Source organism: Cellulomonas cellasea, assembly GCF_006538745.1.
GTDB classification, from domain to species: Bacteria; Actinomycetota; Actinomycetes; order Actinomycetales; family Cellulomonadaceae; genus Cellulomonas_A; species Cellulomonas_A cellasea.
Map to the genome: position 1 here is coordinate 276,508 of NZ_BJLR01000016.1, position 100,739 is coordinate 377,246.

The 100,739-nt window shown below is 76.0% G+C and carries 95 protein-coding genes and 2 riboswitches (1 of these 97 running past the window's edge); of the genes, 58 read left to right on the forward strand and 37 right to left on the reverse strand.

Translation table 11 applies throughout. The features are described 5' to 3' along the window. Together CCE01nite_RS08365 and CCE01nite_RS08370 are read right to left on the reverse strand one after the other, a co-directional pair. Nucleotides 1-112, reverse strand: partial view of a DUF4190 domain-containing protein gene (locus CCE01nite_RS08365; protein WP_052104280.1) — the 5' end (the start) only. The gene continues 1,274 nt to the left of window position 1, outside the view; only the first 112 of its 1,386 coding nucleotides appear in the window; it begins with the start codon at nt 110-112; its stop codon lies beyond the left edge, outside the window. Between the two features lie 107 nt (nt 113-219). Continuing rightward, nucleotides 220-1,020 (reverse strand): exodeoxyribonuclease III, encoded by an 801-nt coding sequence (locus tag CCE01nite_RS08370; protein ID WP_034632196.1) that lies wholly within the window; start codon nt 1,018-1,020, stop codon nt 220-222. A gap of 123 nt (nt 1,021-1,143) precedes the next feature. Here CCE01nite_RS08370 and CCE01nite_RS08375 point away from each other — a divergent pair, with 123 nt between their 5' ends. The 4 genes from CCE01nite_RS08375 to pyrE all read left to right on the forward strand — a co-directional run bounded on the left by CCE01nite_RS08375 (nt 1,144) and on the right by pyrE (nt 4,027). Then, nucleotides 1,144-1,953 carry an SDR family NAD(P)-dependent oxidoreductase gene (locus CCE01nite_RS08375; protein ID WP_052104279.1) on the forward strand — a complete coding sequence of 270 codons (810 nt, stop codon included), beginning with the start codon at nt 1,144-1,146 and terminating at the stop codon, nt 1,951-1,953. A gap of 43 nt (nt 1,954-1,996) precedes the next feature. Continuing rightward, a complete protein-coding gene (locus tag CCE01nite_RS08380) occupies nt 1,997-2,629 on the forward strand; it encodes an SRPBCC family protein (protein WP_246056371.1) in 633 nt (210 codons plus the stop codon). 112 nt (nt 2,630-2,741) lie between these two features. Then, nucleotides 2,742-3,293 carry a DUF4166 domain-containing protein gene (locus CCE01nite_RS08385; protein WP_246056372.1) on the forward strand — a complete coding sequence of 184 codons (552 nt, stop codon included), beginning with the start codon at nt 2,742-2,744 and terminating at the stop codon, nt 3,291-3,293. A gap of 137 nt (nt 3,294-3,430) precedes the next feature. Beyond that, a complete protein-coding gene (pyrE, locus tag CCE01nite_RS08390) occupies nt 3,431-4,027 on the forward strand; it encodes an orotate phosphoribosyltransferase (protein ID WP_052104278.1) in 597 nt (198 codons plus the stop codon). 229 nt (nt 4,028-4,256) lie between these two features. Here the strand turns inward: pyrE and CCE01nite_RS08395 are convergent, their stop codons facing one another. The 3 genes from CCE01nite_RS08395 to CCE01nite_RS08405 form a co-directional block, all read right to left on the reverse strand. Next, nucleotides 4,257-4,739: an ATP-binding protein gene (locus CCE01nite_RS08395; RefSeq protein WP_141372171.1), complete on the reverse strand. Its 483-nt coding sequence runs from the start codon at nt 4,737-4,739 to the stop codon at nt 4,257-4,259. A 113-nt stretch (nt 4,740-4,852) separates the two neighbouring features. Beyond that, on the reverse strand, nt 4,853-5,626 hold the full coding sequence (locus CCE01nite_RS08400) for an HAD-IIA family hydrolase (protein WP_034632502.1): 774 nt from the start codon (nt 5,624-5,626) through the stop codon (nt 4,853-4,855). A 61-nt stretch (nt 5,627-5,687) separates the two neighbouring features. Beyond that, nucleotides 5,688-6,431, reverse strand: coding sequence for a VTT domain-containing protein (locus tag CCE01nite_RS08405; protein WP_052104297.1), 744 nt, complete (start codon nt 6,429-6,431; stop codon nt 5,688-5,690). A gap of 196 nt (nt 6,432-6,627) precedes the next feature. Between CCE01nite_RS08405 and CCE01nite_RS08410 the strand changes: the two genes are divergently transcribed. The 3 genes from CCE01nite_RS08410 to fbaA all read left to right on the forward strand — a co-directional run bounded on the left by CCE01nite_RS08410 (nt 6,628) and on the right by fbaA (nt 10,040). Beyond that, on the forward strand, nt 6,628-8,064 hold the full coding sequence (locus tag CCE01nite_RS08410) for a pectate lyase family protein (protein ID WP_052104296.1): 1,437 nt from the start codon (nt 6,628-6,630) through the stop codon (nt 8,062-8,064). A gap of 178 nt (nt 8,065-8,242) precedes the next feature. Continuing rightward, complete coding sequence (locus tag CCE01nite_RS08415) at nt 8,243-8,941, forward strand: TrmH family RNA methyltransferase (protein ID WP_034632517.1); 699 nt, start codon at nt 8,243-8,245, stop codon at nt 8,939-8,941. Between the two features lie 79 nt (nt 8,942-9,020). Then, complete coding sequence (gene fbaA, locus CCE01nite_RS08420; RefSeq protein ID WP_034632514.1) at nt 9,021-10,040, forward strand: class II fructose-bisphosphate aldolase; 1,020 nt, start codon at nt 9,021-9,023, stop codon at nt 10,038-10,040. 210 nt (nt 10,041-10,250) lie between these two features. Here the strand turns inward: fbaA and CCE01nite_RS08425 are convergent, their stop codons facing one another. Further along, on the reverse strand, nt 10,251-10,727 hold the full coding sequence (locus tag CCE01nite_RS08425; RefSeq protein ID WP_084142827.1) for an STAS domain-containing protein: 477 nt from the start codon (nt 10,725-10,727) through the stop codon (nt 10,251-10,253). A gap of 97 nt (nt 10,728-10,824) precedes the next feature. Between CCE01nite_RS08425 and CCE01nite_RS08430 the strand changes: the two genes are divergently transcribed. Next, on the forward strand, nt 10,825-12,963 hold the full coding sequence (locus tag CCE01nite_RS08430) for a SpoIIE family protein phosphatase (protein WP_034632500.1): 2,139 nt from the start codon (nt 10,825-10,827) through the stop codon (nt 12,961-12,963). Between the two features lie 162 nt (nt 12,964-13,125). Here the strand turns inward: CCE01nite_RS08430 and CCE01nite_RS08435 are convergent, their stop codons facing one another. Then, nucleotides 13,126-13,497: an STAS domain-containing protein gene (locus tag CCE01nite_RS08435; protein WP_034632509.1), complete on the reverse strand. Its 372-nt coding sequence runs from the start codon at nt 13,495-13,497 to the stop codon at nt 13,126-13,128. 126 nt (nt 13,498-13,623) lie between these two features. Here CCE01nite_RS08435 and CCE01nite_RS08440 point away from each other — a divergent pair, with 126 nt between their 5' ends. The 3 genes from CCE01nite_RS08440 to CCE01nite_RS08450 all read left to right on the forward strand — a co-directional run bounded on the left by CCE01nite_RS08440 (nt 13,624) and on the right by CCE01nite_RS08450 (nt 16,977). Then, complete coding sequence (locus tag CCE01nite_RS08440) at nt 13,624-14,049, forward strand: DUF3151 domain-containing protein (protein WP_034632498.1); 426 nt, start codon at nt 13,624-13,626, stop codon at nt 14,047-14,049. A gap of 235 nt (nt 14,050-14,284) precedes the next feature. After that, nucleotides 14,285-15,571 carry an adenylosuccinate synthase gene (locus CCE01nite_RS08445; protein WP_034632497.1) on the forward strand — a complete coding sequence of 429 codons (1,287 nt, stop codon included), beginning with the start codon at nt 14,285-14,287 and terminating at the stop codon, nt 15,569-15,571. Nucleotides 15,572-15,621: 50 nt separating this feature from the next. Further along, entirely contained in the window at nt 15,622-16,977 is a 1,356-nt protein-coding gene (locus CCE01nite_RS08450; RefSeq protein ID WP_052104295.1) for a hypothetical protein, read from the forward strand. Nucleotides 16,978-17,005: 28 nt separating this feature from the next. Here CCE01nite_RS08450 and CCE01nite_RS08455 read toward each other — a convergent pair whose 3' ends face one another. From CCE01nite_RS08455 to CCE01nite_RS08470, 4 genes are all read right to left on the reverse strand, one after another. Beyond that, nucleotides 17,006-17,956 carry a diacylglycerol/lipid kinase family protein gene (locus CCE01nite_RS08455; protein WP_211254584.1) on the reverse strand — a complete coding sequence of 317 codons (951 nt, stop codon included), beginning with the start codon at nt 17,954-17,956 and terminating at the stop codon, nt 17,006-17,008. Nucleotides 17,957-18,059: 103 nt separating this feature from the next. Next, nucleotides 18,060-19,040 carry an NAD-dependent epimerase/dehydratase family protein gene (locus CCE01nite_RS08460; RefSeq protein ID WP_034632495.1) on the reverse strand — a complete coding sequence of 327 codons (981 nt, stop codon included), beginning with the start codon at nt 19,038-19,040 and terminating at the stop codon, nt 18,060-18,062. Nucleotides 19,041-19,124: 84 nt separating this feature from the next. After that, on the reverse strand, nt 19,125-19,946 hold the full coding sequence (locus CCE01nite_RS08465; protein ID WP_034632492.1) for an ABC transporter permease: 822 nt from the start codon (nt 19,944-19,946) through the stop codon (nt 19,125-19,127). Further along, a complete protein-coding gene (locus tag CCE01nite_RS08470) occupies nt 19,943-20,908 on the reverse strand; it encodes a daunorubicin resistance protein DrrA family ABC transporter ATP-binding protein (RefSeq protein WP_034632489.1) in 966 nt (321 codons plus the stop codon). Before CCE01nite_RS08470 ends, CCE01nite_RS08465 begins: the two co-directional genes overlap by 4 nt. 198 nt (nt 20,909-21,106) lie before the next feature. Between CCE01nite_RS08470 and CCE01nite_RS08475 the strand changes: the two genes are divergently transcribed. Further along, nucleotides 21,107-21,808, forward strand: coding sequence for a hypothetical protein (locus CCE01nite_RS08475; protein ID WP_141372172.1), 702 nt, complete (start codon nt 21,107-21,109; stop codon nt 21,806-21,808). 233 nt (nt 21,809-22,041) lie between these two features. Next, a complete protein-coding gene (locus CCE01nite_RS08480; RefSeq protein ID WP_141372173.1) occupies nt 22,042-22,656 on the forward strand; it encodes a maleylpyruvate isomerase N-terminal domain-containing protein in 615 nt (204 codons plus the stop codon). A 103-nt stretch (nt 22,657-22,759) separates the two neighbouring features. Here CCE01nite_RS08480 and CCE01nite_RS08485 read toward each other — a convergent pair whose 3' ends face one another. Then, a complete protein-coding gene (locus CCE01nite_RS08485; RefSeq protein WP_170223953.1) occupies nt 22,760-23,866 on the reverse strand; it encodes a PP2C family protein-serine/threonine phosphatase in 1,107 nt (368 codons plus the stop codon). Nucleotides 23,867-24,023: 157 nt separating this feature from the next. On the opposite strand from CCE01nite_RS08485, the gene CCE01nite_RS08490 reads away from it, so the two are divergent. The 3 genes from CCE01nite_RS08490 to CCE01nite_RS08500 all read left to right on the forward strand — a co-directional run bounded on the left by CCE01nite_RS08490 (nt 24,024) and on the right by CCE01nite_RS08500 (nt 27,256). Then, nucleotides 24,024-25,445, forward strand: coding sequence for an ATP-binding protein (locus CCE01nite_RS08490; protein ID WP_170223954.1), 1,422 nt, complete (start codon nt 24,024-24,026; stop codon nt 25,443-25,445). A gap of 108 nt (nt 25,446-25,553) precedes the next feature. Next, nucleotides 25,554-25,997 (forward strand): YciI family protein, encoded by a 444-nt coding sequence (locus CCE01nite_RS08495; protein WP_141372176.1) that lies wholly within the window; start codon nt 25,554-25,556, stop codon nt 25,995-25,997. Nucleotides 25,998-26,023: 26 nt separating this feature from the next. After that, nucleotides 26,024-27,256: an RNA polymerase sigma factor gene (locus tag CCE01nite_RS08500; protein WP_307722731.1), complete on the forward strand. Its 1,233-nt coding sequence runs from the start codon at nt 26,024-26,026 to the stop codon at nt 27,254-27,256. A gap of 115 nt (nt 27,257-27,371) precedes the next feature. Here the strand turns inward: CCE01nite_RS08500 and CCE01nite_RS08505 are convergent, their stop codons facing one another. Then, nucleotides 27,372-28,901, reverse strand: coding sequence for a helix-turn-helix domain-containing protein (locus tag CCE01nite_RS08505; protein ID WP_084142592.1), 1,530 nt, complete (start codon nt 28,899-28,901; stop codon nt 27,372-27,374). A 154-nt stretch (nt 28,902-29,055) separates the two neighbouring features. Here CCE01nite_RS08505 and CCE01nite_RS08510 point away from each other — a divergent pair, with 154 nt between their 5' ends. The 6 genes from CCE01nite_RS08510 (at nt 29,056) to CCE01nite_RS21300 (ending at nt 35,090) form a co-directional block, all read left to right on the forward strand. Then, nucleotides 29,056-31,035: a phosphoenolpyruvate carboxykinase (GTP) gene (locus tag CCE01nite_RS08510; RefSeq protein WP_034628247.1), complete on the forward strand. Its 1,980-nt coding sequence runs from the start codon at nt 29,056-29,058 to the stop codon at nt 31,033-31,035. 67 nt (nt 31,036-31,102) lie between these two features. Then, nucleotides 31,103-31,813 (forward strand): type 1 glutamine amidotransferase domain-containing protein, encoded by a 711-nt coding sequence (locus CCE01nite_RS08515; protein WP_034628244.1) that lies wholly within the window; start codon nt 31,103-31,105, stop codon nt 31,811-31,813. 68 nt (nt 31,814-31,881) lie between these two features. Continuing rightward, a complete protein-coding gene (locus tag CCE01nite_RS08520; protein ID WP_052103940.1) occupies nt 31,882-32,805 on the forward strand; it encodes a MerR family transcriptional regulator in 924 nt (307 codons plus the stop codon). Further along, nucleotides 32,802-33,761: a transglutaminase-like domain-containing protein gene (locus CCE01nite_RS08525; RefSeq protein ID WP_052103937.1), complete on the forward strand. Its 960-nt coding sequence runs from the start codon at nt 32,802-32,804 to the stop codon at nt 33,759-33,761. The genes CCE01nite_RS08520 and CCE01nite_RS08525 overlap by 4 nt, the downstream gene beginning before the upstream one ends. A gap of 82 nt (nt 33,762-33,843) precedes the next feature. Further along, complete coding sequence (locus CCE01nite_RS08530; RefSeq protein ID WP_052103935.1) at nt 33,844-34,416, forward strand: SigE family RNA polymerase sigma factor; 573 nt, start codon at nt 33,844-33,846, stop codon at nt 34,414-34,416. Nucleotides 34,417-34,418: 2 nt separating this feature from the next. Continuing rightward, complete coding sequence (locus CCE01nite_RS21300; protein WP_034628240.1) at nt 34,419-35,090, forward strand: hypothetical protein; 672 nt, start codon at nt 34,419-34,421, stop codon at nt 35,088-35,090. A gap of 45 nt (nt 35,091-35,135) precedes the next feature. On the opposite strand, the gene CCE01nite_RS08540 is transcribed toward CCE01nite_RS21300, so the two are convergent. Together CCE01nite_RS08540 and CCE01nite_RS08545 are read right to left on the reverse strand one after the other, a co-directional pair. After that, nucleotides 35,136-35,735 carry a GrpB family protein gene (locus CCE01nite_RS08540; RefSeq protein ID WP_034628236.1) on the reverse strand — a complete coding sequence of 200 codons (600 nt, stop codon included), beginning with the start codon at nt 35,733-35,735 and terminating at the stop codon, nt 35,136-35,138. Between the two features lie 85 nt (nt 35,736-35,820). Next, nucleotides 35,821-37,212, reverse strand: a complete 1,392-nt coding sequence (locus CCE01nite_RS08545) for a glucose-6-phosphate dehydrogenase (RefSeq protein WP_034628232.1) — start codon at nt 37,210-37,212, stop codon at nt 35,821-35,823. A gap of 209 nt (nt 37,213-37,421) precedes the next feature. On the opposite strand from CCE01nite_RS08545, the gene CCE01nite_RS08550 reads away from it, so the two are divergent. The 4 genes from CCE01nite_RS08550 to CCE01nite_RS08565 all read left to right on the forward strand — a co-directional run bounded on the left by CCE01nite_RS08550 (nt 37,422) and on the right by CCE01nite_RS08565 (nt 42,860). Then, entirely contained in the window at nt 37,422-40,040 is a 2,619-nt protein-coding gene (locus CCE01nite_RS08550) for a SpoIIE family protein phosphatase (protein ID WP_034628265.1), read from the forward strand. Nucleotides 40,041-40,082: 42 nt separating this feature from the next. Beyond that, a complete protein-coding gene (locus CCE01nite_RS08555; RefSeq protein WP_034628230.1) occupies nt 40,083-40,529 on the forward strand; it encodes an ATP-binding protein in 447 nt (148 codons plus the stop codon). A 222-nt stretch (nt 40,530-40,751) separates the two neighbouring features. After that, on the forward strand, nt 40,752-41,477 hold the full coding sequence (locus CCE01nite_RS08560) for a type 1 glutamine amidotransferase domain-containing protein (protein WP_034628262.1): 726 nt from the start codon (nt 40,752-40,754) through the stop codon (nt 41,475-41,477). 201 nt (nt 41,478-41,678) lie between these two features. Beyond that, a complete protein-coding gene (locus CCE01nite_RS08565; protein WP_034628228.1) occupies nt 41,679-42,860 on the forward strand; it encodes a low temperature requirement protein A in 1,182 nt (393 codons plus the stop codon). Nucleotides 42,861-43,009: 149 nt separating this feature from the next. On the opposite strand, the gene CCE01nite_RS08570 is transcribed toward CCE01nite_RS08565, so the two are convergent. After that, a complete protein-coding gene (locus tag CCE01nite_RS08570) occupies nt 43,010-43,603 on the reverse strand; it encodes a hypothetical protein (protein WP_034628227.1) in 594 nt (197 codons plus the stop codon). Nucleotides 43,604-43,772: 169 nt separating this feature from the next. Here CCE01nite_RS08570 and purD point away from each other — a divergent pair, with 169 nt between their 5' ends. Together purD and CCE01nite_RS08580 are read left to right on the forward strand one after the other, a co-directional pair. After that, the gene (gene purD / locus CCE01nite_RS08575) at nt 43,773-45,077 is read left to right on the forward strand and encodes a phosphoribosylamine--glycine ligase (RefSeq protein WP_034628224.1); all 1,305 of its coding nucleotides are present in this window, start codon (nt 43,773-43,775) and stop codon (nt 45,075-45,077) included. A gap of 59 nt (nt 45,078-45,136) precedes the next feature. Then, on the forward strand, nt 45,137-46,582 hold the full coding sequence (locus tag CCE01nite_RS08580) for an outer membrane protein assembly factor BamB family protein (RefSeq protein ID WP_034628221.1): 1,446 nt from the start codon (nt 45,137-45,139) through the stop codon (nt 46,580-46,582). A gap of 49 nt (nt 46,583-46,631) precedes the next feature. On the opposite strand, the gene CCE01nite_RS08585 is transcribed toward CCE01nite_RS08580, so the two are convergent. Continuing rightward, a complete protein-coding gene (locus CCE01nite_RS08585) occupies nt 46,632-47,330 on the reverse strand; it encodes an ANTAR domain-containing protein (RefSeq protein WP_034628217.1) in 699 nt (232 codons plus the stop codon). Nucleotides 47,331-47,514: 184 nt separating this feature from the next. Here CCE01nite_RS08585 and CCE01nite_RS08590 point away from each other — a divergent pair, with 184 nt between their 5' ends. The 10 genes from CCE01nite_RS08590 (at nt 47,515) to CCE01nite_RS08635 (ending at nt 56,442) form a co-directional block, all read left to right on the forward strand. Further along, nucleotides 47,515-48,450 (forward strand): phosphoribosylaminoimidazolesuccinocarboxamide synthase, encoded by a 936-nt coding sequence (locus tag CCE01nite_RS08590; protein ID WP_246056374.1) that lies wholly within the window; start codon nt 47,515-47,517, stop codon nt 48,448-48,450. A 143-nt stretch (nt 48,451-48,593) separates the two neighbouring features. Further along, complete coding sequence (locus CCE01nite_RS08595; protein ID WP_034628210.1) at nt 48,594-49,268, forward strand: GAF and ANTAR domain-containing protein; 675 nt, start codon at nt 48,594-48,596, stop codon at nt 49,266-49,268. A 42-nt stretch (nt 49,269-49,310) separates the two neighbouring features. Then, complete coding sequence (locus CCE01nite_RS08600; RefSeq protein WP_169744002.1) at nt 49,311-49,994, forward strand: ANTAR domain-containing protein; 684 nt, start codon at nt 49,311-49,313, stop codon at nt 49,992-49,994. A 92-nt stretch (nt 49,995-50,086) separates the two neighbouring features. Further along, nucleotides 50,087-50,866, forward strand: coding sequence for an ANTAR domain-containing protein (locus tag CCE01nite_RS08605; RefSeq protein WP_141372179.1), 780 nt, complete (start codon nt 50,087-50,089; stop codon nt 50,864-50,866). Nucleotides 50,867-51,004: 138 nt separating this feature from the next. Then, nucleotides 51,005-51,742, forward strand: coding sequence for an ANTAR domain-containing protein (locus tag CCE01nite_RS08610; RefSeq protein ID WP_034628204.1), 738 nt, complete (start codon nt 51,005-51,007; stop codon nt 51,740-51,742). Between the two features lie 156 nt (nt 51,743-51,898). After that, the gene (locus tag CCE01nite_RS08615; RefSeq protein WP_034628200.1) at nt 51,899-52,942 is read left to right on the forward strand and encodes an iron-siderophore ABC transporter substrate-binding protein; all 1,044 of its coding nucleotides are present in this window, start codon (nt 51,899-51,901) and stop codon (nt 52,940-52,942) included. A 98-nt stretch (nt 52,943-53,040) separates the two neighbouring features. Further along, nucleotides 53,041-54,093 carry a FecCD family ABC transporter permease gene (locus tag CCE01nite_RS08620; protein WP_052103925.1) on the forward strand — a complete coding sequence of 351 codons (1,053 nt, stop codon included), beginning with the start codon at nt 53,041-53,043 and terminating at the stop codon, nt 54,091-54,093. Beyond that, the gene (locus CCE01nite_RS08625) at nt 54,090-55,136 is read left to right on the forward strand and encodes a FecCD family ABC transporter permease (protein WP_141372180.1); all 1,047 of its coding nucleotides are present in this window, start codon (nt 54,090-54,092) and stop codon (nt 55,134-55,136) included. The genes CCE01nite_RS08620 and CCE01nite_RS08625 overlap by 4 nt, the downstream gene beginning before the upstream one ends. Nucleotides 55,137-55,186: 50 nt before the next feature. Then, on the forward strand, nt 55,187-55,987 hold the full coding sequence (locus tag CCE01nite_RS08630) for an ABC transporter ATP-binding protein (RefSeq protein WP_034628190.1): 801 nt from the start codon (nt 55,187-55,189) through the stop codon (nt 55,985-55,987). Between the two features lie 56 nt (nt 55,988-56,043). Then, the gene (locus CCE01nite_RS08635; protein ID WP_034628185.1) at nt 56,044-56,442 is read left to right on the forward strand and encodes a hypothetical protein; all 399 of its coding nucleotides are present in this window, start codon (nt 56,044-56,046) and stop codon (nt 56,440-56,442) included. Between the two features lie 63 nt (nt 56,443-56,505). On the opposite strand, the gene CCE01nite_RS08640 is transcribed toward CCE01nite_RS08635, so the two are convergent. Both CCE01nite_RS08640 and CCE01nite_RS08645 read right to left on the reverse strand, forming a co-directional pair. Continuing rightward, nucleotides 56,506-57,174 (reverse strand): response regulator, encoded by a 669-nt coding sequence (locus tag CCE01nite_RS08640; RefSeq protein ID WP_281282373.1) that lies wholly within the window; start codon nt 57,172-57,174, stop codon nt 56,506-56,508. Further along, nucleotides 57,171-58,430 carry a sensor histidine kinase gene (locus tag CCE01nite_RS08645; protein ID WP_052103919.1) on the reverse strand — a complete coding sequence of 420 codons (1,260 nt, stop codon included), beginning with the start codon at nt 58,428-58,430 and terminating at the stop codon, nt 57,171-57,173. The genes CCE01nite_RS08640 and CCE01nite_RS08645 overlap by 4 nt, the downstream gene beginning before the upstream one ends. Nucleotides 58,431-58,547: 117 nt before the next feature. Between CCE01nite_RS08645 and CCE01nite_RS08650 the strand changes: the two genes are divergently transcribed. After that, the gene (locus CCE01nite_RS08650) at nt 58,548-59,429 is read left to right on the forward strand and encodes a GAP family protein (protein ID WP_170223955.1); all 882 of its coding nucleotides are present in this window, start codon (nt 58,548-58,550) and stop codon (nt 59,427-59,429) included. Between the two features lie 167 nt (nt 59,430-59,596). Next, the gene (locus CCE01nite_RS08655; protein ID WP_141372182.1) at nt 59,597-60,379 is read left to right on the forward strand and encodes a DUF899 family protein; all 783 of its coding nucleotides are present in this window, start codon (nt 59,597-59,599) and stop codon (nt 60,377-60,379) included. A 125-nt stretch (nt 60,380-60,504) separates the two neighbouring features. On the opposite strand, the gene CCE01nite_RS08660 is transcribed toward CCE01nite_RS08655, so the two are convergent. From CCE01nite_RS08660 to CCE01nite_RS08670, 3 genes are all read right to left on the reverse strand, one after another. Continuing rightward, nucleotides 60,505-61,584 carry a GGDEF domain-containing protein gene (locus CCE01nite_RS08660; RefSeq protein WP_141372183.1) on the reverse strand — a complete coding sequence of 360 codons (1,080 nt, stop codon included), beginning with the start codon at nt 61,582-61,584 and terminating at the stop codon, nt 60,505-60,507. Between the two features lie 166 nt (nt 61,585-61,750). Continuing rightward, the gene (locus tag CCE01nite_RS08665; protein WP_034634749.1) at nt 61,751-63,649 is read right to left on the reverse strand and encodes an FtsX-like permease family protein; all 1,899 of its coding nucleotides are present in this window, start codon (nt 63,647-63,649) and stop codon (nt 61,751-61,753) included. Continuing rightward, the gene (locus CCE01nite_RS08670; protein WP_034634751.1) at nt 63,646-64,395 is read right to left on the reverse strand and encodes an ABC transporter ATP-binding protein; all 750 of its coding nucleotides are present in this window, start codon (nt 64,393-64,395) and stop codon (nt 63,646-63,648) included. The genes CCE01nite_RS08665 and CCE01nite_RS08670 overlap by 4 nt, the downstream gene beginning before the upstream one ends. A 213-nt stretch (nt 64,396-64,608) precedes the next feature. Here CCE01nite_RS08670 and CCE01nite_RS08675 point away from each other — a divergent pair, with 213 nt between their 5' ends. Next, nucleotides 64,609-66,096, forward strand: a complete 1,488-nt coding sequence (locus CCE01nite_RS08675) for an amidohydrolase (RefSeq protein ID WP_052104471.1) — start codon at nt 64,609-64,611, stop codon at nt 66,094-66,096. Nucleotides 66,097-66,214: 118 nt separating this feature from the next. On the opposite strand, the gene CCE01nite_RS08680 is transcribed toward CCE01nite_RS08675, so the two are convergent. The 8 genes from CCE01nite_RS08680 to CCE01nite_RS08715 all read right to left on the reverse strand — a co-directional run bounded on the left by CCE01nite_RS08680 (nt 66,215) and on the right by CCE01nite_RS08715 (nt 75,615). Further along, nucleotides 66,215-66,526 (reverse strand): hypothetical protein, encoded by a 312-nt coding sequence (locus tag CCE01nite_RS08680; RefSeq protein WP_034634754.1) that lies wholly within the window; start codon nt 66,524-66,526, stop codon nt 66,215-66,217. After that, nucleotides 66,526-69,024: a pre-toxin TG domain-containing protein gene (locus CCE01nite_RS21775; protein WP_141372184.1), complete on the reverse strand. Its 2,499-nt coding sequence runs from the start codon at nt 69,022-69,024 to the stop codon at nt 66,526-66,528. The genes CCE01nite_RS08680 and CCE01nite_RS21775 overlap by 1 nt, the downstream gene beginning before the upstream one ends. Next, the gene (locus CCE01nite_RS08690) at nt 69,021-69,743 is read right to left on the reverse strand and encodes a hypothetical protein (RefSeq protein WP_034634758.1); all 723 of its coding nucleotides are present in this window, start codon (nt 69,741-69,743) and stop codon (nt 69,021-69,023) included. The genes CCE01nite_RS21775 and CCE01nite_RS08690 overlap by 4 nt, the downstream gene beginning before the upstream one ends. 118 nt (nt 69,744-69,861) lie before the next feature. Further along, nucleotides 69,862-70,227 (reverse strand): cupin domain-containing protein, encoded by a 366-nt coding sequence (locus tag CCE01nite_RS08695; RefSeq protein WP_034634760.1) that lies wholly within the window; start codon nt 70,225-70,227, stop codon nt 69,862-69,864. Between the two features lie 94 nt (nt 70,228-70,321). Next, the gene (locus CCE01nite_RS08700) at nt 70,322-70,711 is read right to left on the reverse strand and encodes a DUF2249 domain-containing protein (RefSeq protein ID WP_084142962.1); all 390 of its coding nucleotides are present in this window, start codon (nt 70,709-70,711) and stop codon (nt 70,322-70,324) included. A 149-nt stretch (nt 70,712-70,860) separates the two neighbouring features. Then, on the reverse strand, nt 70,861-73,575 hold the full coding sequence (locus CCE01nite_RS08705) for a multicopper oxidase domain-containing protein (RefSeq protein WP_141372185.1): 2,715 nt from the start codon (nt 73,573-73,575) through the stop codon (nt 70,861-70,863). Beyond that, nucleotides 73,572-74,825: a DUF8744 domain-containing protein gene (locus tag CCE01nite_RS08710; RefSeq protein WP_174774684.1), complete on the reverse strand. Its 1,254-nt coding sequence runs from the start codon at nt 74,823-74,825 to the stop codon at nt 73,572-73,574. Before CCE01nite_RS08710 ends, CCE01nite_RS08705 begins: the two co-directional genes overlap by 4 nt. A 133-nt stretch (nt 74,826-74,958) precedes the next feature. Then, the gene (locus tag CCE01nite_RS08715; protein ID WP_246056375.1) at nt 74,959-75,615 is read right to left on the reverse strand and encodes a DUF6518 family protein; all 657 of its coding nucleotides are present in this window, start codon (nt 75,613-75,615) and stop codon (nt 74,959-74,961) included. A gap of 168 nt (nt 75,616-75,783) precedes the next feature. On the opposite strand from CCE01nite_RS08715, the gene CCE01nite_RS21780 reads away from it, so the two are divergent. After that, nucleotides 75,784-78,318, forward strand: coding sequence for a glycoside hydrolase family 43 protein (locus CCE01nite_RS21780; protein WP_141372186.1), 2,535 nt, complete (start codon nt 75,784-75,786; stop codon nt 78,316-78,318). A 17-nt stretch (nt 78,319-78,335) separates the two neighbouring features. Here CCE01nite_RS21780 and CCE01nite_RS08725 read toward each other — a convergent pair whose 3' ends face one another. Beyond that, entirely contained in the window at nt 78,336-79,334 is a 999-nt protein-coding gene (locus CCE01nite_RS08725; protein WP_141372187.1) for a ketopantoate reductase family protein, read from the reverse strand. A 125-nt stretch (nt 79,335-79,459) separates the two neighbouring features. Here CCE01nite_RS08725 and CCE01nite_RS08730 point away from each other — a divergent pair, with 125 nt between their 5' ends. Next, nucleotides 79,460-80,686, forward strand: coding sequence for a M20 metallopeptidase family protein (locus tag CCE01nite_RS08730; RefSeq protein ID WP_141372188.1), 1,227 nt, complete (start codon nt 79,460-79,462; stop codon nt 80,684-80,686). Between the two features lie 210 nt (nt 80,687-80,896). Here the strand turns inward: CCE01nite_RS08730 and CCE01nite_RS08735 are convergent, their stop codons facing one another. After that, a complete protein-coding gene (locus CCE01nite_RS08735) occupies nt 80,897-82,438 on the reverse strand; it encodes a hypothetical protein (protein ID WP_141372189.1) in 1,542 nt (513 codons plus the stop codon). Between the two features lie 332 nt (nt 82,439-82,770). Between CCE01nite_RS08735 and CCE01nite_RS08740 the strand changes: the two genes are divergently transcribed. The 12 genes from CCE01nite_RS08740 to CCE01nite_RS22375 all read left to right on the forward strand — a co-directional run bounded on the left by CCE01nite_RS08740 (nt 82,771) and on the right by CCE01nite_RS22375 (nt 91,798). Further along, a complete protein-coding gene (locus tag CCE01nite_RS08740; protein ID WP_141372190.1) occupies nt 82,771-83,817 on the forward strand; it encodes a zinc-dependent alcohol dehydrogenase family protein in 1,047 nt (348 codons plus the stop codon). A 133-nt stretch (nt 83,818-83,950) separates the two neighbouring features. Then, entirely contained in the window at nt 83,951-84,265 is a 315-nt protein-coding gene (locus tag CCE01nite_RS08745) for a hypothetical protein (protein WP_141372191.1), read from the forward strand. A 28-nt stretch (nt 84,266-84,293) separates the two neighbouring features. Next, nucleotides 84,294-84,425: a hypothetical protein gene (locus CCE01nite_RS22370; RefSeq protein ID WP_281282374.1), complete on the forward strand. Its 132-nt coding sequence runs from the start codon at nt 84,294-84,296 to the stop codon at nt 84,423-84,425. 131 nt (nt 84,426-84,556) lie between these two features. Beyond that, entirely contained in the window at nt 84,557-84,898 is a 342-nt protein-coding gene (locus CCE01nite_RS08750; RefSeq protein ID WP_218026458.1) for a PadR family transcriptional regulator, read from the forward strand. Then, a complete protein-coding gene (locus CCE01nite_RS08755; protein WP_141372192.1) occupies nt 84,895-85,437 on the forward strand; it encodes a hypothetical protein in 543 nt (180 codons plus the stop codon). Before CCE01nite_RS08750 ends, CCE01nite_RS08755 begins: the two co-directional genes overlap by 4 nt. Further along, the gene (locus CCE01nite_RS08760; RefSeq protein ID WP_141372193.1) at nt 85,434-86,027 is read left to right on the forward strand and encodes a hypothetical protein; all 594 of its coding nucleotides are present in this window, start codon (nt 85,434-85,436) and stop codon (nt 86,025-86,027) included. The genes CCE01nite_RS08755 and CCE01nite_RS08760 overlap by 4 nt, the downstream gene beginning before the upstream one ends. A 134-nt stretch (nt 86,028-86,161) precedes the next feature. Then, entirely contained in the window at nt 86,162-86,428 is a 267-nt protein-coding gene (purS, locus tag CCE01nite_RS08765; protein ID WP_141372194.1) for a phosphoribosylformylglycinamidine synthase subunit PurS, read from the forward strand. Continuing rightward, nucleotides 86,425-87,120 carry a phosphoribosylformylglycinamidine synthase subunit PurQ gene (purQ, locus tag CCE01nite_RS08770; protein WP_141372195.1) on the forward strand — a complete coding sequence of 232 codons (696 nt, stop codon included), beginning with the start codon at nt 86,425-86,427 and terminating at the stop codon, nt 87,118-87,120. Before purS ends, purQ begins: the two co-directional genes overlap by 4 nt. Further along, nucleotides 87,117-88,160: a GNAT family N-acetyltransferase gene (locus CCE01nite_RS08775; RefSeq protein WP_141372196.1), complete on the forward strand. Its 1,044-nt coding sequence runs from the start codon at nt 87,117-87,119 to the stop codon at nt 88,158-88,160. Before purQ ends, CCE01nite_RS08775 begins: the two co-directional genes overlap by 4 nt. An 82-nt stretch (nt 88,161-88,242) precedes the next feature. Next, nucleotides 88,243-89,559, forward strand: coding sequence for a DUF418 domain-containing protein (locus CCE01nite_RS08780; RefSeq protein ID WP_141372197.1), 1,317 nt, complete (start codon nt 88,243-88,245; stop codon nt 89,557-89,559). A gap of 84 nt (nt 89,560-89,643) precedes the next feature. Continuing rightward, entirely contained in the window at nt 89,644-90,963 is a 1,320-nt protein-coding gene (locus tag CCE01nite_RS08785) for a DUF418 domain-containing protein (protein ID WP_141372198.1), read from the forward strand. A 166-nt stretch (nt 90,964-91,129) separates the two neighbouring features. Further along, nucleotides 91,130-91,798, forward strand: a complete 669-nt coding sequence (locus tag CCE01nite_RS22375) for a hypothetical protein (RefSeq protein ID WP_034633225.1) — start codon at nt 91,130-91,132, stop codon at nt 91,796-91,798. A gap of 221 nt (nt 91,799-92,019) precedes the next feature. On the opposite strand, the gene CCE01nite_RS08795 is transcribed toward CCE01nite_RS22375, so the two are convergent. From CCE01nite_RS08795 to CCE01nite_RS08805, 3 genes are read right to left on the reverse strand one after another with little or no spacing between them, the layout of a single operon-like run. Then, complete coding sequence (locus CCE01nite_RS08795) at nt 92,020-93,279, reverse strand: O-succinylhomoserine sulfhydrylase (RefSeq protein ID WP_052104344.1); 1,260 nt, start codon at nt 93,277-93,279, stop codon at nt 92,020-92,022. Continuing rightward, nucleotides 93,276-93,701, reverse strand: coding sequence for a rhodanese-like domain-containing protein (locus CCE01nite_RS08800; protein WP_034633220.1), 426 nt, complete (start codon nt 93,699-93,701; stop codon nt 93,276-93,278). Before CCE01nite_RS08800 ends, CCE01nite_RS08795 begins: the two co-directional genes overlap by 4 nt. Further along, nucleotides 93,698-94,000, reverse strand: a complete 303-nt coding sequence (locus tag CCE01nite_RS08805) for a DUF1737 domain-containing protein (protein ID WP_034633217.1) — start codon at nt 93,998-94,000, stop codon at nt 93,698-93,700. The genes CCE01nite_RS08800 and CCE01nite_RS08805 overlap by 4 nt, the downstream gene beginning before the upstream one ends. 4 nt (nt 94,001-94,004) lie before the next feature. Next, nucleotides 94,005-94,105, reverse strand: a riboswitch (SAM riboswitch). Between the two features lie 117 nt (nt 94,106-94,222). After that, a riboswitch (SAM riboswitch) is annotated at nt 94,223-94,338 on the forward strand. A 38-nt stretch (nt 94,339-94,376) separates the two neighbouring features. On the opposite strand from CCE01nite_RS08805, the gene CCE01nite_RS08810 reads away from it, so the two are divergent. Next, complete coding sequence (locus CCE01nite_RS08810; RefSeq protein ID WP_034633214.1) at nt 94,377-95,774, forward strand: aminotransferase class V-fold PLP-dependent enzyme; 1,398 nt, start codon at nt 94,377-94,379, stop codon at nt 95,772-95,774. 18 nt (nt 95,775-95,792) lie between these two features. On the opposite strand, the gene CCE01nite_RS08815 is transcribed toward CCE01nite_RS08810, so the two are convergent. Continuing rightward, a complete protein-coding gene (locus tag CCE01nite_RS08815; protein WP_052104343.1) occupies nt 95,793-98,252 on the reverse strand; it encodes a putative bifunctional diguanylate cyclase/phosphodiesterase in 2,460 nt (819 codons plus the stop codon). 256 nt (nt 98,253-98,508) lie between these two features. Between CCE01nite_RS08815 and CCE01nite_RS08820 the strand changes: the two genes are divergently transcribed. Both CCE01nite_RS08820 and CCE01nite_RS08825 read left to right on the forward strand, forming a co-directional pair. Continuing rightward, nucleotides 98,509-99,738 carry an APC family permease gene (locus tag CCE01nite_RS08820; RefSeq protein WP_084142865.1) on the forward strand — a complete coding sequence of 410 codons (1,230 nt, stop codon included), beginning with the start codon at nt 98,509-98,511 and terminating at the stop codon, nt 99,736-99,738. A 47-nt stretch (nt 99,739-99,785) separates the two neighbouring features. Beyond that, nucleotides 99,786-100,367, forward strand: coding sequence for a GNAT family N-acetyltransferase (locus CCE01nite_RS08825; protein ID WP_034633210.1), 582 nt, complete (start codon nt 99,786-99,788; stop codon nt 100,365-100,367). Here CCE01nite_RS08825 and CCE01nite_RS08830 read toward each other — a convergent pair. Beyond that, nucleotides 100,339-100,739: hypothetical protein (locus CCE01nite_RS08830; RefSeq protein ID WP_218026459.1), on the reverse strand; the 401-nt coding region annotated here is incomplete at its 5' end. The two genes, CCE01nite_RS08825 and CCE01nite_RS08830, sit on opposite strands and share 29 nt — an antisense overlap.

A 100,739-nucleotide genomic window follows, 5' to 3' on the forward strand; every position in this document is an offset into this window, starting at 1 on the left:
AGCCGGAGGCGGGCGCGGAGCCGGTCGCGGGCGTGCTCCGGTCCGGACCGGGGGCGGCGAACGGGTTGTGCGGTTCGGGGTCCGACGAGGGCCACCCGGGCGTCGTGCTCATGCGACGAACCTAGTGCGTGCGGAGCGGCTGCCGAGCCCGTCCGCCGGGTGATGCTCGACGCAGGGCGGGTGCATCGACGGGCGGCCGGCGGAGCCGCCCCGGGCCGGTCAGTCGGCCAGGTCGAGGATCACCGGCACGTGGTCCGAGGCGCCCTTGCCCTTGCGCTCCTCGCGGTCGATCGTCACCCCGGCCACGCGCGCCGCGAGCGCGGGGGAGGCGTACGTCAGGTCGATCCGCATGCCCTCGTTGCGCGGGAACCGCAGCTGCTTGTAGTCCCAGTACGTGTAGGCGCGCTCGGGCGTGCGCGGGCGGGAGACCTCGGTGTAGCCGGCGGAGGCGAGGGCCGCGAACGCCTCGCGCTCGGCCGGGGTCACGTGCGTCGACCCGGCGAACGCCGCGACGTCCCACACGTCGGTGTCGAGCGGGGCGATGTTCCAGTCCCCGACGAGCGCGACCTGCGCCGCGGGGTCGCCGCCGGCCGCGGGGTCGAGCCACGCACCGGCGGCCTGGCGCAGGCGCTCGAGCCACTCGAGCTTGTACGTGTAGTGCGGGTCGCCGACCGCCCGGCCGTTCGGCACGTACAGGCTCCACACGCGCACGCCGCCGCACGTGGCGCCGAGCGCCCTCGCCTCGGTGACCGGCTCCGCGCCGAACCCGGGCTGCCCCGCGAACGCGCGCTCGACGTCGGCCGTGCCCACGCGGGAGAGGATCGCGACCCCGTTCCACTGGCTGTACCCGCTCGTCGTCACCTCGTAGCCCGACGCCTCGAACATCGCGTACGGGAACTGCTCGTCCTTGCACTTGGTCTCCTGGAGCGCCAGGACGTCCGTGCCGCTCCGCTCCAGGAACGCGAGCACGCGCTCGGCGCGGGCCCTGATCGAGTTGACGTTCCACGTGGCGAGGCGCATGCGGGCCAGGCTAACGACCGGCACGCGGCCGGCACGCGACCGGCCCGCGACCGGCCCAGCCGGCTCCCGACGGGTCCGCGCAACGTCTGACAAGCGCGTCCGCCGGTCCGTAAGGTGTCGGCCATGGGTACCGCGATGATCACGGGCGCGAGCGCCGGCCTCGGGCTGGAGTTCGCCTGGCAGCTGGCGACCGCGAAGCACGACGTCGTCCTGGTGGCGCGCGGGACGGAGCGCCTCGAGCGGCTCGCCGCGCAGCTGCACGCCGCCGCCGGGGTGCACGCCGAGGTCCTCACCGCCGACCTCGCGGACCGCGCGGACGTCGAGCGGGTCGCCGAGCGGCTGCGCTCCGACGAGCACCCGGTCGGGCTCCTCGTGAACAACGCCGGGCTCGGGCTGCGCAAGCGGTTCCTCGAGGGCGAGCTCGAGGACGAGGAGCGCTCGCTCGAGCTCATGGTCCGCACCGTCATGGTCCTCTCGCACGCCGCCGCCGAGTCCATGACCCGGCGCGGGCGCGGGGCGATCCTCAACGTCTCGTCGGTCGCGGCACTGCTCGCGTCCGGCACGTACTCCGCGCACAAGGCGTGGGTCCGCACGTTCACCGAGAGCCTCGCCGTCGAGCTGCGCGACACCGGCGTCACCGCGACGGTGCTGCAGCCCGGGTTCGTGCACACCGAGTTCCACGACCGCGCGGGCATCGACATGACGGCGCTCCCCGAGATCGCGTGGCTCAACGCCGACGCGGTCGTGGCCGCCGCGCTCGCGGACGTGCGCCGCGGGGTCGTCATCTCGACCCCGAGCCTGCGCTACCAGGCCGCCGCCGGCGTCGCCCGGCTCCTCCCGCGCTCCGCGGTGCGCGCGCTCGGCAGCTACCGCGCCCGGCTCGCGGCGGCGTCGGCCGACGGCAGCGAGTCGGACCACGGGTTCACCGACTGAGCACCCCCTCCCGCTCGGGGCGCCGCACCGCCATGCTCGGGGCGTGACCGAGCCCATCTACGTCGAGACGCACGTCCGCGCGCCGCTCGACCGGGTCTGGGAGCTCACGCAGGACACCGAGCTGCACCCGCGCTGGGACGCGCGGTTCAGCCGCATCACGCCCGTCGAGGAGCTCGCGGGCGGCGGCTACCGGTTCCGCTACGAGCTGCGGCTGCCGCTGCACACCCTGGCCGGCACCGGGACGAGCCTCGGCGAGCGGCACCGCCCCGACGGCACCCGCACGTCGGCGCTGCGGTTCACGACGCCCGACCGCCTCTCGCCGCTCGGCCCGGGACGCGGCTACTGGCGCTACGTCCCCACGGCCGACGGCGTCACGTTCGTCACCGGGTACGACTACGCGCCCGGCTGGGGGAGCGTGCTGGACCGGCTCGTGCTGCGGCACGTCGTCGGCTGGCTCACCGCCTGGAGCTTCGACCGCCTGCGCATCTGGGCCGAGACCGGCACGGAGCCCGAGCGCTGGCCGCTCGCCTCGGTGCTCGCGGTGTGGCGGCCGGACCGCCCGCGCGCGAGCCGCTGCCGGCGCGCACCGGGGGCGCGCCGGCGTCCCCGCACCGACCCGGCGCCGTCCGTCATGGACGACGCCCCCGCCACGCTCGACCAGCTGGAGGCGCCGTGACGTCCGTGTTCGCCCAGGCCCTCGGTGCGGACTTCGCGCGCCTGCACCCGATGCTCCAGCGCCGGTTCGGGGTCGGCCTCGACGCGGGTACGCGTGCGTCGGCACGGGGGTCATGCACGAGATCCGGCGGGGCCCGTGGTGGACGCTGCCGTTCCTGTACCTCGGCGCGGTCCGCAACATCCTGCTGCCCGACGTGGGCCGGGACGTGCCGTTCACCATCTCGAACTACCCGTACCGCGACCCGCACGGCCGCGAGACGGTGACGTTCGTGCGCGAGTACCTGCTGCGCGGCCGCACGCGGCGGTTCGACGCGACGATGGTGCTGCACGACGGCCGGGTCGTCGACTACCTCGGCACGCACCAGCACCTCGCCGTCGACCTCGACCTGCAGGTGCAGGACGACGGCTCGCTCCGCCTGACGACGCACGGCCAGCGGTTCTACGAGGGCCCGGTCGGCTTCCGGTTCCCGCTGCTGCTCAGCGGCGAGGCCCGGCTGCACGAGTGGTTCGACGACGACGCGCAGGAGTTCCGCGTCGACCTCCAGGTCCGCAACCGGCTGCTCGGGTTCCTGTTCGGCTACCGCGGGACGTTCACGTGCGAGTTCCCCGACGCCGACGACGCCCCCGAGCGCCTGCGCCCCGTCCGGCACGAGCTGCGCACCTGACCCCGGCGGGCCGGCGCGGGCAGGGGCGGGCCGTCGGCGGTGCGGGCACGGCGGCGGCGGCGCGGGCAGGGGCGAGGCGGCGGTGCGGGCACGGGCACGTCGGCGGCGGTGCGGGCGCGGTCGGTAGCCTGGCGGCCGTGACCTCCTCGACCGGCCCCGACGGCCGTACCCTGTCCCCGACGCCGCGCGAGCAGCTGCGCGAGCTCATCGCCGAGATCGCGGTCGTGCGCGGCCGCGTGACCCTCTCGTCGGGCCGCGAGGCCGACTACTACGTGGACCTGCGCCGGATCACGCTGCACCACCGCGCGTCCCCGCTCGTCGGACACCTGCTGCTGGACCGCCTCGAGGAGGTCGGCCTCGGGACCGCCGAGGTGGACGCCGTCGGCGGGCTCACGCTCGGCGCGGACCCCGTCGCGACGGCCCTGCTGCACGCGGCGGCGTCGCGCGGGCTCGACCTCGACGCGTTCGTCGTCCGCAAGGAGGGCAAGGCGCACGGCCTGCAGCGGCGCATCGAGGGACCCGACATCGCAGGGCGGCGCGTCGTCGTCGTCGAGGACACCTCGACCACGGGCGGCTCGGCGATCACGGCCGTCGAGGCGGCGCGCGAGGCGGGCGCCGAGGTCCTGGGGGTCGCCGTCATCGTCGACCGCGGGACGGGCGCGCGGGAGGCGATCGAGGCGCTCGGCGTCCCGTACCACTTCCTCTTCGACCTGACGGACCTCGGCCTGGCCTGAGCCGGCCGGTCCGGCGGGTCCGACCGGCCGACCGAGCGGCCCGCAGCCGACGGCGCGAGCCGGTGCGGCGCGAGCCCGGGCCTGCGACGCCCCGGCCCGCGACGACCGCGCGCGCGACGACCGCCCAACGCGACGACCGCCCACGCGGCGCGCGCCACGGGACGCCCGCGCACGCCACCGGCGCCGCACCCCGAGGTCCGCAGGGGGCCGGCGCCGGTCGCGTGCGTGCTCAGCCCTGGCCGGGGAAGACCGCCCAGACGTGCTTCGTCGCGTGCGCGGTGTACCAGCCGACGTCGACGGACAGGCGGCGGGCGATCTGCAGCCCGAAGCCCCCGTTGCCCGGGATGCGGGCGCCCGCGACGTACGGCGTCGTGTTGAGGTCGTGGTCGGCGACGTCGAGCAGGTAGCTCGTGCCGTCGCGCATGAGCCGGACGATCGTGGGCGGCTTGCCGTGCTCGAGCGCGTTGGTCGCGAGCTCGGAGGCGACGAGGACCATGTGGTGCGCGACCGGCCCGAGCTCCGCCTGCGGGTCGGCGCCGTCCGCGGTGACCTCGCGCAGGATCTCCGCGCGCAGCTCCGTGAGCTGGCGCGCGGAGTCGAGGGTCCACGTCCGCACGAGCGTGTAGCTCGCGGGCGGGTCGGAGCTCTGCAGACCGTCGTCGGACTCGGTGTCCTGCTCCGGTCCGGGGTCGGTCGTCCTGGGGTCGGCCACGGTGCTCCTCGTCTCGGTGCGCGCAGCGTGCCCTACGCACCCCGCGACCGTAGGCCCCCGGCGGGGCCGTGGCGAGCGGACGTCGCCGCTCCGGACGGACTTCGCCCGGCGGGTCACACGCGCGCGACGAGGTCCGCGATCGAGTCGAGCACGTGGCTGGGCCGGAAGGGGAACTTCGCGATGTCCTCGCGCCGGGTCGAGCCGGTCAGCACGAGGAAGGTCTGGAGCCCGGCCTCGATGCCCGCGACGACGTCGGTGTCCATCCGGTCGCCGATCATGGCGGTGGTCTCCGAGTGCGCGTCGATGCGGTTGAGCGCCGAGCGGAACATCATCGGGTTCGGCTTGCCGACGAAGTACGGCTTGCGCCCGGTCGCGGCGGTGATCATCGCGGCGACCGCGCCCGTCGCGGGGAGGTCGCCCTCGGCGCTGGGCCCGGTCACGTCGGGGTTCGTCGCGATGAAGCGGGCGCCGCCCTTGATGAGCCGGATCGCGCGCGTGATGGCGTCGAACGAGTACGTGCGGGTCTCGCCGAGCACGACGTAGTCGGGGTCCGTGTCGGTGAGCGTGTACCCGACGTCGCGCAGCGCGCCCGTCATGCCGTCCTCGCCGATGACGTACGCGCTGCCCTCGGGGAGCTGGTCGAGCAGGAACTGCGCGGTCGCGAGCGCGGACGTCCAGATCGCCTCGGTCGGGACGTCGATGCCGGCCGCCGCGAGCCGGGCCTGCAGGTCGCCCGGCGTAAACATCGAGTTGTTCGTGAGGATGAGGAACGGCCGGCCGGCGTCGCGCAGGGCGCGCACGAAGTCGGCGGCGCCGGGCAGCGCGTCGCCCTCGTGGACGAGGACGCCGTCCATGTCCGTGAGCCAGCTCTGGATCGTGCGGGTCATCGCGGTCCCCCTCGGGTCGTGCGGGTCGACGCGCGGGCCGGTGCACGGCCCGTGCCGCGGGTCACTCCCCGGCGATGTCCTCGCGGGCCACGCGGGCGCGCTCCTCGGGCTCGTCGTAGCGCTCGTCGCGCTTCTTGCTGCGGGCGCGGAGCAGCTCGACGACGATCGGGACCACGGAGATGCCGACGATCGCGACGAGGATGAGCTCGATGTTGTCCTTGACGAACGTGACGTTGCCGAGGAAGTAGCCGAGCACCGTGACCCCGACGCCCCACAGCAGCGCGCCGACGACGTTGTACGAGACGAAGGTGCGGTACTTCATGTTGCCGACGCCGGCCGCGACGGGCGCGTAGGTCCGCACGAACGGCACGAAGCGCGCGACGATGATCGTGCGGCCGCCGTACTTGTCGAAGTAGGCGTAGGTCTGGTCGATGTACGACTGCTTGAAGAACCGCGAGTCGGGCTTGCTGAAGATCTTGGGGCCGGCCTTGCGGCCGATGAAGAACGCGACCTGGTCGCCGACGAACGCCGCCAGGAACAGCGCGAGGCACAGGGCCCACAGCGGCACGGAGATCTCGTCCTGCGCGACGAGCATGCCCGCAGTGAACAGCAGCGAGTCCCCGGGCAGGAACGGGAACAGCAGCCCCGTCTCGATGAAGACGACCACGACCACGCCGATGAGCGCGTAGGCGCCGAACGAGCGGATCAGGTGGTCGGCGTCGAGGAAGTCCGGGCCGATGGCCGGCACGGCTCCGCCGGCCAGCACAGCAGCGGACACGGTCGCGTCGAGGGCAGCGGTGAGCACGTGCTCCAGGGTACGGGGCGCACGTGGAGCGGCGTGGCGGGCCCGGTGACGGGGTCGTGCACGGACCCGCGCCGACGAAGGGATTGCGCTTTCCCACAGCGCGTGGAACGGTGAGCGGCAGCGCCGACGGCGACGTGCGGACCCCGCCGCACGGGTCCTCCCGCGCGCTTCCGGACCGAGACAAGGGAGTCTCCGCATGCAGCTCGACGCACCGTCCCGACCTTCCCCCGCGCGTGCGCCCCGCACCCGCGGAGCCCGCCTCGCGGCCGTCGTCGCGGTGGGCACCGTCGCCCTGACGACCCTCACCGTCGCCCCGGCACAGGCGGCCGACGCCGGCACCGACCACCGCCCGCCCCACCGTCAGGGCCGCGACCTCGGCCGCGAGGTGCTCGCCGACCGCGACGGCTGGGCCGCGGCGAACGGCGGCACGACCGGCGGCTCGACCGCCGACGCGGCGCACGTGTTCACCGTCCGCACCTGGGCCGAGCTGCGGGCCGCGCTCGGCGGCACCGCCGCCCGGACCGACACCACGCCGCGGATCATCTACGTCGAGGGCACGATCGACGCCTTCGAGCGGGACGGCGGCGTGCGCCTGACGTGCGAGGACATCGCCGCGCGCGTGCCCGTGGGCGGCGACCCGGCCACCACGTTCTCGATGGACGACTACATCGCCGCCTACGACCCCGCCGTGTGGGGCCGCGTCGACCCCGCCGGTCCGCTCGAGGAGGCCCGTGCCGCCGCCGCCGCGCTCCAGGCCAAGGAGACGCAGCAGCACGTCGGCTCCAACGTCACGATCGTCGGGCTCGGGGAGGAGGCGCGGATCGTCGGCGCGAACATCCGCGTGCGCGACTCCCGCAACGTCATCCTGCGCAACCTCACGTTCTCCGACGCGTACGACTGCTTCCCGCAGTGGGACCCGACCGACGGCGCGACCGGCAACTGGAACTCCGAGTACGACAACGTCACGGTCATGAACGCCACCAACGTGTGGGTCGCGAACAGCACGTTCGACGACGGCGACCACCCCAACGGCTCGCTCCCCGAGATCTTCGGCCGCACGTTCGAGATCCACGACGGCATGCTCGACGTCACCAACAGCGCGAACTACGTGACGATCTCCTACAACCGGTTCCTCAACCACGACAAGACGATCCTCATCGGCTCGTCGAACAACCGCCCCGCGGACGTCGGGACCCTCAAGGTCACGGTGCACCACAACCTGTTCGAGGGCATCGGGCAGCGCGCCCCGCGCGTGCGCTACGGCCAGGTGCACGTCTACAACAACCTGTACGTCCAGGCCGAGGACGACGACGACCTGTTCGAGTACTACTGGGGCCCGGGCGTCGAGTCCTCGCTGTACGTCGAGAACAACGCGATCAAGCTCCAGGAGGGCACGACCGCCGCGCAGGTCCTGACGAACTGGGGCGCGACGCGGTTCACCGAGAAGGGCACGTGGGTCGACGGCCGGCCCGTGAGCGTGCTCGACGCGTTCGTCGCGGCGGGCGGCACCCCGTTCGCGTCCGACGCCGGCTGGACGCCCGAGTACGTCCGGCACGTCGACCCGACGAACCGGGTCGCGAGCATCGTGCGCAAGGAGGCCGGCGCCGGCCGGTACTTCGAGAAGCGGTCCTGACCGGCAGCGCACCGGCCCTGCGCCCGGCGTCCCCCCTGCGGGGGGCGGCGCCGGGCGCTCGTGCGTCCGCCCGTCCTGCTGTGCTCCGACCGCCGGGGCCGTCGCCGAGGATGGTGCCGTGACGACCGGCTCGCAGGACCCGACCCCCGCACCCGCGCGCGACCAGGCGCCCGACGCGGTGCCCGACGACGCCCGGGACCCCGAACCGCAGGACGGCGTCGGCGTCGGACCGTGGCCCGGCGGCCCCGACGCGTGGCCCGACCTCGCCGGGCCCGACGGCCGCCCGCGCTACGACCCCGAGCTGCTCGCGCACGGCGACCGGCGCAACGTCGTCGACCGCTACCGGTACTGGGCCCTCGACGCGATCGTCGCGGACCTCGACACCCGGCGGCACCCGTTCCACGTGGCCGTCGAGAACTGGGCCCACGACCTCAACATCGGGTCGGTCGTGCGCACCGCGAACGCGTTCGCCGCCGCCGAGGTGCACATCGTCGGCCGCCGCCGCTGGAACCGCCGCGGCGCGATGGTCACCGACCGGTACCAGCACGTGCGCCACCACCCCACCGTCGAGGACCTGCTGGCCTGGGCGTCGACCGCGGGGCCGGACGGCGGCGCGCTGCCCGTGCTCGGCGTCGACAACCTGCCGGGCTCGGTCGCGCTCGAGGGGTACCCGCTGCCGCGCGCGTGCGTGCTCGTCTTCGGGCAGGAGTCCGTCGGGCTGTCGGACGCCGCGCGGGCGGGCGTCCAGGACGTGCTGCACATCGCCCAGTTCGGCTCGACGCGGTCCATCAACGCGGGCGCCGCGGCCGCGATCGCCATGCACGCGTGGGTCGTGCAGCACGCCGGTCCGCCTCCGGACGCCGCGTCCGCTGGGTAGGACGTCCCGGCGCTGCCGGTAGGAGGACGTGCCAGACTCGGGGGGAAGCACACCCCTCTACACGCAGGAGATGCCCGCGATGCCCATCGCTACCCCCGAGGTGTACAACGAGCTGATCGACCGGGCGAAGGCCGGCAAGTTCGCGTACCCGGCCGTCAACGTCACGTCGTCCTCGACGCTCACCGCGGCCCTCCAGGGCTTCGCGGACGCCGAGAGCGACGGGATCATCCAGGTCTCCGTCGGTGGCGCCGAGTACGCCTCCGGCGCGACGATCAAGGACCGCATCGCCGGGTCGCTGGCCCTCGCCGCGTACGCGCACGAGGTCGCCAAGAACTACCCGATCACGGTCGCGCTGCACACCGACCACTGCGCCAAGCAGAACCTCGACTCGTGGGTCCGCCCGCTCCTGGCCCTTGAGGCCGAGCAGGTCAAGGCCGGCAAGCTCCCCACGTTCCAGTCGCACATGTGGGACGGCTCGTCCGTGCCGCTCGACGAGAACCTGGTCATCGCCGAGGAGCTCCTCGAGCTCTCGCAGGCGGCCCGCACGATCCTCGAGATCGAGGTCGGCGTCGTCGGTGGCGAGGAGGACGGCCACACGGCCGAGATCAACGACAAGCTGTACACGACCGTCGAGGACGGCCTGGCCACGGTCAAGGCGCTCGGCTCGGGCGAGAAGGGCCGCTACCTGACGGCCCTCACGTTCGGCAACGTGCACGGCGTCTACAAGCCGGGTGCCGTCAAGCTGCGCCCGTCGATCCTCGCGGAGATCCAGAAGGCCGTCGGCGACGCCATCGGCAAGGAGAACCCGTTCGACCTCGTCTTCCACGGCGGCTCGGGCTCGACCGAGGCCGAGATCGCGGAGGCCGTCGACAACGGCGTCATCAAGATGAACATCGACACCGACACGCAGTACGCGTACACGCGTCCCGTCGCCGGCCACATGTTCGCGAACTACGACGGCGTCCTGAAGATCGACGGCGAGGTCGGCAACAAGAAGATGTACGACCCGCGCGTGTGGGGCAAGGCCGCCGAGGCCGGCCTCGCGGCGCGTCTCGTCGAGGCGGCGCAGCAGCTCCGCTCGGCGGGTCACAAGCTCTGAGCCTTGCGCCCAGCAGCCTGAGTACCACCTGACGGACCGAGGGCCCGGGACCGACGCGATCGCGTCGGCCCCGGGCCCTCGTCGTGCGTGCGTGCGGCACGTCCCCGACGACCCCGACGACCCCCGGCGACCCGGGCGTCCCGACCGACGACGCGCGAGAGCCCGGTCGCGCGCGGGCGACCGGGCCTCCGGTGTGCGGGGTGCGGCGGGTCAGGCCGTCGTGTCGGGGGACGTCCCGCCCGTGTCGGGCACCGCCTCGAACGCCGTCGCCGAGTCGTCCTCGACGACCTCGAGCAGCTCGCCGATGCGCGTGACCTCGAGCAGGAACCGCACCGTCGGCGGCACCCGGAGGAGCTGCACGGGGTGCTGGCTGCGGATCGCGAGGCGCGCGAGGAACGCGACGCCCGACGAGTCCATGAACGTGACGTGGTGCGTGTCGACCTCGATCGGCAGGCCGACCTCCTCGGCCTCCGTGGTGGCCTCCTGGAGGTCCGGGCCGAGGTCCGCGTCGACCTCGCCGGACAGCACGATGCGCGTGCGGTCCGCTCCGAGGATCACGTGCACCGCGCCCGGCTCGCCGTTGACCGACGCGCTGCCCTGCAGGGGCGCGGTGGCTCCGTCCGAACCACCCGCGGGGTGGTGGTTCTCGACGGGCTCGTCCGGCCCCGGGCTGTTACCGTCGCGCACGATGCTCCTTCCCGGGTGAGGTCAGCCCTCGGGCCCCGAAATCACGCAGAGCCCGCGGCAAGTCGCGGGATACGTTCGGCACGCTAGACGATCGGAGGTGGTCGTGGTCAACTCCGGGACCACACAATCTCCACACACGCCCCTGGACGGGCTGCCCGCGGCGGCTCTCGCGGCGGTCGACGTGCCGGTGTTCATCACCGCCGACGAGGGTGGCGCGTGGCCGATCGTCTGGGTCAACGAGTCGTTCGTCCGCACGACCGGGTTCACCGCGTCGCAGGTCATGGGCCGTGAACCGGGGATGCTGCGCTCGGCGACCACCGACGAGCAGGTCGTCGAGCAGCTGCGGGCGTCGATGCGCGCGGGGGTCGGGCGCACCGAGGTGCTGCGCGCCGAGGCCGCCGACGGTTCACCCTTCTGGGCACGCGTGTCCGTCTCGCCGATGCGCGACGCGGACACCGTGACGCACTGGGTCGTCGTGCTCGTGGACGTGACCGAGCTCATGGACCGCGACGTCGAGCACGCGGCCCTCGTCGCGTCGGAGCGTCGCGAGCGCACGTCGCTCGGGCTCGTCGCGCAGGTCTCGGACCTGCTCATGGACATCGACGACCCGCACACGCTGCGGGAGATCGCCCGGCTCCTCGAGCGCGGCCTCGTGCGCTGGGCGTCCTTCTACCTCAACGACGGCGGCCTGCGGGCGGTCGACGGCGTCGACGCGGGCTCCGCGCCGACCGGGCGCGGCACCCGCCACGGCAACGTCCCGCCGGACCAGGTGGAAATCGACCGGGCGCCCGACGCGGACCCCGTGCAGCAGATGCTCGACGGGGAGCGCGAGGGGCCGTACGAGCTCGCGCTGCGCAGCGACCGGCCGGCGACGAGCGCGTCCGGCTGGCTCGCGCGCCGCCTCGGCACGTCTGCGACCGGCGCGACGACGGACCGGGACCGGTTGCCCGACGACGTGGCGAGCGTCGTGCTGCTGCCCGTGCCGGGCCGCCGCCGGGTCCTCGGACTGCTCGCGGTCGTGCCGCGCACGGGCGCGGGCGTCGACGTGCTCGACGAGGCGACGCTCACGGTGCTCACCCTGACCGTGCGCCGGGTCGGCCTCGCGGTCGACAACGTGCGCCTCTACGCCCGGGAGCACCGCCTCGCGGAGACGCTGCAGCGCGCGATGCTCCCCGAGCAGGCCGAGGTCGACGGGCTCGACGTGTGGACGTACTACGCGCCGAACTCCGAGCACGCCCAGGTGGGCGGCGACTGGTACGACGTGCTGCAGGTCGCCCCGGACGTCGTCGGCGTCGTCATCGGGGACGTCGTCGGGCACGACGTCGAGGCGGCGGCCGCGATGGGCCAGCTCCGCTCGGTCGTGCGCTCCTCCGTGTACGAGGAGGCCGAGCCGGGCGCGGTGCTCTCGCGCGTCGACAAGCTCGTCGCCGGGATGCGCGTGCCGCGGCCCGCGGGTCTGGTGCTGACGACGATGCGCCGGCACGGCGACGGCTGGCGCGTCGCGTACTCCCGCGCCGGGCACCTGCCGGCACTGCACGTCCGGGGCGGTGAGGTCACGAGGCTGTCCGGCGCGGGCGGGCCGCTCATCGGGTTCGGGCGCGCGCCGCGCGAGAGCGCGTGGACCGACGTGCTTCCCGGCGACTTCCTCGTCTTCTACACCGACGGGCTCATCGAGCGGCGCGACCGCTCGCTGCGGCAGGGCGTGGAGTCCCTCACCGAGGTCGCCGGGAGCATCACCGCGCTCGACGCGGCCGGCATCGGCGAGGAGGTGCTCTCGCGCCTCGCCGACAGCCCCGAGGACGACGTCGCGGTCGTCGTCGTGCGCGTGCCCGGGCCCGACGACGAGACGCGGCGCTCGGGCAGCCCGCGCGTGCGGCGCTGGGTCCTGCCCGGGGAGCCCGCGTCGATCGGGCGGGCTCGGCACGCGGTGCTGCGGACCGCGCGCGCGTGGGACCTCGCGGGGGTCGGGCACGCCGAGCTCGTCGTCTCCGAGCTCGTGGCGAACGCCGTCCTGCACGGCTGGGGGCAGGTGCAGCTGCGCCTCTACGACACCGGCGACGGGCTGCGGATCGAGGTCGAGGACTCCAACCCGACGCCGCCCGTGACGACCGACGGCCACCCGGGGCGCATCGGGGGCTTCGGGATGCAGATCGTCGAGCGGCTCGCCGACTGGGGCTGGCGTCCGGCGCGCGGCGGCAAGCTCGTGTGGGCGAAGGTCCGCGACTCGCGGCGCTGACGGGGCTGCTGTCCCGGCGCCGCTGCGTCGGGCGGGCGAATGCCGGCAGACCTGCCGCGTCGGGCGGGCGGACGACGACGACCCGGCCGCGTCCGGCGCGTGAACGGCGACGGACCCGCCGCAGAGCTGCGACGGGTCCGGGCGAGCGGGGTGGTGCGGGGGTCAGGCCGAGGGCGTCGAGCCCGTGCCGGCGGGGCGCTGGAAGCCCGACTCCTGCTTGGTGTGGCTGCACGTGTCCTCGACGCGGAACAGGTCGAGCGCGCCGCAGACCTCGAGCACGAACAGGTCGCGCGCGTCGGCCCCGCGCAGGACGGTCGCACCGCCCCGGCTGCGGGACGAGTCGGCGAGTGTGATGAGGAACGCGGCGCCGGTCGAGTCCATGAACGTCACGCCGCACATGTCGATGACGAGGAGCTGGCGGCGCAGGCCCACGACGCGCGCGGCGATCTCGGGGAACCGGTCGCGTTCGGCGAGATCGAGGTCCCCGTCGATCACGAGCGTGGTCGAGGTGGGGGAGCTCGAGATCTCGATCATGGCCATCCCGGGAGAAGGGTCGGTGGGCATGCTGACTGTAACCACCGTCCAGGTGGCCCGCATTCCCAGGCTCGCGGCGCCGGCCGCGCCCACGCCGCGAGGTCGGCGGCCTGCGAGACTGGCCCGATGAGCCACCAGAACCTCCTCGGGCCCGAGCCGACCCTCCTGCCGGCCGACGGCGCCGACGCCGACGCCCGCGCCGCGCTGCAGTCCGGCGCCGACCTGCGCGAGGCCGCACGGCGGAGCCCCGCGTCGTCGTACGCGTGGGCCCTGCTCGCCGAGCAGGCGCTGTCCGAGACCGGCGACCCCGTCGCGGCGTACGCCTTCGCGCGGACCGGCTACCACCGCGGGCTCGACGCGCTGCGCCGGGCGGGCTGGCGCGGCCAGGGCCCGGTGCCCGCCGACCACGAGCCCAACCAGGGCTTCCTGCGGGCGCTGCTCGCGCTGCACGAGGCGGCGGAGGCGATCGGCGAGGACGACGAGGCCGAGCGCTGCGCGCAGTTCCTGCGCGACTCCGGGACGTCGGCCGACGAGGTGTCGGGGCTGCGCTGACGCGGCACCGGACCCCGGCGCCGGTGTCCGCGCTGCCGCGACACGGTGTCGGGAGACGGTCCCGGTCCGCGTCGTCGTGCCCGGCGAGCGTCCATGACCGGTCCTTTACCGGTCCGCTAAACTCCCGGAGGTACTGGGTCACTGCCGCCCGTGCCCCGGGTCCCCGGCCAGCGAGCCGCCTCGCACCGAACCATCGCGGACCGGACCGCTGGCAGCCGTGGAGAGTGGTGATCTGATGCCCGCCGTCGTGGTGCTCGGGGCCCAGTGGGGCGACGAGGGGAAGGGCAAGGCGACCGACCAGCTCGCCTCCCGCATCGACTACGTCGTGAAGTTCAACGGCGGGAACAACGCCGGGCACACGGTCGTGATCGAGGGCGAGAAGTACGCGCTCCACCTGCTCCCCTCGGGCATCCTCTCGCCGGGCGTCGTCCCGGTGATCGGCAACGGCGTCGTGATCGACCTCGAGGTCCTGTTCGAGGAGATCGACGCGCTCGAGGCCCGCGGCGTCGACACCGGCAAGCTGCTCGTGTCGTCGGCCGCGCACCTGATCGCGCCGTACAACCGCACGATCGACAAGGTCACGGAGCGGTTCCTCGGCAAGCGCAAGATCGGCACCACGGGCCGCGGCATCGGCCCCACCTACGCGGACAAGATCAACCGCGTCGGCATCCGCGTCCAGGACCTGTTCGACGAGAACATCCTGCGCCAGAAGGTCGAGGGCGCCCTCGACCAGAAGAACCACCTGCTCGTGAAGGTCTACAACCGCCGGGCGATCACGGTCGACGAGGTGCTCGACGAGCTGCTCGCCAACGCGGACCGCCTGCGCCCGCTCGTCGCGGACACCCCGCTCGTGCTCAACAACGCGCTCGACGCGGGCAAGACGGTCGTGTTCGAGGCCGGCCAGGCGACGATGCTCGACGTCGACCACGGCACCTACCCGTTCGTCACGTCCTCCTCGGCGACGGCCGGCGGCGCGTGCACGGGCTCGGGCGTCGGCCCGACGCGCATCGACCGCGTCGTCGGCGTCATCAAGGCGTACACGACGCGCGTCGGCGAGGGCCCGTTCCCGACCGAGCTGCTCGACGACACCGGCGAGTGGCTGCGCAAGACCGGCGGGGAGTACGGCACGACGACCGGCCGCCCGCGCCGCACCGGCTGGTACGACGCCGTCGTCGCGCGCTACTCCGCCCGCATCAACGGGCTCACCGATCTCGTCGTCACGAAGCTCGACACCCTGACCGGCCTCGAGAAGGTCCCGGTCGCGGTCGCCTACGACGTCGACGGGACCCGTCACGACGAGATGCCGCTCGACCAGAGCGACTTCCACCACGCGAAGCCCGTGTACGAGGAGTTCCCCGGCTGGTGGGAGGACATCTCGCAGTGCCGCTCGTTCGACGACCTCCCCGTGAACGCGCAGCGCTACGTGCTCGCGCTCGAGGAGATGTCCGGCGCGCGGATCTCGGCCATCGGCGTCGGGCCCGGGCGCGAGGCGACGATCGTCCGGCACGACCTGCTGGGCTGAGCGGGCGAACGTCCGCCCCGAACGGCCCGCGCGCCTGAGATGATCCGCGCGTGGATCTCGACTCCGTCGCCGGCACCGTGCTCATCGGCGCCCTCGCGCTCGCCCTCATCGGCTCCCTGACCTACGCGGTCGCGGGCAGCCGGGCCGCCTTCCTGCTGGGCGTCCGCGAGGAGGCCCCGTGGTGGTTCCGGCGTGCCGGGGCCCGCACGCAGGGCCTCGTCGTCGCCTACGTCGGGGCGGCCGTCGCCGTCGGCGCCCTCGCGTCGCTCGGCGTGAGCGCGGTGCTCGACGACGCCCGGACGCTGTCGTGGACGGCCGGCTGGGTCAGCGCCGTCCTCGTGGTCGCGGCCACGATGAACCGCTTCGGCCCGCTCGTGGTCAAGGTCGCCTCGGACGGCCGGGGGACCTGGGACGAGCCGGAGGAGGCCGACTTCGTCGAGCCCGACGACGCGCTCGACGACGTGGACGTCCGGGCGGCCCGCGAGGCGGCGCTCGCCGGCGACTGGCGTCCCGCGGCTCACCTGCTCGCGGCGACGACCGACCACGACGCGCGGTACCGCCGGGTCAGCGTGCTCGCGAACGCGGCGCTGTGGCGCAGCGCGTGGCTCGACGCGTGGCTGCGTGACAACCCGCGCGACCAGCACGCCCTCGCGGTCCGGGCTCAGCTCGCGGTCGGGCGCGCCTGGGAGATCCGCGGCGGGGAGTGGACCCCGAAGAGCCCCGAACGCTTCCTCGACGCGCTCGCCGACGCCGAGGAGTGCGCGCGCGAGGCGATCGCCGTGACGCCGTCCGACCCGAGCCCGCACGTGTCCCTCCTCACCGCCGCGCGCGGCCAGCAGGTCGACCGGGACGAGTTCGACCGCCGGCTCGCCGGGCTGCTCGCCGTGGCGCCGGACCACCTCGAGGGGCACGAGGCCGCGCTGCAGTACAAGGCCGCCAAGTGGTTCGGGTCCGCGGACGAGATGTTCGCCTTCGCCCGCGAGGCGTCCGCGCGGGCGACGCCGGGCACGGCGCTCGCGCTGCTCGTGGTCGTCGCGCACGTCGAGCACGTGCTCATGCTGACGAGCCGCTCCCCGAAGCTCGCGAACAAGCACGCGGAGAACCCGGCGACACGCGCCGAGATCGCGGCGGCCGAGGCGCGCTGGCGCGGGCCGGACGGCCCCTCGCCGGTGGGCCGGTCGCGTGCCCACAACCTGCTCGCGTTCGCGTGGTGGCTCGCGGAGGACGCCGACGCCGCACGCGAGCACCTCGCGCACACGCGCGAGCACCTGTCCTCCTGGCCGTGGGAGTACGCCGACGAGCCGACGACCGTGCACGCGCAGGTGCAGGCGTGGGCCCGCGCGCGCACCGGGTCGACCGCCGACGGCGGGGCGCGCTCCGTGGGCAAGGGGTCCGGCGCGCGCTGACGTCCGTGCGTGGATCCGGCGAGCCGGGTCAGCGGCGCGGGACCATGACGCGCAGCGCCGCCGCGGTGACCTCGACGTGGATCGGGGTCCCGCCCGACACCTCGCCGTCCACGTCGACCGTCATCGGGCGGTCGGTCGTCACGTGGAACTCGGTCGCGCTCAGGTGGCCCTTGCGCGCGACGGGCTCCCACGGCGTCAGCGCCTGGCGCGCCGCGGCGCCGGCCGTCGAGAGGCGCGAGCGGCCGCCGAGCGCGTAGGCCGTGAGCAGGCGGTCCTCGAGGCTCGCGTCGCGGGCGATCGCGGTGCCCGCGTGCATGCGGCCGTTCGCGATGTTGAGCTGGTGCGTCACGACCTCCCAGACGACGTCGCCGCTGCGGACCTCCGCGGTGAACGGGCGGTGCCGCACGAGCGACGCCGCCGCCGTCGCGGTGTAGGCGGTGCGGCCGAGGTGACGCTTGAGCAGGTGCGGGGTCCGACCCGCGACGTCCGCCGAGATGCCGATGCTCACGAGGTTCGCGAAGTAGTCGCCGTCGACGCGGCCCAGGTCGACCTGCGCGACCCGGCCGCGCGTCACGACGTCGACCGCGGCGCGCAGGCCGCGCGGCAGGCCGAGGCTCCGGCTGAAGTTGTTCGTCGTGCCGAGCGGCACGTAGCCCAGGACCGTGTCGCTGTGCGCCAGGTGGTCGACGACGCTCGCGATCGTCCCGTCACCGCTCCCGACGACGAGCATCGACGGGCGGCCCGCGAGGAGCTCCGGGAGCAGCGTCGGCAGCTCCGCGCCGGGGTCGGTGACGAGGTGCGCCGCGGTGAGCTCGACGCCCTGCGCGGTGAGCAGGTCACGGACCCGGGGGAACGCCTCGGCGCCGCGCCGGGACCGGCCGTTGACGAGCAGCACCGCGTCGCGGGCCGGGAGCTCGGGGCGGGCGTGCGCGATCGCGTGCGACGGGGTCGGGACCGACCGGTCGGTGGTGGGGGTCACGGGGCATGTCTACCCAAACCGGGCAGGCGTGCGCCAGGAGCAGGCCGGACGTGCGCCGGGAGGAGTGACGGCCGCCGGCGCAGCGCGGTGGCGTCCGTGCGTGTCAGGGCGTCCCGAGCAGAGCGGCCTCGATCTCCTCGGGGAGCCCGAGCCGTGGCGGGCCGGGCCGCTGCGCCGGGGCGCCGTCCGCCGTCAGCCAGCGCCAGGTGTCGATGACGGTCTCCTCGACCGGGCGGCACACGAGCCCGGTCGCCGCCGCGCACGACGTGTCGCCCTCGAAGAACCCGGCGAAGTCGCCCGCCTCCGGCACCCAGCAGGGCAGCTGCGTCCACGGCTGCGCGCCCGCTGCGGCGAGCGTCGCCTCGTCGACCCACACGAGCTCGGCGTCCGAGCCGGTCGCGGCGACGCACGCCTCGAGCAGCGACCGGGTCGTCGCGTGCCCCGACCTGCTCGCGACGTCGACCGCGCCGCCGAGCCCGCCCTCGAGCCCGGACAGCAGCCAGCCGGCCGCGTCGCGCGCGTCGACGTACTGCAGCGGGCGGTCGGGTCGGCCCGGCGCGACGACGCGCCCGCCCCGGGCGGTGCGGGTGAGCCACCACGGCAGCCGCCCGATGTCCTCGTGCGGGCCCAGCAGCAGCCCCGCGCGCGCCAGCAGGGCGTCCGGGTGCGCGGCGAGGACCCCGAGCTCGGCGCCGCGCTTGAGCGCCGGGTACTCGCCGTCCTCGGCGCGGGGGTCGCCGTCGACGACCGGCGAGGTCTCGTCGACGTGCGAGCCCCACGCGTACACCGAGATGCTCGACACGTAGCCGTACGCCCCGGCCCGGCCGGCCAGCAGCGCCGCCGCGTCCGAGGCGATGCGCGGGGACCCGGACCACGTGTCGACGACGAGGTCCCACGAGCCGCCGTCGAGCGCGCGCTCCACGTCCGCGGTCGAGGTGCGGTCCGCGACGAGGGTGCGGACGCCGGCCGGCGGGGTGCCGGTGACGCCGCGGTGCAGCGTCGTGACGTCCCAGCCGCGGTCGAGGGCGTCGGCGACGACCGCGCGGCCCAGGAACTGGGTGCCGCCGAGCACGAGGAGTCTCATGCGGGCGAGCCTGCCAGCGGGCGGCCCGGTGGAGAACGGTCGTACGCGGGCAGCAGAACGCGCACGGGACAGGAGCGCCCGCCGTCAGCGCGCGGCGGCCCTCTGGTACTGGCGGACCGTGAGCGGGACGAAGACGACCAGCAGCACGAGACCCCACGCGAGCGTGTAGAGCACCGGGTTCTGCAGGGGCCACGCCGTCGGCTCCGGGGTGCCCGGCGGGATGTTGCCGAACAGCTCGCGGGCCGCCTGCGTCACGCTCGACACCGGGTTCCACTCGGCGAACGTCCGCAGCACGCGCGGCAGGTTGTCCGACGGCACGAACGTGTTCGCGATGAACGTCAGCGGGAAGATGACGATGAACGTCGCGTTGTTGAACACCTCGGGGGTGCGCACGAGCAGCCCGACGTACGCCATGAGCCAGCTGATGCAGTACGCGAAGAACAGCAGCAGCACGTAGCCGAGCGCCGCCTCGCCGACCGACGTCGTGATCCGCCAGCCGACGACCAGCCCGGTGAGCGTCATGATGAGCACGGTCAGGACGTTGTTGACGACGTCTGCGGTGGTCCGCCCGACGAGCACCGCCGACGGGGCCATGGGCAGCGAGCGGAAGCGGTCGATGATGCCGGTCTTGAGGTCCTGCGCCATCCCGGAACCGGTGATCGTGGCGCCGAAGATCATGGTCTGGGCGAAGATCCCCGCGATGAGGAACTGCCGGTAGAGGTCCGGGTCGACCTCCGGGGCGCCCGGCAGCGAGATGGACCCGCCGAACACGTACGCGAACAGCAGCACGAACATGATCGGCGAGATGATCGACCCGACGAGCAGGTCGGGGACGCGCTTGATCTTGATGAGGTTGCGGCGCGTGACGGTCCAGCCGTCGCCGAGCGCCTGCGTCAGGGCGGTCATGCGCCGTCTCCCTCGGTCGGTCCGTCCTCGGCCTGGTGACCCGTGAGCCGCAGGAACACGTCGTCGAGCGTCGGGCGGCGGATCCCGGCGTCGAGCACGTCGACCCCCGCGTCGTCGAGCGCCCGCAGGGCCCCGACCAGCGCGCTCGACCCGCCGTCGACCGGCGCGGTGACGGTGCGGCTGTGCTCCTCGGTCACCGGCTCGCCGACCGCGATCACGCCGAGCGCCTCGCGAGCCCGGTCGAGGTCCTCCGAGCGCGTGACGGTGACGTGCACGCGCTCGCCGCCGACCTGCGCCTTGAGCTCGTCGGACGTGCCCTCGGCGATCACGCGGCCGTGGTCGATGACCGCGATGCGGTCCGCGAGCCGGTCGGCCTCCTCGAGGTACTGCGTCGTGAGGAGCAGCGTCGTGCCGCGCGCCACGAGCTCGGAGATGACGTCCCACATCGCGAGGCGGCTGCGGGGGTCCAGCCCGGTCGTCGGCTCGTCGAGGAAGAGCACCTCGGGCTCCGCGACGAGCGCGCCCGCGAGGTCGAGCCGCCGCCGCATGCCGCCCGAGTAGGTCCGCACGGGCCGCCGCGCGGCGTCGACGAGGTCGAAGCGCTCGAGCAGCTCGTCGGCCCGCTCGCGGGAGCGCCTCGAGCCCAGGTGGTAGAGCCGCCCGACCATGTCGAGGTTCTCGAAGCCCGTGAGGTTCTCGTCGACCGCGGCGTACTGGCCCGAGACGCCGATGCGCGAGCGGAGCGCCTTCGCGTCCCGCACGACGTCGAGCCCGACGACGGTCGCGGTGCCGGCGGTGGGACGCAGCAGCGTCGTCAGGACGCGGACCGCGGTCGTCTTCCCGGCGCCGTTCGGGCCGAGGAGCCCGAGCACGGTGCCCTCCTCGACGGTCAGGTCGAGCCCGTCGAGCGCCCGGACGGAGCCGTACGTCTGCACGAGGCCTTGCGCGGTGATGGTCGGCACCCGAGCCAGTGTGCTCGGCACCACCCACACGGACCAGGACGATCCGGGCATCGCGCCGGAACGGGCAGCGGGCCGCCGGCCGTCCGCCGCGCTCTCCCCGGGGATCGACACCCTGCGCACAGCCTCGGCACAGACCCGGGGCCGAGGGTCGGACGCACACCCCGGGACCGGCCCGGGACGCACCGAGGAGCACCTCCTATGAAGCTCAACCACACGCTCGCCGCCGCCGGCGTCGCCGGGGCCCTCGCGGTGGCCGGCCTGTCCGCGGTCGCCGTCGCCCCGCTGGCGTCCGCCGCGACCGACACCGCGACGGGGTCCGCGACCGCCCCGACCACGACGGCCCCCACCGCGACGGCCGACGACGCGGCGGCCCGCGCGGCCGACCGGGTGCAGGCCCTCACCCAGGCGCTCGCGGGCCTCGTCGGCGACGGGACCCTGACCCAGGCGCAGGCCGACGCGGTGGCGACGACGCTCGGCGCGTCGGACGTCCTGCGCGGCGGCGGCGGGCTCGACCTCGGCGCGGCGGCCGAGGCGCTCGGGCTGACGTCCGACGAGCTGCGCACCGCGCTCGCGGTCGACGGCACGACGCTCGCGGACGTCGCCGAGGCGCAGGGCGTCGAGCTCTCGGCGCTGACCGACGCGCTCGTCGCGGCGGCCACCGAGCGCATCGAGGCGGCCCTCGCGGACGGCCGGATCACGCAGGAGGAGGCGGACGCCGCGGTGGCGGCGCTGCCGGCGGAGGTCGCGGAGCGCGTCGCGCAGGAGCTGCCCGCCGGTGGTGGGCGCGGCGGTCGCGGCGGGCCGGGAAGCGGCGCGGACGACGCGACCGTGCCGGGCGGGACGGCGACGCCGAGCAGCACGAGCGGGTCCGTGACGCCGAGCGGCACCGGCACCGTCTGACGCCCGAGGCGGTCCCGCCCTGCCCCCGACGTGCGTGCGCCGGGGGCGGGGCGGTCGTGTGCCCAGCGCGCGGTGCCCGGTCCTCGCGCCCGCACCTCGGACGGGCGTGCGCCCGCACCTCGGACGGTCGTACGCCCGCACCCGGCGTGCTCGCGCGCCCGCCCCCCGGACGAGCTCGCGCCCGCACCCGCCGAGCCCGTGACCCCGCCCCGCGTGCGGTCTAGCCTCGGCGCATGGGTGTGCGCTGGGAGGAGTCCCGCCAGGCGTTCACGGACGCGGCCGACTGGTTCGTCCGGACCGTCGGCCGGGTCGGGGAACGCTGGGGCGAGCCGGGGCTGGGGGAGTGGGACGTGCGTGCGCTCGTCGGGCACACGAGCCGGTCGTTCCTCACGGTCGAGGCGTACCTCGAGCGGCCGGCGGAGGTCGTCGAGATCGCGTCGGCCGTGGCCTACTACCGGGCGACGCGCGCGATCGCCGCCGGGCCGGGCGTCGCCGAGCGGGGGCGCGAGGCGGGCACGGCGCTCGGCGACGACCCGGCGTCGGCCGTCGCCGAGATCGCCGCCCGGGTCTGCGCGCTCGTCCGCGGGCGCGACGGCACCGAGATGCTGACGTCGGTCGCGGGCGGGATGCGGCTCGCCGACTACCTGCCGACGCGGACGTTCGAGCTCACGGTGCACACGACCGACCTCGCCGTGGCGCTCGGTGAGCCCGCGGACGTCCCGGCGTCCGCCGCGCGGCAGGCGCTCGGGCTCGTGACGGCGCTCGCGGTCGAGGACGGGGCCGCCGCGCCGCTGCTCCTCGCGGCGACCGGCCGGGGCGGGCTCCCGCCGGGGTTCTCGGTGCTCTGACCCCGCGACACGCGTCCCATGGTCGACCCACCCCGTCCGGTGACCCGACAGGACGTCGGCGCGGGGATGCTGACCCGCCCGCACCACGAGACCCCGCGAACGCTCACCCGTGGGGGGACGGCCTGTGCGCCACGGGCTCCGCCGGCGACTGCGGTGCCTCGCCCGTGAGCGGCCCCGCGGGCACCCCGAGCCACAGCAGCGTGACGTCGTCCCGCAGCTCGCCGTCGGTGTGGGCGGTGACGGTGCGCTGGAGGGCGTCGACGAGGTCCGCGCCCGACACGCCCGCGTGCCGACGGAGGACCTCGTCGACGTCGAGGAACCGGCCCCCGCGGTCCCGCGCCTCGGTGAGCCCGTCGCTGAACAGCAGCACCCCCGCGGGTCCGTCGGCGAGGCGTCCTGCACCGACGGCCCCGGCACCGAGCCCGAGCGGCAGGTCCGGGACCACGTCGGCGGGGCGCGGTCCGTCCGCGGTCAGCAGCACGGGCACCGGGTGGCCGCAGCAGATCGCCGTCACGACGCCGTCGTGCGCGACCTCGACCACGACCGCCGTCACGAAGTCCTCGTCGCCGCCCTCCGCCCGCACGAGCGCCTCCATCGCGCGCACGACGTCGACGAGCGACTCCTCCCGGCGTGCTGCCTCGCGGAAGGCGCCGAGCACGTAGTTGGCGAGGCGGACGGCGGACAGGCCCTTGCCCCGGACGTCACCGAGCACGGCACGGACGCCGTACGCCGTGGAGAGGACCTCGTAGACGTCTCCGCCGACGTGGGCCTGCGCCTCGACGCCGGTGTACCGGGCGGCGATCGCCACGCCACGGAGGTTGTCCGGCAGGGGGCGGATGACGGCCTCCGACACCGCCAGCGTGACGAGGGTCAGGCGGTCCAGCGTCGTCTCCCGGCGCACGCGCTCGGCGGCGGCGACAGCGGCGAGCAGCGTCATGACCGCGATGACGGCCAGGCGGACCTGCTGGGCCGCGACCTGCCCGTCGTGCGCGTGCAGCCCGAAGAGCCAGCCCGACGTGAGCGCCACCAGCCCGACGGCGACCACGGCGGTGGGACCGCCGAAGACGGCGGCCAGCATGGGGGTGACCGCCAGGACTCCGACGAACGCCGTCTTGGGCCCCTCGAGCGTGTCGGCGCCGAGGATCGTCGCGACCAGGAGGCAGGGCAGGCCGAAGGCACGCAGGATGCGCCCGCCCCTCGATCCCGACACGTTCCCCCCACCTCGGGCGTCCCGCCCCGGGCTGCAGCCGGCTCCCGGGAGAGCCGGCGCCTCCACCTTAGGCGGAGCCTGCGGCGGCCGCGTCCCGCCCCGGGCCCCTCGGGCCGACGGGCGCCTGCGGTTACGCTTCGACGATGACGGGTTCGCTGTGACGGAGGGCGCGCCAGCCGGCCTGCGCCCCGCCGAGCTCCGGCTCGGGTCGGACCTGCGGGCCCCGGCGGCGGCCCGGCGGCTCGTGCGCGAGCTCCTGGCCGAGGGCGGGCGCGACGCGTGGACCGACGCCGCCGAGCTGGCCGTGAGCGAGCTCGTGACGAACGCGGCGCTCCATGCGCAGACGGCGATCGGGGTCTCGGCGACCCTGAGCGCGCACGAGCTGCGCGTCGAGGTCCGGGACCACAGCCCGGCCGGTCCCCGGCAGCGGAGCTACGGCAGCCAGGCGACGACGGGGCGCGGCATGGGGATGGTCGCCGCGGTGACGGACCGCTGCGGCGTCGTCCAGCGCCCGGACGGCAAGACCGCCTGGTTCGTCCTCGAGGACGGCGCCCCGGAGCCCTCCCTCGAGGAGCTTCTCGCCGCGTTCGACGAGGAGCAGTGGGAGGTCACGCACGCCGCGCCCGCCGACCCGACGGCCGAGGGCAGCGGACCCGTCGCCCGGCAGGTCGTCCTCCTGGGGGTCCCGCCGACGCTCTGGGTCGCCGCGCAGGAGCACCACGACGCGATCCTGCGCGAGCTGCACCTCTACAGCGAGGTCCACGCGGAGGTGGACCTCGACCTCCGGAGGGCGGAGGCCGCGCGCACGGCGCTGCTCGACCTCGTGGACGTCCGCGCCCAGGGTGCCGACGACGCCGCAGCGCTGCGGGTCGCGCTCCCCGACGGGCACCCGAGCCCGTGGCGGGAGATCCGGGAACCCGTCGATCTCACGCTCGAGCTGCTCCCCGACGACGCTGCTGCCTCGACCGCCCTCCAGGACGTCCTCGACGCCGGCGAGCAGCTCGCGAGCGAGGGCGCGCTCCTCGCCTTCCCCGGCCAGCCGGAGATCGTCGCCGTCCGGGACTGGCTGTGCGAGCAGGTCCAGAGCCAGATGCGGGGCGTCCCGCCGCGGCGGTGGTCGGGCAGCGCGGACGAGCGCTTCGAGGTCGACGCCGGAGCGGCGCGGGCCGACACCGAGACCGCGGCCGTCGTCGAGCGCGTGCGGACCAGCCGGCGCGGTGCGGTGTGCTCCGACGCGCGGAACCGGATCCTCGCCGTGAGCGCTCCGCTCGCCGCCCACCTCGGGTGGGAGGTCGACGACCTCGTCGGACGGCGCATCGTCGCGCTGATCCCCCCGTCGTTGCGCGAGGCGCACATCGCCGGCTTCAGCAGGCACCTGAGCACGGGGCAGGCGCACGTGCTCGGCGTCCCGCTCGTGCTCCCCGTCCGGCACGCGTCGGGCCGCGAGCTGCTGTGCGACTTCCTGATCGAGCAGGTCGGTGCGGGGGTCGGCCGCTCGCTGTACCTGGCGTGGATCGAGCCCGTCGACGCCGGGGAGCCGCGTGGGTCGGCTGCGGGAGCCGCCGACACGCCACGGTGAGGCGGAGCGGTCCCGCTGCCGAGGCGGTCGGGGATGTCGAGAACCCGGGACCGGCTCCGTCCAGGGGGTGACGGTGCCACGCTGGGCACCCCGAGGAGAGGTGACGACATGACCCGGTACCTGCTGGCGGTCGACTTCCAGGCCGGCGTCGACGAGACGCCGATGTCGCAGTGGTCGCCCGAGGAGATCGCGGCCCACCTGGACCACTACCGCGTGCTCAACGAGGAGCTCGTCGCGAGCGGCGAGCTCGTCGAGGCGACGATCCTCACCGGGCCCGACCTCGCGAAGATCGTCACGTCCGACGGGCTGCGTGCGCCGGTCGTGACGGACGGGCCGTTCCAGGAGTTCAAGGAGTGGGTCGCGGGCTACCAGATCGTCGACGTCGAGTCCGAGGAGCGGGCGATCGAGATCGCCGCGCGCGTCTCGGCGGTGCCCGGTCAGGGCGGGCGCGCGACGCAGCAGCCCGTCCAGGTCCGGCAGGTCATGGACGAGGGCCCGTCGGGGGTCGACGAGATGCGCGCGTTCCTCGACACGGCCGGCGGTGATCGCTGAACGTCCCGCCCGTCGTCGAGGACCTGCTGCGCACGCTCGCGCCGCAGGTCCTCGGCGTGCTGGCACGGCGGTCCCGGGACTTCGACGCGGCCGAGGACGCGGTGCAGGAGGCGCTGGTCGCGGCGGCGACGCACTGGCCGCGCGACGGCGTGCCCGACAACCCGCGGGGCTGGCTGCTGCAGGCGGCGACGCGCCGGCTCGTCGACCACGTGCGCGCCGACGCGTCACGCCGCCGGCGGGAGGTCCTCGCCGCGCAGGGGGAGCCCGCCGGGGCGCGCCCGACGGGGGAGGACGACACCCTCACGGTCCTCCTGCTGTGCTGCCACCCGTCGCTGACCCCGGCGTCCGCGATCGCGCTGACGCTGCGTGCCGTCGGCGGGCTGACGACGGCCGAGGTCGCGCACGCGTTCGCGGTGCCCGAGGCGACGATGGCGCAGCGCATCAGCCGCGCGAAGCAGACGGTCCGCGCGTCGGGGGAGCCGTTCGCGCGGCCGACCCCCGAGGAGCTGCCGGGCCGGCTCCGGAGCGTGCTGCACGTGCTCTACCTCGTCTTCAACGAGGGGTACACGAGCAGCCGCGGGCCGGAGCTGCACCGCGTCGAGCTCGTCGACGAGGCGGTCCGGATCACGCGGCTGGTCCGCGCCCTGCTGCCCGACGACGCCGATGTCGCCGGGCTCCTCGCGCTCATGCTGCTCGTCGACGCGCGGCGCCCCGCCCGTACGGACGACGCGGGCGACCCCGTCCCGCTCCCGCAGCAGGACCGCACGCGGTGGGACGCCGCCCGCATCGCCGAGGGCCTCGACCTGCTCGACCGCGCGCTGGCGGGCGGGCCCGCGGGCGAGTACACGCTCCAGGCGGCGATCGCGGCGGTGCACGACCGTGCACCCACCGCGGACGCGACCGACTGGCCGCGGGTGCTCGCGCTCTACGGGGCGCTCGAGCGGCTCACCGGCAACCCGGTCGTGACGGTCAACCGCGCGGTGGCCGCCGCGATGGTCGACGGCGCGGCCGCGGGGCTCGCGCTGCTCGACGGGCTCGACGACCGGCTCGGCCCGACGCACCGCCTCGACGCGGTGCGGGCGCACCTGCACGAGCTCGCGGGGGACGCGGCGGCGGCGCTCGACCACTACCGCCGGGCCGCCGCGCACGCGACGAACCTGCCGGAGCAGCGGCACCTCGCGGCGAAGGTCGCGGAGCTCACGCGCGGTGGGGCTGCGGTGGTGTCCGTGCCCGACGACGGGGGCGGGCGCGCCGGCTGACCGCGCTCGCCGACCCGACGGCGCGGCCGCCGACCCGGCTCGCGTGCTGCGTGCGGCCCGCGTCCGGTCCGCACGCCGGCCGGGGTGCACGCCCGTGCACCCGTCCCGCCGCCGGTCAGCGCGCCGCGTGCCGCTCCAGGAACGCGTACACCTCGGCGTCGTCGACCCCCGGGAACGTGCCCTGGGGGAGCGGCGCGAGGACCTGCGCGTGGAGCTTCGCCGACGGCCACGAAGCCGAGCGCCAGCGGCGGCTCAGCTCGGCGTCGGGCCGCCGGCAGCACGACGGGTCGGGGCAGCGGGACTGCGTGCGCAGCGCGGTGTCCCGGCCGCGGAACCACGACGCGTGCGCGAACGGGACGCCGACGGTGATGGAGAACTCGCCGGACTCGGACGCCCCGGTCTGCGACGTGCACCAGTACGTGCCCTGCGGGGTGTCGGTGTACTGGTGGTACTCGGTGGTGCGGTCGCGCCGGACGAGCGAGCCGCGGGCCGCCCAGCGCCGGCACACCGGCTGCCCCTCGATCGCGCCCGTCGGGTCGGTGGGGAACGTGATGCCGTCGTTCTCGTAGCCGCGCGTCAGGGCGCCGTCGTGGCCCACACGCAGGAAGTGCACGGGCAGCCCGAGCTCGCTCGTCGCGAGGTTCGTGAACCGGTGCGCCGCGGCCTCGTGGGTGACGCCGAACGCGTCGCGGAAGTCCTCGATCGCGAGGTCCTTGGCGCGCTTGGCGGCCCCCAGGAACTCGAGCGCGGCGGTGCGCGGCATGAGGCACGACGCGGCGAAGTAGTTGATCTCCATGCGCTGGCGCAGGAAGTCGGCGTAGGAGACGGGGCGGTCGTGGCCGAGCACGCGGTGCCCGATCGCCTGCAGCGCGAGCGAGCGCAGGCCGTGGCCGCCGGGGATCGACGCGGGCGGCAGGTAGATGCGCCCGCTCGCGAGGTCGGTCACCGTGCGGGTCGAGTGGGGCAGGTCGTCGACGTGCAGGATCTGGAAGCCGAGCTGCTCGGCCATGCGCGCGACGGCCCGGTGCGTGAGCGCGCCGACGGTGTACCCGGCCTTGCGGGCCAGCTCCTCGCCGACGCGCTCGATCTCGGGCAGGTGGTTGTCGCGCTCCTGCATCCACAGCCGCAGCTCGGTGTTCGCGCGGCGGGCCTCCTCGGGCGTCGCGATCGACTCGCTCTCGCGGCGCGCGAGCTCGGCGTGCAGCCCGACGAGGGCCTCGAGCGCCTCGACCGGCATGCCCCGGCCCGGCCGGACGGCGGGCAGCCCGAGGCCTGAGTACAGGTGCGAGCGCTGCGCGCGGTCGAGGGCGATCTCGAGCGCGGCCCGGCGGCTCGGGGGCTCGGCGGCGAGCAGCTCGGTGACCTCGACGTGCAGCGCGGCGGCGATCTCCTGCAGGAGCGACAGGCGCGGCTCGCGGTGGCCGTTCTCGACGAGCGAGAGCTGGCTCGGGGCGGCGCCGGTCGCCTGCGCGAGCTGGTCGAGCGTGAGGCCCCGGCTCGTGCGGAAGTGCCGGATGCGACGGCCGAGCGTGAGCAGGTCGCTGCCGTCGGGCCGCCGGCGGGTCGGCGCGGCGGGGTCCGCGCCGGGGGCTCCCGGGGGCAGCGGACGGTCCTGGACGGTCGGTCCCACGTCGTCGGGGGTCATCGTTTGACGATAGCGAAAGATCCGCAGTTCTTGACAGCCCTCGGCTCGGGAAAGAGCGCGCGGGCGGGTCCACAGTGGAAGGGAGGTCGTCGCCGTCGCCGAGCCGTCCGCACCGTCCGCCCCGCCCGAGCCATCGCAGCAGGAGGTCCGTCCCATGACCGTCATCGACCGCCCCGACGCCCGACCCGAGCCCCGCACCGAGGCCCGCGCCGACGTCCGCCCCGGCAGCGCGTCGGCGCCGGCCCGTCGCCGCGCGGCCGACGCCACGGCCCCGACGACCCACTGGCGCCTGCGCGCCTGGGTCCAGCGGATCGCCGAGCTCACCGAGCCCGCCGACGTCGTCTGGGTCGACGGGTCGGCCGAGCAGAAGCAGCGGCTCGTCGACGGCATGGTCGAGGCCGGCACGCTCGTCCCGCTGAACCCCGAGCTGCGCCCGAACAGCTACCTCGCGCGCTCGGACCCCGACGACGTCGCCCGCGTCGAGGACCGCACGTTCATCTGCTCGCTGCGCGAGGAGGATGCGGGCCCGACGAACAACTGGCGCCAGCCGACCGCGATGCGCGCCGAGCTGCGCGGGGCGTTCGCGGGGTCGATGCGCGGCCGCACGATGTACGTCGTCCCGTTCTCGATGGGCCCGCTCGGCGGACCGATCTCGCAGCTCGGCGTCCAGGTCACCGACTCGCCGTACGTCGTCGTGAGCATGCAGGTCATGACGCGCGTCGGCACCGCGGTGCTGGACCTGCTCGGCGCCGACGGCGACTTCGTGCCCGCGATCCACTCGGTCGGGGCGCCGCTCGTGGGCCGCGACGGAGAGCCGCTCGCCGACGTCCCGTGGCCCTGCAACCGCACGAAGTACATCGCGCACTTCCCCGAGACGCGCGAGATCTGGTCGTTCGGCTCCGGGTACGGCGGCAACGCGCTGCTCGGCAAGAAGTGCTTCGCGCTGCGCATCGCCTCGGTCATGGCGCGCGACGAGGGCTGGCTCGCCGAGCACATGCTGGTCCTGCGCGTGACCGACCCCGCGCAGCGCGTCTTCCACGTCGCCGCCGCGTTCCCCTCGGCGTGCGGCAAGACGAACCTCGCGATGCTGCGCCCGACGCTCCCGGGCTGGACGGTCGAGACCATCGGCGACGACATCGCCTGGATGCGCCCCGGCGGCCCGGGAACGGACGGGCGGCTGCGCGCCATCAACCCTGAGGCCGGGTTCTTCGGCGTCGCCCCCGGCACCGGCCCCACGACGAACCCGACGGCGATCGAGACGCTGCGCTCCGACGTGATCTTCACCAACGTCGCGCTGACCGACGACGGCGACGTGTGGTGGGAGGGCCTGACCGACACCCCGCCCGCCCACCTGACCGACTGGCGCGGGAACGACTGGACGCCGCAGTCGGGCACGACCGCCGCCCACCCGAACTCGCGCTTCACCGTCGCCGCCGACCGCTGCCCGACCATCGCCGACGACTGGGACTCGCCCGCGGGCGTCCCGATCGACGCGATCCTGTTCGGCGGCCGGCGCGCGAGCAACGTCCCGCTCGTCGCGCAGGCGCGGGACTGGGCGCACGGGGTCTTCATGGGCGCGACGATCTCCTCGGAGCAGACCGCCGCCGCCGAGGGCACCGTCGGGGCGCTGCGCCGCGACCCGTTCGCGATGCTCCCGTTCTGCGGCTACAACATGGCCGACCACTGGGGCCACTGGCTGCGTCTGGGCGCCGAGCTCGAGTCCCGCGGCGTCCCGCTGCCCGCGGTCTTCCAGGTCAACTGGTTCCGCAAGGGCGAGGACGGCCGGTGGCTGTGGCCCGGCTTCGGGGAGAACTCGCGCGTGCTCGCGTGGGTGCTCGGGCGGGTCGCGGGCGACGACGCGGACGCGGGCGGGGTCCTCGACTCGCCGGTGGGGCTGCTGCCGGCCGTCGGCGCCGACCCGGCCGCGACGCCCGGCGCGCTCGACCTGCGCGGGCTCGACGTCCCCGCCGAGGACCTCGACGAGCTCTTCCGCGTCGACGCCGCGTCGTGGCTCGCCGAGTGCGACCTGACCGAGGAGTTCTTCGCGCGGTTCGGCGACCACCTGCCGGTGCGCCTCGCCGAGGAGCTCGCGACGCTGCGGACGCGGCTCGGGACGGGTCTCGGGACGGTCTGAGCGGCGGGCGGGCGGGGCATCGCCCACACTCGTCCTGTCCCCGCACCCGTCCGACAGGAGCCTGCCCGTGTCCCGCGTCCTCATGGTGGTCTCGGCCGCCGACACCCTCACGCTCACCGACGGCACCGCGCACCCCACCGGGTTCTGGGCCGAGGAGCTCGTGGTCGCGCACCGGACGCTCACCCGCGAGGGGCACGAGGTCGTCGTCGCGACCCCCGGGGGCGCACGCCCGACGGTCGACCCGGTGTCGCTCGACGAGAAGACCGTCGGCAGCGCCGAGAAGGTCGACGAGCTGCACGCCTACCTCCAGGAGATCGGCAGCGCGCTCGACGCGCCCGTCGCGCTCGAGGACGTCGAGGTCAGCGGCTTCGACGCGGTCGTCCTGCCCGGCGGGCACGGCCCGATGGTCGACCTGGCCGTCGACCCGGTGCTGGGCCGCCTCCTCACCCAGGCCGACGAGAGCGGCCTCGTGATCGCGCCGTTCTGCCACGGGCCCGCGGGGCTGCTGTCCGCGACGACCGACGACGGCGGGTTCGTGTTCGCCGGGCGCCGCCTCGCGGTGTTCACCGACGAGGAGGAGCGCACCGGCGGGACGGGCGAGACGACGCCGTGGTTCGTCGCGACCCGGCTCCGCGAGCGCGGTGCGGTCGTCGAGGAGGGCCCGGCGTGGTCGAGCTTCGTGGTCCGCGACGGCAACCTCGTCTCGGGCCAGAACCCGCAGTCGAGCGAGGCGGTCGCGGAGGCCGTGCTCGACGCGCTGGGGGCGAGCCGCCGCTGAGCCGGTCACCGCTGCGTCCCCCGGGCCGCCCTTGACCCTTCCCCTGGGGCAGGGTCGAGAGTGACGGGATGACGACGACGCACCAGCCACCCGCGCTCCTGACGATCGGCCAGCTCGCCGAGCGGTCCGGGCTCAGCCTCAAGGCGCTGCGCCTGTACGACGAGCTCGGGCTGCTGCCGCCCGCGCGCGTCGACCCCGCATCCGGGTACCGGTACTACGACGCCGGCCAGCTCGACCGTGCGCGGCTCATCGGGCTGCTGCGGCAGGTCCGCATGCCGCTCGCGGACATCGGGGCGCTGCTCGCCGACCGGGACCCGGAGCGGCTGCGGGCCTGGTGGCGCGCGGAGGCCGACGACCACCAGCAGCGCGAGGGGGTCGTGCGCTACCTCCTCACGGAGCTCGACGGCGCCGAGCGGCCGGTCGTCCCGGTGCTGACGCGCCACGTGCCCGACGAGAAGGTCGCCACGACCTCGGCGCACGTGCTGCAGCCGGACCTCCCGCGGTACATCCCGGAGGCGATCGGCCGGCTGCGCGCCCACCTCGAGGCGTGCGGGGCGACGGCCCGGGACATCGACTGGACGGTCTACCACTCGACGTCCACCACGGACTCCGCGGGGCTCGTCGAGGTGTGCGTCCCGTTCAGCGGCACCGTCCAGCCCACGACGGAGGTCACCGTGCGCGTCGAGCCCGCGCACCACGAGGCGTATGCGCGGATCACCAAGGGCGAGGTCCGGGCGCCGCACATCATGTACGCGTTCGACGCGGTCGCCGCCTGGGTCGCCGAGCACGGCCACACCCGCACGCTCGACCCGCGCGAGGTGTACTTCGCGGACTGGGTCGCGGTCGACGAGTCGACGCCCGCGGTCGACATCGCCTTCCCGTTCGCGCCGGCGGGGGGCGACGGCGGGACGGCGGCCGCCGACGGCGCGGGCGCAGGCGCAGCCGGAACCGGCCCGTCGGCGGCGCTCGCGGGTGCGGAGGTCGCCCCGTGACCCGCGCCGACGCACACGCCGACGCACGCGGCGAGGCTCTCGACCGCTACCGCGCGCACACCCCGTTCACCGACCCCGGCGTGCACGCCGCCCTGCTGCGCACCCTCCCGGCGGACCCCGACGCGCTCGCGGCGGCGGTGCGCGGGCTCGTCGTGCACTACGTCGCCTCGGGCCTGACCTTCCCGCCCGACCGGCTCGCCGACATCGACAGCCGCTGGGTCGAGACCATGCTCGGCCACCTCGCCGAGCGCGACCCGTCGCCGCTGACCGCCCCGCGCGACGTCGGCGCGTGCCTCGTCGGGTGCTGCCGCGACTTCACGCTCCTGCACGTCGCCGCGCTGCGCGAGCACGGGGTCCCGGCGCGCAGCCGCGTCGGGTTCGCGCCGTACCTGCGCCCGGACTTCGCGCACGACCACGTCGTCGCCGAGCGCTGGGACGCGGACCGGGCGGAGTGGGTGCGCGTCGACGCGCAGATGGACCCGGCGGACTGGGGCGACGTGGACGTGTCGGACCTCGGCACCGGGCCGGGCAGCCCGTTCCGGCCCGCGTCGCGGCTCTGGCTCGACCACCGCGCGGGCCGGCTCACCGCGGCGGACCTCGACGGCTTCGGCGTGAGCCCGGACCTGCCGCTGCGCGGGCGCTGGTTCGTGCGGAACTACGTGGTCGTGGAGCTCGCGCACCTGACCGGGCACGAGCTGCTGCTGTGGGACCTGTGGGGCGCGATGACCCCGCCCGCCGTCGGGCCCGACGGGGAGCTCGCCGAGGTCGACGTGCCCGACGCCCCCGACCTCGACGACCTCGTCGACCGGGCCGCCGAGCTGCTGCTCGACCCCGACGCGCACCTCGCCGAGCTCGACGCGCTCGCGGCCGACCCCCGGCTCGACCCGCGGACCGGCGTCGTGTGCGACTCCCCGCGCGGGGTGCGGGAGGCGGTCGACCTCACGGCCCGCCGCTGAGGAGTCGCTACAACGTTCCGGGGTCGCCGCCCGTCAGTGTGGTGACCGGGCGAGCCGCCCGGCCCGACCACAGGAGCGATCGATGACCCCTCGGAACGTCGACGACACGTTCGCCGCCCTGGCGCGCGAGCGGGGTCCGGCGCTGACCGGGTACGCGTACCTGCTCACGGGCGACCTCGCGGCGGCCGAGGACCTCGTGCAGGACGCGCTGCTCAAGGTGTTCGTGCGCACCCGCACCGGCTTCCGGCCGGACGTGGCCGAGGCGTACGTGCGCCGCACCGTCCTCACGCTGTACGTCGACGGCTACCGCCGGCGTCGGCACCTCGGCGCGCTGCGGCACCTGCTCGCCCGGGACGCCGCTCACGAGGGCCCGGACACCTCCGCGCCCGACCGGCTCGATCTGCGGGCCGCGCTGGCCACGCTCGCGCCGCAGGAGCGGGCGTGCGTCGTCCTGCGGTTCTACGAGGACCTCACCGTCCCCGAGATCGCCGAGCGGATGGGCCTGGCCCCGGGGACGGTCAAGCGGTACCTGAGCAACGCGGTCCGCAGGCTCGAGGCCGTGCTCGGGCCGCTGCCCAGCCGCCGCCCGGACGCCGAGCGCCTGCCCGACCTCCTCACGGTCGACACCGACGACACCACGAGATCCGGGAGCTGACGATGGAGTTCGATCTCGAGCGCGGCCTGCGCGAGCTCGCCGACGACGCCTCGCGCGGCACCCGCGTGCCGGTCGAGGAGCTCGGCCGACGCCTGCGCCGCCGCCGCGCGACCCGGGCCGCGACGGTCGCGGTGGCCGCCACGGCGACCGTCGCGGGCCTCGTCACGGGTGCCGCGGGGCTCGCGGACCTCGTCCGGCGACCGGACGCGACGGCGCCCGTGGCGACGGCCGTCCCGACGCCGACTCCGTCGACCACGTCCGCACCGGTGCCGAGCACGACCCCGACGCCGACCTCGACGTCCACGCCGACGGTCCCCCCGCCCACCGCGGAGCCGACGGCGAGCGCACCCGCCCTCCCGAGCGCGCCCACGCCGCCGCGCCCCTCCGCGGAGGTCCACGGCAGCACCGCCTGGGCGGTGTACGTCGCCGTGTCGCCGCAGCGTGACGACGCGGCGCTGGCAGCCGACGCGCGCCTGACGGCGATGGGGTACACCCAGCTGCGCGGCGGGGACCTGGCGTGCGACCGCGGGGCCGCCGAGGCGCTCGGGCGTGACCCGTCGGAGCACGCCGTCGCCGTCTACTTCGACACGGAGGCCGACGCGGCGCTGTTCGCGGAGCTCTACGGCGACGGCGTGGTCGGCACCGTCCAGGTCACGCTGCGCTGCCGGGACTGAGCCGCCGGGACCGGTCCGCCGTCCGACGCGAACGGCGGCCTTGCGTCAGAGCAGCCCGTGCGCCCGGAACACCCGGTCGAGGATGTCGTGGACGACGGGCGCCTTGAGGGCGTTGTAGTCCATCCCGGACCCGCCGCCCGCGGCGGTCAGCCGGTCCACGGCGGCGTGCTTGGCGGCCGCGTACGCCGCGCGGTCCTCGCGGTGCTCGCGCAGCCAGTCGCGGAAGAGCCGGTGCCGGACGACCTCGGGGCAGTCCGGGCTCCACACGTGCAGGTGCGCGCGGGGCTCGGCGTGCGCGAAGACCCGGTGCTCGTGCCAGGCGCGCTCGCGCAGGCTGAGCGTGAAGCCCTCGGCCTCGAGGGCCGCGCGGTAGGCGGGCTCGTCGGTGGAGTCGGCCACGGTGAGGTCGAGGTCGATGATCGGCTTCGCGTCCAGGCCGGGCACGGACGTGGACCCGACGTGGTCCAGGGCGAGCACGCCGTCGCCGAGCGCGCGCCGGACCCGCGCGGCGAGCCCGGCGTACGCGGCGGCCCACGCCGGGTCGTGGGCGGTCACGGTGATCGGGCGGGGCGGCTGCGGCGCGACCCACTCGATGCCGTCGGGGTCGTCGGGGTAGTGCCGGACGATGTCTGCTGCGCTGACCACGCCCCGAGGCTAGCGAGCGCGCGTCGGCGGTGGGGAAGCCGCCGCTCCGGCGGCCGCCTCGCCGGCCGTCGGCTCCCGGTCGAGGTCAGCCCCGCGGCCGCTCCGGCCCCGCGCTGCCCGCGGCGTAGTCGACGAGCGGCGTCGCGCCGTCCGCCCACGCGTCGAGGATCGGCTGCACGATGCGCCAGCCCTCCTCGGCCTCCTCGGCGTGCGCCGACAGCCGGGTGTCCCCGGCGACCACCGCGAGCAGCAGCTGCCCGTACGGCGTCGGGTCCTGGCGCGCGAGCTGGGTGTCGAGCTGCACCGTCTCGAGGTCGAACGGGTCGCCCATGCCGTTGATGTTGAGGCGCAGCGCCATCCGGTCCGGGTCGAGCTGGAGCCGGAGCTCGTTGGGCTCGGGGTGCTGACCGGTGAACACGTCGTGCGGCACGGGCCGGAACCGGACGACGACCTCGCGCCGGTCCGCGTCGAGCGCCTTGCCGGTGCGCAGCCGGAACGGCACCCCGCCCCACCGCCAGTTGTCGATCGCGAGCGTCACGTCCGCGTAGGTCTCGGTCTCGTGTGCGGGGTCGACGCCCTTCGCGTCGACGTAGGCGTCGACGTGCCGGGTCTCGCCGTCCTTGCCCGTGACCTCGCCGCTCGTGTACCGGCCGCGCACCGTCGAGCGCGCGACCTCCTCGGGGGACAGCTCGCGCACCGCCCGCAGCACGTCGACCTTGCGCTTGGACAGGTCCGACGGGCCGACCGAGAGCGGCGGCTCCATCGCGACGTACGTGAGCAGCTGCAGGAGGTGGTTCTGCACCATGTCGCGCAGCGCGCCCGAGCGGTCGTAGTAGCTGCCGCGGCTCTGGGAGTCGACGGTCTCGTCGAACACGATCTCGACGCTCTCGACGAACCGGCTGTTCCAGAGCGGCTCGAGCACCGCGTTCGCGAAGCGCAGCCCGAGCAGGTTGATGACGGTCTGCTTGGCGAGGAAGTGGTCGACGCGGAACGTCCGCTCCTCGGGGACGACGGCGGCGAGCGCGGCGTTCAGCGTGCGGGCGCCGTCGAGGTCCTCGCCGAACGGCTTCTCCACGACGACGCGCAGGCCCGCGGGCCGCTCGCACTTCCCGAGCGCGGCGATCACGTCGCGGAACAGCACGTGCGGCAGCGCGAGGTAGAGCACCACCGGCTCGTCGCCCTCGGGCGCGGCCTCCTCGAACGCCTGCTGCAGCGTCGCCGGGTCGGTCACGTCGCCGTGCACGAACCCGGCCTCGTCGGCGAGCGCCTGCACCTGCTCGGCGGGCCCGTGGCCGCGGTGCTCCGCGACGACGCCGCGCACGTGCTCGCGGAACGCGTCGGGCGTCAGGTCGTCCTGCGCGACGCCGACGAGCCGCAGCCCGCCCTCGACGAGGTGCAGCACCTGCGTCAGGCCCGGGAGCAGGTAGCGGCGCGTCAGGTCGCCCGTGGCGCCCAGCACGATCATGTGTGCGGTCATCGTCGTCCGTCCCCGAGTGCGGCGGGCCCGCGGCGGTGCGTGCGCGGGCCGCTCCCACTCCACCGGAGCGGCACGGGGGCCGCAACCGGGCGGTCGGGCCCGTCGCGCGGGACATCGGGCGACGCGCTCGACGCGCACGCACCGCCGGGAGCGGGAGACGATGGCTCGGTCGAGGCTTCGGCAGCGTGGACGAGATCGAGGAGAGCCGCATGGACGGCCCCAGGGGCAGCGCAGGTGCGTCGGGCGACGCCGTGGCGGTCCGGGCGCTGGGCGCGGACGCCGCGCGGGCCCGGTCCGCGCGGCGGCTGCTGCGCGCCGAGACGGGCGAAGCCGGTCTGCAGTCCATGGTCACGCTCGCCGCGCAGCTCCTCGCGACCCCGTCCGCCGAGGTCTCGCTGGTCACCGACGTGCGTGTCATCGTGGCCGGCGTCGGGGCCCTGCCCGGCCCGGTCGGCACCGTCACCCGCCTCGAGGACTCGCTGTGCTCGCGGGTCGCGGCGCACGGCGAGCGGCTCGTGCTCACCGACGCACGCACCGACCCCCGGGTCCGCGAGTCCGCCGCCCTCGCCGACGAGCGGGTGGGCGCGTACCTCGGGGTGCCGCTGATCAGCGACGACCACCGGGTCGTCGGCGCCCTGTGCGTCTACGGACCCGAGCCGCGGCAGTGGACCGCGCACGAGATCCGCACCCTGGAGCACCTTGCCGCGGCCGCGGCCGCACAGCTCGAGATCACCGCCCTCGACGCCGAGTACGCCGCCGCCGACCGCTCGCAGATGCTCACCGCCGCGGCCCAGGCCGCCGGGCTCGGCACGTTCGCCTGGGACCTGCGCACCGGAGCGCTGCGCTGGGACGACTCCCTGCTCGAGGTCTTCGGGTACGACCACGAGTCCTTCGGCGGCACCATCGACGCCTTCAACGCCCGCGTCCACCCCGACGACCTCCCCACGGTGAGCGCCGCTCTGGACGCAGCGATCGCCGCGTGCGGGATCTACGAGGCCGAGTTCCGGGTGCGTCGTCCCGACGGGACCGTGCGCTGGCTCAGTGCCCGGGGTCAGGCCGTGGCCGGCGCGGACGGTGACGCCGAGCACCTGATCGGCGTCACCACCGACACCACCGCGTTGCGCGCCGGCGAGCAGCGCGTCCGCGAGGTGCTCGAGGACATGACCGTCGGGTACTACCACCTCGACGCCGACTGGCGGTTCACCTACGTCAACGCCGAGGCCGAACGCATCTTGAGCAGCGCGCGGGAGGACCTGCTCGGCGGAGTGGTCTGGGACCTCTTCCCCGCCGCGGTCGGCACAGGTTTCGAGGAGCACTACCGGGCTGTCGCCCGCACCGGTCGGACGGTCGTGTTCGACGCCTACTACCCCGCGCCCCTGGACGGCTGGTACGAGCTCCGCGCGGTCGCCGAGCGCGGCGGCGTCGCCGTCTACTTCACCGACGTCACGGAACGGCGCAACGCCCTCGCCGCCGCCGAGCAGGCCCGCGCGAGCTCCGCCCTGCTCGCCGCGGTGGCCACCGATCTCGCCGAGCTCCTCGACCCCGTCCAGGCGCTCCAGGCCGTCCTGCCGCACCTCGTCCCCTCGCTCGCCGACTTCGCGATCGCGAGCCTGCTCGACGAGGGCCACAGCCCCTGGGCACAACGGCTCCACGACGTCGCCGCCCTGCACGTCGACCCCCGGATGCAGCCTGTGCTGGACGAGTTCCGCGCTCTGCGTGTGCCCGCCCTGGCTCCCCGGTCGTCCGTCGCCCGCGCGCTGGCGGGGACTCAGCCCGTCGTCCACACCGGGATCCCCGAGCCGGGCAGCGTCCTGCAGGACGGCCCGGCCCAGGAGCTCCTCGGCCGGCTGGCCCCGCACACCAGCGTCGTCGTGCCGCTGCGTGGCCGCGGGCACACCCGCGGGCTGATCACGCTCGCGCGCACGGCCGCACGGGGGGAGTTCTCGCCGCGCGAGATGACGACGCTGCGCGACGTCATGGCGCAGGTGGGCCTCGCCCTGGACAACGCGCACCTGCACGCCGCCCGCCGCCACCTCGCGGAGGAGCTGCAGCGCAGCCTGCTGACCGAGCTCCCCGAACCGGACCACCTGCATCTCGTCGCCCGGTACGCCCCGGCAGCGTCCGGGGCGGCGCAGATCGGCGGGGACTGGTACGACGCGTTCCTGGTCCGCGACGGCAGCACGTGCCTGGTCATCGGGGACGTCACCGGCCACGACCTGCGCGCGGCCGTCACGATGGCGCAGGTCCGCAACGTGCTCCGCGGCGGGGCGCACGCCGTCGTCCAGCCGCCCGCACTCATCCTGTCCTCGCTGGACTGGGCGATGCACGACCTCGCCGTCGGGGCGTTCAGCACAGCGATCGTGGCGAAGATCGAGCAGACCCCCGAGCTCGCCGAGCAGGGGCTGCGGCTGTTGCGGTGGGCCAGCGCCGGGCACCTGCCGCCCGTCCTGCTGCATCCCGACGGACACGCGGAGCTCCTCACCCGCCCAGCCGACCTCCTCCTGGGGATGAGAGCCCACACGACGCGGCACGACCACACCCAGGTGATCCACCCGGAGTCCACGCTCCTGCTCTACACCGACGGCCTCGTCGAACGCCGCGGCGAGTCGCTCACCGTCGGGCTGGAACGGCTCCGCCGCCACGTCGAGACCCTCGCCGGACTGCCGCTCGACGAGCTCTGCGACCGGCTCGTCGCCGACCTCGCCGCCGACTCCGAGGACGACGTCGCCCTGCTCGCCGTGCGCGCCCACCGCGAGGACCGCCCCCGACCCGCCGAAGCCGGACCCCGCAGACTGCCCGGCGACCCCACCCACCACCTCGACACATGAAGCCCGCACGATCCCACGCGATGGGCGACCCCTGTGCCTGACGTGCGCAGCGGAGCCGACCAGGACGTACCGAGCTCCACCCCGCCGCAGACCTTCACCACGGTGGGCCGCTGGAGCCTGGAGAGCGCGTCCGAGCTGGCGCACGTCCGCCACGCGATCCACGACGCGTTGACCACCCTCGGCACCGGCGTTCCCGATCAGGTGGCGGACCAGATCGTGCTGGTCACGTCCGAGCTCGCCACGAACGCCCTGCGGCACGGCATCCCGCCCGCGGTCGTCAACCTGGGCGTCGACGGCACCGCGCTCCTGCTGGACGTCGCCGACCACCACCCGGGCCGCGCGCCGGTCCTGGCCGGGGAACGGGCGGTCGGGGCCGGTGGCTTCGGCCTGATGATCACCCAGCGCCTCGCCGCGGACGTCGGCTGGTACACCACACGCACCGCCAAGCACGTCTGGGCCACCTTTCGCACGATGCCGCCCGTGCCGTAGGCACCGGTCGCCGGTCACCTCACCTCCGCGGCCTGCCCACGGTTCTGTTGCCCCGTCGGTCCCCCTCCTCTCCTCAGGCGCGGCCTGTTCCGAGGCTGCAGGCTGGTCCTGATGCCGTCGAGGTGCTCGACGGGGACGGCGGGGCGGGGTCTGGACGGTCGTGACCGCACCCCCGTGTGCCACGTCGGCCGGGTCGGGTCGGTTCGAGCGAAGGAGGACGACATGACCGCGAAGCGCTCGCTCGAGGGGCGTCGGATCGCTGCTCTGGCGGCCGACGGGTTCGAGAAGGCCGAGCTCGTCATCCCGCTGCGGGCACTGGAGCGGGCCGGTGCGGAGGTCCACGTCGTCTCGCTGCACCGCGGGCGCATCCGTGGGCTGAACCTGCACCTGCCCGCCGGCAGGGTCCGTGTCGACAAGACGATCACCCACGCCGATCCTGCCGAGTACGACGGGCTGCTCCTGCCCGGGGGATTCATCAGCCCCGACCTGCTCCGTCAGTCGGCCGACGCACGGGCCTTCGTCCGCGCCTTCGCGGTGAGCGGACGCCCCGTCGTCACCCTCTGCCACGGGCCCTGGGTCCTCGCGTCCGCGGGCCTCCTCGAAGGACGCACCCTCACGTCGTGGCCAGGCATCCGCGACGACGTGGTCCACGCAGGCGCGACCTGGCGGGACCAGGAGGTCGTCCGGGACGGCAACCTCACCACGAGCCGAGGACCCCAGGACATGGCCGCCTTCCTGCCGGCGATGCTCGACGCCTTCGCCGAGACCTCCCCCCGGCCCGAGCCGGCGTCACGAGGTGGCAGATCCGATCCCCAGCGCGACTCGCCCCCTCGAACAGCGGTCACGGCGCTACGGCGAACCCCGAAGCCGTCTGCCGTTGCCGTGGTCGTGATCGGACTGCTGGCGGCCGCCCGGCACGGTCGACGCGGGCCCGCGCCGCGAGGCTGACCTGCGCCGAGAACATCCGTGTGCGTGTCGCCGGTCCGGCGGACCTCCACGCGAGTCCTCCTCGACAGCCGCGACCCGACGGCCTGGCCACCCGACCCACCGAGGCGCCCTGCGGATGCGATCGATCCGGGTCGATCGCATGCTGGGTGGGATCCGCAGGAAGGTCGGGCGTCGTCGCCGAGCCGCGTCAGGAGCTCCCCCATGACGAACGACACCGAGCAGTCGGACCGGCTGATCCGACCCCCGCAGCTGCGCACCGGGGAGGACCGCTCGGCATCTCGGCTCGAGCTCTTCCTCGACCTCGCCTACGTCCTGGTGATCGCAGAGATCGCCGGCGCTTTCGCGCTCGACCTCACGTGGCACGGCGCGGCGGTGTTCGCCGCGATCTTCGCCATCACCTGGTGGTCGTGGGTCACCATCACCCTGTACGCCAACCGGTTCGACACCGACGACGTCCTGTACCGGTTGGCGAAGCTCGCCGGCGCGTTCGGCGTCGCCATCATGGCCGCTGCCGCGAGCGACCCCACGGGCGCGGAGACCACGGCCTTCACCGTCGGCTACCTCATCACGCGGGTGCTCCTGCTCGCGCTGTACGCCCGGGCGTGGCGGCACGTGCACGAGGCCCGCACGACCGTCACGATCTACCTGGTCGGCACGATGGCCGGGGCGGCGTTGTGGACGGTGTCGCTGCTCGTGCCCGGACCGGCGAAGTTCTGGCTGTGGGGCCTGGGCGTCGCGCTCGAGGCGACCGCACCGCTGATCGCCACCCGCACGGGCGACAACGCACCCCTGCACGTCGAGCACCTGCCCGAGCGGTTCGGGCTCTTCGTCATCCTGGTCCTGGGCGAGTCCATCGCCTCGGTCGTCGTGGGCATGCACGACACCCACTGGAAGCCCACCTCCGTGCTCGTCGCCGCGGTCGGGTTCACCGTGGCCGCGGCGCTGTGGTGGAACTACTTCGACCTCGGGGCGGCCGCCGGCAAGCAGCAGCTCACCTCGAGCGACCGGCCCCAGCGCACCGGCAGCGCGGACCGGTACGCCTACGGCCACCTCCCCCTGACCCTCGGCCTGGCGGCCGTGGGGGTGGGGATCGAGCAGTACATCGTCCACCCCACCGGCGAGCTCACCGCGGGCGGGCGATGGGCCCTGTGCGCCGGGGCGGCGCTGTTCCTCGCCGGCACCGCCGTCATCATCTCCGGTGACCGCGGATGGCGCGCCGTGTGGCCCTGGCCCGCCGCGGCGATCCCGGTCGTCCTCGCCGTCGGCTATCTGGACGAGCTGATCCCCGCCGTCTCGGTCAGTGCGATCGGGGTCGCGATGATCGTCGTCATCCTCGCCGGCTTGCGTGAGCAACGACGCGGCACGCTGCCCGTCGACGAGTGACCCGAGAGCGCGACGGTGCTCGCTGAGCGCCCGGAGCACCTCCGGCTCACCCGCGGGCGTGGACCGGCTCGCGCGCTCCCTGGGAAGCGTCTGCGTCCCGACGGCGGCGTCACGGCGTCCCGACGGGAACGTCGGCCACGTCGCGGCGGTCAGGGGCGGGCCGTGCGCGCGCGGCGGACCGGGGCCGTGAGCGCGAGCGCCCCGTACACGAGCGCGCACAGGCCGGCGAACCCGAACGGGTTGCGGGTCACCCACTCCGGGTAGGGCGCGACGACGGCGACGAAGAGGCCCCCGACCCCCGAGACCGCCGCGTGGGTGAGCGCCGCGCCCACGCGGGTGGCGCGGTGGTCCGGCAGGGCCGCGACGGCGAGGCCGTTCGCCGTCCCGAAGAGGGTGCCCACCCAGATGCCGACGAAGGCGCCGACGACCGCGCCGTAGATCGCGATGACGACGGCGCTCCCGCTGGTGTCGGTGCTGCCTCCCCCGAGCGTGCTGCTGGACAGCACGGTCCCGCCGCAGAGAGCGCCGAGGAGCAGGCCGGCGACGATCCCCGTGAGGACCGCGTGGAGCATCGCCACGAGCCGGTCGGCCGGGCCGGTCCGGCCGGTCGGCCCGGTCCCGTCGAGCCGCTCGGTGCCGCGGGCGTGGGCGTCGACGGGAGCGGCCCAGAGCTCGCGCGGGAGGGCCCCCGGTGCCGGGCCGGTGGGCCGGAGGTCCGTCGGGAGGGCGAGGTCGCGGGTCATGGTCGTCGCCTCTGGTCGAGAGTTTGAGCGAGTGCTCAAAAAGGAGCGTAGCGCCTCGCACGCCTCCGGCGGACCGCGCGCGTCCCGGCGTGCGGAGGTCGCGGCGTCGCGCACCCGGCCGACGTGGACGCCGGCGCCCGGGGCAGCGCCGCTGGGTAGGCTCCCCGCCGTGGAGATCCTCGTCATCGGCACCGGTGCCCGTGAGCACGCCCTCGTCCGCGCGCTGTCCCGCGACCCCCAGGTGACCGGCCTGCATGCGGCCCCCGGCAACCCGGGCATCGCGGCGCACGCCCGCATCCACGGCGTCGACCCGCTCGACGGCGCCGCGGTCGCCGCGCTCGCCCGGTCCCTCGGCGTCGACCTCGTCGTCGTCGGCCCGGAGGCCCCGCTCGTCGCGGGCGTCGCCGACGCGGTGCGCGAGGCCGGCATCGCGGTGTTCGGGCCGAGCCGCGAGGCCGCCCGGCTCGAGGGGTCCAAGGCGTTCGCGAAGGAGGTCATGGCCGCCGCCGGCGTCCCGACCGCGGAGCCCCGGGTCGCCTCGACCCCCGAGGAGGCCGCCGCGGCGCTCGACGAGCTCGGCGCACCGTACGTCGTCAAGGACGACGGGCTCGCCGCCGGCAAGGGCGTCGTCGTGACCACCGACTACGCCGAGGCGCTCGCCCACGCGCACGCCTGCCTCGCCAAGCTCGGCGCGCGCGTCGTGATCGAGGAGTACCTCGACGGCCCCGAGGTCTCGCTGTTCTGCCTCTCCGACGGCACGACCGTCGTCCCGCTCGTCCCCGCGCAGGACTTCAAGCGCGCGCACGACGACGACCGCGGCCCCAACACCGGGGGCATGGGCGCGTACTCGCCGCTGCCGTGGGCGCCGCCCGGGCTCGTCGAGGAGGTCGTCACCCGCGTCGCGCAGCCGACGGTCGACGAGATGGCCCGGCGCGGGACCCCGTTCGCGGGCGTCCTCTACGTCGGCCTCGCGCTCACGACGCGCGGCACCAAGGTCGTCGAGTTCAACGCGCGCTTCGGTGACCCCGAGACCCAGGTCGTGCTGGCGCGCCTCGCGACCCCGCTCGCCGGCGTGCTGCACGCCGCGGCGACCGGCGCGCTCGCGGACCTGCCCCCGCTCGAGTGGACCGACCAGGCCGCCGTGACGGTCGTCGTCGCGTCCGAGGGCTACCCCGGCGCGGTCCGCGGCGGCGACGAGATCACCGGCATCGAGGACGCCGAGCAGGTCCCCGGGGTGCACGTGCTGCACGCCGGCACCGCGCTCCAGCAGAACCCGGCCGGGGACGACGACGACGCGCTCGAGGGCGCCCGGCTCGTCTCGGCCGGCGGGCGCGTGCTCTCGGTCGTCGGCGTCGGCGCCGACCTCGCGGACGCGCGCGCCGCCGCGTACGCGGGCGTCGAGCGGATCGAGCTCGCGGGCTCGCACCACCGCGGGGACATCGCGCGCGCCGTGTCGCTCGGCCCGTCGGCCTGACGGTCCGGCGTCGGCGGTCGTCGCGCCCGTCGGCGTTCGTGTCGCGCTAGCGTCGCACCGTGCGTGCGCCGCGGCAGGGGCAGGTCGACGTCGAGCTCGTCGAGACGGTCGGCGACGCGGAGGTGCCCGCGGCCGAGCCCGGCGCCGACTGGCGTGAGCTCCTGCGCGGCGTCCCGGCCCGGGCCTGGGTCGCCGCGGCCGCGGTCGTCGCGCTCGTCGCCGGCGTCGTCGTCGCCGTCGAGTGGCGCGCGGACCGTGCGCAGGCGGCCCGGATCGCGCGCACGGACGGGCTCACCGCGTCGCTCGCCGAGCCGCTCCAGGAGCTGTGGCGCGTGCCGCGCGAGGGCGCGGTGGGCGTCGTCGGGGACGTGCTCGTCCTGTACGGCGGCCCCGGTCAGGGCGTGCTCGGCGTCGGGACGGACGACGGCGTGACCCGGTGGGAGCAGCCCGTCGGCGGCTCCGGCTGGTGCTGGGTCGAGCGGGTCGGCGCGGAGGACGAGCGCGCCACCGTGTGGTCCGGGGGGATCCGGCAGCACGAGCCGGGGACGGCGGTGCTCGCGTGCTCCGACACCCTCGGCGGGGGCATCGACGACCTCTCCCGCACCGAGGTCACCGTCATGGACCCGGAGCGGGGAGACGTGCTCCGCCGGGTGGACCTGGGCAGCACGGGCTCGACCGCCGAGGTCGACGACGGGGTCGCGGTGCTCGGCGTCGACGGCGAGGACCGGGTGGTCGGGAGCCGATGGGACATCCTCACCGGCGAGCGCGTCTGGGAGTACGTCGGCCCGCGGGTCGACCAGGACTCCAGCGGCACCGCCACTTCCCACGACGGCAGCACGATGACCCTGCGGGTGGGCGAGGTGTCCGTGACGCTCGACCTGCGGACCGGCCGGGCCGTCGACACCGCCGGGGGCGGGCGTCCGGTGACGCAGGAGCTCGACCGGCTGCCGCTCGCGGACGGCGGGATCGCGGTCTCGACCGCGGTCGACGACGAACGCCACGAGGTCGTGGTGCACGACGAGGACGGCGGGCTGCGCTTCACGACCGCCGGCCACGCGCTCCGCCCGGTCGCCGACGACGGCAGCGCCCCGCGGACCCTGCTGCTCGTCTCGGCGAAGCGGCCGGGGATCATGGCCGTGGACGCCCGGACCGGCGACGAGCTCTGGCGGTCGAGCATCTCCTCCTGGCAGGTCGCGGTCCTCGCCGGGCTGGTCGTCCTGCGGGACCAGCAGGTCCTCACCGCCGTCGACGCGCGCACCGGGGTGACCGTCTGGGAGCACGACGACACCGCTCCCCGGACGGGCGTGAGCCTCCTGACCGACGGCCGGCGGCTGCTGACGCCCGTCCAGGTCGACGGCCGGACGCACCTCCTCACGCGGGACGTGGAGACGGGCCGGGAGGTCTGGCGTGCCCCGGCACCCGGGGCGGACGGCTACCTGGACCGGCTGCCCGACGGGCGCGTGCTCGTCGTCGGCCGGGGGGAGACGGTCGTGCTGGCGCCGTAGCGGGGTCGTGGCAGGGGCGGCGGGTGCGCGCGCCGGAACCGCGGCAGGGCTACGGGCTCAGCTCGCCGACCACCCGCGCGGCCTCGGCGCGGAGCGTGACTCCGCGCTCGAGCGCGCTCGTCTCGAGCCGGGCGAGCGCGTCCTGCGGTCCGCCGCCCTCGTGCACCATGACGATGCCGACGGCCTGGTCGATCGTCGCGCGGGCCGCGATCGCCGCCCGGAGCTCCCTCGCGAGGCGGGGGGCGTCGCCGGCCCGGACGAACATGTCGAGCGTGCGCGCGAGGACCTCGGTGTACATCTCCGCGCGGGCGAGCGCCGCGCGGTCCCAGGCGTCCGGCTCGCGCGCGTACAGGTTGAGCGCGACGTCGAAGTCGTGCCCGATGCGCCGCGGCACGGCGGCGGACGACGCGAACCCCGCGAGCGTGCACGCCTCGCGCCACGACGGCCACCGGGTCTCGGTCTCGACCCGCGGGACGACGAGCACGGCGCCCGCGTCCATGGCCGCCAGGCAGGGTCCCTCGCCGGCGAGGTGCTCGACCTCGTCGCACAGCTCGGCGGCGACGTCGCTGCTCGCGACCGACGTCGCCTCACCGGCCCGCCGCACCGTGATCGAGGTCGAGGTCCCGGGGGCGATGCGCTCGGCGGCCAGGGGTGCGACGGCGCGGACGTACTCCTCGAGGTCGGTCGTGGAGTGCGCGAGGGCCTCCAGGGCGCTGCGGGCGAGCGTGCGCTCGTGCTCGAGGTCCACGACCGGCTCCTTCCGGGGCTGTGCTGACCCCAGGGTGCGACGCGCGGCGGCGACGCGCCATCCGACAGGTGCCCCGGCGCGCCGCGTCCCCGCGGCCCGGGGGCGCGACCGACGGTTCCGGCGGCACCGGTGCGCGGCGCGAACGCGTCCTCCCCGCCCGCGGCGCGTGCGGCAGGATGTGCGCGTGACCGCGACGACCGCACCGGCCGGCTGGACCCACACCTACTCGGGGAAGGTCCGCGACCTGTACGTCCCCGACGCCGCCACCGAGGCGGGCCGCGCGGTGCAGGACCGGCACGGCGACGTCGTGCTCGTCGTCGCGAGCGACCGGATCAGCGCGTACGACCACGTGCTCGCGTCCGAGATCCCCGACAAGGGCATCGTCCTCACCCAGCTCAGCCTGTGGTGGTTCGCGCAGCTCGAGGACCTCGTGCCGAACCACGTCGTGACCGCCGAGCCGGGCGACGAGCCCGGGGACGTCCCGCCCGCCTTCGCCGGGCGCGCGATGGTGTGCCGGCGGCTCGAGATGTTCCCCGTCGAGTGCGTGGCCCGCGGCTACCTCACCGGCTCGGGCCTCGCGGAGTACCGGGCGGGTGGGAAGGTCACCGGGATCCCGCTGCCCGCGGGGCTCGTCGACGGCTCGCGCCTGCCGGAGCCGATCTTCACGCCCGCGACCAAGGCCGAGCTCGGCGACCACGACGAGAACGTCAGCTTCGACGTCGTCGCGCGAACCGTCGGCGCGGAGACGGCCGAGCGCCTGCGGGAGCTCACGCTCGCGGTCTACGCGCGCGCCGAGGGCATCGCCCGGGAGCGCGGCGTCGTCCTCGCGGACACCAAGCTCGAGTTCGGCACCGACCCCGTGACGGGCGCGATCACGCTCGGCGACGAGGTGCTCACGCCGGACTCCTCGCGGTTCTGGCCCGCCGACGCCTGGGAGCCTGGCCGCGCGCAGCCCAGCTTCGACAAGCAGTACGTGCGCGACTGGCTCACGTCGCCCGCGTCCGGCTGGGACCGCGCGGGGGACGCCGCGCCGCCCGCGCTCCCGGCCGAAGTCGTCGAGCGCACCCGGGCCCGGTACGTCGAGGCGTTCGAGCGGCTGACCGGGCGTCCGCTGGGCTGAGCCGCGGCAGAACTGGTCCCGCCCGGGCCGGTCCGCGGGCCCCGCGGTGTGCGAAGGTGGGGAGTCGATGGAAATGTGCTGACCCGATCGGGGCCGGCGACACCGGTGCACGGGCGGACCTCCGCCGGACGGGCCGGTACGGCATGCCTGAGATCTCCTCCTACCTCGACGAGCTCGCCCGCGAGGTCGCGCAGTCGTTCGGCGAGTCCGCCGGTTCGAGCATCACGTTCCAGCACCACGGCGCGGTGCTCCGCGTCGCGAGCAGCGACGAGGCGTCCGCCCGCTGCGACCAGGTCGAGTCGCGCCTGCACAGCGGCCCGTGCCTCCAGGCGATGGAGACCCAGGAGGCGGTGGTCGTGCCTCGGCTGGCGGACCTCACGGAGTGGCCCGAGTGGCGCGAGCAGGCGGTGCACGAGGGGTACGTCTCCGCGGTCGCCGTGCCCGCGCCCGTGGCGCCCGACGTGGCGGTCGCGCTCAACGTCTACTTCATGCGGGCGGAGGGGTGGGACGACGGCATGCTGGCCGTCGCGCAGCAGCACGCCCGGGCGATCGCCCGCGCCGTGCAGGGCCGGCTCGTGCTCCTCACCGCGGCCCACGCGGCGAACGAGGTGCGCGCGGCGGTGGGGAGGCGCGTCACGGTCGAGCACGCTGTCGGCGCCATCATGCACTGCAACGCCTGCACGCCCGACGAGGCGCTCGAGGTCCTGCGCCGCACGTGCGCCGACGTCGACGTGAGCCTCGAGACGGCTGCCCGCATCGTCGTCGGGGTTCTGTCGGGTGCGCCGACGGGTTCGCGGACGAGGCTCGACGAGCGCTGACCCGGCGCATCAGTGAGGATCGAGCGGGACGAGAGGAGCACCGTGGAACCTGTTCCGGGGACGGCCGAGGTGCTGCGAGCGCTGCGGGAGTCAGGCGCGGGTGACATCGAGAGTGCGCTGCGCGAGCTCGCGGACCGTGTCGCCGAGGTCGTGCCGTCGTGCGTGGGGGTCAGCCTCAGCGTCGCGCACGGTGGGCTGACCTTCACGCTCGCGTCGTCGAGCACGGACGCGGCCCGGCTCGACGCGGTCCAGTACCTCGTGGGCGGGCCGTGCGTCGGCACCGCGTCCGAGAACGTCGAGATCGAGCTCGGCGATCTGCTGGACGAGGACCGGTGGCAGCGCTTCGCGGTGTCCGCGGCCGCGGCGGGCGTGCGCAGCACCTTGTCGCTCCCGCTCGTCGTCGCGGGCGTGGGCCCCGGGTCGGTCAACCTGTACGCCGCCGACGAGCACGCGTTCGTGGACGCCCGCGAGGCCCTGCGCGACGTCGTGGGCGCCGGCGTGGACGTGGCGGTGACCAACGCGGACCTCTCGTTCCGCACCCGCGACGCGGCCGCGGCCGCGCCGCACAACCTGCGGGAGCTCGACCTCGTCGAGCAGGCCGTCGGTTACCTCATGGCGAGCGAGCGGATCGACGCCGAGCAGGCGCGCGGGCGGCTCGCCGAGGCGGCCGAGCGAGCGGGCATCGACCTCGTGGCCGTCGCCCGGACCCTGGTCGGCGACGGCTGACCGCGGGCTCGAGGACGCCCCGTACGCTGGCGCCCTCCGAGCTGACGCGCGATGCTGGTCGGGAAGCGGATGCCGGTAGGGGAGTGGTCACGATGCAGCTCTCGCTGGAGCACGCAGAGGCGGTCGGGGCGCTGCAGGACGCGCTCGCCGCGGCGACCGGGGTCGACGAGCTCCTCGGCGGCGTGGTGCTGCACGCCGCCGCGCACGTGCCGGACGGGGTGCACGTCGCCGTCACGGTGCACCGGACCGACCGGGACCCGCGGAGCGCGGGCAGCAGCCCCGGGGCGTCGTCCTGCGTCGAGGCGGAGCTCGGGTCGTACGACGGCCCGTCCGTGACCTCGGTGGCGCAGGGTCACCGCGTCGTCGTCGTCGACGTCGACGCGGAGGCATGGTGGCCCGCGTGGCGCTCAGCTGCCGTCGCGGCGGGCTTCCGCACCGCGGCGGTCGTGACGCGGACCGTCCGGGAGGAGTGCGCGGTCACGTTCACCGTGCTCAGCGAGCGGCAGGAGTCCTGGGACGCGGACGCGCTCGTCCGCACCGAGCTGTACGTGCAGGAGGTCGCGCGGGCGCTCGAGGTCTGCCTGAGGTGGGCCGACGGCGCCGAGCTCGCTGCGGACCTGCGGTCGACGCTCGCGGGGCGCGCGGTGATCGACCAGGCGGTCGGGGTGATCATGGCCGAGAACCGGTGCTCGGCGGAGGACGCGCGGGCCGTGCTGGAGAGCGCCTCGGTCAACCGGAACGTGGACCCGCGGGACGTCGCCGCGGCACTGATCGAGAGCGTCACGGGCGTCGCACCCTCCGTGCCGGCGGAGTTCGTGGCGCGGCCGGCCGCGCGGCCGCGAGCGTCGAGGCGCCCCCGCCCCCGCGGGTGACATCTCGGCGCGACGCCGCAGGTGACGGCCCCGGAGCGGCGCCGACGCCCCCCGGAGACCGCACGAGGGCCGGATCGGGGGGATGATGGACGCCGGTGCGCCGGTTCGCGACTCGCCGTCAGGCATCAGGAGCGCACGGTGGACCCGATCCCCGAGACCGCACGGCTGCTCGCGTCCTTGGACGAGGACAACCAGGCCCGCCTCGCCGCGACGCTGCGGCGCACGGCCCAGGACGCGGCGCGGCTCGTCCCCTCCCTCGTCGGCCTGAGCCTGACCCTCGGCGAGCACGGCCTCACCCTGACGCTCGTCGCGTCCGACGACGTCGCGCACGCACTCGACGGGGTGCAGGACCGGGTCGGCGGCGCGTCCGGAGCGGCGCTGCTCGACGGCCGGGGGGACGCCGTGCCGGACCCCCTGAGCGAGGAGCGCTGGGCGCAGCACGCGCACGCGGCGTCGGGCAACGGCGTGCGGAGCACCCTGACGTTCGCACTCGACGGGCGGGGCGCGCTCACGCTGTACGCCGCCGCCCCCCGGGCGTTCGCCGGGCGGGAGGACGCCGTGCGCCAGGCCCTCGGCGTGCCGGGCGGGCCCGGTGTGACGAACGGCGACGTGCCGTTCCGGAGCCTCAGCGACGCGCAGGACGCTGCGGCTCGGCTCGCGGACCACGGCCTCCTCGAGCGTGCCGTCGGGTTCGTGGCGGCCTCCCGGAAGGTCGGCGTCGACGAGGCGCGGACCCTGCTGCGGGCAGCTGCGCTCCGGGTGGGGGTCGACGTGGTGCTGCTCGCGAGCACGATCCTGAACGGCCCCCCGCAAGGCGTCGGCCACGACCTCGACGGTGACCACGACCTCGAGGCCGGGGGTCGCGGCGCGTCCTGACGCCGCAGCACGCGGGGGCTACGTGGCCCGTCGCGGTGTGACGCGATCGCGGTCCGCGCACCGGGTGACGAAGGTTAGGCTTACCTTCACATCGCGAGCGCGCCTGGGGGGCAGGTCGTGCGCGCGAGTCCTCGTCGAACCTGAACGGAGCCACCCGTGCCTGCACGCACGTCCCGCCGTCGGCCGCTCGCCGTCGTCGCCGCGACCGCCGCGGCCCTCGCCCTGACCCTCACCGCCTGCGCGTCCGAGGACACCGCGGCCGAGCCCGAGGGGACCGCGGGCGGTGGCGCCTTCCCGGTGACGATCGAGTCCGCGCTCGGCGAGGCCGTGATCGAGCAGGCCCCCGAGCGCGTCGTGACCCTCGGCTGGGGCTCCGGCGACATCGCGTACTCGCTCGGCGTCACGCCCGTCGGCGTCGAGGAGGACGCGTGGGGCGGCGACGAGGACGGCTACCAGCCGTGGCTGCGCGCCGCGATCGAGGAGGACGGCGGCGAGCTGCCCACGACCGTCCAGATGTACCCCGAGCTCGACGTCGAGGCGCTCGTCGGGCTCGAGCCCGACCTGATCCTCGCGCCGCAGTCCGGGCTCGAGCAGGACGTGTTCGACCAGCTCTCCGAGTTCGCGCCCGTCGTCGCCTACCCGGGCGAGCCGTGGCAGACGACCATCGAGGACCAGGTGCGGATCGCCGCCGAGGCGCTCGGGGTGCCCGAGAAGGCCGCCGAGGTGCTGGAGGCGCGCGAGACCGCGCTGACCGACGCCGCCGCGGCGCACCCCGAGTTCGCGGGCACCACGTTCGCGTACGTGTACGGCGGCACGCCCGGCACGCTGAGCGTCTACCTGCCCGGCGACACCCGCGTTTCGCTGCTCACGGGCCTCGGCCTCGAGCTCGCGCCGTCGGTCGCCGGCCTGACCGCGAGCGAGGGCACCTTCGCCGCGACGCTCGGTCTCGAGAACGCCGACCAGCTCGCCGACGCCGACGTGCTGTTCACGTGGTTCAACGACGAGACCGAGCAGCAGGCCACCGAGGCGCAGCCGCTCTGGCAGCAGATCCCCGCGTTCCAGCGCGGCTCGTACCTGCCGATGGTCGACACGACGCTCGGCATGGCCGTGTCCGTCGCGTCGCCGCTGAGCATCCCGTGGGCGCTCGACACCTACGTGCCGCAGATCGCCGAGGCCGTCGCGGCCGTCCCTGCGTCCTGACGGCGACGCGGCCGTGCCGGCTCCGGAGCGCCCCGGCGTCCCGGACCGGCGCGGCCGCGACGCCCACGTCCGCCCCGTGAGCCCCAGGTGACGCACCGATGAGCACCCTCGACGCACCGCCGTCGGCCCGAGCCCCGCACGTCACCGGCGTGCGGGGCTCGCGCGCGCGCTCGTGGGGGCTCGCCGCCGGGCTGCTCGGCGCCGTCGCGCTCGTCGCGGTCGCGTGCGCGCTGAGCGTCACCGTCGGCTCGAAGGCGGTGCCGCTCGGTGACGTGTGGGGTGCGCTCGTCGCGCCCGACGACTCGTACGCGTCCGTCGTGGTGGCGTCGCGGCTCCCGCGGACGGTGCTCGGGATCCTCGTCGGTGCCGCGCTCGCCGTGGCCGGCGCCGTGATCCAGGGCATCACGCGCAACCCGCTCGGCGACCCCGGCCTGCTCGGCGTCAACGCCGGCGCCGCCGCGTCGGTCGTTTTCGTGACGGCGGTCGCGGGAGCCGGCGCCGGGCGGTCCGTGTGGGCCGCGGTGCCCGGCGCGCTGCTCGCCGCGGGCGCCGTGTACGCGATCGGCTCGGGCGGGCGGGGACCGACGCCGGTGCGGCTCGTGCTCGCCGGCGCGGCCGTCACGGCGGCGCTCGTCGCGCTCGTCGAGGCCATCTCGCTCGCCAACCCCACGGTGTTCGACAGCTACCGCGTGTGGGCCGTCGGGTCGCTCGCCGGGCGCGACGCCGGGGCGACCGCGCGCATCCTGCCGTTCGTCGTCGGCGGGCTGCTCGTCGCGCTCGCGCTGTCCCGGGCGCTCAACGCGCTCGCGCTCGGGGACGAGGCCGCGACGTCGCTCGGGCTGCGGGCCGGGCGCACGCGGCTCGTCGGCGGGTTCGCCGCAGCGCTGCTCACCGCCGCGTCGGTCGCCGCGGTCGGGCCGGTCGCGTTCGTCGGGCTCGCCGTGCCGCACGTCGTGCGCGCGTTCACCGGGTCGGACCACCGCTGGCTCCTGCCGTACTGCGCGCTGCTCGGCCCGGTCCTCGTGCTCGGGTCCGACGTCGTCGGGCGCGTGATCGCCCGGCCCGGGGAGCTCATGGTCGGCGCGGTCACGGCGTTCGTCGGGGCGCCGTTCCTCATCGCGGCCGTGCGCCGGGGGAGGGCCGGGCTGTGAGCGCCGCGCAGGAGGGCCCGTCGCTGCTCCGCCTCGGCGACCGCGTCGCCCTCCTGACGAACCGGCGCGCGGTCACGGTGTGCCTCGTGCTGGCCGTCGTCGCGCTCGCGACCGTGCTCGTGACGCTGACGATCGGCGACCTCGGCGTCCCACTGACGGAGCTGCCGACCGTGCTCGCGGGCGGCGGCAGCCGCGCGCAGGAGTGGGTCGTGCTCACCAACCGGCTCCCGCGGCTCGCGGTCGGGCTCGGCGCCGGGGCGGCGTTCGGCGTCGCGGGCGCGATCTTCCAGAGCGTCACGCGCAACCCGCCCGGCAGCCCGGACGTCATCGGGCTCGGTGCCGGTGCGGCGGCCGGCGCGGCGGCGGCGGGGCTGGTCTGGCCCGGCGTCGTGCCGGTGCCCGCGGGCGCGCTCGTCGGGGCGTTCGTCGCGATCCTCGCCGTGTGGGTCGGGTCGGGGCGCGGGTTCGCGGCGCCGTACCGGATGGTCGTGACCGGCATCGCCGTCGGCGCGATGGCGCTCGCGTTCGTGCAGCTCGCGATCCTGCGGGCGACCCGCGAGGACGCGCAGGTCGTCGCCGCGTGGCTCAACGGGAGCCTCGGGTCGCGCGGCTGGTCGGACGCCGCGACCGTCGCCGTCGCGCTCGTCGTGCTGCTGCCGCTCGCGCTCGCGTTGAGCCGCCGCCTGCAGCTCGTCGAGATGGGGGACGACGCCGCGACCGGCCTGGGCGTCGACGCCGGGCGCACGCGCACGCTCGCCGTCGTCGTCGCGGTGCTGCTCACCGGGGCGGCCGTCGCGGTGTGCGGGCCGGTGGCGTTCGTCGCGCTGACCGCCCCGCAGATCGCCCGGCGGCTCACGCGCTCGTCGGGCCCCGGCATGGTCGCCGCCGCGGTCACGGGGGCGACGCTGCTCGTGCTCGCCGACCTGCTCGCGCAGCGGCTGCCCTTCGGCGTGCAGTACCCGGTGGGGATCGTGACCGCCGGCCTCGGCGGGGTGTACCTGGCGTTCCTGCTGGTCCGTGAGTGGAGAAGGGGTGCGGTGTGACGCCGACGACGACAGCGGCCGGGCCAGGGTCCGGGGCGACGGGTCCGGGGGTGACGGGGCCTGCGGCGGCGCCGCTGCGCGCCGAGCGCGTGACGCTCGCCTACGACCGGACCGACGTGGTGCACGACCTGTCCGTGACGATCCCGCGCGCGTCGTTCACGGTGATCATCGGCCCCAACGGCTGCGGCAAGTCGACGCTCCTGCGGGCCCTCGCCCGCACGCTCCGGCCGCGCACCGGCGAGGTCCTGCTCGACGGCGAGCCGCTGACCCGCCTGCGCTCGCGCGACGTCGCCCGGCGCCTCGCGCTCCTGCCGCAGAGCCCGCTGGCCCCGGAGGCCATCACGGTCGGCGACCTCGTCGCGCGCGGCCGCTACCCGCACCAGGGCCTGCTGCGGCAGTGGTCGGCGGCCGACGCCGTGGCCGTCGCCGACGCGATGCACGCGACCGAGGTGACCGAGCTGCGCGACCGCCTCGTCAGCACCCTCTCGGGCGGCCAGCGCCAGCGCGTGTGGCTCGCGATGGCCCTCGCCCAGCAGACCGACCTGCTGCTGCTCGACGAGCCGACGACGTTCCTCGACATCGCCCACCAGTTCGAGGTCATGGACCTGTGCGCGCGCCTGCACGAGGAGGGCCGGACGCTCGTCGCGGTGCTGCACGACCTCAACCAGGCGGCCCGGTACGCGACGCACCTCGTCGCGATGAAGGACGGCCGTGTCGTCGCCGAGGGCACGCCCGCCGAGGTCGTCACGCCCGAGCGGATCGCCGAGATCTTCGACCTCGCGTGCCGCGTCGTCGAGGACCCCGAGACCGGGACGCCGATGGTCATCCCCGCACGGCGGCCCGTGCGCTGAGCCCGTCCCGGCGATCTCCCTGGACCGGCGGGAGGCCGGCGGCGCACGATGACCCCGTGCACGCGCCGAGGAGCAGGTCGTTCGCCGACGTCGTCCGCGAGGTGCGGGAGGCCGCCGACGCGAGCCCTGCGCCGCGCGAGGCGCCCGGGCAGCGGCTCGTCGAGCCCGCGGGCCGGGCGTGGCGCGAGGTCGAGGACGAGATCACCGAGGCCCGCGCGCGCGAGCTCGTGCAGGCCGGTGCCGCGCTCGCGTGGGACGACTGCGGGAGCCTCGGCTACGGCGCCCCGGTCGACTGGGTCGCGCGCGACGAGGCCGCGGCGCTCGCCGCCGACGGGCCGCCCGTGCTGCGGTCGGGGCGGAACCGCTCGGCGAGGCTGAGCGCCTGGCGGGCCGACGACGGCGGGTGGCTCGTGCTCGCGTCGATGTCGGTCCGCTGGGGGCGACGGCTCGACTGAGCCGCCGCTCGAGGCGTCGGCGTCCCGTCCGCGGTCCCCTCGGTCGTCCCCTCCGCCGAGCCCTCAGCCCAGCCCCGCGGCCCGGGCCTTGATCGCCGCCTGCATGCGCGACGAGCACCCGAGCTTCCCGAGCACGCGCGACACGTGCGTCTTCGCGGTCGCCTCGGTGATGACGAGCTCGGCCGCGAGCTCCGCGTTCGACAGTCCGCGCGCGAGGCAGCCGAGCACGTCGCGCTCGCGTGCCGTCAGGTCGGCGTAGCCGTCGATCTGCTCGGGCGTCGCGGGGGCGACCGGGGCCGGGGCGACGAACGCCGCGAGCAGCCGGCGCGTGACCTCGGGGGCCACGACGCCCTCCCCGGCGGCGACCCGGCGGACGGCGTCGAGCAGCGCCGCGGCCTCCGTCGACTTGAGCAGGAACCCCGCCGCCCCGGCGCGCAGCGCGCCGAACACGTACTCGTCGAGGTCGAACGTGGTGAGCACCAGCACGTCCGCGAGGCCCTCGCCGGTGATCGTCCGGGTCGCCTCGATGCCGTCGGTCCCCGGCATGCGGAGGTCCATGAGCACGACGTCGGGCCGCAGCGCCCGCGCGTTCGTGACCGCCGCGGCGCCGTCGCCCGCCTCGCCGACGACCGTGATCGCCGGGTCGGTCTCGAGCATGAGGCGCAGGCCCGCCCGGATCGCGGCGTGGTCGTCCGCCACGAGGACGCGCACCGGCGTCGGGGCGGCCGTCACGACGACCCGAGCGGGAGCGTCGCGACGACGGACCAGCGCGACCCGTCGGTCCGGCCGGCGGTGAACCGTCCCCCGAGCGCCTCGGCGCGCTCGCGCATCGTGAGCAGCCCGAGCCCGGAGCCGTCGGCGGCGCGGCTGGGCGCGCCGTCCGGGCCGGACCCGACGACGGCCCCGACCCGAGCGGCCGTCGACTCCACGGCCAGGGTGAGCGCGCCGTCGTGCACCTCGACCGCGACCCGCACGTGCGAGCCCGGGGCGTGCTTCGCGGCGTTCGTGAGCGACTCCTGGAGGATCCGGTAGGCCGCCTGGTCGACGGCCGAGGGCAGGGCCGGCAGCTCGTCGAGCGTCGTCCCGTCCCAGGCGACGTGCAGCCCGGCGGCCTCGGTCGCGGCGACGAGCTCGGTCGCCTCGCGCAGGCGGGGGGCGGACACGGTCGGGTCCTCGGAGGCGGCGCCGCCGGTCCGCAGCAGCAGGATCATCGAGCGCATCTCCTGCAGCGACGTCACGCTCGCGGCGCGGACGGACGCGAGCGCCGCACGGTCGCGGGCGGCGGCCCGGGGGTCGGTCGGCGGGACGGCGAGCGCCGCCTCGGCGTGGATCGCGATGGCGGAGAGGTTGCCCGCGATCGCGTCGTGCAGGTCGCGGGCCATCCGCGCGCGCTCCTCGGCGACGAGCTCGGCGGCCTGCAGCGACGCGAGCCGGCGCTGGTCCTCGGCGCGGGCCGTGGCGAGGTCGGTGAGCTCGGACTGCCGCCGGACCGCGGTGCCCCACCACAGCGGCGTCCCGATGAGCGCGACGTACTGCAGCGCGAGGAACACCGTGGTCTGCAGGTCGTGCGTGACGCCCCACAGCAGCGCGGTCCCGAGGGCGCCCAGCGCGACGGCCGACGAGCGGAGCGTCGCGGCGGCCAGCGGGCGGGCGTGGACGGCCGCCGAGTAGATGAGGTCGACGAGCACGACGATGACGCCGACGCTCCCCCCGAGGTACCCGTCGACGACGAACAGCGCGACGGCCACGAGCAGCACCCCGACGGGCCAGCGCCGCTTCACCACCATGAGCGCGCAGCCGACGGCGAGCAGGGCGAGCGGCACCGCGGGCCCGGGCAGGCGGTTATCGGCCATGTCGCTCCAGGTCCCGTCGATCCCGACCGCGATCGTCAGGAGCCCGACGAGCGCGACCGCCCCGGCGTCGAGGAGGTCGCTCGTGCGCTCCGACGCGCGCACGCGCCGGTACCAGGCGGCGTCCGGGAGCCTCATCCGGCCATCCCAGCACAGCGCGCGCCGCAGGGGGTCCGACGAAGGATGTACCCGGCCGTCACGGCTCCCCCCTTTCGCCCGACGCCCCCGCACCGCCCGGCGGCGCACGCTCGGCGCATGGCCCCTGACCTGCTCGGACAGCTCGTCGTCCTCGCCCTCATCGACAGCACGAGCTTCGGCACGCTGCTCATCCCGGTGTGGTTCCTGCTCGTGCCGGGGCGCGTGCGGGCGCAGCGCGTGCTGGTGTTCCTCGGCACGGTCGCGACGTTCTACCTCGTGGTCGGCATCGTGCTGATGTCGGGCGCCCGCGCGGCGCTGGGGAGCGGGTGGGGGCTGCGCGAGGGGACCCCGGGGTCGATCGTGCAGCTCGTCCTCGGCGGGGCGCTGCTGCTGTGGGCGCTCGCGTACCGGGCGCCCCGCGCCGAGGCGGTGCCGGCGGGTGCTGCGGGTGCTGCGGGTGCGGTAGGGGCGGTGGGTGCGCGCGGGCAGGGCGTCGCCGGCACGGTCGACGACGCGCACCGGCTCCCGGACGTCGCGCCGGCGGCGGAGCGCCCGGCCGGCACGCGGCGGCAGGGTCGGGTGCTGCGCTGGCGCGACCGGGCGATGAGCGGCGAGGCCGGCGGCGTCGGCGCGCTCGTGGGGCTGGCCGTCGCGGCGGCGGCGGTCGAGCTCGGGTCGATGCTCCCGTACCTCGCCGGGATCGGGCTGCTCACCGGGTCGGAGCTCACGTGGGCCGGACGCGCGACGGTGCTCGTCGGCTACTGCCTCGTCATGGTCCTGCCCGCGCTCGTGCTGCTCGCGGGCCGCGTGGTCGCCGCGCGCGCCGTCGAGCCGCTGCTCGGGCGGGTCGCGCGCTGGATGGAGCGGTCGGCCGGGGAGACGACGGCGTGGGTCCTCGGGATCGTCGGCTTCCTGCTCGCGCGCGACGCGCTGACGCGGCTGCCGTGGGTGCTCGACGCGGTGCGCTCGATCGGGTCGGTCGCGGGGATCGGCGACTGAGGTGCGGCGTCGCGGGGGACCGGCGACCGAGGCGCTCCCTCGGGCGGGGCAGGCCCGCGGGGGTCGTCGCGCGGGCGATGAGTTCCGGCCGTCGCGCCGGTCTGCCCCGTGACCGTCGGGCGACGTCGCACGGCTCCGCCCGGCCCCGGACACCCACGGAGGACGCGATGACGACGACGCCGAACCGCCCGACGACGCTGCTCCCCGGCCGCCCGCCGGTCGTGGACCAGGCCACGTGGCAGGCCGCGCGCGACGAGCTGCTGGTCCGCGAGAAGGCGCACACCCGCGCGGGCGACGCCCTGGCCGCCGAGCGCCGCCGGCTGCCGATGGTCGAGCTCGACCCGACCGTCGAGGTCGTCGGCGCCGACGGGCCCGTCCCGTTCCTCGACCTGTTCCAGGGCCGGGACGAGCTGCTGGTCTACAAGCACATGTGGCACGACGGGGCGCCGCACCAGGGCCAGTGCGAGGGCTGCACCGTCTCGGCGTGGCAGCTGCAGGACACCGCGTACCTGCGCGCCCGCGGCGTCTCGTTCGCGGTCGTGACGACCGGCGTGTGGGACGAGGTGGCGCCCTACGTCGAGTTCATGGGCTACCCCCAGCCCTGGTACTCGGTGCGGGACCTGCCCGAGCCGGTCGGCGGCGACATGGGGGCCTACGCGTGCTTCCTGCGCGACGGCGACCGCGCCTTCCTCACCTACGCGACGACCGGCCGCGGCGTCGAGCCGGGCAGCGCGTCGTTCGCGCTGCTCGACATGACGCCGTACGGGCGCGGGGAGTCGTGGGAGGAGAACCCGGCGGGCTGGCCCGCGGGGCAGGGCGCGTGCTGGTACTGGCGCACGGACGTCGACGGCAACGGCACCTGGGGACCGACGGGCCGCCCGACACCGCAGTGGACGCGCCCGGGCGTGACGCCCGAGACCACCCTCGGCCGGCACGGCGCGCACCACTGACCCCCGGGCGTCCCGAGGAGCGCGCCGTGCGGCGGCGTGCTCGCGCTGGGGGCGCGCGGGACGGCCCCGGGCGCGGGAAACGGTGCTTCACGCCTCCCGCGCCCGGGGACGGCTCGGCGCGTCGCTCAGGCGCCCGGCCGGGCCCCGGACGCGCGGGGCGACGCGTGCGGACCCGGCGCCCGGGACACGTCGTCGGTCATCACGACCCGGTCCCGGCCGTCGGCCTTGGCGTCGTACAGGGCCGCGTCGGCCGCGGCGTAGAGCTCGCGCATCGTGGTGTGCGCCGACGTGTGCGCGACCCCGATGCTCACGGTCAGCGGCACCGGGCCGTCCGCACCGCGCAGCGGGGTGCGCCGGACCAGGCGCAGGAGCTCCTCCGCGACGTCGAGCGTCGCCTGGCGGCCCCAGCCGGGCAGCAGGAGCGCCATCTCGTCGCCGCCGAGCCGGGAGGCGATCGTGCCGGCCTGCGCGCGGCGGCGCAGCAGGTCGCCGACGTGCGCGAGGGCGTCGTCGCCGACGGGGTGCCCACGCTCGTCGTTGATGACCTTGAACCGGTCGAGGTCGAGGATCATCAGGCCCGTGCCGTCGCCGGTCTGCGCGAGGGCGCACGCGGCGGCGTCGTCGAGCACGCGGCGGGTGGCCAGCCCGGTGAGCGGGTCGACGGCGGCCTGCTCGGTGAGCCGGGTCACGAGGCGGTCCTGGCGTTCGCCGGCCTGCACGAGGACCGCGGCCAGGACGGTGAGCATCGCGCCGATGTACGCGAGGTCGGTCGCGGCCCGGCCGGGCGGCAGGAGCGTGAAGACGACCCAGGCGTTGCCCAGCACCGCGAGGACGGTCACGAGCGCGACGGGCTTGCGGCCGAGCTGCGACGCGGCGAACACGACGGGGAACGCGAAGAACGCCTGCGCGGCCGCGCTCGCGTCGGCGGTCGCCACGTCGAGGCCCGCGATGATCGCGATCCCGACGACGGGCGTGACGAGCCAGGTCGCGGCCGGTGCGCGGTGGCCGTGCCGGTACAGCGCGACGGCCAGCGGGAGCACCGCGAGGTTGACGCCCGTGACGAGCACCAGCGCGACGAGCGAGGACGGTCCCTGGCCGAGGGCCGTGAAGACCAGCGTGACGAGCGCGGCGACGGCGACGAGGACCGCCGCGGCGCGCGCTGCACCCCGCGGGTCCCTCGGCCGGCACGCCTGCTCCCATGACACGCCCCCACCATCGGCCGGCACCGCCCGCGGCTGAGCGGCCGACCGGCTGAAGGGACGGCCGCTCAGCCGAGGGGCGGCGCAGGGTATGCGGGGCAGCGCGTGCCGACCGGGGCGCGGTCCGCCGAGCAGCGGGCGCCGGCCGGCCGCGGTGGCCCGGCCGGCACCGTCAGGCGACGGCCGTCGCCAGCCGCGTCGTCCGGCGTGCGGCCAGCGCGGTCGCGGCCAGCGCGAAGACCACGACCGCCGCGCTGACGACGCCGTAGGACACCAGGTCGACGACGGGCGGCCCGTCGAGCACCCCGGCGCTCACCCCGACCACCGCCGGCACCACCGCCGCGGTGCCGACGACCCACGCCGTGACCCCGGTGATCGTCGCCTCGACGGTGGTCATCGCCAGGAGCTGGCGGCGGGTCGTGCCGGTGCGGTGCAGCAGCGCGAGCTCGTCGCGCCGCGCCACCGTGGTCATGGCCAGCGTGCTCGCCGCCCCGACCGCCACCACCGCGAGCAGCAGGAGGAGCAGCGCGGTCCCGATCTCGTTCTCGCCGCCGGCCGACCGCATCGCCGTGGTGATGTGCGTCCCGGGGTCGGCCGCCGTCGCCCCCAGGGCGGTGATCGCTGCGGTGGCGTCCGCCAGGTCCGTTCCCGCGGCGAGGTCGACCAGCACCGTGTCGGCCATCATGGGCAGCCCGTGGGCCTCGGCCGTCGCCGGTCCGGTGATCAGGCCGGCGACCCCCAGCCCGCGCGAGAACACCGCGACGACGGTCGCCTCGACGACGTCCTCGCCGAGCCGGAGCGTGAGCGTCTCGCCCAGGCCGGCGCCGCTGGTGAACGCCGTGTCGCTGCTGACGGCCACGGTGTCCGGGGAGTCGAGGCCGGCGAGCGAGCCGTCGACGACGTCCGGGTCGAGCGCCGTCGTGCCGGCGGGGACGACGCGCAGCGCGGTGGCCTCCCAGGCGAGCGCGCCGTCGAGCTCGTCGTCGGTGCGCAGCTGCCCGGGCACGGTCGCGAGCGGCACGGCGGACGTGACGCCGGGCACCGCGGCGACCTGCGCGGTGAGGTCCGCCGCCGCCTCCTCGGTAGGCGTGACGACGAGGTCCGCGGCGACCGACGCCACGAACTCCTGCTGTGCGCCGGTCGTGATCGCCTTGTTCACGCTCGTCTGGACGGTCGCGGCGGCGACGACCAGGGCGAGCGGGACGACGACGGTCGTCAGCCGCCGGGAGAACCCCCGCACGTTGCGGACGGCGAGCATCGTGGCCGGGCGCCCGCCGGCCGCGTGCGCCCGTGCCAGCCGGTCGAAGATCCAGCCGACGAGGACGGGCCCGGCGAGCGCGGCGGCACCGATCAGCAGGAAGGCGGAGAGCGAGGCCGTGGCGCTCCCCATCGCGCCCGGGATCCACAGGGGGGAGAACGCCGTGGCCAGCCCGCCCAGAGTCATCGCCAGGGCCGTGACCCGCCGGCCGGTACCGACCTGGCGGTCCTCGACCGCGCTCTGCTGGAGCGCCGCGGTCGGCGCCGTGCGTGCGGCCTCCCGGGCGCCGAGCCGGCCGACGGGCACCGCGGTGACCGCGATGAGCGCGACCGCGGCGAGGACGGGCAGCGGCGAGAGCGTCGACGTGAAGTCCGGCGCGACCATCCCGCCGCGCACGAGCAGCGGGTCGAGGAGCCGGGCGCCGAACAGGCCCGCAACCGCGCCCACCGGCGCGGCGACGAGCGAGACCACGGCCACCTCGGCGGTCACGGTGCGGCGCACCTGCGCGGGGGTGGCGCCGACCGCGCGCAGCAGCGCGAACTCCCGGCGGCGGCTGCGCAGCGCGAGGCTGACGGTCGCCGCGACGACCATCACCACGACGACGACCAGCGTCCCGGCGTAGGAGGACGCGAGGGAGACCAGCAGCCCCCCGGAGGCGGGGTCCCCGGCGGACTGCGTGCGCAGGCCGGACTCGAACAGGACCCCGGTCACCGCGAGGACCGCCGCGGCGACGGCGAGGACGACGGCGGTGCCGGCGAAGGCCCCGCGGTGGGCACGGACGCCCGAGGATGCGAGCTGCCACACGGTGCTCACCGGCCCGTCGTGAGGAGGCGAGCGGTGACCTGCTCGGCGGTGGGGTGCTCGAGCTGGTCGACGACGAGCCCGTCCGCGAGGACGACGACGCGCTCGGCGGCGGCCGCGACCCCCGCGTCGTGCGTCACGACGACGACGGTCTGCCCGAGCTCGTGGGCGGTGTCGCGCAGCACCTGGAGCACCGCGGCGCCGGTGCGGGAGTCCAGCGCACCCGTGGGCTCGTCGGCGAACACGACGGCGGGCCGCGTGATCAGCGCCCGGGCGATCGCGACGCGCTGGGCCTGCCCGCCGGACAGCTCGCCCGGCAGGCGGTCCATGAGGTGCGGCACGCCCAGGAAGTCGAGCAGCGCCGACTCCCACGCCGCGTCGACCGCGCGGCCCGCGAGCACGAGCGGCAGGCGGACGTTCTCGCGCGCCGTCAGGTGGCCGATGAGGTTGTAGGCCTGGAAGACGAAGCCCACGTGCTCCCGCCGGAACCGCGTGAGGTCGTCGGGCCGGAGCGTCGTGAGGTCGTGGCCCCCGACGACGACCGAGCCCCGGCTCGGGGTGTCGAGCCCGGCCGCGCAGTTCAGCAGCGTCGACTTGCCGGAGCCGGACTGACCGACGATCGCCGTCACGGAGCCGGCGAGCAGCTCGAGGGACACCCCGCGCAGCGCGTGGACGGGCTCGCGTCCCGGGTAGGTCTTGTGGAGGTCGACGAGGCGGACGGCGGTGGCCGTCGACTGCGTGGTGGTCGGCGCGGACATGGGGTGCTCCCGTGGTCGAGGTCGTGGTGTCGCTCTCGAACCTAGGAACCGGGAGGGTGGCCCATCGAGCCCCGGAAGGAGGGCCCGCGCGGGTTCCACCTTTCGATGCAGGCAGGATGCTGTCCCTGCAGGGGACCCGCAGCGAGGTCCCGCAGCGGTCCGGAGGAGGAGCAGCGCGTGGGCGTCGAGGAGTGGGTGCTGACCGGGGCGCGGGTGGCCCGGACGTCGGCGGACGGAGTCCGCGTGAGCCGGCCCGCCGCCGAGCCGGTCGACGTGCACGTGCGGGACGGGCGGGTCGTCGCCGTCGGTCCCGACGCCGCGCGGGCCGCCGGGGCGCGCGCCGAGCGGGTGGACCTGGGCGGCCGCGTCGTCGTCCCCGGGCTGTGGGACGCGCACACGCACATGGACCAGTGGGCGCTCGCCCGGCGCCGGCTCGACGTCTCCGGTGCCCGGTCGGCCGCCGAGGCCGCGCGACTCGTGACCGAGCGGCTCGCGCGCGGCGACGGCGACGAGGTGCTCGTCGGGGTCGGGTTCCGCGACGGGCTGTGGCCCGACGCCCCCGACGTGGCCCTGCTCGACGAGGCCGCCGCGCGCGCGGGGCACCCCGGCGCGGCCGTCGTCCTCGTCTCGGGCGACGTGCACTGCGCGTGGCTCAGCACCGCCGCGCTCAGGCGCTACGGGGTGCCGTGGCGCGCGGACGGGGTGCTGCGCGAGCACGAGTGGTTCGCGGTGAGCCCGCGGGTCAACGTCGTCGCGCCGCACGTGCTCGACGCCTGGGTCGACGAGTCGGCTCGCGCGGCGGCGGCGCGGGGCGTCGTCGGGGTCGTCGACCTCGAGCTCAGCGACCTGCTGACCGCGTGGCGGCGCCGGATCGCGGGCGGCACCCGGTCGCTGCGCGTCTCGGCGGGCGTCTGGCCCGACCACCTCGACCGTCCTGTCGCCGAGGAGCTCCACACCGGCGACGTCGTCCCCGGGCAGGGCGACGCGGCGCTGCTGACGATGGGCCCGCTCAAGGTCATCACCGACGGCTCCCTCAACACCCGCACCGCGTACTGCCACGACCCGTACCCCGGCCTGACCGGCCCGGACGCGCGCGGCGTGCTCTCGGTCCCGCCGGACCGGCTCGTGCCGCTCATGGCGCACGCGCACCGGCACGGCCTCCGCTCGGCGATCCACGCGATCGGCGACGCGGCGAACACCCACGCGCTCGACGCGTTCGCCGCGTCGGGTGCGCGCGGCAGCATCGAGCACGCGCAGCTCCTGAGCCCCGGGGACGTCGCACGGTTCGCCGAGCTCGGGATCGTCGCGTCGGTCCAGCCCGAGCACGCGATGGACGACCGGGACGTCGCCGACCACTACTGGGCCGGGCGCACGGGCCGGGCGTTCGTGCTGCGCGCGCTCGTCGACGCGGGCGTGCGCCTGACGCTCGGCTCCGACGCGCCCGTCGCGCCGCTCGACCCGTGGCAGGCGGTCGCGTCGGCCGTCGACCGGGCGCGCGACGGCCGCGAGCCGTGGCACCCGGAGCAGGCGATCGACCTCGACGTCGCGCTCGGCGCCTCGGTCCGCTCGCGCGTCGAGCCCGGGCAGGTCGCGGACCTCGCGGTGCTCGACGCCGACCCGTGGGCGCAGGGGGCGGACCTGCGCGGCCTGCCGGTCGCGGCCACGATGCTCGCGGGCGGCTGGACGGCGTCGCGGCTGTAGCCCACCAGCCCTGGGTCGCGGCGCGCAGGCCGCTTCCCCCCGGGTGCACGCGCACCCGGACCGCCCGCTCGAACCGCGACCCGCCCGCCCGGGCCCCGGCCCTGCGGGACGGCGGGCCTCAGCCCGCGGCGGCGACCAGGTCGGCGAGCTCCTGGAGCTGCGCGACCACGACCTGCCGCTCGGGCGACTGCGGGAGCGTCGCGTCGGCGACCCGCGGCAGCGCCCCGATCTGGGCGACGAGCTCGGACCGCTGCTCCGGCGGGACCTGCGAGAGCCGGAGGCTGCCGAGGTTGTTGTCCGAGATCACGCGCAGGCGCTCCGCGAGCTCGGCCGAGGCGACCCGGTCGGCGAGCGTGTCGACCGCCCAGTAGAAGACGGACGACGACACGTCCCAGTGACTCGACTCCGACACGAACACGATGCCTGCCATTACCCACCCACCATGAAGACCCGCGGCGACAGGGGCTCGATGAACTCCCGCACCCGGGCGATCTGCTCCGGACTGAACCTGGACACGTCGACGGGGACGAAGTCTGCCTTGTCGAGGTGCTTGACGATCTGCTCGGCGAGGTTGGGCCACTGGTCGTCGAAGAACTCGCCGGGGAAGTTGCCGACCGCGTCGTACGTGTTGCCTGCGGAGTCGACCCAGTCAGCGCTGCTGCCCTTCGGGGCTCGCGTGATCTCGACGCCACGCTCCTCGATGATGCGCTGCGCCGTCTGGTACTCCGACGGCCGGAACTTGTTGACGGCCGGGTCGAAGCCCAGGTCGTGCTCGGGGGTGCCCGGCTCGGGGCGGTCGGGCCACGTGCGTGGCGGGGGTGGCTCGTCCGGGGTCCGGGGGGCGCCGGGGTCGCGGGGCGGCGCGTCGGGGGTTCGCGGGACGTCCGGGGTCCGGGGAGCGTCGGGCGTGCGCGGGACGTCCGGGGTGCGCGTGGGCACGTCCGGGGTGCGGGGCACGTGCGGCGGCGTGGGTACGTTGCGCCCCAGCCGGGCCGCTGCCCCGAGCGCGCCCAGGCCGGCGAGCACCGGGAGGACGCCGAGGGCCCGCTCCCACCACGCGAGCTCCTGCCCGGTGAGCAGGTCACGCCCGGTGACGGCCTCGACGACGCCCTTGACGGTGCCGACGACGGGGATGAAGTCCAGGACCATCGACAGCGCCGCGAGCAGCGCCAGCCCGAACGCCGCCTCGGCCGCCGAGTTCGCGACCCCGAAGCAGTCGGTGAACACCGAGCAGTTGTCCGCCGCCGCGGGAGCCGCGGTGAACAGCCCGGCGAGCGCGGTGACGGTCCACGCCCCCACGGCGAGCTGGAGCCCGCGGAGCCGACGACGCCACGGTGGCGGGAGCGGGACGACGCCGGCCACGTCGTGCTGCGCCGTGCGCGGTGCCGCCGGTCCGCCCGGTGCCGCCGGTCCGCCGGGCGCAGCGTGCCGACCGGGGACGACGGGTCGCCCACCGGCCGGCGGCCTGCCGGGTGCCGAGGTCCGTGCCGGGCCTGTGGGTGCCCCCGGTGCAGCGCTCTCCCCGGGGCCCGAGGGACCGGGCGGTGCGGTGACTCCACCGGGAGGCCCTCCCGGCGCCACCGGCCCGTCCTCGTCCGCCGCCCGGGCACCACTCTCGTCCTCGGGCAGCGGTTCGCCCGGGAAGAACGCGAACACGACGACGACGCTCACGAGCACGAAGACGCCGAGCGCGGCGTAGCTGCCGATGACCTCGTTGGAGATGCCGTCGACCACGACGCGCGAGAGCAGCCACAGGGCGATGAGCCGGGCCCAGGCGGGCAGCAGCGCCGCGAGCCTGCGCCAGCGCTCGAGCCAGCCGATGCGGCGCGGACTCGTGCGGAGCAGGCGCACGGCGAGCAGCACGCCGAACGCCGCGACCCAGAGCAGGACGTGCTCGAGGATGCCCGCCAGAGTGAGCGTCGCGAGCAGCGACATCAGCACGGCGCCGGCCACGCGGCGGGCCGTGCCCGGCGGCGCGGGGACGCGCACGTCGAGGGCCGGGACGTGCACCCGAGAGGCAGACCCGTTCCCGGCTGCAGCGTCCTCGGGCGACGCGTCCTCGGGCGACGCGTGCTCGGCCGACGCGTGCTCCCCGTCCGCCCGTGCGGCGGCGGCGCGCTCGGCGGGGGTGGCGTTCGCCTCCCGGTCCTCGGCCGCGTGCAGGCGGTCCTGGAGCAGCCCCGGCACCATCGCGGCGCCCAGCCAGAGCTGCCGGAGCGCGGTCGCGACGACCGCCGCGGCGACGACGAACCCGCCCGTCTCCTGGAGCGTGGCGACGGCCTCGACCGTCGGCGCGCCGTTCGGCGAGCCCCACGTGAACAGCGGTCGGACCAGCGTCGGGGCGGCGGCCACCCACGCGTCCGTGCCGAGCCACGCGATGACCAGGAGCAGCGCGCTGACCAGGCTCCAGGCGAGCAGCGGCGGCATCCGGCGGCTGCGGCCCACCGTCTGGACCACCGCGCGGGCGGCGCGCGGCAGGAGGACGACGCCGGCGGCCAGCAGCAGGTAGGTGATGAGGCGCGGCAGCCAGCCGTGGACGACGGTCGCGAGCGGCCCGTCCCCGAGCGGCCCGGCGAACCACAGGGAGCTCGACCAGGCCACGCCCTCGTACCGCGGTGCGGTGAGGAGGTCGCCGACGCAGAACCCGACGACCACCAGCACCCCGAGCTGGCTCGAGAAGAACCCGAGCGCCACCATGACGACGAGGAGGACGGCCGACTCGGTGTAGACCGCGTCGTACCCGAGCCGCAGCAGGCCGCAGAGCAGGCCCAGCAGCAGCGTCGCGCCGGGGAGCACCGCCGCGAGGGGCGGCAGGGTGACGACGACGTGCCCGTCGCCGGCGAGCCCGCGCAGCGCGGGGAAGCGCAGCATCAGGCGCCGGGGGACCGCGACCCACTGGAGCTCGGCCCAGCGCACCACCTGGCTCATCGGACGGCCTCCCTCGACGTCGACCCGGACCGCTCGGCTCCGCGTGCCGTGCTCCGGCGCAGCAGCCACCGCGCCCCGAACCCCAGCGCCGTGCCGTACACGACGTGCCCGAGCACCGACATCTGCGTGAACTCCTGCAGCGCGCGGATGTCGAGCCAGCCGGGGTAGATCGCGAGCATGAACGCCTCGAGCCCGAGCGCGAACGCGATGCCGGCCCACACCGGCCGGTGCCCGAACCACACGGTGTACGCGATCCCGAACGCGACGCCGTTGAGCAGGTGGAACGCGACGCCCCACCCCCAGACCGCCCCGGTCACGCCCTCGCCGACGAGTGCCTGCCCGAACAGCGGGAACGCCGTGAAGGGCGAGACGTGGAGCCCCGCGAGCGAGACGAGCGCCCACCGGCTCAGGTCGTAGAGCACGGTCGCGGCGAGCCCGACGGGGACACCGACCCGCACCCGGACCGACCACGCGCGCCGCCGCTCGGGCTCCCCGCGCAGCGTCAGGGCGACGGCGCCGACCCCGAGCACCACGAGCAGCGCGAGGACCAGCGCCATCGGGGCGCCGGTCAGGACGTAGACGACGAGCGACGCGCCGCTGAGCAGGAAGACACCGCCCGGGACCAGCAGGGTGAGCAGCCGCCGCCCACCGGTGCGCGTGCTCGCGGGGTCGGCCGACTCGCTCTCCCGCACGTCCGCGTCAGGGTCCTCGCCCGGCATGGCCGTCCTCTGCCTGGTCGCTCCCGGCGGCGTCGTCGCAGCCAGGTCGATCGGTGGGGCACGCTACTGCAGGGGACGAATCGGGCGCTGCCCTGCCGACAGCAGGTGAGACGGGCGGTCAGCGTGCCGCGGTGCCCTCGGCGGCGTCCTCCTGGACCATGACCTCGGACGCGTGGATGCACACCATCCGCAGCGCCCCTGCGCCCGAGTTGACGAACCGGTGCCACGTGCCGGGCGGGACGACCGCGCAGTCGCCCGGGTGCGCGACGACGGTCGTGTCCCCGAGCGTGATCGTGGCCTCGCCGTCGAGCACGACCCACGTCTCGCTGTACGGGTGACGGTGCAGGCCCGGCCCCTGTCCGGGGTCGTTGTCGACGAAGAAGTACGACACCCCCGAGCCGTGCGCCCGCCCCTCGAAGCGTGCGGTGCGGGACCCGGGCAGGCGCAGGTCCGCGACGCGGACGACGGCCGGGACGGTGCCCATGCGGTGCTCCTCTCGGGCGCGCCGGACGGCCCCCGGCGGCTGCGACGAGCCTCCCACCGGGCACCGACACCGGAACAGCCCCGGCGGTGCAGCCTCAGCAGCAGTGGCCCGCCGCACGGGTGAGCCGCACGCGCCAGACGTCCGGTCCCTCGGCGAGGTACTCCCACGCGACCTGGCCCGGCTCCTCGGCGTCGAGCTGGTAGCGCAGCGGCTTGGGGTCGTGGTCGTTGGTCAGCACGAACGACTCTCCGGGCAGCAGCGCGGCGACGGCGGCGAAGATCCGCTCGTGGCGCTGGGCGGGGGCGAGCGGGCGCACGTCGAGGTCGCCGGGCTGGGCGTCCGAGACGGCGGTCGTCGCCGTCCCGTCCGCCGTCGCCGTGGAGGTGGCCTGTCCGCCGCCACCGCCGCAGCCGCCGTGGCCCCCGCACCCGCAGCCTCCCGTCGCGGGGGTGGTCGAGGCGTTGACGAGGGGGAGCTGGGTCATGGTGGTCCTCCGGTGGTCGTGCACGTACGCGACGACGGGCGCCGTCGCGAGGTCGGTGGGTGGGCGAGCCGGCTGCGGCCGAGGCGCGGCGTGCGGCCGGAGTGCTGGGGTGCGCTCGAGGCGCTCGGCGGGGTCGCTGCGGTGGCCGGTCACGGGCCCGCCTCGACCGCGAGCACCCCGTGCGCGCCGCGCTCGGCGTCGACCATGGCGTGCGAGACGACGGGGTAGTGCCCGGCCTCGGGCGGCACGAGCTCGACGAAGCCGCCCTGCGCCGGCAGCAGCCCGAGCACCTGCGCGCCGCCGGTCGTCGCGGGCGCACCCGGGCCGCCGAGCGTGTAGGCGCCCTCGAGGTAGACGGTGTCGAACTGCCCGCCGACGACGTGGAACGCGCTGGCCCGGCTCGGTCCGGCGTCGAGCACCCACAGCCGCACGCGCTCGCCGGCGCGGGCCCGCAGCGGGGCGTGGTCGTACTGGTTCGGGTAGCCGTTGAACACGACGGCGTCGGGCTGCTCGGCGCGGATCTTGGCGAGGTCCGCGACAGCGCCGTCGGGCCCGTCCGCGCCGAGGTAGAGCTCGGACTGCACGAGCAGGTACTCGCGGTCGACCGCGGGCAGGTCGGGCGGGTCGATCACCACCGCGCCGAACATCCCGTTCGCGATGTGCAGCGACATCGGCATCGTCGAGCAGTGGTACATCCAGACGCCCGAGCGGGTCGCGGTGAACGTGTACGTGAGCTGCTCGCCGGGCTCGATGGTCCGCATCGGCGAGTCGGGCGCGAGCGCACCCGCGTGGAAGTCGATCGAGTGGCCGATCGACCCGTCGTTGACGAGCGTGATCTCGAACGTGTCCCCGACGCGGCCCCGCAGCGCCGGGCCCGGGGCGGTGCCGCCGAACGTCCACAGCGTCTGGGTGACGCCGGGGGCGACCTCGCGGTCGACGTCCTGGACGCGCAGCGTGAGCCGGTGGTACGTCTCGGCCGGCGCCGGGGCGAGCGTCGCGTCATACGGCTCGTGGTCGGGCCCGGGCGTGGCGCCGGGGGTGAGGGTCGGGGCGGGGGCGGGCGCGCCGCCGCCGGACGCCCCGTCATGCCCGGCGCCGTGGCCCGTGCCGTGCCCGGCGTCCTGACTGGCGTCGCCGTCGCCGTCGCCGGCCCGCGACCTCGGCGACCCCGCACCTGCACCGCCGCCGATGCCCGCCGCGTCCTCGCCGGTCACGACCACGCGGAACGTCATCCCCAGCTGCCGGTGCCCCGCGACCGAGCACCACCCGTCGACCCCGCGCCCCACGACGCCGACCTCGACGCGCGTGGTCGCCCCCGCGGCGAGCCGCCCGGAGCTCGCGCCGGAGTCGAGGACGAGGTCGTGCACGGTGTCGTCGACGTTCGTCACCTCGAGCACCAGCGCGTCGCCGGCCTCGACCTCGACCGACGCGGGCACGAACCGCACGTCCTGCGCCTCGACCTGGACCACGACGACGCGTCCGGTCGGCTCGGCGGCGCCGGCCGCGCTCGACCCGAGGCCGGCGGCGGCGGGGTCGGCCGCGACGGCTCCGGCGACGACGACCAGCAGCGCGCACGTCGCCGCGAGCGCCGGCCCGAGCGGGCGCGCGGGCGGGGCCAGGAGCTCGACGGGCGGCATCGCCGCGGGCCCGGTCGTGGGCAGCACGCGCAGCCGTCGGCTCACGACCGCCGCCCGGACGAGGAGCACGGGCGAGGCGACGAGCGCCCCGAGCACGAGCATCGACGCGCCGACGCGCACGAGGCTCGGCGCCGGCAGCGCGAACAGCACGAGCCCGCCGTTGACGAGCACGAGCCGCGCGCCGCTGCCGCGCTCGACGACCGCACGCGCGGCCCGGTGCGCGGTCGGGCCGCCGCCGAGCACCATGGGCCCGAGGTGGCACAGCGCGCCGACGAGCACCTGCGCCGCGAAGCCGACGGCCAGCGGCGCGAGCACGGCGCCCGTGCGCACCTGCGCGTCGGCCCACCCGTCGGCCCCGAGCACCGCGACGGCCCACGCCGCGACGGACACCACGAACCAGCACCACGCGAGCCCGACCGAGCGGGACGCGAACGTGTCGGGGGTCCGCTGCCGGGCCTCGCGCGCGAGCGGCCACGAGGTGCGGCCGAGCCCGAGCAGGTACACGACGAGCCCGACGCCCGCGATGGTCCGCTGCCCGGTCGCGGCGCCGGCCAGGACGGTGAGCAGCCCGAGGCCCAGCACCACGAGCCCGTGGCGCGACGCGACGGCGGCGTCGGGCGCGAGCCGGACCCGCAGCATCGTCGGCCACAGGGTCACGGTGGTCCCGACGACGGTCAGCCCGACCCAGCCGAGCAGCATGACCGTGACGTGCGCGAGGTAGAGGCGCGCGGCCACGGCCCCCGCGACGTCCTCCCGCGCGAGCGTCGCCCCGAGCCCGGCGCCGACCGCGAGCGCCGTCGCCGACGCGACGAAGTACCAGGTGGTGCCCCCGAGCCGCACCCCGAGGCTCCCGCCGGCGACCCGGCTCTGCGCGACGATCGCCGCCGCGTGCCACAGGCCGACCGAGGCGACGAGCACGGCCCCGCCGACGACGACGGGCCACGTCGTCGTGAGCATCCCCGTGATGACCGCGAGCGCCCCGGCGGTGTGCAGACCGAGCCGCACCGCCTGGCCGCGGTGACCGCCGGGCAGCGGCGTGCGCCGGACCGCCTCCGCGAAGTGCGCGCTCCAGATGAGGATCGCCGTGCTGACCGCGCCGAGCAGCAGCCCGTGCACCATGAGCCAGCCCGCGACGGGGACGGCCCGGTGCGCGGCGGCGACGGTCGCGGCGGCGAGCAGCCACGCCACGACGAGGGCGTTGACGCGGACGTGCCAGCGCGACCTCATGCGGTGACCTCCGTCGGGTCCGCGGGTACGCCGGAGGCCGGGCGAGCGAGGGCTGGGTGAGAGGCGGCCGGGTGAGCGGGGGCAGGGTGAGTGGCGGCCGGGGAAACGGCGGCGGCGGGAGCGGCGCCCGGGTCGGTGGCGCCCGGGTCGGTGGTGACGGGTCGCCGCACGCGCGGCACCGCGCGACGCCCGGTCGCGACCGACCACACCGCGAGCCCGACGAACCCGAGCACCGCGGCGACGTTGAGCGCGCCCCCGGTCGCGAGCGCCCATGACGCCCCGTACGCGTCGCCGCCGAGCACGCGCAGCAGCAGCGACGCGTGCAGCAGCACGACCGGCACCGCGAGCACGGCCCGGTACGGGAACGGCCGGCCGAGCACCGCGGGGAGGATCACGGGGGCGTGCGCCATGATCATCGAGAGCGTGAACCCGAGGAACACGGCGTGCACGACGGCGTCGTACGCGGGCCCCTCGGTGACCGCCCCGGCGAGCAGCCACACGCCCCCCGCGACGAGCAGCCAGCCGTACCCGGCGAGCAGGCACCACGCCATGTAGCGCGGCAGCCCGGTCGTGCGGACGAGCCGGCGCGCGACGTCGTGCACGAGCAGCACGGCGACGAGCGCGAGCAGCGCGAGCCCCAGCAGCGCGTGGCCGGCGGCGGGCCACAGGGCGGTCGCGGCGACGGCGGCGGCGAGCAGCACCCCGAGCCCGAGCACCGCGCGCTCGCTCGCCTCGCCGGGCGAGCCGACGCGCGCGAGCTCGAGGCGCTCGCCGGCGATCGTCAGGACGAGGAAGCCGGCGAGCCAGGGGAGCGACGTCGCGACGGGGGCGCCGCCCGCCCACAGCAGCGCCGCACCGAGCGCGAGCACCGCGCCGACGACCTGGAGCGCGAGCGCGCGCGACTCCTGGCGCCGCCACAGCGCGCGGTAGACCGCGAGGAGCAGGGCGGTGCCGGCGACGAGCGCGAGCTGCCCGCCGAGCAGCGGGACGGCGGGGGCGAGGAGCGCGAGGCCGCCGGCGCCGAGGGCCGCGGGCGCTGCGTAGCCCCAGGGGCGGCGCAGGGCGACCGCCCGCTCGAGCGCGATGACGGTGCCGACGAACCCGAGCACGAGCAGCGGGCCGTGCACCTGGGGCAGGCGCTCGGTGGTCACGGGAGCCGGGAGGCCGAGCAGCAGCAGCCCCGCGTCGAGCCCGGCGAGGAGCGCCACGCCGCCCGGGACGAGGAGCGCGAACCTGCCCGCTTTTCTCACACTCCCACCGTAGAAATGCGTGGGGCGTGCGCCTGGGCCCTAGGTCCGGGGCGGGGCGCCCCGAAGCCGACGGGCCGGGCCGGCGCCGAGCTGCCTGCCGCCTACCCGGCCGGCCCGGCCCGAGCCGACCGGCCTACCCGATCGACCCGACCACGCGGTAGGCCACGGCGAAAGCGCCCGCGACGACGGCGGTCCCGAGCGTCGCGACGAGGACCGGCACGGCACCCCGGACCCGCCGCGCGAGCATCCCCGCGAGCAGCGCGAGCGCACCGGCGCCGAGGACGACCCAGTACGCCGCGCCGGTCGACTCCACGACGGACGTCAGCCCGTACACGGCCTCGCCGAGGCCGATGCCCGCGAGCACCGCGGTCCCGAGCGCCGCGCGCAGACCGTGCTCCCGCAGCCAGGCCGTCGCGACGCCCACGACCGGTCCGGCGACGAGCCCGATGGTGCCGAAGAACGTCGGGTCGTAGAACAGCCCGTGCATGTGCGCGCTCGCGCTGTACCCGAGCACGAGCAGCACGAAGCTCGCGGCGCCGAGCACCGCGGCGGTCCGCGACCGGGCGCGGGACCACAGCACGAGCAGCACGGTGAGCAGCGTCCAGCCGCCCGCGGAGTTCGCGAACGGGACCGCGGCGTCGGGCAGCGCGCCCTGGGCGGTGAGCGTGAGCGCGCCGAGCGCGGCGCTCGCGAGCGGCACGACGGCGACGCGGACCCGCCCGGTGCGGTGGTCGGGGCGCGCGTCCGGTGGCAGGGCGCGGGTGACGTCGGGGGTCGTGGTCTCGGGCATGCCTCGACGCTACGCAGGCGTGCGCGCGGTCCGCGTCCGCCCGCCGTCGGGCTCCGCCGTGCGCGGGTCCACCCGTGGGTGCAGAACCACGTCCGAGCGGAGGCGCACCGGGCGCGAGCGGCGTACAACGGAGTCACCCGCCACATCGACGACGATCGGCAGGCTCCGATGCGCAGGTTCTCCGTGCCGTCCCGCTCCTCCGCGGCCCCCGCCGCGTCCGTGACCGCCGCCGCCCGCGGGTCCGCGTCCGCGGCCGCCCGGCGGGGCTCCGCGTCCACCGCCGCCCGTGCGTCCGCCGCCGCCTCCGCGGCCGTGCTCGCCGCCGGGCTCCTGCTCGCCGGGCCGGCGGGCGCGACGACCGGTCCCGAGGCGCTCGACGGCCTCGGCGGCGGCTCGGGCGGGCCGCACGGCGCGGTGCGCTCGACCCCGTACACGAACCCGGTGAGCGCGGGCTTCGCGGACACCTACGCGGACCCCGCGGTCATCCGTGGCAAGGACGGCTGGTGGTACGCGTACGGCACGACGGACCCGCTGCGCGAGGGCGAGGGCGTGCGCCACCTGCTGCCGATCTCCCGCTCGTCCGACCTCGTGAGCTGGGAGTACGTCGGCGACGCGTTCACCGAGGACACGCTCCCGGCGTGGGCCGACGCCGGCCGCGGCGCCGCGCTGTGGGCACCCGACATCCGCTACGTCGACGGCGAGTACCGGCTCTACTACGTCGTCACGGACACCACGACCGGCCCGGACGACCCGGCCGAGCCCAACGACAACGCGATCGGCGTCGCGACCGCCCCGACGCCGGTGGGCCCGTGGACCGACGCGGGCGACCCCGTCGTGGACCCCCGCCGCGGCGCGGGCGCGTTCGGCGACTTCCGGTGGACGTTCGACCCGCACCACGTCGTCGGCCCGGACGGCACCGAGCACCTGTTCTACGGCTCCTACTACGGCGGGATCTGGGTCACCGAGCTCGCCGAGGACGGCACCGAAGCCGTCGGGGAGCCCGTGCAGGTCGCGATCGACAACAAGTACGAGGGCGCGTACGTGATCCAGCGCGACGGCTGGTGGTACCTGTTCGCGTCGTCGGCCAACTGCTGCGCGGGCCCGACGACGGGCTACAGCGTGCACGTCGGGCGCTCGCGCGACCTGACCGGGCCGTACGTGGACCGCGAGGGCGTGCCCCTGAACCAGTCCCGGGCCGGCGGCACGCCCGTGCTCGCGCCGAACGGCAACCGCTGGGTCGGCACCGGGCACAACTCGGTCGTCACGGACCTCGCGGGGCAGGACTGGATCGTCTACCACGCGATCGACCGCGCGGACCCGTACCTCGACAGGACCGAGGGCATCAACGAGCGGCCCATGCTGATCGACCGGCTCGACTGGGTCGACGGCTGGCCGACCGCGCGGGCGGGCGCCTGGGCGTCCGAGGACCGGCAGCGCGGCCCCGTCACGGGCCGGGTCACCGGGTTCGACGACGGCATCCCGCGCACGTGGCAGGCCGTGGGGCGCTGGGCCACGGGCGCCGACGACGACGCGGGCCCCCACGTGGTGTCCGGCGCGCCGGGCCGCACGGGGGTCAGCGCGCTCGTCACCCACCGGACCCACGGCGACGGCGTGCGCGTCGAGGCGGACCTGCGCGCCGACCCCGGCGTGACCGCGCAGCACGGGCTCCTCGCCGGGTACCGGACGCGCGGCGGGGCGGGCCGGCTCGAACGGCTCACCGACAACCCGGACGCCCGGCGCGGCCCGGTGGACCAGGTCAGCGCGGCGATCGACCCGGCCACGCGCGAGCTCGTCGTCGAGGCGACCGTCCGCGGCCGGTCCGTCGCCCGCGCGGCCGCGCCGCTGCCCGCGGACCTCGACCTGACGACGTGGCACTCCGCGGTCCTGACCGTGCGCGACGGCGTCGCCGAGGCCGAGCTCACGCACGCGCGCCTCGGCGACCCGCTCGCCGCCGTGACGCTCGACCTCCCGCGCGGTGCACGCGTGCCCGGGGCCGCCGGGGCGTTCGCCGCCGGTCCGGGCGTGCACGTCGACAACCTCAGCGCGCTCCCCACGGCGCGCCCGGTCACGCGCACCGTGCCGCTCGCCCGCCCGGGCGACCTCGTGCTGGAGGACGAGTTCGACGGCGACGCGCTCGACCCCGCGTGGACGGTGCTGCGCTCGCCGCAGGTCACCGTGGCTGACGGCGTGCTGCGCTGGCCCACCGAGGCCGGCGACCTCGGCGGCACCGCGAACGACGCGGGGGTGCTCCTGCGCGACGCGCCCGACGGCGACTGGATCGCAGAGACCCGCCTGACGATCGACCTCGGCACCGACGAGATCCGCAACTACCAACAGGGCGGGATCGTCGCCTACGTGGACGACGACCGGTGGGCGCGGCTCTCGCACGTCGCGATCTGGAACACCCGGCAGACCGAGTTCGGCACCGAGCTGCCGTACGCCGGGCGGCTGCAGTACGGCGGCACGATCGTCGGGCCGCCCGCCGAGACCACGTGGCTGCGCCTCGCGCACCGCACGGACGACGCGGGCGAGCACGAGGTCCAGGCGTTCACCTCGACCGACGGGCGCACGTGGGTCGCGGGCGGCGTGTGGACGTTCCCCGCGGGCTCGGAGCTGTCGATCGGGCTCGTCTCGCACGGCGGCGTGGGGGCGACCGCGGAGTTCGACTACCTCCGGGTCTTCGATCGCGCGGGCCGCAGCTGACGGCGGCGCCGCCCGGCTCAGCGCGCCGCGGCGACCAGCTCCTGCACGGCCGCGACGTCGTACGGCGCCGCGCCCCGGCGCTGCCGCTGGGCGTCGCGCGCCGCGGCCTGCACGGCGTCGTTGACCGGGGTCGGTACGCCGTGCAGCCGCCCGAGCAGCGCGATCTCACCGTTGAGGTAGTCGACCTCGATGCCGTCGGTGCCGCGCGCGAGGCTCTGCCACGTCGAGCTGCCGCCGCGCGGCCCGGTGCCGACCGGGCGCACCTGCACGGCGTCGCCCCGGCGCTCCTGCTCCTGCGCGGGCGTCGAGAAGTCGATCCCCGCGGCGGTGAGCACGGCCTCGCCCTCGGCGCGCAGCTCGTCGAGCAGCTTACGGGTCCCGGGCGCGCCGCCGACGAGCGCGTCGAGCCCGTTGCCGAGGTTGCTCAGCAGCTTGCCGTACTTCCACCGCATGACCTCGGCGTCCTCGACCGCGAGGAACCGGCTCGCCCCGAGGTCGGCGACGAGGCGTGCGGTCACGTCGTCGAGCGACCCCGGCACGCGCCCCACCGTGAGGAAGCCCGAGCGCGGGTGCCCCTCGGCCTGCACCGTGCCGGGCGTCAGGTAGGACGCGGGCAGCCACACGCACACCCCGTACACGCGCCGGAAGACGCGCAGCGCGGCGTGCTCGTTCGCGACACCGTTCTGCGCGGTCACGAACGGCAGCCGGTGCGCCGCGGGGGCGCCGGACGCGCCCACCGGCACGTCCGCCCACGCGTCGAGCACGCTGCGGGTGTCCTGCGACTTGACCGCCGACACCAGGACGTCGTCGTCGGTCAGCGTGAGCTCGTCGGGCCCACCCACCGCGGGGACGGGCAGCGTCGAGGACCCGTCGGGCGTCTCGAGGACCAGCCCGCGGTCGCGGATCGCGTCGAGGTGCGCGCCGCGCGCCACGAGGACCACGTCGTGCCTCGCCTCGAAGAGCCTCCCGCCGAGGGTCCCGCCCACCGCGCCCGCACCGATCACGACGTATCTCATGCGGGGGATCGTAGGTCGGGGCGTCGCAGGGTGGCGTGTCGTAGCGTCGGGTGGACGCGCCGGACCGCGGGCGCGGACCCACGCGCGCCGGCCCGGGCGTGCGGCCACGCAGGGGGAGACCGCACGTGACCGAGCCCGACCGCACGCCCGACCGCACCGCCACCCTCCTCGCCGACGCGCAGGCGCTCGCCCCCGGGCTGACCGCGCTGCGCCACGACCTGCACCGGGTCCCCGAGATCGGCCTGCACCTGCCGAAGACCCAGGCGCTCGTGCTCGCCGCGCTCGACGGCCTGGGCCTCGAGGTCACGACCGGCACCGGCCTGTCCTCGGTCGTCGCGGTGCTGCGCGGCGCCCGCCCCGGACCCGCGGTGCTGCTGCGCGGCGACATGGACGCGCTGCCCGTGACCGAGGAGTCGGGCGAGCCGTTCACGAGCGAGCACCCCGGCGTGATGCACGCGTGCGGCCACGACCAGCACGTGACCGGGCTCGTCGGCGCCGCCCGGCTGCTCGCGGCCCGGCACGAGGAGCTCGCCGGCTCGGTCGTGCTCATGTTCCAGCCCGGCGAGGAGGGCGACCACGGCGCCCGGCTCATGATCGAGGAGGGCGTGCTCGACGCCGCGGGCGAGCGCGTCGTCGCCGCGTACGGGCTGCACGTCGTCTCGTCGATGCTCCCGGCGGGGCTGGTCACGAGCCGCCCCGGCCCGGCGATGGCGGCCGCCGACCAGATGTACATGACCGTGCGCGGGCGCGGCGGCCACGGCTCGTCCCCGCACCGCGCCGCGGACCCGGTCACGGTCGCCGCGGAGATCGTGCTCGCGTTCCAGGCCGCGGTGACCCGCCAGTTCGACGCGCACGACCCCGTCGTCGTGACGGTCGGCCGGATCGCCGCGGGCACGACCGACAACGTGATCCCGGAGACCGCCGAGCTCGCCGCGACGATCCGCACGTTCTCCGAGGCGCACCACGCCGAGATCCCCGAGCGCCTCACGCGCGTCGCCGAGCACGTCGCGCTCGCGCACGGCCTGACCGCCGAGGTCGACTACGTGCGCGGCTACCCGGTCACGGTCAACGACGCGCACGAGGTCGAACGGGCGGCGCGCGTCACCCGGGCGCTCAGCGGGGAGGCCGGGTACGTGACTGCGGACCGACCGGTCTCGGGGGCCGAGGACTTCTCCTACGTCCTGCAGCAGGTGCCGGGCGCCTTCGTGTTCCTGGGCGCGACCCCGGCCGGCGCCGACCCCGCGACCGCCCCGTACAACCACGCGGCCGGCGCACGGTTCGACGACGCGGTGCTGCCGCTCGCGTCGGCGCTGCTCGCGGGCCTCGCGCTCGACCGCCTCGCGGAGGGTTGAGGCCGGGCTGCACACCGGACCGAGCACCGGGTGCGGAGCCCCCGCGCTGAGCACCGGGCGCTGAGCACCGGGCGCCGAGCGCCGGGCACCGGGCACCGGGCCGCCCGGCGCGACGACAGGGTCGCCCCCCGGACGCCACGACGGCTCCCCTCCCGCGAGGACCTCGCGGGAGGGGAGCCGTCGTCGTGCGTGCGTGCCGTCAGCCGACCGTCAGCCGACCGTCACCGAGCGGCAGCCCATCGGGGTGTTCGCCTGGGTTGTGGTGTCGATCGCGTACAGGCACACCTGGTGCGTGCCGGGACCGGCGACGAAGTTGCGCAGGAAGCCCTGGTGCGTCCCCGCTCCGGGGTACGCGGCCTTGACGTCCGGGCGGGCGAGGGACGTCACGATGTCCCCGCCGAACGCCCCGTTGACGTAGTAGTGGACGTGCACCCCGCCGGGCGCGTCGGGGTCGAACGCCCAGCCGCGCAGGACGACCTGGTTGTCCGCCTCGGCGGTCAGCAGCTCGAAGTTGCCGACCGGGAGCCGGTTGCCGCTGACCGTGATCGTCCGGCAGCCCATCGGCGTGTTCGCCTTCGTCGTCGTGTCGATCGCGTAGGTGCACACCTGGTGCGTGCCCGGGCCCGCCGTGAACGAGCGCGTGAAGCCGTGCAGGTCACCCGTGCCGGGGTAGGCCGCCCCGACGTCGCGGCGCAGCTCGTGGGCGTTGACCGAGCCGCCCCAGCCGCCGTTGACGTAGAAGTGGACGTCGATCGGCCCGTTGGTGTCGGGGTCGACCGCCCAGCCCGTGAGGGTCACGGTCGGGCCCGTCGCCGTGAGCGACTCGAAGTTCGCGACGGGCAGCTTGTTGCCCCCGACGGTGACCGTGCGGCAGCCCATCGGGGTGTTCGTGCCGTAGGTCGTGTCGATCGCGTAGGTGCAGACCTGGTGCGTGCCGGGGCCGGCGGTGAAGCTCCGCGAGAAGCCCTGGGTCTGCCCGGCGCCCGGGTACAGGCGAGCGACGTCGCTGCGTGCGACGTCGGTCCGGACCGAGCCGCCCCACGCGCCGTTCACGTAGAAGTGCACGTCGACCGGTCCGGCCTGGTCGCGGTCGAGCGCCCAGCCGGAGAGGGTGACGGCGGTGCCCGCTGCCGTGAGGGACTCGAAGTTCCCGATGGGGAGCGTCGCCGTGACGTTCACCGTGCGGCAGCCGAGGAAGGCCTCCGCCTCGGTCTCGAGCACGAGCGCGAACGCGCACACCTCGTGCAGCCCCGGCTCCTCCTGGAACGTCGAGAGGAAGCCGTGCTCGTTGCCGGTCCCCGGGTAGGCGGCGCCGACGTCCGTGCGGACGATGTCGGTGTCGACGATCTCCGACCACTCCTCGTCGACGACGTACCCGACGACCGCGGAGGCCGACGCGGAGGCGTCGAGCGCCCAGCCGCGCACCGTGATGCTGAGCCCCGAGGCGCTGATCGACTCGAAGGAGCCGACCAGGAGCTCCCCGGCCGCTGCCTCGACCGCTCCGGCGTCCGTGCCCGGCTCGGTGGCGAGCGGGGACGACTCGTCGGCCGCCGCCGTCGGCGAGGTGGTCAGGGGCTCCAGGGGCGGGGTGCTCACCGGCTCCAGGGGCTGCGTGGTCCCGTCGGCGGGCGCGCCCGGGTCCGCGGGCGCGGGCGAGGCGGTGGCCGGCTCGCTGGGCGACGCGGTCGCCGCCGGGGCGTCGGTCGTCGCGCTCTCGCTGGGGGTGGGCGCGGTCGCGGAGGCCGCGCTCACGGAGGTCAGCCCTGCGCCGGTCAGGAGGAGCGCCACGGCGAGGCGGGCAGCACCCCGCCGTCGGAGGGAGTTGCGGGCCAGGGACATCGTGGTGCTCCGGGTGCTGGGTGGTCACGTGCCCGGACGCGGGCGCGTGCAGGTGCCGACGCCGGCGGTGGCCCGCGAGGAGGGGCGGGTGCCCGACGGCGGACTCAACCTAGTGACGGGGACCCTCGTCGGGCCACGGATTCACTCGTTCGCCACGCCGGCTTCGAGCGGGACGGACCCTGGGGCGACGAGGACGCCGCACGACCTGGTCGTGACCGCCCCCGAACCTCGGCGACGATGGTCCCGTGCGTGCCGTCGTGGTCGAGGAGTTCGGTCGGGTCCCCGTGGTCCGGGAGGTGCCCGAGCCGGTGTGCGTGCCGCACGGGGTCGTCCTGCGCGTCGAGGCGACGGGGGTGTGCCGCTCGGACTGGCACGGCTGGCAGGGGCACGACGACGGCATCACGCTCCCGCACGTCCCCGGGCACGAGCTCGCGGGCACGATCGTCGAGGTCGGCGCCGACGTGCGGCACTGGTCCGTCGGGGACCGGGTCACCGTGCCGTTCGTGTGCGCGTGCGGCGACTGCCCGGCGTGCGCCGCGGGCGAGCACCAGGTGTGCGAGCGCCAGACGCAGCCCGGCTTCACGCACGACGGGTCGTTCGCCGAGCGGGTCGCGCTCGACCACGCCGACGTCAACCTCGTCGCGCTCCCGCCCGGCCTGTCGGCGGTCACCGCGGCAGGGTTGGGCTGCCGGTTCGCGACGGCGTACCGGGCGGTGACCGTGCACGGCCGGCCGGGTGCCGGGGAGTGGGTCGCTGTGCACGGGTGCGGCGGCGTGGGGCTCTCCGCGGTGATGGTCGCGGCGTCGCTCGGGGCGCGGGTCGTCGCGGTGGACGTGTCCCCGGCGGCCCGGGCGGCGGCGCTCGACCTCGGCGCGGAGCACGCGCTCGACGCGTCGGCCCTCGCGCCGGCCGACGTCGCCGCCGCCGTCCACGAGACCACGGGCGGCGGCGCGCACGTCTCGCTCGACGCGCTCGGCAGCGCCGCGACCGCCGCCGCGTCGGTGCTGGGCCTGCGCCGGCGCGGCCGGCACGTGCAGGTCGGGCTCCTGCTCGGGGCGGACGCCGACCCGGCGCTGCCGATGGGCCGCGTGGTCGCGTGGGAGCTCGAGGTCTACGGCAGCCACGGCATGGCCGCGCACGAGTACCCGGCGATGCTGGCCCGCATCGCCGACGGCACCCTGCGCCCGGACCGGCTCGTCGGCCCGGTCGTGACGCTCGACGACGCCCCGGCGGCGCTCGCGGCGATGAGCGGCCCTGCGACCTCCGTGGGGATGACGGTCGTCGTCCCCTGAACCTGCCGCCCGCGCGCCCGCGCGCCCGCCCGTCCGCCCGCCGCTCGCGACCGACGGTCCTCCACGCTCAAGCCCGGGCCCCCGGGGGCCGATGTCCCGGCTGACCGCCGCGCCGCAGCACCCAGGAGACGGCATGAGCTCGTTCGTCGTGAGCGACGACCACATCGACTACCTGGTGACGGCGGCGCTCGTCCACGTCCCCGATCACCCGGCGGTGGTCAGCCGCGAGCCCGCGGAGCTCGGGCGGCTCCTGCTCCGGGAGAACGTCGGGACCGTCACGGACCGGTACCTGGGCTGGGGCGAGGAGGACCTGGACGACGACGAGCGCGAGGAGCTCGAAGGGTACGCGAGCCGCGTCGCGGGGTACGTGTTCCGCCCCGTGAGCGAGGTCGACGCCGCACAGGGCGGTGCTGGTCGCCCGGTGCTGGCAGTATCAGCGCGAGCGTGAGTCGGCGTCCGACCTCCCGGAGACGTGGGTGCTCGCCGACGCGCTCGTCGACGCGGCGCTCGCGTCGCTCCCGGACTCGGCGTTCGAGAACCCGGCCGAGCCCCGCAGCTCCGGCAACCTCGCCGGTCGTGACTCCCTGGCGTGGGACTGGCGGCGCTGACGGCGCCACCCCTGGGCGTCCACCGGGTGCCGGTGCCACGGGCTCGGACGCCGACGTGCGCGCAGCCGCCGTCGTGGCGGACGGCGGCCCGGCACTTGCTCGGATAGGCCGTTCGGCGATATATATCGACCATGCCGAAACGGATGTCCGAGCAGTCCTACCTCGTGCTCCTCGCGCTCGCCGAGGAGCCGCGGCACGGGTACGGCGTCGTCCAGGCCGTCCTCGCGCTGTCCGACGGCGACGTGCGGCTCGGCGCCGGGACGCTCTACGGGATCCTCGACCGGCTCGTCGCCGCCGGGCAGGCCGAGGCGTCGGGGGAGGTCGTCGTCGACGGTCGCCTGCGGCGCTACTACCGGCTGACCGACGCGGGTCATGAGGCGCTCACCGCCGAGACCGCGCGCCTGCGCGACCTCGCCCGCCGCGCGCAGCGGGTCCTCACCGCAGCTCCGCGACCGGCGCTGGGGCAGGCATGAGCGCCCGCCGGCCGGTGCCGGGTGCTGCCGCGGGCCACGACCACGCCGTGCCCACCGCGTCGCCGGGTCCCACCGGGGAGCCGCTGCCGTCGTTCGAGCGGTCCGTCGGCCGCTGGCTGCACGCCTACCCCCGTCGGTGGCGCCGCACGCGGGCCGTCGAGGTCACCGCGGTGCTCGCCGATCTCGCGGGACCCACGGCCCGCCACCTCGACGCCCGCACTGCGCTCGGCCTCGTCATCGCCGGCCTCGTGACCCGTTGGCGCGAGCACCCGCCGCCGCGCGCGTACCTGACGTACCGGCTCGCGGGCCGCCATCCCGGACCGGCGTGGGACGGGTGGCTCCGCGACGACGTCGACGGCCGGCTCTACCCGGTGCGGCTCGCGCTCACCGAGGGGCTCGTCGCGGCGGTGGCGTACCCGTCCGTCGAGCGGCTCTACCTCGCGGCGGGCTCGCCGGGCGCCGGGACGACCGGGCCGGCGACGGCTGCCGGGCGCACCTCCCGTCCGGCGCCGGCCGAGGCCTCCGAGGACCGCGCGTGAGCACCCTGGACCCGTTCGGCCGCTCGACCGCGCTCTGGCTGCGCGCGTACCCCCGCCGCTGGCGCACCGCGCGCGCCGCCGAGGTGACGGAGGTCCTCCGCGACCTCGCCGAGCCCGGCGCCGGGCGCGTCGACGCCCGCACGGCGCTGGCCCTCGTCCGGTCCGGCTGGGCGGAGCGGTGGCGGGACCACCCGCCGCTCGGCACGTACCTGCGCCACCGGCTGCTCGACCGCCCGCTGCCGCCCCGCTGGGCGGGGTGGCAGCGCGACGACGTGCACGGCCGGCTGTTCCCGGTGCGCTTCGCGCTGACCCGGACCGTGGGCATCGCGATCCTGCTCAGCCTGCTCGCCGCCGTCGACCACCTCGCCGGCACCGAGATCATCGGGACGGGCGCCGACGACGCCCGCTTCGTCGTGCAGTACCTCAGCGGGTTCGCGGTGCTCCTGTCCCTGGGCAAGACCCTCACGCACCGCCGGGAACCGGAGCCCGAGCGCGACGACCTCGGCCCGTTCCTGCCGTATGTCCCGCTCACCCCCGAGCCGCCTCGCGCACCGCGCCGGTCCCTGCGACGGCGGACGGGTCCCGCGTGACGACCGAGGCCCCGCGCTTCTCGCTCGACCGGCACCCGCGGTGTGTGCCGAGGGGTGAACGCCGCGACGGCCCCACGCGTGGCACTCGGTAGGCTGGGCCCGCCCCCACCGCCGCGAAAGACCTGGAGCAACCCGTGGGACGAGTCGTCGTCGATGTGATGCCGAAGCCCGAGATCCTGGACCCGCAGGGCAAGGCCGTCGCCGGTGCGCTGCCGCGGCTCGGCTTCGCGCAGTTCACCAGCGTCCGCCAGGGCAAGCGCTTCGAGCTCGAGTTCGAGGGGCCGGTGACCGACGAGGTGCTGGCCGCCGCGCGTGAGGCCGGTGAGCACGTGCTGTCCAACCCCGTGATCGAGGACGTCGTCGCGGTCTACGCGGAGGACGCCGCGCAGGTGACCGCGTGACGCGCGTCGGCGTGGTGACGTTCCCGGGGACGCTCGACGACCGGGACGCCGCCCGCGCGGTGCGCCTCGCCGGCGGCGAGCCCGTCGCGCTGTGGCACGCGGACGAGAACCTGCACGAGGTCGACGCCGTCGTCCTGCCCGGCGGCTTCTCGTACGGCGACTACCTGCGCGCGGGTGCGATCAGCCGCTTCGCGCCGGTCATGGGCTCGGTCGTGGACGCCGCGAACGGCGGGATGCCCGTGCTCGGCATCTGCAACGGCTTCCAGGTGCTGACCGAGGCGCACCTGCTGCCCGGCTCGATGATCAAGAACGACCACCTGCACTTCCTGTGCCGCGAGCAGGTCCTCAGCGTCGAGAACGCCGAGACGTCGTGGACCCGCGACTACGCGGCCGGCGAGCGCATCACGATCCCGCTGAAGAACCAGGACGGCCAGTACGTCGCCGACGAGCGCACGCTCGACGAGCTCGAGGGCGAGGGCCGCGTCGTCTTCCGCTACGAGGACGTCAACCCGAACGGCTCGCGGCGCGGCATCGCGGGGATCTCGAACGCCAAGGGCAACGTCGTCGGCCTCATGCCGCACCCCGAGCACGCGGTCGAGGCGGGCTTCGGTCCCGACGGTGCGAACGGACCGCGCAGCGGCACGGACGGGCTGCGGTTCTTCACGTCGGTGCTCCACGCGCTGGTCGGATGACGCTCGCGCACACCCGCGGTGAGCTGACGACGTCCCTGGTCGACTGGGACGACGCCGACGCGACCCGCTTGCGCGGCGCCCAGGTCGCGGAGCTGGCCGAGCGGTACGGCGCGGACGACGTCGGCTCGGTCATGACCGCGGACGGCGTCGTCGCGATGCTGCTGGTGCGGGACGGCGACGAGCCCGTCGCGTGCGGCGCGCTGCGTGACGTCACCGCCGAGCAGGGACCGGCGACCGTCGAGATCAAGCGGCTGTACGTGGTGCCGGACCGGCGGGGGCGCGGCCTGTCGCGCCTGGCCATGGCCGAGCTCGAGGCCCGCGCGCGGACGCTCGGCTACCGGCGCCTGATCCTCGAGACCGGCGTCATGCAGCCCGAGGCGATCGGGCTGTACCTCGCGCTCGGGTACGACCCGATCGAGGCCTACGGCGAGTACAAGGACGAGCCGTCGTCCCGCTGCTTCGGCAAGGCCCTGGTGCCCGACGACGGCGGTGCGGAGACGGACGTCCCGCGCGAGGAGGCCGGCGCCCAGCGGCGTGCCCGCCCCGAGGTGACGCTCCGCTTCGTCGACTGGGACGACGCCGACGCGGTCGCGCTGCGCCTCGCGATGTACGAGCGCACCAACGCCCGTCTGTACCCGTCGCTGCGCGAGTCCGTCGAGCGCCGCGGCGGCTTCGCGGCGGACGACGCGGCCCAGGGCGAGGGTGCGCTGACCACGGTGCTCGCCGAGATCGACGGCGTGCCGGTCGGCTGCGCGACGCTGCGGGCCGCGCGCGACGGGTACCCCGCGGGCTCGGGCGAGCTCAAGAAGGTGTTCGTCGACGAGCGTGCGCGCGGCGCCGGCGTCGCGCGCACGATGCTGCAGGCGATCGAGGACTCGGCGCGGGACCACCGCCTCACCCAGGTCGTGCTCATGACGGGCTACCGGCAGCCCGAGGCGATCCGGCTGTACGTGTCGAGCGGGTACCGCCCGATCCTCCCGCTGACGCCGCGCGACCGGATCAACCCGCACGGTCTCTGGTTCGCCAAGCACCTGGGGTGACGGTCCGTTCCACCGATCGGTGGAGGCGCGGGCGACCGAAGGTGGATGCGGCGCGGGTCGCCCGGCTCCTAGCGTCGAGGTCATGACCGCGGAGCGCCCGGACCACGCACCCACGACGCCGTACCCGCGACCGGGGAGCGGTGCCGCGCTCGACGCCGCACCGCCCGCACGGGCCGCGCTGCCCGCCCCGGCGGCACCGCCTGTCCCGGTGGCACCGCCCGCACCGGCACCGCCCGCACCGGCGGCGCCCACGCGGTCGCTGGCCCCCGACCTCGCGCGCGGCATGCTCCTGCTGTTCATCGCCTCGGCGAACGTGTGGGGCTACCTGTGGAACAGCGCGGCCGAGGCGTCGCGGTACGGCCTGCGCCCGGTCGGCGGCTCCTCGCTCGACCTCGTGGTCGACGGCGTCGTGGCCTTCTTCGTGGACGACCGCTCGCGGCCGATGTTCGCGATCCTCTACGGCTTCGGGCTCGCGACGATGGCGGCCCGGCTGGCCTCCCGCGGGGCCGACCGGCGCGACGTGCGGCGCGTCATCGCCCGGCGCAGCCGCTGGCTCGTCGTCCTCGGCGTCGCGCACGCCGCGCTGCTGTTCGCGGGCGACATCCTCGCGCCCTACGGCGTCACCGGCCTCATCGCGCTCGCGTTCCTGCAGCGCTCGCGCACCGTGCTCCTGTGGTGGTTCTGGGGGTCCTCGCTCGTCGCGACCGTGGGCGGCGCGCTCGTCCTGACCTTCCTGCACGAGTACTGGGGCACGGGCGAGATCCCGCCGTCGGACTACCTGGCCTCGGCCGTCGAGCGCCTCTTCGGCTCGCTCGCGATCACCACGATCGCCGCGGTGCTGCTGTTCTTCGTCCCGCAGGTGGTCCTCGGGATCCTGCTCGCGCGCAGCGGCTGGCTCGCGCGGCCGTGGGAGCACCGGCAGGCGCTCGGGCGCGTCGTCGTCGTCGCCCTGGTCGTCAACCTCGTCGGGAACCTGCCGTTCGCGCTCGCGGTCGCGCAGGTCTGGACGCCGGCCGACGGCGCGGTCGGGCTGACGGTCGAGCTCGCGCACTACCTGTCCGGCGTCGTGATGGGGTTCGGGTACGTGTGCCTGTTCGGGTGGGTCGCGGCGGTGCTGCGCGACCGCCCGCGGCGTGGGGTCGTGTCCGCCGTCGCGGCGGTGGGTGAGCGGTCGCTGACCTCCTACCTGCTGCAGTCGGTGATGTTCGCGCCGCTGCTCAGCGCGTGGGGGCTCGGGCTCGGCGGGCGGATCGGGACGGCGCAGGCGGCGGTGCTGGCGATCGGGGTGTGGCTGGTGACGGTGCTGGTCGCGGTGGCGATGCACCGGGCCGGGCGACGGGGGCCGTTCGAGGTGCTGCTGCGGCGGCTGACCTACGGCCGGCGGGACACGCGCCCCTGAGTGCCGTATGGGGGCAGACCCCCAGGTCAGCGGGGGTGCTCCCCTGATGTCCGCGCACGGGTCGCACCCCTAGCGTCGTGAGTCATGAGCCACGACGAGCCCACGGCCGTGCTGACCACCCGTCCCGCGCCCCCGGGCACCGCCGCCGAGGGCCCGCCGCCCGCCCTCCGGTCCCTCGCGCCCGACCTCGCACGCGGCATGCTGCTGCTCTTCATCGCCTCGGCGAACGTCTGGGGCTACCTCTGGTCGAGCGGCGGGTTCAACGAGGTCGGCTACCGCCCGGCCGGCGGCACGACGCTCGACCACCTGGTCGACGGGCTGGTGGCCTTCTTCGTCGACGACCGGTCGCGTCCGATGTTCGCGATCCTGTACGGCTTCGGGCTCGCCGTGATGGCCTCTCGCCTCACCGAGCGCGGCGTGACGCGCAAGGGGGTACGACGGGTCCTGGCGAGGCGGAGCTGGTGGCTCGTCGCGTTCGGGCTCGTGCACGCCACGCTCCTCTTCCACGGAGACATCCTCGCCCCCTACGGCGTGACCGGGCTCGTCGCCCTCGCGTTCCTGCACCGCTCCCCGCGCGTGCTCGCGGTGTGGTTCTGGGGCGCGTCCGCCCTGGCGACGGCGGCAGGCTGCGTGATGCTCTTCGGTCTCCTCGACCTCGGCATGGGCGAGGGCGACGGCGCGCCCGTGACGAGCTACCTCGAGTCCGCTGTCGAGCGCGCGGTCGCCTCCGGCGTCGTCAGCGTCGCGTCGCTCCTCCTGCTCTTCTTCGTCCCCCAGGTCGTCCTCGGCATCCTGCTGGCGCGTGCCGGCTGGCTCACCCGACCGTGGGACCACCGGCGCGAGCTCGGTCGGGTCGCCGTGGGCGCAGCCGTCGTCAACCTGGTCTTCAACCTGCCCTACGCGCTCGCCGTCGCGCAGCTCTGGCGCCCCGATGCGACGACCAACGGCGTGCTCGAGCTCGCGCACTACCTGTCCGGCGTCGTGATGGGGTTCGGGTACGTGTGCCTGTTCGGGTGGGTCGCGGCGGTGCTGCGCGACCGCCCGCGGCGTGGGGTCGTGTCCGCCGTCGCGGCGGTGGGTGAGCGGTCGCTGACCTCCTACCTGCTGCAGTCGGTGATGTTCGCGCCGCTGCTCAGCGCGTGGGGGCTCGGGCTCGGCGGGCGGATCGGGACGGCGCAGGCGGCGGTGCTGGCGATCGGGGTGTGGCTGGTGACGGTGCTGGTCGCGGTGGCGATGCACCGGGCCGGGCGCCGGGGGCCGTTCGAGGTGCTGCTGCGCCGGCTCACGTACGGCCGCGGTGGCGCCGGGGTCGCGGTTCCGGTGCGTGCGGCGGTGCACGCCCGGCCCGCCGACGCCGTGACGCACCCACAGGAGCCCGGCGCGCGCGTCACCCCGCACGGGTGACTTCTCCGACCGGGTGCCGGGACGGGGTAGGCAGCCCCGTCCCGGCGCCGTACGATCGCGGGGTGTTCCTGATGCAGACGTGTTGTCGCTGAGCTGACGACCCCGCGCGCCCGCGGCCTCCGGCCCCCGCTGCGCACCTGCTGCACCGCACCCCAGGACACCCCCCATGTCTCAGCTCGTCCTCGACCGTCTCCTCCCGGACATGTCGACCCCCACCGCCCTCGACGGCGCCGCTGCCCTCGACCGCGCCCCCGCCGCGGGGCGCGAGGCGGCCACTGACTCCTCCACCCCCGTGCGGAGCGCTGCGAGCGACCCTGCGGACCTCCGCGCCGCGCCGGACGCCGCCCGCCGCGTGACCGTCGCCGTCGCCGCCCCCGGGGACGACCGCCCCCACGCGGGCGACCCCGTCGCCTTCCGCCCGACGTCCGGCGTGGCGCTCGCGCTCGCCGCCGCGCGTGCCGACGCCGTGCACCTGTCCTTCTCGGCGCAGGTCCCGACCGTCGCCGCGATGGCCGAGCTCGTCGAGCAGCTCGAGGACGAGATCGCCGCGGTCGGCCGCGAGCGCGCCGGCGTGAGCATCGTGCTCGACCTCGACGTCCTGCCGACCGCCGACGCCGACGTGGCCCGCCGCAAGCGCTCCTACCTCGAGCACCTCGACGCGCTCGCGGGGCTGACGTGGAAGCCGTCGGCCACGCGCGTCGTCGCCGCACCCGAGGCGGTCGTGGGCGCGGCCGTCGACCTCGCGCGTCGGGTCGGCGTGGACGGCGTCGTGCTCGTGCCGCTCGCGGACGGCCCGGCCGTCGACCACCTCCGCGCGCTGGCGCCGGTCGCCTGACCGACGCGCCGGCCGCCTGACCGACGCGCCAGCCGCCTGTCCGACGCGCCGGCCGCCTGTCCGACCCGCCAATCGCCCGACCGACGTGCCGGTCGCCCCACCGACGTGCCGGTCGCCCGACCGACGGGCAGCCACCCGGCCCGTGCCCCGGGCCTGGCGCCGTCGCGCGGACGCCACGCCGACCGGGCGGCCCGGTCGGGTCGGGACCCGATCCTGCTGGGTCAGCCCGCGAGCGGCTCGAGCGCCTGCGCGAGGTCCTCGACCAGGTCCTCGACGTCCTCCAGCCCGACGGACAGCCGCACGGTCGCCTCGCCGATCCCGACGCGAGCGCGCCCCTCGGGCCCGAGCTTGCGGTGCGTCGTCGTCGCGGGGTGCGTCGCGATCGACTTGGCGTCGCCGAGGTTGTTCGAGATGTCGACGATCCGCAGGGCGTCGAGCACCCCGAACGTGACCTTCTTGGTGTCGTCGACCGACGCGCCCTCGGGCACCGCGAGGTCGAGGGTCACGACCGTCCCGCCGCCGCTCTGCTGGCGCAGCGCGAGCTCGTGCTGCGGGTGCGAGGGCAGGTACGGGTAGCGCACGGCCGCGACGCCGGGGTGCTGCTCGAGCCACGTCGCGACGCGCAGCGCGGACGCCGTCTGGTGGCGCACGCGCAGCGACAGCGTCTCGAGGCCCTTGAGCAGGACCCACGCGTTGAACGGGCTGAGGGAGGGCCCGGTGTTCCGGATGAGCGTCTGCACGGGGCCGTGCACGTACTCCTCGGAGCCCAGGATCGCCCCGCCGAGCACCCGGCCCTGGCCGTCGATGTGCTTGGTCGCGGAGTAGACGAGCACGTCGGCGCCGTGGTCGAGCGGGCGGGACAGGACGGGCGTGGCGAACACGTTGTCGACGACCACGACGGCGCCCGCGTCGTGCGCGAGGCGGCTGACCGCGGCGATGTCGACGAGGTCCTGCATCGGGTTGGACGGCGTCTCGAAGAACACGACGTCGGCCGGGGTCGCGAGCGCCTCCTCCCACTGGGAGAGCACGTGCCCGTCGACGTAGTCGGTGGTCACGCCCCACCTCGCGAGGATGTCGTCGAGGATCACGACGGTCGACCCGAACAGCGCGCGCGACGCCACGATGCGCGAGCCCGAGCGGACGAGCGCGGCGAGTGCCGTGAACACCGCGGACATGCCGGTCGCGGTGGCGTACGCGGCCTCGGCGCCGTCGAGCAGGCGCAGGCGCTCCTCGAACGTCGAGACCGTCGGGTTGGAGTAGCGCGAGTACAGGAACCGATCGACGTCGCCGGCGAACGCCGACTCGGCCTCGCCGGCCGACCCGTACACGTACCCCTGGGTCAGGAACAGCGCCTCGGACGTCTCGCCGAACTCGGTGCGCACGAGCCCGCCGCGCACCGCGAGGGTGTCGGGGCGCAGGGCGCTGCGGTCGACCGAACGGTCGTCCCAGTCGAACGGTCCGGGCGTGCGGCGGGCGTTCACCGCTGCCGCCAGGGGAGGCCCGTGGCGCGCCAGCCGGTCGTCCCGCGCCGGCCGTCGGGGCCGACGCCGCCCTCGAAGCCGTCGAGCACGTTGTACGCCGGGCCGAGGCCGGCGGCCGTGGCGAGCTTCGCGGCGCCGACCGAGCGGACGCCCGAGCGGCACAGGAACACCACGGGCCGCTCGTCGCCGGGCTCGAGGCCGCTCGCGCGGAGCTCGTCGACGAACGCCGGGTTGGGCCGGCCGGTGCCGTCGACCCACTCGACGAACGCGGCGGGGCGCCCGGTCCCGGACGTGTCGGGGACCCCGACCGTCGTCCACTCGCCGTCGGTGCGGACGTCGACGAGCAGCGCGCGCTCGTCGTGCTCCAGCAGCTCCCAGGCCTGCTGCGGGGTCAGGTCGCCCGCGTAGCCGTCGGCGCTCATGCGGGCACGACCTGCGCGCGGGGTACCGGTACGGGGCCGGTCGTCGGCGTCGGGTCGGGCAGGACGACGGCCTGCGCGACGATCACCCGCGTCCCGTCGAACGTCGCCGCGGGGCCGCCGTGCAGCACGTAGCCCTCGTCGAGCGCGGCGCTGATGCGCTCGCAGAACGTGCGGTCGTCGGGCCCGGTCAGGAGCCGGTAGCGCAGGCGCTCCGGTTCGGGCGTGCCGCCGGTGCCGGGGTCGGTGCCCGGGTCGCCGGGGCCGCCGGTCCCGGTCGTCGGGTCGGGTGCGTCGCTCATGTCGCCTCCATCGGTCCTGGCGGTAGCACCCTGCTCCGGGCACGTGGTGCCCGCGGGTTGCTGCGGCGTCGTCGAGCCAGATCTCTCGGCCGCTCTGGATGGTGACGGCGATCGTAGGCGCCCGCCGCGTCGCGGTCCAAGCCTCGACCCCGACGGTCCGCCATGCGAGACGCCGTGCCCACCCGTTGACACCGGCGGCCCGACCCGGGGATTCTCGGGTCAGGTCATGAGTGCCAGCACGAAGCCCCGGCTTGCTGGCCGGCAACCCTCCTCCGCGGTGGGGTGCCCCGGGTGACGACCTGGCCGTGCCGCCGATCGGCGCACGGCAAGCGCGGGGTCCTCACCACGGGTCCCCACCGACCTGTCGAGGAGCACCATGTCCGTGATCGCCGAGGCCACCACCTGTGCGACGACCCGGGCGCCGCTGAGCGGGCTCCTGCCCGTCGTCGGCGCCGACACGCAGGTCCCCCTGCTCGACGGCACGAGCCGCACCTACGCCAACCTCGACTACGCCGCGAGCGCCCCCGCGCTCGAGGCCGTCGCGGCGCGCGTGACCGAGGTGCTGCCGCTCTACGCGTCCGTGCACCGCGGCGCCGGGTACCTCTCGCAGGTGTCCACCGCGCTGTACGAGGCGTCCCGCCAGACGATCGCCCGGTTCGTCGGGGCCCGCGAGGACGACGTCGCGATCATCACCCGCAACACGACCGACGCGCTCAACCTGCTCGCGGGCGTCGTCCCGGTCGGCGCGGACGGGACGCCGGGCCGGGTGCTCGTGCTGGACGTCGAGCACCACGCGAACCTGCTGCCGTGGGGTCACGGCCCGGACCGCGCGTCGACCGTCGTCCCGATCGCCGACACGGTCGCCGAGACCCTCGACCTGCTGACCCGCGAGCTCGCCGCGCAGCCGCACGCGCTCGTCGCGCTCACCGGGGCGTCGAACGTCACGGGCGAGGCGCTGCCGCTCGACGAGGTCGTCCGGGTCGCCCACGCGGCCGGCGCGCGGGTCGTCGTCGACGGCGCGCAGCTCGTCCCGCACCGGGGCTTCGACCTCGCCGCGACCGGGGCCGACTACGTCGCGTTCTCGGGCCACAAGACGTACGCGCCGTTCGGTGCGGGCGCGCTCGTGGGCCGCCGCGACTGGCTCGACGCGGGGGAGCCGTACCTCGCGGGCGGCGGCGCGGTGCGCGACGTGCGCGCCGACCGGACGATCTGGCAGCCCGCGCCCGCCCGCCACGAGGCCGGGTCGCCGAACGTCGTCGGCGCGATCGCGCTGGCCGAGGCGTGCGAGGTGCTCGCCGCGCTGCCCGCCGGGGCGCTCGAGGCGCACGAGTCCGCGCTGCGCGAGCGGCTCGTCGAGGGCCTCGCGACGCTCGACGGGGTGCGGGTCGTGCGGATCTGGCCCGACTCCGGCGAGCCCGTCGGCGTCGTGACGTTCACGGTCGGCGAGCACGACCCCGGTCTCGTCGCGGCGTACCTCGCGGCCGAGCACGGGATCGGCGTGCGCGACGGCCGGTTCTGCGCGCACCCGCTGCTCACGCGCCTGGGTGCGGCGGACGGGGCCATCCGCGCGTCGGTGGGCGTCGGCACGCCGTCGGAGGCCGTCGACCGGCTCGTCGCCGGGGTCGCGGCGTTCCTCACCGAGGGCCCGGGCACGCGCTACGCGGTGCAGGACGGCTGCTGGGTCGTCGCGCAGGACACCCGCCCGCTGATCCCGCTGCACGGGCTCGACGGCCTCGCGGCGACCGCCGCCGCGTGCGGCCCCGCGATCGACTGACCGCTGCTCACGCGCGACTCACGCGCGGGTCGGCTCGAGGTCCGGCCGGCTGTCGCTGTCGCGCAGCAGCCGGCCGAACGCCGCGGCCGTCTGCGGCGCCGCGAAGTGGAAGCCCTGCGCGCGGTCGCAGCCGAGCCCGCGCAGGATCGCGTGCTGGTCGGCGTTCTCGACGCCCTCCGCGACGACCGTGAGCCCGAGCGCCCTCGCCATCCCGAGGACCGCCTCCACGAGGTGCAGGTCGCGGGCGTCGCGCGCGAGCCGGGCGATAAACGAGCGGTCGATCTTGAGCTCGGTCATCGGCAGGTCCTGCAGGTACGACAGCGACGAGTAGCCCGTGCCGAAGTCGTCGATCGACAGCAGCACGCCGGTCGCACGCAGCCGGTCGAGGCTCTCGCGCCCGTTCGTCGCCCAGCGGACGAGCGTCGACTCGGTGACCTCGAGGCACAGCCGGTCGGCCGGGAGGCCGGTCGCCCGGAGCACGTCCGCGACGAGCGGCACGAACGTCCCGTCCTGGAGCTGCGCGCCCGAGACGTTGACCGAGATCCGCAGCGGGTGCCCGTCGGTGCGCCACTGCGCCGCCTGCGCGCACGCGCCGCGGAGCACGGCCTCGCCGACCGCGGCGATGAGCCCGGTCTCCTCGGCGACCGGCACGAACTCGAGCGGCGCGACGAGCCCGCGCGTCGGGTGCATCCAGCGCACGAGCGCCTCCGCCCCCGTGATCCGGCCCGACGCGACGTCGACGAGGGGCTGGTAGTGCACGACGAGCTCGTCGCACGTGAGCGCACGGCGCAGCGCCTGCTCGGTCTCGAGGTACCGCGTCGCGCGGCGCTGCATCGACGCGTCGAACACGGCCCAGTCGATGCCGAGCTCGCGCGCGCGGCCCATCGCGGTGTCCGCCTCGCGCAGCAGCCGCTCGGGCGCCGAGTCGTGGTCCTGCGGCGCGATCCCGATGGCCGCGGTGAGCACGATGCCGGCGCTCCCGACGCCGACGGGGTCGGCGAGCGCCGCGAGCAGCCGCTGCGCGAGCACCACGGCGCCGTCCACGGTCAGGTCGCGGCCCAGCACCATGAAGTCGTGCCCGCCCTCGCGCACGAGCAGGTCGCCGGGCCGCAGCACCGAGCTCAGGCGCGCCGAGGCCTCGACGAGCACCCGGTCGGCGCCGTCGTGCCCGAGGCTGTCGCTGATCGTCTGGAACCGGTTGATCCCGACGCACAGCACCGAGACCCGGCTGCCCGTCCCGGCCCGGGTGCCGACGCCGTCCCCCGCCGGGTCGAGCGCGCGCGCGAGCCGCTCGCGCAGCAGCTCCTTGTTCGGCAGGCCGGTGAGCCGGTCGTGCGTCGCCTGGTGCGCGAGTCGCGCTTCGTGGCCCGCGCGGATGTCGAGCAGCGCGTTGAACTCGCGCGCGAGCTGCCGCAGCTCCGCCGGGCCGGTCACGTCGACCCGGGCGTCGGCGGCGCTCCCCGCCGTGCGTGCCCCGGTGACGGCGCCGGTCAGCGCACGGAGCGGGCGGGCGACCCGGCGCTGCGCGAGCCACCCGAGGACGACGATCGCGAGGAGCGCGAGCGAGCCGAGCACGACGAACGTCGACAGGGTCTGGCGCGCGTCGGCGACGACCGTCGCGGTCTCGACGCCGCGGTACACGCGCCACCCCGCGGTCTCGACGTCCGCCGACGCGAAGAGCCGCCCGACGCCGTCCGGGTCGCTCGTCTCGCCGGTGGTGCGCGACGGGTCGACGACCGCACCGACCAGCGCCTGCGCGTCGGGTCCGGACGCGGAGACGACGCGCCCGGTGCCGCGGTCGACGATCCCCACGACGGCGTCGGGTCCCAGCCCGAGGACCGAGGCGAGGTCCTCCGCAGCCGACCCCACGTCGAGGAACAGGACCGCGGCGGCCCGGCCGTCGGCGGCGTCGTGCGCGAACGCCCGCGCGACCACGATCGCCGACCCGCCGGTCACCGGGTCCTGCGCACCCCACAGGACCTGCGTCGTCGTGGTCCCGAGCGCCTGGGTGAGCCACTCGCTCCCCGCGTGCAGGCCGCCCGGGTCGGCGACCCCGCCCGGCCGGGACGTGCACACGACGTCCCCCGCGCGCGTGACGACGGACAGCCGGGCCTCGGTGAGGACCGTCGCCCCCACCGGCGGGAGCAGGCAGCCCCCCGGGTCGTCGAGCACCGTGGCGGCCCCCGGGTTCGCGGCGACCGCCTCGACCTGCGCGCGCGCCGAGACGACGGACTGCGTGATCGTCCACGCGGCGACCTCGGCGTCGTTGCGCAGCTCCGCGGTCGCGTTCTCGCGCGCCCGCTGGGCGTTGTCCTGGTACGCGATGCCGAGCCCCAGCGCGGTGAACAGGAGCAGGAGCGCGAGCGCGACGGCCACGTAGGTGCTGACCGGCCAGGCGCCCGAGGCGCGCGCACCGCTCCGGACGCCGCGGTCGTACCGCCGCGACGACCCGGTTCCGGGCACGCCCGTGCCACCCATGCGCCTACCCCCCTCGATCGGCGCGACCGCTGACCGTGCGACCGGGCACGTGCCCCGCAGCCGGGCGAGCAGTCGTGCTCACGGGTCGGTTCGCGTGCCGGATCTCGGTCCACTGTAGGCAGACTCAGCACCGGCGCGTGGGCTGGCGGGGGCGAGCGGACGGAGGACGACGGTGGCGGTACCGGCAGCGGGTGGCTCGGCCGGGCTCGTGCGACGGCTCGGGACGCGCGACGCCGTCGTGCTCGGGCTCGGCTCGATGCTCGGCGCGGGGGTCTTCACGGCGGTGGGCCCGGCGGCCCGGGCGGCGGGCAGCGCGCTGCTCGTCGGTCTCGTCGTCGCCGCCGTCGTCGCCCTCGCGAACGCGACGTCGTCCGCGCAGCTCGCCGCGGTGCACCCCGTCTCGGGCGGCACCTACGTCTACGGGCGCGAGCGGCTCGGCCCGTGGTGGGGCTACCTCGCCGGCTGGTCCTTCGTCGTCGGGAAGACCGCGTCGTGCGCCGCGATGGCGCTCACGGTCGCGTCCTACGCGGTCCCCGCGGCGTGGCAGCGCCCGCTCGCGGTCGGCGTCGTCGCGGGCGTCACGGCCGTGGGCTACCGCGGGGTGACCCGGACCGCCGCCCTGACGCGGGCGCTGGTCGTTGCCGTGCTCGCGGTGCTCGCGGCGCTCGTCGTGACGAGCCTCGCGGGGGCCGACGGCGGGGTCGACGCGCGTGCGCTCGGCGACGACCTCGCGTCGGCCGGGGTCCTCGGCGTCCTGCAGTCGGCCGGGCTGCTCTTCTTCGCGTTCGCCGGGTACGCCCGCATCGCGACGATGGGCGAGGAGGTCCGTGACCCCGCGCGCACGATCCCGCGGGCGATCGTGCTCGCGCTGAGCCTGGCTGTCGTGGTCTACGCGGTCGTCGCGGTGACCGTGCTCGCGGTGCTCGGGCCCGACGGGGTCGCCGCGAGCAGCACCCCGCTCGCCGCGGCGGCAGAGGCCGGCGCGCCCGGGGCGCCGTGGGTCGAGCCGCTCGTCCGGGCGGGGGCCGTCGCCGCCTCGCTGGGTGCGCTGCTCGCGCTCGTCGCGGGGATCTCGCGGACGACGCTCGCGATGGCGCGCGACGACGAGCTGCCGCGCTGGCTCGCGGCCGTGCACCCCCGCTGGCACGTCCCGCACCACGCCGAGACCGCCGTCGGCTGCGCGGTCGCCGTGCTCGTCCTCGTGACCGACCTGCGCGGGGCCATCGCGTTCTCGTCGTTCGGCGTGCTGCTGTATTACGCGGTCGCGAACGCCGCCGCCCTGACCCAGCCGGCCGCCGAGCGGCGCTACCCGCGGGCGCTCGCGGTCGCCGGTCTCGTCGGGTGCCTCATGCTCGTCGCGACGCTGCCCGTCGGCGCGGTGCTCACGGGGACCGTGGTGCTCGGGTTGGGGGTGGTCCACCGGCTCGTGCGGCGGCGGGTGCGCCGGGCGGGCGGCGCGGACGCGGCGGACGGTCGGGGGGCCTAGGCGAAACGGGTGGCTCGTCGGCGGATCCGTGTGCTTGGTTGTGCAGCGTGCACCACGACCTCGCGCTCGACGGCTTCGGCGTCCGCCTCGTCCCGCTCGCCCCCGAGCACGCCGAGGGCCTCGCGGCGTTCGTCGACGACCGCATCTGGGCCGGCATGTCGACGCCCGTCCCGCGTGACGTCGACGCGATGCGCGCGCACGTCGAGGCCGCCGTCGCCACGCCGGGACGCGTCGCCCTCGCCGCGCTGGACGCCACGACCGGCGAGGTGCGCGGCAGCACCTCGTTCTACGATCTCGTACCGGACCTGGCCCGCGTCGAGATCGGTCACACGTACTTCGCGCCGCGCTGGTGGGGCACGTCGAACAACCCGGCGTGCAAGTACCTGATGCTGCGGCACGCGTTCGAGGACTGGGGGATGCAGCGCGTCGCGCTCCGGGCCGACGCGCGCAACACCCGCTCGATCGCCGCGATCGCGCGCCTGGGCGCCGTCCCCGAGGGCGTGCTCCGCAGCCACCGGGTCGCGCCCGACGGCTCGCGCGGCGACACCGCCTACTTCTCGGTGCTGGCCGACGAGTGGCCCGCCGTGCGGGACGGTCTGCTCACACGCCTCGGAGGAACACCGCGCTGAGCACGACGTCGAGGACGACGAGGGCCGAGAGCACCAGCGCGACGACGGCGCGCGCCCGCCCCACGGCCCCGTACCCCTCGCGGGCGATCTCGTTCGCCCTCTGCAGCGCCTTGACCGAGAGGATGACCGCGAGCACGAAGGCGTACGCGATGCCGGTCGCGAAGGCGACGACGACCACCGCGACGCTCACGACGAGCGCCCCCGTGGCCAGGCTGTTCGTGGGCTTGGGCCCCGGGCCGTAGGGACGGGGCGCACCGGAGCCGAACGCCGCCGGACCGCCCTGCCACGCACCGGGCTGCCCGGGCGTGGCACCGAAGCCGGGCTGCGCACCGAAACCGTGCTGCGCGCCCAAGCCGGGCTGGCCGCCGAACT

Excerpts from the sequence above, each read along its gene's own strand:
- CCE01nite_RS08370 (WP_034632196.1), bottom strand. The coding sequence starts at position 1,020 with ATGCGCCTCGCCACGTGGAACGTCAACTCGATCAGGGCCCGCGCCGAG.
- CCE01nite_RS08375 (WP_052104279.1), top strand. The coding sequence starts at position 1,144 with ATGGGTACCGCGATGATCACGGGCGCGAGCGCCGGCCTCGGGCTGGAG.
- CCE01nite_RS08385 (WP_246056372.1), top strand. The coding sequence starts at position 2,742 with ATGCACGAGATCCGGCGGGGCCCGTGGTGGACGCTGCCGTTCCTGTAC.
- CCE01nite_RS08400 (WP_034632502.1), bottom strand. The coding sequence starts at position 5,626 with ATGACCCGCACGATCCAGAGCTGGCTCACGGACATGGACGGCGTCCTC.
- CCE01nite_RS08410 (WP_052104296.1), top strand. The coding sequence starts at position 6,628 with ATGCAGCTCGACGCACCGTCCCGACCTTCCCCCGCGCGTGCGCCCCGC.
- fbaA (WP_034632514.1), top strand. The coding sequence starts at position 9,021 with ATGCCCATCGCTACCCCCGAGGTGTACAACGAGCTGATCGACCGGGCG.
- CCE01nite_RS08435 (WP_034632509.1), bottom strand. The coding sequence starts at position 13,497 with ATGATCGAGATCTCGAGCTCCCCCACCTCGACCACGCTCGTGATCGAC.
- CCE01nite_RS08440 (WP_034632498.1), top strand. The coding sequence starts at position 13,624 with ATGAGCCACCAGAACCTCCTCGGGCCCGAGCCGACCCTCCTGCCGGCC.
- CCE01nite_RS08445 (WP_034632497.1), top strand. The coding sequence starts at position 14,285 with ATGCCCGCCGTCGTGGTGCTCGGGGCCCAGTGGGGCGACGAGGGGAAG.
- CCE01nite_RS08460 (WP_034632495.1), bottom strand. The coding sequence starts at position 19,040 with ATGAGACTCCTCGTGCTCGGCGGCACCCAGTTCCTGGGCCGCGCGGTC.
- CCE01nite_RS08465 (WP_034632492.1), bottom strand. The coding sequence starts at position 19,946 with ATGACCGCCCTGACGCAGGCGCTCGGCGACGGCTGGACCGTCACGCGC.
- CCE01nite_RS08475 (WP_141372172.1), top strand. The coding sequence starts at position 21,107 with ATGAAGCTCAACCACACGCTCGCCGCCGCCGGCGTCGCCGGGGCCCTC.
- CCE01nite_RS08480 (WP_141372173.1), top strand. The coding sequence starts at position 22,042 with ATGGGTGTGCGCTGGGAGGAGTCCCGCCAGGCGTTCACGGACGCGGCC.
- CCE01nite_RS08495 (WP_141372176.1), top strand. The coding sequence starts at position 25,554 with ATGACCCGGTACCTGCTGGCGGTCGACTTCCAGGCCGGCGTCGACGAG.
- CCE01nite_RS08505 (WP_084142592.1), bottom strand. The coding sequence starts at position 28,901 with ATGACCCCCGACGACGTGGGACCGACCGTCCAGGACCGTCCGCTGCCC.
- CCE01nite_RS08510 (WP_034628247.1), top strand. The coding sequence starts at position 29,056 with ATGACCGTCATCGACCGCCCCGACGCCCGACCCGAGCCCCGCACCGAG.
- CCE01nite_RS08520 (WP_052103940.1), top strand. The coding sequence starts at position 31,882 with ATGACGACGACGCACCAGCCACCCGCGCTCCTGACGATCGGCCAGCTC.
- CCE01nite_RS08530 (WP_052103935.1), top strand. The coding sequence starts at position 33,844 with ATGACCCCTCGGAACGTCGACGACACGTTCGCCGCCCTGGCGCGCGAG.
- CCE01nite_RS21300 (WP_034628240.1), top strand. The coding sequence starts at position 34,419 with ATGGAGTTCGATCTCGAGCGCGGCCTGCGCGAGCTCGCCGACGACGCC.
- CCE01nite_RS08545 (WP_034628232.1), bottom strand. The coding sequence starts at position 37,212 with ATGACCGCACACATGATCGTGCTGGGCGCCACGGGCGACCTGACGCGC.
- CCE01nite_RS08550 (WP_034628265.1), top strand. The coding sequence starts at position 37,422 with ATGGACGGCCCCAGGGGCAGCGCAGGTGCGTCGGGCGACGCCGTGGCG.
- CCE01nite_RS08560 (WP_034628262.1), top strand. The coding sequence starts at position 40,752 with ATGACCGCGAAGCGCTCGCTCGAGGGGCGTCGGATCGCTGCTCTGGCG.
- CCE01nite_RS08565 (WP_034628228.1), top strand. The coding sequence starts at position 41,679 with ATGACGAACGACACCGAGCAGTCGGACCGGCTGATCCGACCCCCGCAG.
- CCE01nite_RS08570 (WP_034628227.1), bottom strand. The coding sequence starts at position 43,603 with ATGACCCGCGACCTCGCCCTCCCGACGGACCTCCGGCCCACCGGCCCG.
- CCE01nite_RS08595 (WP_034628210.1), top strand. The coding sequence starts at position 48,594 with ATGCCTGAGATCTCCTCCTACCTCGACGAGCTCGCCCGCGAGGTCGCG.
- CCE01nite_RS08605 (WP_141372179.1), top strand. The coding sequence starts at position 50,087 with ATGCAGCTCTCGCTGGAGCACGCAGAGGCGGTCGGGGCGCTGCAGGAC.
- CCE01nite_RS08620 (WP_052103925.1), top strand. The coding sequence starts at position 53,041 with ATGAGCACCCTCGACGCACCGCCGTCGGCCCGAGCCCCGCACGTCACC.
- CCE01nite_RS08645 (WP_052103919.1), bottom strand. The coding sequence starts at position 58,430 with ATGAGGCTCCCGGACGCCGCCTGGTACCGGCGCGTGCGCGCGTCGGAG.
- CCE01nite_RS08650 (WP_170223955.1), top strand. The coding sequence starts at position 58,548 with ATGGCCCCTGACCTGCTCGGACAGCTCGTCGTCCTCGCCCTCATCGAC.
- CCE01nite_RS08655 (WP_141372182.1), top strand. The coding sequence starts at position 59,597 with ATGACGACGACGCCGAACCGCCCGACGACGCTGCTCCCCGGCCGCCCG.
- CCE01nite_RS08670 (WP_034634751.1), bottom strand. The coding sequence starts at position 64,395 with ATGTCCGCGCCGACCACCACGCAGTCGACGGCCACCGCCGTCCGCCTC.
- CCE01nite_RS08680 (WP_034634754.1), bottom strand. The coding sequence starts at position 66,526 with ATGGCAGGCATCGTGTTCGTGTCGGAGTCGAGTCACTGGGACGTGTCG.
- CCE01nite_RS21775 (WP_141372184.1), bottom strand. The coding sequence starts at position 69,024 with ATGAGCCAGGTGGTGCGCTGGGCCGAGCTCCAGTGGGTCGCGGTCCCC.
- CCE01nite_RS08690 (WP_034634758.1), bottom strand. The coding sequence starts at position 69,743 with ATGCCGGGCGAGGACCCTGACGCGGACGTGCGGGAGAGCGAGTCGGCC.
- CCE01nite_RS08695 (WP_034634760.1), bottom strand. The coding sequence starts at position 70,227 with ATGGGCACCGTCCCGGCCGTCGTCCGCGTCGCGGACCTGCGCCTGCCC.
- CCE01nite_RS08700 (WP_084142962.1), bottom strand. The coding sequence starts at position 70,711 with ATGACCCAGCTCCCCCTCGTCAACGCCTCGACCACCCCCGCGACGGGA.
- CCE01nite_RS08705 (WP_141372185.1), bottom strand. The coding sequence starts at position 73,575 with ATGAGGTCGCGCTGGCACGTCCGCGTCAACGCCCTCGTCGTGGCGTGG.
- CCE01nite_RS08715 (WP_246056375.1), bottom strand. The coding sequence starts at position 75,615 with ATGCCCGAGACCACGACCCCCGACGTCACCCGCGCCCTGCCACCGGAC.
- CCE01nite_RS21780 (WP_141372186.1), top strand. The coding sequence starts at position 75,784 with ATGCGCAGGTTCTCCGTGCCGTCCCGCTCCTCCGCGGCCCCCGCCGCG.
- CCE01nite_RS08725 (WP_141372187.1), bottom strand. The coding sequence starts at position 79,334 with ATGAGATACGTCGTGATCGGTGCGGGCGCGGTGGGCGGGACCCTCGGC.
- CCE01nite_RS08745 (WP_141372191.1), top strand. The coding sequence starts at position 83,951 with ATGAGCTCGTTCGTCGTGAGCGACGACCACATCGACTACCTGGTGACG.
- CCE01nite_RS08750 (WP_218026458.1), top strand. The coding sequence starts at position 84,557 with ATGCCGAAACGGATGTCCGAGCAGTCCTACCTCGTGCTCCTCGCGCTC.
- CCE01nite_RS08755 (WP_141372192.1), top strand. The coding sequence starts at position 84,895 with ATGAGCGCCCGCCGGCCGGTGCCGGGTGCTGCCGCGGGCCACGACCAC.
- CCE01nite_RS08775 (WP_141372196.1), top strand. The coding sequence starts at position 87,117 with ATGACGCTCGCGCACACCCGCGGTGAGCTGACGACGTCCCTGGTCGAC.
- CCE01nite_RS08780 (WP_141372197.1), top strand. The coding sequence starts at position 88,243 with ATGACCGCGGAGCGCCCGGACCACGCACCCACGACGCCGTACCCGCGA.
- CCE01nite_RS08785 (WP_141372198.1), top strand. The coding sequence starts at position 89,644 with ATGAGCCACGACGAGCCCACGGCCGTGCTGACCACCCGTCCCGCGCCC.
- CCE01nite_RS22375 (WP_034633225.1), top strand. The coding sequence starts at position 91,130 with ATGTCTCAGCTCGTCCTCGACCGTCTCCTCCCGGACATGTCGACCCCC.
- CCE01nite_RS08800 (WP_034633220.1), bottom strand. The coding sequence starts at position 93,701 with ATGAGCGCCGACGGCTACGCGGGCGACCTGACCCCGCAGCAGGCCTGG.
- CCE01nite_RS08805 (WP_034633217.1), bottom strand. The coding sequence starts at position 94,000 with ATGAGCGACGCACCCGACCCGACGACCGGGACCGGCGGCCCCGGCGAC.
- CCE01nite_RS08810 (WP_034633214.1), top strand. The coding sequence starts at position 94,377 with ATGTCCGTGATCGCCGAGGCCACCACCTGTGCGACGACCCGGGCGCCG.
- CCE01nite_RS08815 (WP_052104343.1), bottom strand. The coding sequence starts at position 98,252 with ATGGGTGGCACGGGCGTGCCCGGAACCGGGTCGTCGCGGCGGTACGAC.
- CCE01nite_RS08820 (WP_084142865.1), top strand. The coding sequence starts at position 98,509 with ATGCTCGGCGCGGGGGTCTTCACGGCGGTGGGCCCGGCGGCCCGGGCG.